This window comes from Collinsella tanakaei (genome assembly GCF_016900375.1).
Lineage (GTDB): Bacteria > Actinomycetota > Coriobacteriia > Coriobacteriales > Coriobacteriaceae > Collinsella.
On record NZ_JACJKB010000005.1, the window covers coordinates 57,672 to 157,755 of the forward strand.

Genomic DNA, 100,084 nt, shown 5'->3' on the forward strand with positions numbered 1-100,084 from the left:
CGGGTCCTGGTTGCCCCAGGCCATGAAGACGCGTGGGCGCGGGCGGTCGCAGTACACGACGTCGGCGGCCAGGCGCGCCGGGTCCTTATCGGAGTCGATGACCTGGTTGAGGTCGCCGAACGTGGACTCCAGGAAGGGGCGCGACAGGAAGAACGGCTCGTCGCGGATGAGCGCGTCGAAGTTGTCGATGATCATGGCGCTGGACAGGGCGATGATCGCGCCGAAGTTCTCGGCGTACTTGAAGCCGTTGCGCAGCGCGCCGTAGGCACCCATGGAGATGCCGCCGATGAACATGTCCTCGCGGCGCTCAGACAGCGGGAACATGCGGCGCACGACGTTGGGCAGCTCGAGGCCCACGAAGCGGCCGAAGTAGTTGTGCGTCTCGGGGCTGTCGACGTAGAACGCGTTATAGCCCGAGGGCATGACGACGGCGATCTGGTGGTCGGTGGCCCACTTGGTGATGCGGGTCTCCGAGATGATGTCGGTGTGGTTGCCGTTGATGCCGTGCAGGAGGATGAGCGTGCGGAACGGCGCCTTCTTCGGCGGGTAGGGCGCGGCGTCCCAGTTGTTCGGGTCACGGCGCAGGTTGGCGTCGACCGCCCAGGCGTCGTTCGGGTTGTCGAACGGCAGGATGACGTTCAGCGTGGTCGTGCGCATGAGCGAAGAGGAATAGTAGTCGACGCTGATGCTAGCCATGGGGCCCCCTTATCCGTAGTCGTTTACAAACCCAACCAGTATAGGTTAAGCGATGCCCGGAACCATCTCCGTCCTGAAAGTGGGCATATCTGCGTTTCCGATGCATAACGCGGTGTGGCGAGCGGCAGCGATTATCATCTACCCTGCAATGACGACGATGCGGAAAGGCGTTCATGGAAGACGCATTCTTTTCCTTTATCAGCCAGTTCGGCTATCTCGCGGTGTTCGGCCTCATCTTTTTCGAGAACGTGTTCCCGCCCATCCCCAGCGAGCTCATCCTTCCCCTTTCGGGATTCCTGGTCATCCAGACCAGTATGCAGCTGCCGCTTGTGATCGTGTCGGCCACCATCGGCTCGGTCGTGGGCGCGTTCGTCCTCTACGGCGTCGGTCGCCTGCTGTCGCAGGACCGCCTCGAGACGTTCTTCGACACCAAGGCCATGCGCCTGCTCGGCTTCAAGTCCGATGACGTGTCCAAGGCCATCGGCTGGTTCGACCGCCGCGGCCAGATCACCGTGCTGCTGTGCCGCTGCATCCCGGTTGTGCGCAGCCTTATCTCCATCCCGGCGGGTACGGCCAAGATGAACGTCGTGCGCTTCACGCTGTACACGCTGGTCGGCTCGGCAGTGTGGAACACCGTGCTGTGCAGCCTGGGCTATGCCGCGGGCGGTGCCTGGGAGACCGTGACCGCGCAGGTCGAGGGCTTCTCGGACATCGTGAAGATCGTGATCATCGTCATCGCGGTCATCGTGGTCGCGTTCTGGGTCGTCAAGCGCATCATCCCCAACCTGCGCGAGGGAAAGACGCAGCGGTAGGCGCTGCGTTTCCGCAGGATTCAAGATGCTTTCGGGCGGGCCGAACGGTCCGCCCTTTTTTATGCGTTGGTCGCGCCGCTCTTGTCGGCGAGCTCGCGTACCAGAGCCGTGAGCTCGCTTACCTGCTGCTCAAGCTCGCGGATGCGCCGGGCGTTGCCCACGATGCCCTCGCGGTTCATGCGCGACGCCTCCTCGACCGGGTCGGGCATGTTCTCGCGGTGCCGCTTGGCGTCGAAGCTCTCCGTCATGACGCGGCACCCGTTGCGCCGCACGACGCGTCCCGGCACGCCGACGACGGTCGAGTCGGACGGCACGTCCTTGACCACGACGGAATTGCCGCCGATGCGCACGTTGTCGCCGATCGTGATGTTGCCGAGCACCTTGGCGCCGCTGCCCACGGTGACGTTGTTGCCGAGCGTCGGGTGGCGCTTGCCCACCTCGTTGCCCGTGCCGCCGAGCGTGACGCCCTGGTAGAGGGTGCAGTCGTCGCCCACGATGGTGGTCTCGCCGATGACGACGCCCATGGCGTGGTCGATGAAGAACCGGCGTCCGAGCTGTGCGGCCGGGTGGATCTCGACACCGGTCATGAAGCGCGTGATCTGCGAGAGGATGCGCGCCAGGCTGCGCGCGCCGTGGTTCCACAGCCAGTGCTCGGGCGTGTGCGCCCACTTGGCGTGCAACCCGGGGTAGGACAGAAAGATGACGAAACCGTTCTGCGCGGCGGGGTCGTTGCGCTTGACGGTTGCGATGTCCTCTTTGATGGTGGTGATGAAGCCCATGGCGGCTCTCCTCTGTCGTCGAATGCGACCAGTATAGCGAAACCTGAGCGAAACGCTAGGATTAACACGACGGCAACGGAGAGGCCGGAAGGCGGGCAAGCGTGCGCGGCTGCCCTGCGTGCCGCTGTGTATCAAAACGGAAAACTCTGTCGGGCACTCCACCGTAGGGGAGTAGAATCGTTCAGAAATCGTAAGAGCGGGGCCCGTTGCGGGCAACTCCGCTTTTTGCCGGCGCACGGACCGGCAGACCTATCGGGCAAGGAGGATCCCCATGGCAGTGGAGAAGAAGGATATCGACTGGGGCAACATCGGCTTCGCGTACCGTCCCACCGATTACAGCTACGTCTGCAACTACAAGGACGGCGCTTGGGAGGAGGGCGGTCTCACCACCAACCACAGCCTCACGCTTTCCGAGTGCGCGGGCATCTTCCACTACTGCCAGGAGGTCTTCGAGGGCCTCAAGGCCTACACCACCAAGGACGGCAAGATCGTCTGCTTCCGCCCCGACCTCAACGCCAGCCGCATGGCCGACTCCGCGCGCCGCATCGTCATGCCCCCGTTCCCCGAGGACAAGTTCCTCGAGGCCGTGAAGATGGTCGTCAAGGCGAACGAGGCATGGGTGCCGCCGTTCGGCTCGGGCGCCACGCTCTACATCCGCCCGTTCATGGTCGCGACCGGTGAGGTCATCGGCGTCGCACCTGCCGACGAGTACCAGTTCCGCATCCTCGTGACGCCCGTCGGTCCGTACTACTCCGGCGGCGTCAAGCCCGTGGCCGTCAAGGTTCCCGAGTACGATCGCGCTGCGCCCCACGGCACCGGTGCCATCAAGGCGGGCCTCAACTACGCCATGTCCCTGTACCCGAGCGTGCAGGCGCACGCCGAGGGCTTCGCGGACAACATGTTCCTCGACCCGCAGACCCATACGTTCGTCGAGGAGTCCGGTGGCGCGAACTTCCTGTTCGTCGACAAGGACGGCACGCTCGTGGTTCCGCAGTCCGCGACGAACTCCATCCTGCCCTCCATCACGCGCCGCAGCCTCGTGCAGGTTGCCAAGGATATGCTCGGCATGACCGTCGTCGAGCGCCCGGTGAAGTTCACCGAGGTCGAGGCCGGCGACTTCGTCGAGTGCGGCATGTGCGGCACCGCGGCCGTCATCAGCCCGGTCGGCAAGGTCGTCAACGGCGACGAGGAGATCGTCTTCGCGAGCGGCATGGAGGAGGTCGGCCCCGTGATGAAGAAGCTCCGCGAGACGCTGACCGCCATCCAGGCCGGCGAGATCGAGGGTCCCGAGGGCTGGGTCGTCGAGATCTGCTAGCCAAAGCGGGCTTTCTAAACATATGAATGTGCTTTGGGGCCCGGGCGGCCGGTTTGAACCGGCCGCCCGGGCCCTTTGCGATGGCCGCGCAATCCATCTATACGGGATGCGGGCACGTTGGGCGAGTTTTATGCAGACGGCTTGCCCTCCGAAAACGGTGCAGCATAGGGCAGGGATCAAATCCGCGACTTTTGAGACCTCCTATCGAGATGGTAGGATTAAGAAGCTAGGAAAAGCCTCGAATTCTATACATGCTTGGTGCAATAAGCGCAGGTAGACCGGTTCCCGCTATACATTTAATAAGTAACGTCCTGTAATTTATAATGTAACCCTCTCAAAAGTCGCGTTTTTGATCCCGACTGTTTCCCGCCGGTGCTGCAAGGGCGTTTTCATCCGGTTTGCGGGTCATGCGGTCGGCCTCAGCGCCGCGCTCGCGCCTTGGCGCTGAGGCGGGCCGGGCCGGCGCCCCGCCCTGCACGCCGGCCCGCCAGCAGCGCATAGCTTGGAATTCCCTGTGAATCCGTTGTCTGCGCAGGTTGCGCACGGCATAATCTCATACAGCCTCTTGCGCTCTGGCGCATATGTACTCGAATCGCACCTTCCCTGATCAGGGACGCAGAACCTTGGAGGAACCCGTGACCCTACAACATCGTGCTTTCGTTGCCGGACTGACCCTTGCCTGCTCTGCCGCGCTGCTCGCGCCGGCGGCCGTTTTTGCAGACGAGGCGCCCGCAGCGGCAACCGAGCAGGCCGCCGCCCTTCCCGCGCCGGGCGACTACGATCGCGCTCTCGATTACGAGGAGGCGCCCGCCGACGACCCGGCTATCTCGATGTTGTCTGCGCGCTCGGCCCGCTTGGCGCCCCAGGCGCTTTCCAGCGAGATGAAGTATTTTGCCGAAAACGAGAGCGGCTCCAACTACAACCAGGGCTTCAGCTATGGCGACGGCTACAACGCCATGGGCTTCTACCAGTTCGACCGCCGTTACTCCCTCGTGTCGTTCATGGAGGAGGTCTACGCGTACAACCCGACGAAGTACGCCATGTTCGGGCCGGTGATCGCGCGCGGCGACGAGCTCATGAATGCCGCCATCTACGACAGCGCGACACAGCGGCTGACCGAGATCGGCCAGCTGGCGGAAAACGCCTGGCACGCCGCGTACCAAGCGGATCCCAACGAGTTTTCCGCGCTTCAGGATGCCTATGCCTACCAGGAGTATTACCTGCCCGTGCAGAACATCCTGAAGAACACGTTCGGTATCGATATCTCCGGTCGCGCCGACTGCGTGAAGGGCCTCGCTTGGGGCTTGTGCAACCTGTTCGGCTCGGGCGGCTGCCAGAAGTTCTTCCGCGACGCCAACCTGTCGAACTCCATGACCGACCGCCAGTTCGTGAACGCCCTGTGCGATTCGGTGGTGCGCGGCGTCTACACCTACGACTACACGTACGCGTCGAGCTACGCGAGCCGCTACGAGCGCGAGCGCGCCACCTGCCTCGCCTACATCGCCGAGGACGAGGCGGCGTCGGGTTCGCTGCCGTTCGCCGATGTGGTTAAGGGGCTGTGGTACTACGATGCCGTCGAGTACATGTACGAGCACGGCTACATGCGCGGCTACTCCGGCACCAACTTCTTCGGCACGAACGATGCCATCCGCCGCGAGGACGCTGCCGTCGTTCTGTATAACATCCTGGGCAACGGGAGCAAGGCGCCTGGCTGCAGCTTTGCCGATGTCAATCAGGGTGCGTACTACGCCGACGCCGTAAACTGGGCGGTCTCGAAGGGCTATATGAAGGGCTATCAGAACGCGGCTGGCGTGTACGTGCGCTTCGGCGTGGGCGAGTACGTGACGCGCGAGCAGCTGGCGAGCGTCGTTGCGAATATCGCGCGCACGCCGGGCAGCTCGGTGGACACCTCGAAGTTCTACAGCATGCGCGACTGGGCGCTGACGAGCTCTTGGGCTGTCGACAACATGCAGTGGGCTATCGACCAGGGTGTGATCAACGGCTCTGAGCAGCAGGGGGCTCGTTATGCGCTGCCGACGACGCCGACGACGCGCGCGCAGATGGCTGTGATCATGAAGAACTGTCTTGACGAGGATCTGATCTAGGCGAGCGATGCGGTGGAGCGGGCGCGCAAGCGCCCGTTCTGCACAAAATGAGACTTGCCGAGAATACTCCACCATAGTAAAGTGGATGCCGTTGCAAAGGAGCGCCTCGTTGCCATGTGCGGCAGCGAGGCGTGGAACGTGATAGGGAAGGTTGACCATGAAGAAGAATCGCCTGTTCGCGCCAGTTGCCGCGACGTTTGCCCTCGTGGGCGCGCTGGCGCTTGCCGCGTGCGGCGGCAGCCCTGCTGCCGATGACCCCGCCGATACCGATACCGTCGCGGAGGATACCTCCGCCGACATCACGACGTTTACCGTTGGTTTCGACCAGTCCTACCCGCCCTACGGCTTCGTGGGCGATGACGGTGAGTTCACCGGTTTCGACCTCGACCTTGCCGCCGAGGTCGCCGAGCGCAACGGCTGGGAGGTCGAGCTCGAGCCCATCGACTGGGACGCCAAGGACACTCTGCTCGATTCCGGTGCCATCACCTGCATCTGGAACGGCTTCACCATGGAGGGCCGCGAGGACGACTACACCTTCTCGAGCCCCTATATGCTCAACGGCCAGGTCATCGTCGTGAAGGCCGATAGCGGCATCAAGAGCTTCGACGACCTCGCCGGCAAGACCGTGATCACGCAGGTCGACTCCGCCGCGCTCGACGTGCTCGAGGGTTCCGCAGCCGACCTCGCCTCCACGTTCGCCTCGCTCGAGCAGATCGGCGAGTACAACACGGCCTTCATGCAGCTCGAGTCCGGTGCCGTCGATGCCGTGGCGTGCGACCTCTCCATCGCTGAGTACCAGATGTCCGCGAAGCCCGACGCCTACGTCCAGCTGCCCGAGATGCTTTCGGAGGAGCACTACGCCGTCGGCTTCAAGAAGGGCAGCCAGAAGCTGGCCGACACCGTGACCGAAACGCTCAAGGCCATGGACGAGGACGGCACCATCAAGGAGCTCTGCGACAAGTACGCCGAGTACGGCATCTCCTACGAGAACTGGGTGCTCGAGTAAGCGTCGTCCTGTGATATCGACGGTCGATGGGAAATCGGGGTCACCCGGTTTCCCATCGTTTTGCTTGAAAGGGAACGCATGGACATCACGACCATGATAGGCATGCTGCTAGAGGGCTTCGGCACGACGATCCAGATCTTCGTGCTGACGCTTGTCGGCTCGATCCCGCTTGCCGTGCCGATTGCCCTGGCGCGCATGAGCAAGTTCGGGCCGCTGCGCACCCTTGCCCGCATCTACATCTCCATCATGCGCGGCACCCCGCTCATGCTGCAGATGTTTGCGATCTACTTCGCGCCGTACTACGTGTTCGGCATCGAGCTCACGCCCGACTCCAAGTGGCAGGCGTGCATCGTGGCGTTCATCGTCAACTACGCGGCGTATTTCGCGGAGATCTACCGCAGCGGCATCCAGTCCATTCCGCGCGGCCAGTACGAGGCGGCCGAGGTGCTGGGCTACTCGCGCGCCCAGACCTTCGTGCGCATCGTGCTGCCGCAGGTGGTCAAGCGAATCCTGCCCTCCATGGGCAACGAGGTCATCACCCTCGTGAAGGACACCTCGCTCGCCTTCGCCATCGGCGTGGCGGAGATGTTCTCCACCGCCAAGGCGCTCGTCGCCTCGCAGGTCAGCATGGTGCCCTTCGCCATCTCCGCGGTGTTCTACTGGATCTTCAACTTCCTGGTCGAAGTCGTCATCGGCCGGCTGGAGAAGAAGCTCGACTACTACCACGACTGAGTAGTTCCGGCGTTCTACGAACGCCGGAACTGGGTCGACGCTGCGCGGCTGTCTGGCGGGCACCTCGCCTTTCAATCGTCGGGCATGGCCCGAAGGCCTATGCCCTCCTCTTTCAAGGCGATCTGCCTCGCCAGACAGCCGCTCGCTGACTGAGTACTCTACCTACGGGGTTTTTATGACAGTTAGGACGGGGCCCACTGTCATGTTTTCGGGATGAGGGTGCCGGCCAGGTTCAAAACATGACACAGGGCCCCGTCCTAACTGTCATGTTTTCGGGTATGGATTGTTGTTAAGGAGATAGACATGGCAGAGCCGGTCTTTGCAATGGAGCATGTGAGCAAGGCGTTCGGCGAGAACGTCGTGCTGCGCGACATCTCGCTGGCGGTGCAGCCTGGCGAGGTCGTGGCCATCATCGGCCCGTCGGGCGGCGGCAAGTCGACGCTTCTGCGCTGCGCCACCACGCTCGAGCAGATCGACAGCGGCACCCTGCGCTACGGCGACCTCACGGTTGCGCAGACCTCGCCCGATGGCAAGGTCTCCTACCTCAAGGGCGACGCCATGCGTGCGGCCAAGAGCAGGTTCGGCCTCGTGTTCCAGAGCTACAACCTGTTCCCGCACATGAGCGTGCTGCGCAACATCATGGACGCGCCCATCGCGGTCCAGAAGCGCGACCGCGCGGAGGTCGAGCGCGAGGCCCGCACGCTCATCGACAAGATGGGCCTCACGGGCAACGAGGACAAGGTCCCCTGCCAGCTCTCGGGCGGCCAGCAGCAGCGCGCGAGCATCGCCCGCGCCCTAGCGCTCAACCCGGATATCCTCTTCTTCGACGAGCCCACGAGCGCGCTGGACCCCGAGCTCACCGGCGAGGTGCTCAAGGTCATCCGCCAGCTCGCCGCCGAGGACATCACCATGATCATCGTCACGCACGAGATGTCGTTCGCCCGCGATGTCGCCGACCGCGTCGTCTTCATGGACGGCGGCATGATCGTGGAGGAGGGCGCCCCCGCCGACGTTCTTGGAAATCCCAAGCAGGAGCGCACTCGCGCGTTCCTGGCGCGCTTCAGCGGGTAAAAGCTCATCGGCCGGCACAGCCGGAGGGCCGCGCAGCGCGGATGCCGTCGTGGCGCTATGCCACGATGCGCGTGCAGCGCGCCCAGTCGGTATATCATAGTGCGCAGTGGCGCGCGGGAACGTTGCCCCGTCCGCCATCCGCACACGTAACAGCGAAGGAGCATTCCATGTATTCTGAGGAGACCACCATCGTCAACGCCACGGGCCTTCACGCTCGTCCTGCTTCGATGTTCTGCAAGATGGCGTCGGGCTTCTCGTCCGACATCACCGTCAAGAAGGTCGGCGCCGAGGGCGGCGGCGTGAGCGCCAAGAGCATGCTCGCCCTCATGACCCAGGGCCTGGCCTGCGGGTCCCAGATCGTCATCACCGCCGAGGGCGAGGACGAGCAGGAAGCCGTCCACGCGCTCGTCGACTTCGTGATGAACGGCTGCGGCGAGTAGCGCGCAAGGCCATCATCGACATCCGATGGGGAACAGAGGGGCGTCCTGGCAAGGCCGGGGCGCCCCGCTTGCCGTGCGCGCCGCCTTCCCGGGTTCGCGAGCCCGCGTTCGCTGTGGTCCTGTAAGATGGATGCGAGTCTGCACGCAGCCGCCGCTCGATTTGCCGAGCCGCGCTGCCCGTTGAAAGGATGCACATGGAAGCCTATAAGCAGGAGTTCATCGAGTTCATGGTCGAGTCCGACGTGCTCAAGTTCGGTGAGTTCGTCCTCAAGAGCGGCCGCACGTCGCCGTTCTACATGAACGCGGGCGCGTACGTGACCGGCGAGCAGCTCAAGCGCCTGGGCGAGTACTACGCCCGCGCCATCCACGACAACTTCGGCCTCGATTTCGACGTCGTGTTCGGTCCCGCCTACAAGGGCATCCCGCTGTCGGTCGTGACCGCCATCGCGCTGTCCGAGCTGTACGGCAAGGAGGTCAAGTACTGCTCCGACCGCAAGGAGGTCAAGGACCACGGCTCCGACAAGGGCAATATGCTCGGCTATGAGCTCAAGGACGGCGACCGCGTGGTGATGGTCGAGGACGTCACCACCTCGGGCAAGTCCATCGACGAGACGTACCCCAAGCTGATGGCTGCGGCAAACGTCGAGGTCAAGGGCCTGATCGTGTCGCTGAACCGCATGGAGGTCGGCAAGGGCGGCGTCACGACCGCCCAGAAGGAGATCGAGGCCAAGTACGGCTTCCCCGTGGCCTCCATCGTGTCGATGGCCGAGGTCGTCGAGCATCTCCACAACCACGAGATCGACGGCCGCGTGGTGATCGACGACGCCACCAAGGCTGCGATCGACGCCTACTACGAGAAGTACGGCGCCAAGGAGTAGAGCGCCGTCCGCGCATAACCTTGCTGATCATTTGGAGGGAACATGACCAGAAAGGCAGTAGCCGTCGTAATCGCCCTTGCCGCGGCGTTCACGGCAACGCTTCTGGGCGGATGCTTCGGTCCGTCCGACGAGCAGATCATCCGTGACGGCCTGAACGAGGAGTTCAGCGCGATTGCCGACAGCGAATCCGAGGCGCGTCAGCAGATCGTGGACAGCATGGGTCTGGAAAACGGGATCAGCGACTGGGGCGTCGAGCCGCAGGAGTTCGTCGACTCCCTGTTTGACGGCTTTGCCTACGAGATCGGTGACATCACGGTCGACAGCGAGCAGGGAACCGCCGAGGCGCAGGTGACGCTCACCAACAAGTCCGCAGAGGGTGTCGTGACGGGCCTGCAGAACAGCCTTTCCGAGCTGCTCGAGTCGAGCGAGGTCCTGGCCATGACGCAGGGCGAGATCGCCGAGAAGATGGGCGAGCTGATCATGGAGTCCGTCGAAAACGCGCCGCTCGAGGAGAACGAGCTCACGTTGCCGTGCGTGCGCGATGGCGAAGACTGGACGATCGACGATTCCGCGGAGGATGCGCTGTACGAGGCGATGGTCGGCCAGCTGGCGGAAGCCGACATGACCACCGAGTAGCTCGACGGGAAGTCCGTTTACCCAATCGAAACTGTTTTGTAACAGCATCCGCCCAGTTTTGACTTTCGTCTGCTAAAGCGTAGACTGTGGTCTGGCCTTACAGGGGATGCAGGCAAACGCCCGCATCGCAACACGAAGAGGGTGCTACACGATGGGATACGCCAACCTGCTATCGATTATCAGCGAGATTATCTGATACGGGTTGGCGATGCATGCAGCCAGCCCGTGCGATAGCGGGCGGCTGAAGAAGATGACGGGGGCCGTCGATATGTTCGACGGCCCCCGTTTGCATGGAGTCGGGTAGCGCTTCTTCCAGGGGGAAAGGATCTGTTATGAACGGAATCGTCGTAGTGGTGGTGGCAGCCGTCGTGCTGGCTGCCGGCTACCTCGGGTACGGTCGCTGGCTGGCGGCCAAGTGGGGCGTCGACCGCGATGCGCTCACGCCCGCCCGCCGTATGGAGGATGGCAAGAACTTCTCGCCCGCCTCGTGCTTCACCGCGTTCTCGCACCAGTTCAGCTCCATCTGCGGCGCCGGCCCCGTGACGGGCACCATCGCCGCCATGATGTTCGGCTGGCTGCCCGTGCTGCTGTGGGTCCTCGTGGGCGGCATCTTCTTCGGCGCCGTGCACGACTTCGGCGCGCTGTACGCGAGCGTCAAGAACAACGGCAAGTCGCTCGCACAGCTCATCGAGAAGTACATCGGCCGCACGGGCCGCAAGCTCTTCCTGCTGTTCAGCTGGCTGTTCACCATCATCGTGATCGCCGCCTTCGTCGACATGGTCGCCGGCACGTTCCAGGCCACCTTCGACGCTGCGGGTGCGGTGGACGCCGCCAAGTCCTATGCCGGCGGCGCTGCGGGCACGATCTCCATCCTGTTCACGTTCGTGGCCATCGCCTTCGGTTGGCTCAATCGCCGCTTCCAGCTCTCCGGCGTGCGCGAGTTCGTGCTGGCCGTCGTGCTGTTCGTCGCCATGTTCGCCGTGGGCATGCAGTTCCCCGTGTACCTCGACAAGCTCGGTTGGTTCGCCGTCATCGCCGTGTACCTGCTGTTCGCCGCTGCCATGCCCATCCAGACGCTCAAGCAGCCGCGCGACTACCTCACCAGCATCATGATGATCGTCATGATCGTCTGCGCCGTCGTGGGCATCTTCGTGCTGGGCGCCAACGGCCAGGCCACGATGACGGCCCCGATGGTCGTCGACTTCGGCGAGATGGCCGCAAAGGGCAGCTTCGTGTTCCCGCTGCTGTTTGTGTCCGTCGCGTGCGGCGCGCTCTCCGGCTTCCACAGCCTCGTGTCTACGAACACCTCGTCCAAGCAGGTCGAGAAGGAGCAGGACATGCTGCCCGTGGGCTATGGCGCCATGGTGCTCGAGTCCTTCGTGGGCGTGCTCGCGATCGTCGTGGCCGCCATCATGTTCTCCGACCTGAATACCGCCGGTACCGGCGCGCTCAACAACGGCGTGGCCGCGACTCCGTTCTCCATCTTCTCCCAGGGCATCGCCCGCGGCATGACCGCGTTCGGCGTCAACCAGACGCTCGCCACCGTGTTCATGACCATGTGCGTCTCGGCGCTGGCGCTCACCTCGGTTGATGCCGTGGCGCGCATCGGCCGCCTGTCGTTCCAGGAGTTCTTCGCCCAGACCAACGACGCGCTCGAGGACGAGCAGGCCGAGCTCACGGGTGCCGCCAAGGTCGCCTCCAACACCTGGGTCGCCACCGTGCTCACCCTCATCCTGGGCTTCGCGCTCGCCTTCGGCGGCTACAGCAACATCTGGCCGCTGTTCGGCGCGTCCAACCAGCTGCTGGGCGGCATGACGATGATCACGCTCGCCGTGTTCTGCAAGTGCACGGGCCGCAAGGGCTTCATGCTGTACGTGCCCGTGGCCTTCCTGCTGTGCAGCACGTTCACCTCGCTCGTGCAGAGCACCATCGGCTGCGTGAACGCGCTGGCTGCATCGGGCGTTGCCGTGATCGCGACCTCCGGCCTGCAGCTCGTGTTCGCCATCCTGCTCATGGTGCTCGGCGTGATCGTGGCCTACAACTGCCTGAAGGAGCTCTTCACCAAGGAGGCTGGCTCGCTGCCCGACGAGGAGCCCGAGTGGACCGAGATGGGCCGCGCGCACGTGCGCGAGCAGGCTGCCGCGTCCGCGGGTACCGAGGGCGCCAAGGACGTCGCGTAGGCGCTTGCGCTTAGCTTTGCGGTGCATCTGTTGAGGATGCGCTTGATGGGGCGGTGCCGGGGATGACCCGGCGCCGCCTTTTTGCGTGGCGTGCCGGCGGTGGGTTGTGGCGATGACTGAATCCTGCGCTTCCTACAAAATGGCTGCCTCCATTAATTGACCCCAGGCGAGACCGTTGTTCCTCTCTCTAACTTGGCCAAATCAGGCACGTTAGAGAGAGAAACAGCGGTCTCGCCTGGGGTCAATTAAAAGAGTTCGTTGGGGAGGGCGAACTGCGTTCCGATGCTCCACGTGTCCTTCCCGTGGTCGGTGGACTTACCGGAAAAGCCGCCGACGCAGCTCTGTGCTACGATTCATCAGCATGAATGCGATTATCTGGGCACCGTTTCGAGGTGTCCTGTTTGTGGAGGTGCCCGTTCGTGAAGAGGATTCTGCTGTCTGAGAGCCCCGAGACCATTGCGCAGCTGGCTTCATGGCTCGATGGCAAGGTGAGCCTGAATGAGAGGCAGCGCAGCGTGCTTGCGCTGACGCTGCTCGAGCGCAAGGATCCCAAGATCAAGTACGGTGCCCTGACGCGCGTGCTCAAGTCGTTCAACGGGGGAGAGCGGGCCGATGAGCTGCGCGACCCGCTCGTGGAGTCGGGCCTGCTGGTGCAGGTCGGCGACGACGGGTACGGTCCGTACGAGATTCATTTCGACGCGGCGGGTATCGATTCCGCGGCCGTCATCGAAGAGCTGCGCGCGGCGTATGCCGAGGAGGGCGACGACGGCGACGAGGCTGCGGAAGAGGCCGAGGTCGTGTATGAGGTGACGGAGGTTGCGGAGGCCGAGCCTGCGGAGGAGATGCCGGCCGATTCCGATCGGGGCGCGGTTGATGATACTTCTGCAGAGGATGGTGCCGTTGCCGTGAATCTGCCTCAGGAGGTGCCCGCGGCGGAGCCTACGCCTGCGCATGCCGCGGAGAAGCCCGAGCTGGATGGCGCCCCGAAGCAGGATGCTGCGCCCAAGGCCAAGCGGAAGCGTCGGAACAAGTCGAACGGATCGGAGCGTGCTGACCGCAAGGATGATGCCTCGGCTTCCGAGCGCTCGGCGGGCAATGCTTCCGATAAGGGCAAGAATGTCGCCGGCGGTAAAGACAAGAAGAAACCTTCCGGGGCCGCCAAGACGGATAAGCGCCGTGGCCGTGCCGGGGTGCCCGCGAAAGCGCAGGCCGTTGCCCCCGAGCCGGTGCATCGCCGTGCGTTCGGCCTGATTTCCTCGTTGCGCACGCGCGTCGTGCAGGCGGTGCGCAAGACGGAACCCGAACTCGAGTCCGAACAGAAGCCTGCGCAGAAGCCGAAGCAGTCCCCCAAAGCCAAGCGCTTCGACGACCTTGATCGCGTGCGCGCCTGGCTCGATGCCCACGAGGGCGAGCAGGTGCCGTACGTCACCCGTCGCCAGAGGGCGTTTCAGATCTTCAACGACGAGAAGGCGCTCGAGGGCAAGCGCGGCGAGCGCCTCATGAGGCTCATGTCCGCCAAGGGGCTCAACCCGAGCGTGCTGCGCATCGCGTCGCGCCAGGCTCCGCCGCTGCAGGGATTTTACGCTCTGGGCGCGGACCAGCCGTTCTTGGTGGTCGAGAACATCGATGCCTACGAGGAGGTCGTGGCGCTGCTCAAGGGCCAGCGCAGCATCCGTCTGTTCGGCACGCGCATCGGCGGCGTGATCTTCGGTGCGGGGCATAACATCCTGATTTCGCACGCACTCGACGAGTACCTGCACGACATCGGCTACCGCTACGACTACGTGTATTATGCGGGCGACATCGACCGCGAGGGTGCGCGTCTGGTCGAGCGTGCTCGCGAGGTGAATGTGATCGAGATCCGCCTGCATGCCGGCATCTACCGTGCGATGCTTGCCGCCCAGCGTGCCCACGTGCGCGCAGGTGGCAACGGCGAGAGCGCCGCGGATAACCAGGATGCCCCGCGCGACTTCGTGCGCCTGGTGAAGGACCTGCCGCCCGCGCTGCGGATTCCGTTCCGCCGCGCGCTGCGCGAGAACATCCGCATCCCGCAGGAGATCCTGACCAGCGAGGATTTCCGCCGCGGCAGCATGGGCGCGATCGATAGGTTGATGGACCGGTAGGGGGAGCCGGGCGGTTCGTGGCCCGGCTTTCCCGCTCTTCTCGGGGTGTTGCTTCGGGCAGAGTGCTTATTGACAGTGCACGTGGCCAGGTCGGGCTTCGTTGTTCTTCTGGTCGCGTCGGCATATTGAAGTGCGCTTTCCGCCGGGTTGGCCCGTTACCGGTGCACTTTCGACCAGATGTGCTTATTGCCAGTGCACTTCCGGCCAGGTCGACTTCTTGCCAGTGCACTTTCGGACAAACCGGCTTATTGCCGGTGCACTTTCGGACAAATCGGCTTATTGCCGATGCACTTTCGACCAAGTTCCCCCATTGCCGGTGCACTTTCAGCCAAAGTAAAACGTTGTCGGTGCACTTCCGGTCAGTTTAGATTTTGCCGGTGCACCTGGGGTACACGATCGAGGCCAAATCATGTACCCCAGGTGCACCGGCAATCTTGAAACTGGTCAGAAGTGCACCGGCAATTCCAAGCCGCCCGCAAATCGGCGGTCGGCTGCCACAAAGTCTGTCGGCACTTCGCCTCGCCGGCGGCGTTCGCTGGCACCCCCCTGCTAGCGAGAGTCCCAAAACAAAAAGCAGGCCAAACGCCGTCGCGTCTGGCCTGCTGCAATATCGGGCTGGGGCAGAGGGATTCGAACCCCCGTAACCGGCACCAAAAACCGGGGTCCTGCCGCTGGACGATGCCCCAATGCGCTCCTGGTCGCACAGAATCGACCAAGCTCAATCAGTGTACCTAATCGTTCAAAGCTGCGCAAACGCCGTCGAGCAGGCGTACGGCCAGCGTCTGGGCGTCGCTCGAGGTGAACATGCCGTCGTAGCCGTTGATGCCGGTGAGCTCGATGCGAATGAGAACCGGCTTCTCCTTAGCGGCAGCGAACGCCGTGCCGATGCGCTGCGACAGGTTCGCGCACTCGGCGAGGGCGATGGTCGGGCGCGGCGCCGCGTCCTCGGGCAGCCCTTCGCGCGCGAGCTCGAGAATGAGGTCCATGCCCTCGGGAATCTCGTTGTCGCACAGCACCATGCCGCTCGACTCGGTGGTCGCCGAGGCGATGTTCCACATGCGCGAAGCCACGCTGCGAGCGATGGTGTCCTCACCGTACACGGCGATCTTGTAGTTCTCGAGTACCTCGGCGGCGCGGGCAAAGCCGATGCGCTCCTCGGCCTCGACGATCGACGGCTTGCCCTCCCACACGTGGTGCAGACGCTCGATGTAGGCGAAGGTGTCCTGGAATGCCATACCGTCTGCGAACAGGCCGACGTTCTCCTGGAACTGCTGAAGCGCCGCCTCGGTGTGCGGGCCAAAGTAGCCGTCGTCGGTGCCGCAGGCAAAGCCCAGCACGTTGAGGGCCTGCTGCAGCATGCGCACGTCGGCGCCGTGGAAATTGGGGAGGCGCAGGTACAGCGTGCGGTCTCCCAGACGATACGACGCGTCGACCAGTGCCGACCAGCAGGTCATATCGACCTCGTCGCCCGGCGTGAGGCCGTTGTCGTCCCTAAAGAAGCTCACGGCGCGCGCCGTGGTGTCGCCGAACAGTTTCTCGTCGAGTTCCTCCTGGGCAATCTCGAGCCCAAGGATGGAAAGGCGCGACTGCACGTCTTCGACGGCGGGTCCCTTCATGCCCTTGACGATCGGCTCCATGCGAACCCCTTCCCCCTAAATAAAACGATGCCGTCGGCGTTGGCTCAGGATGCTGTGCCGACGGGGCAGATACGTGCTCATTATGATGCCCCACCAGTTTATCAAGATATACATACCACTGCATGCCGTCTCTTATCACGCGATTCGACCTCAACGAACAATCGATGCCTAGCGCTCTGTGCGACATCTTGCCTGCAAGGGTGCTACCGGTGCAAAGTCCGCCGTTATCGCGCCGATGCGCCGCGGCGTCGCGTTGCACGGGCTGAAACGGGGAAGCGCCCGCGCCCGAGCATCCACATTCCCTCCAGAAAACGGCCCCCTTTATCCAATACCCGACGGCGTAGGAAGTTTCTTGACAGGGTGCTGCCACTATGGAGGTGCGCGGCGAGAGCTTCGCCGTCGCGCCGCCTGGGTATCAGGCGCAATGGCATGCGGGCGTGTGCGAGGAGGAAACGTGGCACAACAGAAAGCATCTCGGGCGCATCTGCTCATCGTCGACGACGAACCGGATATCGTGGCCATGCTCCGCGAGTTCTTCTGCATGGAGGGACACGACGTTGCGACGGCGGCAAACGGAGCCGATGCCATCGCCCAGGTCGAGGCGTCGGAGCGCCAGGAGACCGCGCCGTTCGATCTGATTCTGCTCGACGTCAACATGCCCGATATGGACGGGTTCGAAACCTGTCGGCGTATCCGGCAGGCGGTGTCGTGCCCGATCATCTTCCTGACCGCACGCGTGGAGGACGCCGACCAGCTGGACGGCTTCGCCGCCGGCGGTGACGATTACGTGCTCAAGCCGTTTTCGCTTCAGGTGCTGGGCAGCCGCGTGCAGGCGCATCTGGCGCGCGAGACGCGCCGGGCCGCCGAGCCTCTGGCGCGCGTGCGCTTCGAGGGCGGCATCGCTATCGATTACGGCAGCCGCACGGTCGAGGTTGGCGGCATGTCCGACGGACGCGAGCCGCGCCGCCTCGACTTCACGCGCACGGAGTTCGACATCGTGGCGCTGCTGAGCAAGAAGCCCGGCCGTGTGTACGACCGCACCTTCATCTACGAGCAGGTATGGGGCTGGAATGCCGATGGCGACGCGTCGATCGTGCGCGAGCACATCCGGCGCATCCGCAAGAAGTTCGCCGAGGCCGGTCTAGAGGCCGACCCCATCGAGACCGTATGGGGCGTCGGCTACCGCTGGAGCGCGCGATGAGCGCGCGGGAAGCCGGACGTACGCCGGGCCGCCTGCAGCGACTGTGGGCGAACATGCCGCTCATGCGGTCGTTTTTCCTGTATGCCGCCGGATGCGTGCTGGCGTCTATCGTCGTATCGGTCGTCCTCATGCTGGGGCTCATGTCCGTCTACGACACGTTTCAGCGTGCCGCCTGGGAGGGACACGTCGACGTCGAGGGCGGGCCGTACGTCTACGACGCCGTGACCGACGAGCTCATCCCCGCGGTGGCGATCGACCTGTCGTCGCCTTCCGACCGCATCGTGTTTCTGGGGATCCGCGGCGGTATGGGCTATGCGCCCGACGTGGGCGACGATTACAGCGGAGGCTGGATCAACGCCGACACCGGGGCGCCCATCGGCTACGCGACGCTCGAGATGGTGCGCGAGGATCCCTCGATCACCATCTACGACTGGGGCGGCAACTATACGGAGCGGGATTATCAGATGAACGGGGGCTACCCGTACGACCCCATCTCGATCGACGGCTCCAGCCTGGCGGAGTACGATGCGCGCGAGCGGGCGGAGCGCAGGGCGGTGGACGGCGAGTTTTTGACGATCGACGACAACAACCCCAACTTCGTGGTGTCAAATATCGGGTACTTCGTCTTGCAGAACAGCATGATGTTCGAGACGCCGATCATGGTCGCGCTGCGCATCGCTACGGTCCTCACGCCGTTTGCCGTGCTCATCGTGCTCTCGATTCTGTTCTTCCGCCGGTTCTACCGCAGGCGCCTGGGAGGGCCGCTCGCGGTCTTTTGCGACTGCGCCGACCGCGTGGCGCGCCAAGACCTGGATTTCGTGACGCCCGAGGTGCCGGGCCGCGAGTTCACGAGGCTCGGCGATGCGTTCGAGAAGATGCGCGCCTCGCTGGAGGCCTCGCAGCTTAAGCTGTGGCGCACGGCGGAGGAGCGTCGCCGCCTGAATGCCGCCTTCGCGCACGACCTGCGCACGCCGGTGACCGTCCTCAAGGGCACCGTCGAGATGGCCCAGATGCGCGCCGAGGCCGGCGAGCCGGTGGGTGCGAAGACCATCGCCACCCTGTCCAGCCAGATCGACCGCCTGGAGTCCTATGCCCAGGCGATGAGCGGCATCGCCAGGCTGGAGGATCGCGAGGTGGTGCGGACGCCCGTCGCCGCCAGCGACTTCGTGTCCATGGTCCGCACGCAGGCGCAAAGCCAGGCGGGTGCACGTCGCCCCGACGTGGCGCTCGGCATCGATGCGGGCGGCGTCGCGCCGGATGCGACGCTCATGCTCGACCGCTCGCTTGTCGAGGAGGTTCTGGGCAACATCCTGGGCAATGCCTGCGATTATGCGCGCGCCCGCGTGCGGATGGTGCTTTCGCTCGACGACGACCACCGCACGCTCGCCATGAGCGTGGCGGACGACGGCCCCGGCTTCTCGCCCGAGGCGCTGCACCGCGGCTGCGAGCCCTTCTTCGGTGAGGCCAAGAGCTCGGAGCACTTCGGGCTCGGGCTGAACATCGTGAGCACGCTTGCGCGGCTGCACGGCGGCTCGGTGACGCTTGCGAATGGCGAGGACGGCGGCGGTGCGGTGACCGTGACGTTCGACGTGGGCAGCGAAGCATAACCGGCCGCGCCCCGCACATCGCACACGGCGTACCTTGCAGGAAGCTGCGGCCGCCCTTACAGAGTCTTATCAATCGACGCGTACCATGATGCTCGGTTCGCGACGCAGGGAGAGTGATGAAAGATGCTGAGGAACCTCGGAGACGTTTTGACCATGGAGGACGGCACGGAAGCCCAGGTCATCCCGCTCAAGGAGGACCGCGGCGCCCTTGCATCCCTTGCCCTATTCGCGGTGATCGCCTTGGCGATGGTCGTCTACACCGTGCTGTTCGCATAGGGCAGGCGGCGCGCGGGCGCAAAGCTAAAGCCCCTTCCTTACACATTGGGCTTCGTCCTGGGGGTCGAGATCGTTGCATGGGGTCTCGATCGTCAAGACGGAGCCCAACTGCTTGTTAGGGCGGCGTGCAGCCATTCGGCAGGCCTATGCAAGACAAAGCCGCCCGGCTCCACAAAGGAAGCCAGGCGGCCAGCGTAAACGCTTCAATTCAACGTAAAACCGAACCGCTAGTTCAGGCGTTCCACGAAGAAGTCCGCCATCGCGATGAACAGGCTGCGGCAGCGCTCGTCGAGCTCGATGCCCGCAAGCGTCTGCTTGGCGCGGGCGATCAGCTCGAGCGAATACGCGTGCGCGTACTCGATGGAGCCGCAGGACTCGAAGATCTCCACGGCGCGCGCCAGCTGCTCCGGGTCGTCGGTTCCCGAGGAGAGGATCTCCACGAGCTCGTCGTGGTGCTCCTCGGGTCCCAGGGCGTGGACCGCCACGAGGGTGCGCTTGCCCTCGGTGATGTCGCTGCGGAAGTCCTTGTTGCGCGATTCCTTCTCGCCGACCAGGTTCAGCAGGTCGTCCTGAATCTGGAACGCAAGACCCGTATCCAGGCCGAACGAGCGCAGCGCCTCGATTTGCTCCTCGGAGCCCCCGCCGATGATGGCGCCGCAGGCAAGCGGCGTCGCTCCGCTGTAGTAGGCGGTCTTGTGCGTGGCCATGCACAGGTAGTCGTCGACGGTCAGATCGAAGCGGCCGTCGCGCACCCAGCCCAGGTCGAGCGCCTGGCCCTCGATGGTGCGCGTGGTCATATCCACGAGCTCGTGCAGCAGGCGGATCTTCATGGCATCGCTCAGCGAGGGGTCGTCGAGCACGCTGCCCGTTACGAGCGAGAGCGCGAGGTCGCCGCAGTTGATGGCGATGCCCTCGCCCTCGGTGATGTGCATGCAGGGCTTTCCGCGGCGCAGATGCCCGTTGTCGGCGATGTCGTCGTGGATGAGCGCCGCCGACTGGAAGTGCTCGATGGCGGCTGCGGCGCTGATGGCGCTCGAGAAGTCGCCGCCCACGGCCTGGGCCGCGAGCATGCAGATGAGCGGGCGGTGGCGCTTGCCGGGGTTCTCGGCGTAGCGCTTGAGCGGCGCGTACAGGTACGCGTCGATGTCGGCGTTATCGGTCTGGTCGAGGAAGAACGACACCAGGTAGCTATTGATCTCCTCCATATGGCGGTTGAGGAAATCGATAAACGGGCTTTGCACGAGCGGCCCCATTCTCTCGAGACAAAAAGACTGCGGCCCGGCTTGCGGACCGCAGTCTATTGTACGCGCGATGCGCCGTCTATGGCACGCTCTTAATCCCGGTTACTCGGTTGCAAAACCGTTCGGGTTGTGGGACTGCCAGTTCCAGGAGTCGCGGCACATGTCGTTGATGTCGAACTCGGCGGTCCAGCCCATCTCCTCGCGCGCCTTCGTGGCGTCGCACCAGTTGGCGGCGATGTCGCCGTCGCGGCGCGGGCAGATCTTGTAGGGAAGCTCCTTGCCGCAGGCCTTCTCGAACGCGTGGATGACGTCGAGCACAGAGGAGCCGGTGCCGGTGCCCAGGTTGAAGATGCCGACCTCCTCGCGGCCGTTCATCCACTCGAGCGCGCTCACGTGGCCGCGCGCCAGGTCGACCACGTGGATGTAGTCGCGCACGCCGGTGCCGTCGGGCGTGGGGTAGTCGTCGCCGAACACGTTGATGCACTCGCGCTTGCCCACGGCGACCTGCGCCACATAGGGCACGAGGTTGTTGGGGATGCCCTTGGGGTCCTCGCCGATCAGGCCGCTGGGGTGCGCGCCGATAGGGTTGAAGTAGCGCAGCAGCACGACGTTCCACTCGGCATCGGCGGTGTGTAGGTCCATGAGCATCTGCTCGATCATCCACTTGGTCCAGCCGTAGGGGTTCGTGGCCGGCTTCTTGGGGTCGGCTTCGGTCACAGGCGGGTTGTCCGGATCGCCGTAGACCGTCGAGGAGCTGGAGAAGATGATGGACTTGCAGCCGTGCTCGCGCATGACGTCGCACAGGGTGAGCGTGCTACCGATGTTGTTCTGGTAGTACTCGAGCGGCTTGTGGACCGACTCGCCCACGGCCTTGAAGCCGGCGAAGTGGATGACGCGGTCGATCTTGTGCGCGTCGAAGATGCGCTCGAGCGCCGCGCGGTCGAGGACGTTCGCCTCGTAGAACGTGAGGTTCCGGGCGGCGTCGTCGCCGACAATCTGCTTGATGCGGTCGATGGCGACGGGGCTCGAGTTGGACAGGTCGTCGACCACGACGACCTGGTAGTCGCGCTGCAGCAGCTCGACCACGGTATGGGAGCCGATGAATCCGGCGCCGCCGGTCACGAGAACGCAGGTGTCGTTCGGGGTAAGCTTTGCGGACATGTAAGTCTCCTATCGTCTGCGCACGCGCGTCTGCGCGTGCGGTTTCAGTATAGCCCACGGGCACCGTCGCCTTGAGTGCATGGTTCGAGGCGAGATATACCAAAGGACGTGCACATTCGCACAAACGCGGGTGGCCGCATTGCGCGTCTGCGGGACACAAGAGCGCGAAGCCCGGCGGCAACCGGGCTTCGCGATGGTGTCGATTGTGCGGCTTCAGGGCAGCGGGCTGCCCGCGAGTTCCGTGCGGCCTACTGGCCCTCGAGGTTGATGCCGTTCGCCCAGCCCCAGCGCGGGGTGGCGGTGACGCCGTAGTACGAGATCCACTCGTCGACGTCGATGGTGCGGATGTAGCCGATGTTGTCGCGCACGATGTTATCGCCCACGTAGATGCCCACGTGGCCGTAGATGCGGCCTGCCGAGGTATGCGGGTGGCTCGGCACCGCGATGATCATGCCGACCTTGAGGTCCGCCTTGTTGGAGCTCGTGCACCAGTTGGCGTACTGGTCGTCGGCGTTGCCGGGCACGTTGCCGAAGCCGGCGCGCTCGAACACGTCGGACACCCACCAGGCGCACAGGCCGCCGCCGGGTGAGGGCGTGCTGTAGGCGTAGTCGACAACGCGCTGCTGGGCGTTGCCGGCGTTGATGGCGCTTTGGCCCGTGCCCGGGATCGAGGTCGTGCCGCCGTTGCTGGCGGCAGCCTTGGCCGCCTCCTCGGCAAGGCGACGCGCCTCCTCTTCCTGGCGCGCGGCTTCGAGGATCTCGGCGTCGCGCTTCTCCATGAGCTCCTTGACGTCGTCGTTCAGGCCGTCGAGCAGTTCCTGGACCTCGTCCTTCTTGGCCTTCATGTCGTCGAGCTGCTTCACCTGGGTCGACTTCAGGCCCTCGAGCTCGGTGCGCTGGCCCTCGAGCTCGGCCTTCTGCTGCTCGAGCTCCGTCTTCTGCTGCTCGAGCGCGGCCTTCTGCTGGGCAAGCTCGTCTTGGATGCGGTGGACCGTGTCGATGGTCTCCTTGTCGTTCTCGTTGACCTTGTCGATGTAGTAGGCCTTCGAGATGAGCTCATCGAACGACGAGGACGAAAGCAGCAGCGAGATAGCGGTGTTGCCGCCCGACTTGTAGCTCGCGGCGACGCGCTTGGCGAGCAGGTCCTGTTTCTCCTCGAGCTGCTCCTGCTTCTCCTCGATGTCGTCTTGCGTCTGGTCGATGCTGTCCTGGGTGTCGTCGATCAGCGCCTGGGTATCGTCGATCTGGCCCTGGACGCCCTCGATCTGCGTCATGGTGTCGTCGAGCTGGATCGAGAGGTCCTCGAACTGGTACGAGATGTCGTCGAGCTGGCCCTGGACCTCCTCGAGCTGCTCCTGCGCGTTGTTGAGGGCCTCGGTGGTCTCCTTGGTTGCCTCGGCTGCGCGCGCGGGGCGGGGCAGGCCGAACAGGACGGCGGCGCTGGCGGCCGCGAACGCAGCGCTCACGGCGGCGCGACGCGAGAGCATGTGCTCAGACGGCGAATCGATGGCGTTGTGCTGCGGGTTCGGTACAAAGTGTTGTGACATACATGCTCCGTTTGTGTTGTGTGAATATGTCGATCAACGTATGTGTAGGTGTAAGGATACCGCAGATGTGCCGCCGCGCGGCGATTTTCACATCCCGTCGACTAACGGAAACCTGTGCGCAGGGCGCGCGGGCGTAGGGTGTCGGATAATCGAGCGGGCGCTGGCGGGGGGGGGTGCTAGCCGATGACGCTCAGCGCCAAGATGGCCACAAGGCAGATCGCCGCCACGGCGATCGCCGCGCCATCGCGGCGGGAGTCCAGGCGCAGCTCGTGCCAGCACGTGCGCTCGGCGCTGCCCGTGTAGCCGCGGGCGTCCATGGCGCGACCGAGGTTCTCGGCATGGCGCATCGCGCCGGTGAACAGGGGCGTTGCCAGCGGGATGCAGGCGCGCACGTAGGCGATCGGCCCGCGGCCGGCAAGGTCGGCTCCCCGCGCGGTCTGGGCGGTCGTGATGGCGCGCGCATCCCGCGCGAGTGTGGGCACGAAGCGCAGGGCGATGGAGACAACCATGGCCGCCTCGCCGACCGGCACGCCGAATCGCTCGAGCGGGGCGAGCAGCCCGCGCAGGCCGTCGGCGATAGCCGTGGGCGTGGTGGTGAGCATGAGCAGCGAGCCCATGGCGAACATGAGCAGGAAGCGCACGGTGTAGAGCACCGCCGCCTCGATGCCTGCGGTGCGGATGGCGAAGGGGCCCCAGGCGGCCACCACATCGCCGACGTCGGCGAACAGGAGGTTCACGAGCGATGTCACCACGAGAACCGCCGCGAGGGGCCTGAGCTGCCGCGCGAAGCGGCCCAGAGGGATGCGCGCGAGCGTGCAGGTCGCGAGCGCGAGCAGGGTCGCCAGCGCGAGCGCGGGCGCACCCCGCGCGATCAGGCAGCTCACCATATAGAGGAGCGTAATCGCGATCTTGACGCGCGGGTCGAGCGCATGGATAGGGGAGACCGCCGCGTAATAGCTACCGAGGCTGATGCGCCGTGCCATAGCGGATCACCTCCTCGACGAGTTCGTCGACCGTAAGCGGGGCGGCCGGCAGGTCGATGCCGCGCGTGGCAAGCGCCCGTTCGAACCCGAGAGCCCACGGCTCGCCGAGTCCGAGGCCGTCGTTTTGCGGAAGCGTTATGCGTGGGTCGCGCAAGATGTCGCGTGCGGGGCCGTGCGCGACGAGGCGCCCCCGGTCGAGCACGGCGACGCGGTCGGCAAGCAGCGCCGCGTCATCGGCGGAATGGGTGATGAGGAGCAGCGTTGCGCCCTCAGTGCGCAGGCGGACGATGAGCCGGCGCATGCGGTCGCGCCCCGCGGGGTCGAGGCCCGCCATGGGCTCGTCGAGCACGAGGATAGGCTGTTGCATGGCGAGGACGCCGGCGAGCGCCACCGCGCGCCGCTGTCCGCCGGAGAGCTGATGGGGAGAGCGGCCGAGCAGCTCGTCGGTGGGCTCAAGGCCGCAGGCGCGCAGGGCGTCGCGGACGAGCCGGTCGAGCTCATCGCCAGCGGCGATGCCGAGGTTGGTGGGGCCGTAGGCAACATCCTCGCGAACCGTTGCGGCAAAGAGCTGGCGCTCGGGGAACTGTCCGACATAGCCGATGGCGCGCCGCACCCGGGAGCGCGCGGCGCGGTCGGCGGTCGATGCGCCCTGCACGCGGACATCGCCTGCGCAGGGCAGCTTGAGCGCGCAGGCGAGCTCGGCGAGCGTGGACTTGCCCGCTCCGGTGCGGCCCATGAGGGCGGTGACCGTGCCCGGCTCAAGGGCGAGGCTCACGCAGTCGATGGCGTACGGCACGCGCGGGGCCTCGCGGTGGATGAACGGCAGCAGGCGCCGGTGCGGAGGGTCCACATAGGTGTAGGAAGCTTGGCTGAACGACAAGGCGGGCTCCGCGGGCTGGCTCGCGTCGTGCCCGCGTGACTTCTGGGGTGTGGGCACGGCGGTTGAGATGCGGCGTGTCCGGAGCTCGTCGGCGAGCGCTTCGCAAAGCAGCTGGGCGTCAATGGTGTGCGGCAGGCGGAAGCCCCGTGCCTCCAGCTGGCGTGCAAGGTCCACGGTATGGGGCTCGTCGAGGCCGAGCTCGGCGAAGAGCGTTGGTGTGCGCACGAGCTGGTCGGGCGTCCCTTCCCAGGCGATGCGGCCGCCGTTCAGGGCGACCACGCGGTCGGCGGCCAGCGCCTCGTCGACGTCGTGGGTGATGTGCACGATGGTGATGCCGTGCTCGCGCAGGCGCTCGATGGTGCTTCGCACGGCGGCACGTCCCGGGGCATCGAGCATGGAGGTCGGCTCGTCGAGCACCAGGACCTGCGGATCCATGGCCAAAGCGCCCGCGATGGCGACGCACTGGCGCTGGCCGCCCGATAGGTCGGCGGGGTCTGCCTGCGCGAGACTCTCGATGGCCACCGCGGCAAGGGACGCGCGTACGCGCCGGGTGATCTCGCCGCGCGGCAGCCCGAGATTCTCGGGGCCGAAGGCGACGTCGTCCGCCACGACGCTCGTGACCATCTGGTCCTCGGGGTGCTGGAAAACCGTGGCGACCATGCGGCGCGCCTCGAGGGCGCTCTCTGCGCTGTTGGCAGGATCGATGCCACCGATGCGCATGGACCCGGCGCTCGGTGTGAGCAGACCGTTCACGACCTGCGCGAGCGTCGACTTCCCCGATCCGTTGGGCCCCACGATGCACACGTGCTCGCCGGGTTGCGCCTCGAGCGAGATGCCCGCAAGCGCTGGCGATGCCATGCCCGGGTAGGCAAAGGTAACGTCGTCGAGCTGGATGATGGATGCATGCGAAGTCACGGGACGGGTTGGCCCTTCGGGAAGATGGCGGGTCGGCGCGCGCCGAGCCGGCGTCAGCCGGGCGGATAGGGGCTGGACGCTGGGGTTTTCAACGCAGTGCCACTATAGCGCTGCCACCCGCGTTGCACAACGGCGCCGTCAGCGCGTGTCGAGCGCGCATGGGCTTCTGCACGCGTTTTCGCTCCCGCCTTGGAGGTGCTGGCGGCATCCGTGAGGCGCTGTTGGCAGGAAATGTAACTTGAGCATTTTACAGACCCCCTTGGCTTGGCTCTTGGGGGCGGATATCGCTGCCCCTGTTCTCGATTTGGGGCGTATGGGAACTTTTGCCGGAGCCAAACCGGCTTCTCTGCCGCCTTCAAAAATGCTTAAGCTGCAATTTTAGCCAGCGCGCGCCATGCTCGGGCTTCCGAGCGATTTGCGCTGGATGAAATGGGGGCTTTTGTACCGCTCTCAGCCCCGTGCGAGCTCACGTGGGGCGCTCCTTTGGTGTCGTATTGGCCGCTTTGCGCGCTATGGCCGGTTTTGCAGGCGCCCAGGGCTTGGGGTCGAGATCTGCATCGGGTACAAAAGTCGCAATTCCATCCAAGGGGCCTTCGTGTCCCCGTGCGAGCCGGGGCAGCACGTCCGCCCGCCGCCTCTATCGGTCGCCCGATACCCCGCTCGCGCTGTGCTCGCACGCCCTCGTAGGGTATAGTCGAACAGATAGGCCATTTGCAAGAACGACAAGGCGGTATGCCATGCACGAATACAGCCAGATCAGCGATGAGGTGCTTTGCGCGCTGGGAGCAGCGGCAGGGGAGGACAACCTTACCCTCTTTGAGCCCATGAGCGCGCACACGACGTTTAAGATCGGCGGCCCGGCCGACGTCGTGGTGCGGCCGACGAGCACGTCGGACGTCGTCAAGGTGCTCGACACCTGCGCGATCGCGAACGTACCCGTAACGGTCGTGGGCAACGGTTCCGACCTGCTCGTGGGCGACCGCGGCATCCGTGGCGTGGTCGTGCTGCTGCGCGAGAACCTGAGTGCCATCAGCTGCGAGGGCACGCGCGTGCACGCCGAAGCTGGCGCCCTGCTGCGCGATGTGGCCCTGGCTGCAGCCGACGCCGAGCTCACCGGTATGGAGCCCCTCTGGGGTATCCCCGCCACGGTGGGTGGTGCCTGCCACATGAACGCCGGCGCCTACGACGCATGCTGCGCCGACGTGCTCGAGTCCGTGGACGTCTACGAGCCGGGCGAGCCGCTTGCCGACGGTAGCCGCGCCCGCGGCATGGTGCGCACCTACAAGACGGCGGACCTCAAGATGGGCTACCGCAAGAGCCGCGTGCACGACGAGGGCCTCATCGTGCTCTCGGCGACCTTCTCGCTCGCACCGGGCAACGGCCGCATGATTCGCGTCGCCATGGACGACTACCAGAAGCGCCGCGAGGAAAAGCAGCCGCTCGAGATGCCGAGCGCAGGCTCCACCTTCAAGCGCCCGGAGGGTTACTTCGCCGGCAAGCTCATCATGGACGCGGGCCTGCGCGGATGCCGCGTGGGCGGCGCCCAGGTATCGGAGAAGCACTGCGGTTTCGTGGTCAACGCCGGCGGCGCCACCGCGGCCGACGTCAACGGGCTGATCGAGCACGTGCAGGAGGAGGTCAAGCGCCAGTTCGGCGTCGACCTCGAGCCCGAGGTCCAGCGCATCGGCGAGTTCTAAGCCGCTGCCAACAGCTGCGTACAACAAGAAGCGCGGGATATCGGAAGGCCGATATCCCGCGCTTTTGCTTGCTCATGAAAGTTTGGGACCTGTCCCCAAACTTGCAGGCTACTCGGTGGACGAGGAGGTCTCGCCGGTGTCGCCGCCGCTTCCGGTCTCGCCCGTGTCGTCCGAGTTGGACCCGGACCCAGAGCCGGAGCTCGAGGGGCCTGTCGAGATGTAGATCCACACCGTCGTGCCCGGTTCGACCTCGCCGCTCGGGCTGTAGCGGATGACCTTGCCCACCGGCACGGTGTCGCTCGACTCCTGGACGGGGTTGTAGTACAGGCCCGCGTTGGAGATGGCGTCCTGCGCGTCCTCGGCGTACATGCCGGCGATGCCGAGCGCGTCCACGTCGACGGTCTCGGTCGACGGGTCGGGGCCGTCGGAGATGACGACGGTGATCGTCGTGCCCGGCTCCTGGTGGCCGCTCGGGTTCCAGCTGATGACGATGCCCTCGTCGACGTCGTCGCTGTACTCGGTGGTCACGTTGATGCCGAAGCCGGCCTCGTCGAGCGCGGAGGACGCCTCGGAGCGGGTCATGCCGGTGAGGTCGGGCACCGAGGTGGTGTCGGGCGCGACGACCACGGTGAAGTCGACCGTGCTGTCGACGTCGACGGTCGTGCCGGCCTTGGGGCTCTGCTCCAGGATCGTGCCCTCGTCCTCGTCGGAGGTGGTGTCCTCCTTGACCGTGCCGATCTTGAGCTTGGCGGCGATGATCATCTTCTCGGCTTCATCGCGGCTCGTGGCCTTCGAGAGGTCGGGAACCTCGGTGGTCTCTGCGGGCTCGGGTCCCTTGGACACGACGATGTCGATATCGGAGCCCTTGGGCTGCTGCGTATCGCTGCCGGGATGCTGCTCGCAGACCTGGCCGGCGGGGTACTGGTCGCTGTTGGCCTCGGTCACGTCGCCGACCTTGAAGCCGTACTCCCCGATCTGGTTGACAGCCTCCTCGCGGGTGAGCGACAGCAGGTTGGGCACGGCGACCATCTCGGCGGGCGCGAGCATGCCGCTCACGGCAAAGACGGCGGCGGCCACGACGGCAACGATCACCAACGCGATTGCCGCGATCTTGCCCTTGCCCATACCGTCGTTCTTCTTGGTCTCGTACGAACCGGTGCTGAACTGGCCGGCCGCCACGCGACCGGTGGTGTTCACGGCCGCGGCGCCGCCCACGGGGCGGGCCATGGCCTGGGTCTTGTCGCTCATGACGCGCGTGGTCGTGTTGCCGGAGCCGACCGCGCCGATCACGCGGGTGGGCTCGGGCACGTCGACCGTGCGGCCGGCCATGTAGCTGTTGAGCACGCGGCGCAGCTCGTCGGCGGTCTGGAAGCGGTTGGCCGGATCCTTCTCCATGCAGCGCAGGATGATACGCTCGAGGTCGCCGTCGATGTTGGGGTTGATCTGCGAGGGCGGAACGGGCAGCTCGTTGACCTGCTTCAGGGCGACGGAGATGGCGTCGTCGCCGTCGAAGGGAACCTGGCCCGTGGCGCACTCGTACATCACGACGCCCAGGGAGTAGATATCGGAGGTGGGGCCGAGCTCCTGGCCGCGCGTCTGCTCGGGGCTGACGTAGTGGGCGGTGCCCAGCACGTTGTTGTCCTGCGTGAGATGGCTGTTCTTGGCGCGCGCGATGCCGAAGTCCATCACCTTGATGTTGCCGTCGGGCAGCACCATGATGTTTTGCGGCTTGATGTCGCGGTGGATGATCTCGTGCTTGTGCGCGACCGAGAGCGCGCCGCAGATCTGGCTCGCGATCTGCGCGACCTTCTTGGGGTCGAGCGCGCCGTGGCTGCGGATGCCGCTCTTGAGGTCGGTGCCGCGCAGGTACTCCATGACGATGTAATAGGTGTCGCCGTCCTTGCCCCAGTCGTAGACGCCCACGATGTAGGGGCTCGAGAGCGCCGCGGCCGCCTGCGCCTCCTGCTTGAAGCGCGCGGCGAACGTGGCGTCGCTCGCGTACTGGGGCAGCATGATCTTGACGGCTACCGTGCGGTCGAGCACCTGGTCGACAGCGCGGTAGACCGAGGCCATGCCGCCGGCACCCACTTTGTCTTTAAGGAGGTATCGTCCTCCTAGCAATGTCTGCTGCTCTGCCATCTCTTACTCCTCACAGCTCAAATGCAATCGCGTGCACATTGATATCGCTTCGATCGGACGGCCCTTAGGCGCCCTGGGTGTCGAGCGCTACGGCCAGAACCTGGCCGGCGATCGACGCCGCGGACTCATCGGTGTCCTCGTCGTAGTTCTCGATCATGACCGAGATCGCCACCGTGGGCGTGTCGTAGGGCGCGAAGCCCACGAACGCGGTGTTCGTCTGGTCCGACGTCGCCTCGGCGGTACCGGTCTTGCCGGCCACCTGCACCCCGGCGATCGACGCCGCGGAGCCGCTGCCCTCGTCGACGACCTCGAGCATGGCCTCCTTGACGTCCAGCGCGGCCGCGGCGCTGATGGCCTGGCCGAGCGAGCGGGGCTGGGTGGTCCGCACGACGGTGCCGGTGGGCGAGAGTGTCTGGGCCACGACGTAGGGGTTCATGGCGAGGCCGTTGTTGGCGATGGTCGCCACCATGACGGCGTTCTGCATGACGGTCGACTGCGGGCCGGCCTCGTGGCCCTGACCGACGGGCTGGCCGGCGCCAGCCCATGCGAGCTCCCACTCGGTCATCTGCGCCGGGTCGGGCATGATGGAGGTTGCGGTCGAGAAGTCCTGGCCGAGCTGCTGCCCGTAGCCGAAGGAGCGCGCGTAGCTCACGAGCCTATCGGCGCCGAGCTGGTTGGCAAGCTGGCCGAAGGCGACGTTGGACGAGTAAGCGAAGGCCATCTCGAGGCTCAGCGTGCCCAGGTCCTCACCCTTGTTGTTGACGACCTCGGCGTTGCCGATCTCCATGCTGGAGGGCGACTTGTACATCGAGTCGAGCGTCGCGGTGCCCGAGTCGAGCGCGGCGGCGAGCGTGATGACCTTGAAGGTCGAGCCGGGCGTGTAGAGCGCCTGCGTGGCGCGGTCGAACAGCGACGCCTCGTCGTCGCTCGTCTCGCCGCCCATGAGGGCCGACACGTCGGCGTTGTTGTAGGAGGGCGCGCTGGCCTGGGCGAGCACGGCGCCGGTGCGCGGGTCGAGCACCACGATGGCACCCTTCTTGCCCGACAGCGCCAGCTCGGCGGCGGCCTGGATGCGCGAGTCGATGGTGAGCTGCACCGAGTTTCCGGGCTGCGTCATGCCGGCGAGCGAGTTGATGGCGTTCTGCCAGCTGGAGTAGTCCTGCGAGCCGGTGAGCGTCTCGTTCTGCGAGGCCTCGATGCCCGAGGAGCCGTACTGCGTCGAGAAGTAGCCCACCGTGTGCGCCGCCATGTTGCCGTTGGGGTAGGAGCGCACGTAGGTGCCGTCCTCCTGCTGCAGCGACTCGGCCAGCGTCACGCCGTCGGCGGTGATGATCGATCCGCGCTTGATGTAGGCGGCCTTGGCGATGGTGTGGTTGTTGTTGGGCATCTCCTGGTACGTCTTGGCCATGACGACCTGCACGTAGGTGAGGTTGCCGATCAGGATGGCGAACAGGCCCGTGAACAGGACGACCTCGCGGGTGAGGCGCTTGGCGAGCGCGACGCGGCCCAGCACGCCGCTCTCGGGCGTGTCGAGGGTGCGGCGGAGCATGCGCGACCCGGGACGGGCGTGGTTCGCGGGCGCGCCTGCATGCCCGGCGCCGAAGATGCGCGTGCCGGCCTTGCTCAGGCCCGCAGCGGTGAGCGAGGGGGCCATCGCCGCGGCGCCCTCGCCGGTGCCGGAGCCCGCGAGCTCGACGTTGCGGCCGGTGGCCTCGTCGCCGGCGCGCATGAGCAGCGCGACGATGATGAAGCTCGCGAGCAGCGACGAGCCGCCCTGGCTCATGAAGGGCAGGGTGACGCCGGTCAGCGGGATAAGGCGGGTGACGCCGCCCACGATGAGGAAGGCCTGGAACGAGATGGAGGCGGTGAGGCCGCTCGCGATGAACGCGGCGAGGTCGCTTTTGGCGCGCGCCGCCACGGTGAGGCCGCGCACGGCGAAGAGCATGAACAGCAGCAGCACGGCGGAGCCGCCGAGCAGGCCCATCTCCTCGCCGATGGCCGAGAAGATGAAGTCGGACTCGACGACCGGGATGTTGGTCGCCATGCCGCGGCCGATGCCGGTGCCCACGAGGCCGCCGTCGGCCAGCGAGTAGAGCGACTGCACGAGCTGGTAGCCGTCGCCCTGCGGGTCGGCGAAGGGGTCGAGCCAGATGTTGAAGCGCACGCGGACGTGGCCCATGATCTGGTACATGCCGAAGCCGCCGATAAGCAGCAGAACCATGCCGATGATCACGTAGCTCACGCGGCCGGTGGCCACGTAGAGCATCATGAGGAACACGGTGTAGAACAGAAGGGCGCTGCCGAGGTCGCGCTCGAAGGCCACGACGGCCATGCAGACGCCCCAGACCACGAACAGCGGCAGGAGCAGACGGAAGCGCGGGATCTTGAGGCCCAGGAAGCTGTGGTTGGAGATCGACAGCAGCTCGCGGTTCTCGGACAGGTAGCCCGCTAGGAACAGCACGATGAAGATCTTGGCGAACTCGCCGGGCTGGATGGTGAAATCGCCGATGCGAATCCACAGCTTGGAGCCGTAGATCTCGGTGCCGATGAACATCGGCAGCAGCAGCAAGACGATGCCGATGATGCCGAAGGTGTACTTGTAGCGCCGGACCATGTCGAGGTTCTTCACGAGCGCGAGCGTGAGCACCATGAGGGCGATCGAGCCGAACATGATGGCGAGCTGGCTCATGGCCAGCTCGGGCTTCAGACGCGTGACGAACGTGATGCCGATGCCCGAGAGCACGAACACGATCGGCAGGATGGCCGGGTCGGCGCCGGGCGCGAGGATGCGCTCGGCGATATGGGCCGCGGCGAACGCGGCGAACAGGCCCAAGGGCACGGCGAGCGTCTCGAAGCTCAGCTGGGTACCGGTGGTGACCACGTACAGGGCATACAGAAGGATGACCGGGAACGCGGACGCGACGAGCAGGAACAGCTCGGTATTGCGACGGCTGCCCATCAGGCGCCTCCTTCCTGGGGTTGCGGTTGCTGGTTTGCCGGGGCGTCGGAGGAGTCGGACGCGGGCGCCTCCTGTTTATCGGCAGGCTGCTTCTCCTCGTCCTTCTTTTCCTTCTCGGCGGAGGCCTGCGCCTGCTTCTCGGCTTCGGCGCTCTCGCGGATCGTCTCCGCGTCCTCCTCCTTCTTGGTCTTCTCCTCGTCGATCTGGCGGCGATAGTCGGACAGGGTGTCCCACGCCTGGTCGAGGCTCTCCTGCGAGATGCCCTCGCGCAGGCGGTTTTGGGTGTCTTCGGGAAGGTCGGAGAGCTTGATGGACGTCTCCTCCTCCAGGCGGTTGAGCTCGATGCCCAGCACGTCGGCATTGATGCCGCGGTACAGGCCCACGGTGTCGCCGTCCACGCCGAGGAAGACGGAGTTGGCGATGGAGAGAAACACGGCGATGAAGCCGATGACGACCGCGGCGACGAGCGCGCCGATGGCGATGAACACGTTGCGGCGGTGCGTGCGGATGACCTCCTCCAGGCGGCCGTCGTTGACGACGTCCACCACGACGACCGACACGTTGTCGGCGCCGCCCGCCGCGAGCGCGGCGTCCACGAGGTTGTCGGTGCACATCTGCGCGGTCGACGACTTGACGGCGATGTTCTCGATCTCGCTGTCGGGGATCATGCTCGACAGGCCGTCGGAGCACAGGATGAGGCGGTCGCCCTCCTCGATGTTGAGCTGGAAGTGATCGGCGTACATGGCCGGGTCGGAGCCCAGCGCGCGCGTGATCACGGAGCGGTTGGGGTGGATGCGCGCCTCGTCGGCGGTGATCTCGCCGGCGTCCACGAGCTCCTCCACATACGAGTGGTCGCGCGTGATGCGCGTCAGCACGCCGTCGTGCATGAGGTAGGCGCGCGAGTCGCCCACGTGCGCGATGGCGATGGTGTTGCCCTCGATGTAGGCGACCGTGGCGGTGCAGCCCATGCCGGGACGGCCCACGCCCTGCGCGGCGGCCTCGATGATGGCGGCGTTCGCGGCCTCCACGGCGGCCGCCAGCTGGGCGGCGTCGGGGGAGCTGGGCGCGAGCTTGGCGATGGTCTCGACGGCGATGGAGCTTGCGACCTCGCCGGCGGCGTGGCCGCCCATGCCGTCGCACACGGCGAACAGCGGCGATGCCACGAGGTAGGAGTCCTCGTTATGCGGGCGGACGCAGCCCACGTCGGAGCGGGCACCCCACATGAGCGAGGTGGTCGTGCCGGCGTCGTAGGTCGAGTCGGTGACGATGCGCTCCTCGGTGATGGGCTCGAAGCTCTGGGTCGAACCGGGGTCCGTGAGCCGCGATTCCATCTTGGCGATGTCGATCTCGGCCGTGTTGTCGGGCGAGAGGAGCTCGGCTGCCGCCGCGGCCGCCTCGAGGGCGTCGAGGGGCGGCAGCTCGCCGGTGTCCTGGTCGCCCAGGATATCGGCATCGTTTTTGGGGGCGGCGTGCGCGAAGGCGTCGCCGGAGGGCTCTGCGGAGGTAGAAGCCGGGGCTTCGGCTGCGGCTGCGGCCGCGGCGAACGGCGCGAACGGGATGTCCTGCTCGGCGGGCTCGTCGGACGCCGCCGAGGCATCCGACGCCTCGGGCTCCGCGAAGTGCTGGGCGCCGGCGAAGGGGTCGACCGCGGCTGCTGCCTCGGGAGCCTCCTCCGGCGCGGCGGGAGTCATCGGCGCCGGGGCCTCCGCCCAGGGCTCGACTGCCTCGGCCGGCGCATCGGCGGCATCATACGACGGCGCGGCGTGCTTGCCCACGGGCTCGCTCTCGGCGGGTGCCATGTGGGCGCCGCGCGCCGCATCGGATTCCGATGCGTTGTCGGACGCGTATGAGAAGGTGGTCTTCTCGTCGGTCATCGGCGATTCACTTTCATGACCACGTCGCCGATCTGGACCTCATCGCCCTCGCGAAGCGTGGCGGGCTCGGCGAGCGGACGCCCGTTCACGAGCGTACCGTTCAGCGAGTTGAGGTCCTCGATGACGAGCGCGGGGCCCTGCAGCGAGAAGCGGGCATGCGAGGCCGAGACGAAGGGCTCGTTGATGCAGATGTCGGAGCTGGGGGAGCGGCCGACGATGACGGGGCCCAGCATGTCGACATGGATGCCGCGGATGCCACGGGGTCCCTTGTCGACATCGATGGTCCAGATGCCGGAGTCACGGCGCTGGCCGCGCACGAGGCCCACGCCGGTCTTCATGACCGCGAACAGGAAGATGTACAGCAGGACGACGAGTACGATGCGGCCCGCAAACAGGATGAGGTCGATCATATGAGGATCATCCCCTGAACTCGAAGGTGCTGAGGCCGAAGGTCAGAAGGTCGCCGTTGCGCAGGGGGCAGCGGGTGATGCGACGGTTGTTGACCAGGGTGCCGTTGGTGGAGTTGAGGTCCTCGATGGACCAGTCGGAGCCGGTGTAGAGCAGCTCGGCGTGGCGGCGCGAGACGTTGGGGTCGCGCAGGACCACGTCGGCGGCGGCGCGCTCGCGTCCCACGACGCAGCGCGAGCCGCTGATGGGGAGCACGTCGCCGGTCACGACGTCGACGAGCTGGGCAAGCGGCGCCTCGACGCGCGGTGCGCGAGCAGAGGCCATGTTGGAAGCGATGCTCGCGCCCGCGGCGCCTGCGGCGCCCATGGCGTCCATCTGGCTGCGCGTGACGGTCTTGGGCACGGCGATGGGCTCGGGCGCGGGGGCGAAGGGGTCGGGCGCCGCGAAGGGATCGGGCTGGCGGGTGGACGCTGCGGCCGGGGCGGCCTGCTGCTGGGCGGGCGCCTTGGGGCGCGGGTTCACGATGTTCATCTGGCCCGACAGGCCCTTCTGGTAGGCGCGCTCCTCCTCGTAGAGGCGGCCCAGGGTCGCGGCGTCGACGTTCTCGGCGAACACTGAGAAGCGGCCGCCCTTGAGCGACGGGTCGATCATGAAGCGGACGAGGGGCTCGCCCACGAAGGTGTAGCGCTTCTTCTCGGCGCTGGCCTTCACGAACTCGCTGACCTCGCGGGTGAGCTGCGGATAGTAGGGCGCCATGAGGGGATCGTCCTCGTTGGCGATGAGGATGGTGTAGAGGGCGGGCGCCGTGTTGACGCCGTTGACCACGAGCGTCTGGTCTTCCATCTCGTGTGCCGCCTGGCGGGCAAGCTTCTTGAACGAGAACGGCGCGCGGGCGGCGCCGAAGATCCCCGCCACGCGGTCCTCGAAGGTGCTCAGGAAGTTCACGAACAATCACACTCCGGTAGAACTATTTGCGATAGCCGAATAGGTACATATAAATCCAAACGATTATAGAGGATGCGGACCCGCATGCCGTAGCCGTTGCCCACTGCAAGGGCGATAAGCTGGGAATTTCCATAGGGTGTGCAAGACACAGCAGCACGATTGCCGCAGCAAGAGGCACGAGGTAGGCGGGGATATAGCCCGCAGAACCGCGCGCATCGAGGTAGCGCTGCCAGGCGCGCGCAAGCAGAAGCGCAAGGCCCGTCGCGCAGGCGGCGCCCAGCGCGGCGCTGGCGAGCAGGGGGAGGTCGGCCAATGCCGCAGCGGCGCCTGCGATGTCGAGCATGCCGCCGCCGGCGCCCAAGGCCGCCACGAGCCTGCCGAGCACCATGCCGACCGCCATGGAGGACGCTGCGGCCGAGCCCGCCGTGAGGCAGCCCGCCGCCGCGATGGCGAAGGGGGCGGCAAGCGTCGGGTCGGGCACGAGGGACACGAGCGCGCAGGCGACGGCGAGCGCTGCGGAGGCGGGGGCGTCGCGCCTGCCCCAGACGAGCCACCAGGCGCTGCCCACCGCGCATGCGAGCGCGGCCAGGGGCAGCGCCGGCAGCAGGGGCGTGCCGGCGAGCATGATGACGAGAAAACCGGTGATGATGAGAGCGGATCCCATCTGGGGCGCGATGCCCGCCGCGGCGCCGATGGCCAGGGCGGCAGCCGCGCGCGCGAGGGCCGACTCCGGCCCCATGATGCCCAGAAGGCCCCAGCTCACGGCCGCGACGGCGGCTCCCGCGAGGACGCCGCACGCGATGCGCCGCGCGTGCTCGGTGCGGCTGCCCAGGTAGCCCTCGGCAGGGTCGAGCTCCCAGGTGCGGGCGGCGCGGCCCTGCGGCTCGGCATCGTCGGTGTCCTCCTCGTCGGAGGTGAGCCGCGCGATGAGGGCGGCCAGGCTGCGGCGCCCCTCGCGCGCATGCCCCAGGCCGGGCAGCAGCAGGTCGCCGAAGGCCGCTGCGCTTTCCATGCGGCCGCGGGGGTCGGGCGAGAGGGCTACAAGTAGCGCCTCCTCGGTGTTCTCGGGGATGTCGGGCAGAAGGTCGCTCGGGTAGAGCACGCCCTCCTCGATGCGCTTCTCGGAATCGGCAGGGGTTCCCGCGCGGAAGGGCGCGGTGGCGCAGAGCGCCTCGTAGAGCACGGCGGCGAGGGCGAAGATGTCGGTACGCTCGTCGACGGCGTCGCCGCGCAGCTGCTCGGGGGGCATATAGCCGATCGTGCCGCCGCGGGCGCCGCCGAAGCCCGCGGCGCTCGTGAGGGATGCCATGCCGAAGTCGGCGAGCTTCACGTGGCCGTTGCGGTCGATCAGCACGTTGGCAGGCTTGATATCCAGATGCAAAACGCCGTTCTCATGGGCGAAGGTGAGGGCCTGAACGAGCGCGTCGGCGATGCAGGCCGCCTCGTCGTAGGTGAGCGAGTGGCCGTCGACCGCCGCGAGGAACTCCTCGAGGTTCATGCCGTCGACGTACTCCATGACGAGGTAGGCGTATTCGGTGTCGTAGGTGAAATCGATGACCGAGACGATGTTCGGATGCTGCAGCATGCTCGCCGTGCGCGCCTCGGCGAGCGCGTCGGCGACCGTCTCGGCGGTCGTGCGCACGTCGGGCGAGGTGAGCGGGATGCGTTTGATGGCCACGCGCCGCTGCAGGCGGGCGTCGAGGCAGATCTCGACGCTGCCGAAGCCTCCGGTCGCGCGCGTTTCGAGCGGCCGGTAGCGGCGCAGCAGGTTGCCCGCTGTGGCGTCGGGGACCCGCTCGGGAACGGGCTTGCGCTCATGGGGGCCGATGACGCGCGTGCGCTGTTGCGATGGGGGAAAGATGGGCATGGCTTCCTTGGTGCGTTGATGGTGTGGTCGGATCGCCTGACGCTATGGTACCACGCGTCCCGCGGCGAGGTGTCGTGCCGCCGTGTGCCCGCTATCGGCCGCGGTGCGTGTCGCGCTTCTGCTGGATGAAGATCCCGAAGTCGTCAGCGGACCCGAACTTGAAGGCATCGCGGGGCAGCAGGACGCCTTCGTCGCCGAAGACGGCGACGAAGATCTCGTCGTCTTCAAGCACATCGGTGAGGTTGGTGAAGGGGAAGAAGCGCGCGTCCTCGTCGTTCTTTTCGACGGCCATGCCGTCGTCGGCGACGACGATCAGGCGACGCTGGTTGCCGCTGCCGCCCTCGTCGAGCGAGCCGCGCGAGCGCTTCGCCATGATGCGGTCGAGGTTGGAGCGGCACCAGAACGCGAACACGCCGAGGGTGGCCAGCAGGATGCCGATCCAGCGCGGGGCGCCGGAGGAGGTGATGGCGAGCGCGCAGCCGATGAAGAAGAGCGCGACGCCCGCGATGAGCAGCGCCCGCCCGCGCATCTCGTCGACCTGCAGGCGGACGAAGCGGTCCACGAGCTCGTCGGTGTAGTGGTAGTCGACGATGAAGCGCACCTCGTCAGGCTGCTGGCCGGTGGGTTTGTCGGTGGTCATGGAAACTTCCTCGGGACGCGTTTGAAGCATGTGGCAGAATATGGTCCCTATCATACCCGCGAGGGTGCGGATTAACCGAACGTGCAAGGAGGGCCGCATGAACGACGAGGAGCGCCTGGCGGCATACGAACAATTCGCTGCCGATGTCCGTCGCGAATACGCCGACGTCGAGGCCCGGATGGACGAGCTGAAGGCTCAAGGCAAGGTGAAGACCGCCACCTACCGCCAGCTGTTCGCCACCCGCATCACCCTCAAGGACATCGACCGCCGCCTCCGCGCCCGCAACCTCTGATGGCCTCCCTGGGGACGTAGCCGGAAGGCGCCGCCGCGTGAAAACGGGACAGGGGTTATTTCACATGGGGCGGGCGATTACGCCGCCCCATGTGAAATAACCCCTGTCCCGTTTTCACGCGGCGGCGCCTTCCGGCTACGTCCCCAGGGAGGCCATCAGACTGTGCGCTTTGGGAACACTGGCCGCGCTTGGCTGTGCGCATAAGGAACGTCGTGGACCCCCAATGTGTTCCTATAGCGCACAGTCAGACGGTGGGGGATGTTCCGAAAGCGCACAGGGCGCCCGTCGGCCGGCACTGTCCACTTTCATCTCCGTCCTGAAAGTGGACATGGCCCCTGTGGGAGGGCGAGCGGGTATCATGGGTGCAATCGATTTTTGCGAAAGGGACGGAGCCCCATGGAGTCGCTGTACCGGAAATATCGCCCGCTCACCTTTGAGAGCGTCGTTGGCCAGCAGCATATCGTGTCGACCCTCGAGCACGCGGTGCAGGAGGGCAGGCTGTCGCACGCCTACCTGTTCTGCGGCCCGCGCGGCACGGGAAAGACCACGATGGCGCGCATCCTCGCCAAGGCGCTGCTCTGCGAGCATGCCGACGCCGCGCGCGCCCAGGGTGCGAGCGGCTGCATGCCCGATGGCACCTGCCCCGAGTGCGAGGCCATCGCCGAGGGTACGCATCCCGATGTCTACGAGCTCGACGCCGCGTCGCGCACCGGCGTCGACAGCGTGCGCGAGGAGATCATCAGCTCGGTGAACTTCGCCCCGGTGCGCGGTGCTTACAAGGTCTACATCATCGACGAGGTCCATATGCTCACGGCGGCGGCCTTCAACGCGCTGCTCAAGACGCTCGAGGAGCCGCCGAGCCACGTCGTCTTCATCCTGTGCACGACCGATCCGCAGAAGATCCTCGAGACGATCCTCTCGCGCTGCCAGCGCTTCGACTTCCACCGCATCTCCAACGAGGACATCGTGGGCCGCCTGCGCTATATCTGCGAGCAGGAGGGCTTCGATACCGACGACGAGGCGCTCGAGATCGTGGCGCGCCATGCCCGCGGCGGCATGCGCGACGCGCTCTCGACGCTCGAGCAGCTGTCCGTATTCGGCGACGGCGCCGTGCGCGTGAGCGATGCCCGCGCGCTTTTGGGCGAGGTGGCGAGCACGGTGCTCGCCGAGTTCGCCACGGCGATCGCCGCGCGCGATGTCGTCGGTCTGTTCGGGATGGTCCGCGCGCAGGTCGACGAGGGAAACGACCTGCTCGAGTTCACACGTGACCTCGTGGCGCACGTGCGCGACGTGTACACGGCTTGCGTGGCGGGCAACCGCCCCGAGCTGTTCGACGGCACGCCGGATGAGGTCGCGGCGCTGGTTGACGAGGCATCGCGCTTCGAGGGCGCCGACCGGCTGGCCCGCGTGCTCACCGTGCTGGACGACGCCGCCATCGAGATGCGCGGTGCCTCCGACCCCCGTCTGGTGCTCGAGATCGCCTGCACGCGCTTGGCGCGTCCGGAGTCCGACCTGACCCTTGAGGCCCTGGCGGAGCGTCTCGATCGCATCGAGGGCCAGCTTGCCGTGGGCGTTCCGAGCGCCCCGCTGGATGCCGCCGGCATCGCGGCCCTTACCGGCACTCCCGCGCGACCGGGCGCGGCGCGCGCCGCGGCGCAGGCGGATGCCAGGGATGTTTCCGCAGCTCGCGGCAGCCGTCAGGCGGGTGCGGGCGTCGCATCTCCCGCTGCGCAGGCGGCGCCGTGGGATGCGCCCGCGCGCCCCTCTGCGACCCCGTCGATGTCTGCCGGCGATACGAACGCCGCGCCAGCTGCCACCCCGAGCGCCCCGGCGCGCCCCGCCGCCGCGACCACGCAGCAGGCCGTCCCCGCTGCGCCGAAGCAGCCTGTTGAGCCTGAGGCGAAGCCAGCCGAGGCTCCTGCCCCCGCTGCCCGTGAGGAACAGCCGCGGCCTGTCACGGCCGCGCCCGAGGTTGAGGCCGCGGCCCAGCCGGCTGCCCCCGCAGCGCCTGTGGCCCCGCAGCCCGCGCCCGCCCCAAGCCCTGCGTCCCAGGCACCGCAACCCGACGCCGCGCCTGCTTCCGCCTCCGTACCGGCAGCTGCCGACGCCGGAGAGCTCCAGCGCAAGTGGACCGAGGTCGTGAAGCGCGTGACGGCCGCCCAGGCCTCGCGCGGTGCGCTGCTGCAGTCCTCGCGCGCTGCGTCCGACGACGGATCGCGTCTGGTCGTCGGGTTCCCCAAGGGCTCGAACTTCGCTATCAAGATGCTCGGTCGCGCCGACTCGCACGAGCTCATCATGCCGATCGTCGCCGCGGTCTTCGGTCCGCGTGCCGTCGATTACGTCATCGACGGGGCCGCTCCTTCTGCCGCGTCGTCGCCCCAGACCGCTCCGGCTGAAAGCGCCCTGGCGGCTTCCGAGAACCGTCCGGCCACGCCTGCTCCCGCTGCGCCCGCGGGTCATGCGGCCCCAAGCGCCCCGGCGGTCAATGCCGCTCCCGCTCAGGCCCCGACGTCCCGCGCCGCCGCGCCCGCGCAGGTCCCAGCCGCCCAGACGCCCCGCGCCGCTGCAGGTGCTGTATCTGCCCCGAGCGCCGCGCCTGCCTCCGTCGCCGCGCCATCTGCGTCACCCCAGACGGCCGAAGCCGTCCCGGCCCAGCCGGTCGAAGACCTCCCGTGGGGCCCGGTCGCCGGTTCGAAGAGCGCCGCGCCTGCCGTTCCCCAGGTCGACCAGGTGAGCGGCCCCACCATCGTGCCGGAGCCCGACGTCGACGCCGACCGCCGCGCTTGGGAGGACGAGCAGGTTCCCTACGACGACGCGACCATCGCCTCCTACGAGGACGACGACGTGCCGCCCTTCGGGGCGCCTGCGGGCATCGCGCCTGCGCCCGTGCCCGCCGCGCCGGCGCCGCAGCCCAAGCAGCCTGCCCCGCCTGCCGCTCCCGTCCAGCCGCCCCATCGCTCGGCGGCGCCCCTGGGGGCTGCGCCCTGGGTGGGCGCCCCGACCCCCGCGTCCGACGAGGCCCAGGTCCCCCAGACCGAGGAGGAGGCCAAGGAGATGCTCAGCAGCATCTTCGGTAACGTCGTCTTCAAGGACGCGAACGAGTAGCGCGCAGCTGCAATTCCGCATATCGACACACGCAGCCCCGCGGCTCGAGGCAGACGCTTCGAGCCGCGGGGCCGCCTGCTTGGCAGCCGACACGGCCGCGCCCGGCCATACATGGTGAGTTTTCGGGACCACCCGACCGCAGAGCCCCGCATGGTACGATAGCGGGCGGAAAAACCGTGTCGCCGCGCGCACGCCCGGCGGCCTGAACCGAGGGGAGCCACCATGGCCAACATCAATATGCAGCAGATGATGAAGCAGGCGCGCAAGATGCAGGAGCAGCTCGCCGCCGCGCAGGAGAACCTCGAGTCCACCAACGTCGAGGCCAGCGCGGGCGGCGGCATGGTGAAGGTCGTCGTCAACGGCAGCATGCAGCTCGAGTCCATCACCATCGATCCCGAGGCCTGCGACCCCGAGGACGTCGAGATGCTGCAGGACATGATCGTCGCCGCGGTGAACGAGGGCGTTCGTCAGGTCACCGAGATCGCCCACAAGCAGATGGGTTCCATCACCGGCGGCCTCAACATCCCGGGCATGCCGTTCTAAAGCGCCGGCAAACCAACATCCGTTTGCGCAGGGAGCGCGACATCCATGAGTGCGGACCGCAGTCTACAGATTCTTCTCGATGAGCTGGGCAGGCTTCCGGGCATCGGCCCGAAGTCGGCCCAGCGCATCGCCTATTACCTGCTCGAGGCCGATGCCGAGGAGGCGCGCCGCCTGGCGGACGCCATCCTGGCGGTCAAGGCGCAGGTCCATTTCTGCAGCCGGTGCTTCAACTACGCGACCGACGACGAGTGTGCCATCTGCCAGGACGCGAGTCGCGACACCACCCGCATCTGCGTGGTCTCCGAGCCGCGCGACGTCTCCGCCATCGAGCGCACCGGCAGCTACCGCGGCCTCTACCACGTGCTCGGCGGCGTCATCAGCCCGATCGACAAGATCGGCCCCGAGCAGCTGCACGTGCGCGAGCTGCTCGGCCGCCTGGGTGCCGAGGACATTCAGGAGGTCATCATCGCCACGAACCCCAACATCGAGGGCGAGACCACCGCGAGCTATCTCGCGCGCATCATCAAGCCGCTGGGCGTGGCCGTGAGCCGCCTGGCGAGCGGTCTTCCCGTGGGCGGCGACCTCGAGTACGCCGACGAGCTCACCTTGGGCCGCGCCATCGAAGCGCGCCGGGTGCTCTAAGGCCGCGCGGCCTTACGCGGTGCCGCTATCCTTCCGACCCATCACCTGCTCGCGCAGCTGCGCCTGCCGATGCCGGCTGACCGGCAGCTTCGTGCCGTCGTCAAGCGTGAGCTCACCGGTCGCGAGCGAGCGGACGCGCTCGAGGTTCACGACGATCGACCGGTGGCAGTAGACGAACTGCTCGGAGGGCAGCTCTTGGGCGATCTGCTCGAGCGATGCGCTCAGGTGGATGGATTCCCCGCTGACAAGATGAACGATGCGCTCGCGCTTGAGCGACTCCACGAACCGAACGTCTACGGCCAAAAAGCTCGTCGCCTGCGTGGGCGTCGCGATGACGATGGGCGCATCGGTGCGCGCGGGCGCCTCGCCGAGCTCGGCGATTTCCGCCTCGAGCTCCCGCACGCGGCCGCGCTCCGCCTGGAGGTGGTCTTCCAGCATGCGCCTGCGTTCGGCGCTGAGCCTGAGCGCACCCTCGAGCTCGCTTTGGCGCAGCGTGTTCGTGCGCAGCGTCTCGATCGTGCGAAGCGTCCACCAGACGACCACGACGATGGCGATGGTCGCCATGTGGGCAAGGGGCGAGGTGGGCTGCATGAACCCGATGGGCGTCAGCCACTCCCCGAGCAGCAAGACCACGATGGGGATGGCGGGCAGGATGGCCATATGCCACCAGACCTGCGCATCGATGCCGGTGGCGAACAGCGTGCGGACATAGCGCATGAGCGCCGACATGGGGACAAACGAGATGGCGGTGATCAGCGCCAGCGCCACCAAGGTCGAGAACTCGTAGGTCTGCGCCGGGTCTGTCGCGAGGTCGAAGGACTCGATCATGAAGTTCCACAGCATCGTGACGGCGTAGCCGTAGCACATCGCCAGCACGAAGGCGAAGATCTTATGCGAGGTATCGGCCTCGATGGCGCGCATGTAGTACGGGCACAGCGCGCCGATCATGCAAAATCCCAATAGGTTGTGCGCGAGGAAGCGCCCGTAGCCGGGCAGCGGCAGCACCGCGAGCGCGATGAAGGGCACGAGCGCCACGGCGATGATGGCGAAAACATGGCGCCACGCGCTCGATATGTCGTTGCCCCCTTGGGAAAACGGGATGACGCAGAGCGCCGCGCAGGGCAGATTCTGCATAAGGAGCCCGACGACGGTCCACAGCGCGACGACGACGGATTCCATAAACGAAAGAGCCTTTCTTTTGATGGCGACCGATGCGGATGGGCCGCTTCGGCGCCGGGCGTACATAGGCAGGATGGCGCGGCACCGCACCTTTATATCCCTTCTGCGCTACCAAAACAGCTACATTTCACGCCGGGTCGGCACCGTTCGCGCCGGAATCGTTGCACGCGCTTCGACGGCGCCGGTACAATTTGCATCTATGTGATACGAGCCCTGCGCTCCCTTCAGATGAGAAATGAGGCGATTGCCATGCAGCATGGCATGTTCGGGAGAAAGGCCAGCGTATCGTCCCGCGTAGCGGCGTCGATGGCTGCCCTCGCCGTCGCCGGCGGCCTTCTGTGCCCCGCCGCGGCGTTTGCCCAGTCGGTCGGTTCCCTCGACATCGTGCATATCAACGATATCCACGGCAACTACGCCGTCGACTACGAGAACGAGGCGGATGGCACCGAGATGACCATCAACGCCTTCTCGGCGCTGAAGCAGACCATCGACGAGGTCGATCCCGCCTTCGCGCTCGACGCGGGCGATACGTTCCACGGCAATTCGTTCGCGACGGTCAACAAGGGCACCTCCATCGCCGAGCTGCTCGAGACCGCGGGCGTCGACGCCACGACGCCGGGCAACCACGACTGGAGCTATGGTTCGGAGCAGCTCGATTCGATCGATGCAGCCTTCGATTTCTCGATCCTCGCGGCGAATGTGGTGGACGCCGAGATGGGCGAGCAGCTCTTCGACGACCCCTACCTGCTGCGCGAAGTCGCGCTCGAGGACGAGGGCGGCGACCCCACATCGACCACGGTGACCGTGGGCGTGTTCGGCGTCATCGACGAGGAGTTCTACACCTCCACCCCTGCGAAGAACGTCGAGGGCCTGCGCTTCGAGGACGCTGCCGAGACCGCGGACGACATGGCCGCCGAGCTGCGCGCCCAGGGCGCCGACATCGTCGTGTGCCTGTCGCACAGCGCCGACCCGCAGGAGCTCGCCGAGCAGACGAGCGGCATCGATGCCGTCGTCTCCGGCCATGAGCACATCTCCATCGACGACACCGTGACCTCCGCCGACGGCACCGAGGTCGCCGTGGTCGAGACGCCCTCGAGCCCCGCCGCCAGCTACTTCGGCACCATCGGCGTGCTCACGCTCGACATCGCCGACGACGGCGACGGCACCTATTCGGTGGAGGACCACTCCGAGGAGAAGATCGCGACGGCAGACCCCGCATTCGCCGACACCGATCCGGATATCGCCGCGGCGACCGACATGATCCTCGAGATGAACGCCGAGGTCCTCGACGAGCCCGTGAGGACGAGCGAGAGCGACTACCCCTACAGCACGGGCACCGCTCCGGGCGGCTGGGAGCTCATCCGCACCCAGGATGAGCCCATCGGCCATCTGGTGACCGGCTCCTATCTGGTCGAGACCGGAGCCGACCTCGCCTTCGAGAACGCCGGCGGCATCCGCGGCGGCATCACGGCGGGCGAGGTGACCGCTGGCGACCTCATCTCCATCTCGCCCTACGGCAACACCCTTGCCACCTATAAGCTCACCGGCGCCGAGATCCGCGAGGCGATCGAGACCTCGCTCGACATCTCCAAGGCGTGCCGCGACGTGCTCGCCCTGCAGATCGAGGCGCTCGAGAACGGCGAGGACCCCTACCAGTACAGCTGGCCGAGCAACTCGGGCTCGGTGCTCGTGGTGGGCGGCGCCGTGATGCGCATCGATTGGGGCCAGCCGCGCGGCTCGCGCCTCGTGTCCATCGAGGTCGGCGGCGCGCCGCTCGACGACGCCCGTACCTACACCGTGGCCATCAACAGCTATCTGCCCGGCAGCACCGATGAGTACCCGATGTTCGGCGACATGGAGCTCGTGGCGGAGTGGGGCACCTGCGAGGAGGCCCTGCGCAACCTGGTTTCGCAGGACGGCTGGGAGCAGAAGGTCGCCGACGTGTCCGGCTCGACGGAGTACGTCGAGATGGCCGAGGATCCCGAGCCCGAGCCGACCCCCGAGCCCGAGCCGACCCCGGAGCCGGCGCCGACGCCCGACCTGGAGCCGAGCCCCGCGCCCGAGACGCCCGCCGGCCCCTCGACCGGGGAGGGGCAGGGCCAGAACGCCGCTGCTTCTGGCACGGGTTCCGCGGCACACGCCGCGTCGCTCCCGCAGACCGGCGACGGCATCGCGCTCGTCAGCCTCCTGTTCGCCGCCGGCGCGGTCTGTTCCGGCATCGGTGCGGGCATGGCCGTGAGGCGCCCGCGCCGCAAGTAGACAACTTGCGTTTGGGCCCATCCGCCTCGGCGGATTCCCGATGATACGCGTGCGGCGGGGCCAAGCGACCCCGCCGCACGTTACCGTTTTGTTCCATATAAGGGCCATTCGTGACAGGCGCGCTGCGACGGCCTGAAAGGTTGGTTACGATAGCTCGATACGAGGCAGATATGCTGCATGTTCGTGTCCGTAAGGAGGCGGAGACGCCGTGGTAGATATCCGTTCCGGCAGGTTGGTGCGCAAGCTCATGGTCGCGTTCGCGCTGTTCGCCATCATCGCCGCCACGCTCTCGGCGGTGTTCATCCACACGAGCGTTCGCAGCACCTACCTGGATACCCAGGCGCAGCGTCTGGCGCAGCTTGCCGATTACGCGGGCGCCTCGGCGTCGTCCAACGGCTACGACGCGGGAAACGACCTGCCGTCGTGGCTCGATATGGGCGACATCATCAACCGCGGCACCTCCTACGAGGACTTCCTTGCCGAGCAGCAGCTCGCCTACGACACGTATAACGACCTGATCGCGCGCTACAACGAGGCGGAGCTGGCGGGCGACACCCCGACCGCCGACGCACTGCTGCCCCAGGTCAGCGCGGCCGAGGAGAACTACGCGCGCGTGAGCGTCGCCTCGTATTACTACTCGCTGTTCAACATGCTGAGCCGCCTCAAGAGCGCCTACGAGGTCTCGGACTTCATGATCATCGCGCCCGAGGACGACCGTCAGACGGCCATGTGCATCGCCGCCGGCATCGCAGGCGAGGAATCCCCGGCTGCGGGCGACGTCGCGTTTCTCGGCGACGACATCGAGTGCCCGGAGAGCAGCTACCCGGGTCTGTGGCGCGCCTACGACACGGGAAAGACCCCTGCCGAGCTGGAGCTTTCGCCCGACGGCTCGCGCTACCTCATGTACGTCCCCGTCTCTTCGGTGTTCACGGATACCTGGCTGTGCGTCGTGTCCATCCCGTCCGATGAGCTCGACAGCGCCGTCATGGACCAGATGGTGCCCACCCTGGGCGTCACGGTGGCGGTCTACGTGATCTGCCTCGCGGCCCTGCTCGTGCTGTTCCGCTCCCAGCTCGTGCGTCCGCTGAGCGCCCTTTCGGGCATGGTGAGCACCTACGCGCAGACGCATGAGGCGGATACCGCGGGCTCGATTCGCGAGCGCACCTGGCCGCGTGACGAGATCGGCATCCTTGCCGATCGCACCGCCGAGATGATCGACGAGACCGACGCCTACACCAAGAGCCTGTCGGCCCTCACGGCCGAGCGCGAGCGCGTCCGCTCCGAGCTCGCGGTCGCCACGCGCATCCAGGCGTCGGCGCTGCCCGAGGTCGCCCCGCCCTTTACCGGCGAGTGCGGCTTCACCTTGGCGGCCTCGATGGAGCCCGCCAAGGAGGTCGGCGGCGACTTCTTCGATTTCTTCATGGTCGACGACACGCACGTGGCCGTTCTCGTGGCCGACGTATCCGACAAAGGCGTGCCGGCGGCGCTGTTCATGATGCGCTCGAAGGCCATCATCAAGCAGCTCGTGATGGAGGGCCGCGCCCCCGCCGAGGCCCTGGCGCGCGCCAACGATGACCTATGCCACGACAACGAGCAGGGCATGTTCGTGACGGTGTGGCTCGGCGTGCTCGACACGACGAACGGCACGCTCAGCTACGCCTGCGCGGGCCACAACCCGCCGGTCGTGCGGTCTGCCGACGGCTCGATCGTATGGCTGCGCGACCGTTCGGGCCTCATGCTCGGCGCGTTCGGCGGTGTCTCGTACCGTGCGTTCACCCGCACGCTCGAGATGGGTGAGACGCTGGTGCTCTACACTGATGGCGTGACCGAGGCGATGGACGAATCCGGAACCTGCCTGGGCGAGCCCGCGCTCGAGGAGCTGGTGGCGCAGGCCACCGGCGAGCCGAGCGAGATGATGGCCCACGTGTTCGCGGGCGTGCACGCCTATGCCGGCAACGCACCCCAGGCCGACGACATCACCGTGCTGTGCCTGCGGCGTACCGCGGCGCCGGCAACTTCCGCATAACCTTTCGAGAAGATGGGAGCTACCCATGAGCGATCAGTTGACCATTGCGAACGTTGACGGGAAGCCCGGCGCGCTGAAGCTCACGGGGCGCCTGAACACCTCGACTGCCTCGGAGCTCGAGGGCGCCATCACGCAGGCGCTCGAGGAGTCGGCGGATATCGTTCTCGACTGCGCCGACCTGGAGTACCTCTCCTCGGCGGGCCTCCGTGTCCTCGTGGGCGCCCACAAGCGCGCGACGGGTGCGGGCGGCGGCGTGCGCCTGGTGTCGTGCGTGCCCGACGTGCGCGAGGTGTTCGAGATCACCGGCCTCATCGATATCTTCGAGGTGAGCTGATCATGGGCGCCCGCGTCGCCGAGCGCCGGTTTCCGGCCGACCTGAGCGCCGAGCCCGCTGCCCAAAAGCTGCTCTCCGAGGCGCTCGAGGGCACGTCGGTTCCCAGGCGGACGCGCCTCGAGCTCGAGCTCATGCTCGAGGAGCTGTTCGTCAACGTGGTGCGCTACGCCTACCCGGATGCCGCTTCGGACCCCTTTGTCGACCTGCGCATCTACGTCGATGACGAAGCTGAGTGCGTCGTGGTGACCATCGCCGACAGGGGCGTCCCGTTCGATCCGTTTGACCGCCCCCTTCCGGAGCGACCTTCCTCGATCGAGGAGGTGCCCGTTGGGGGATTGGGTATCGTATTAGTGAGGAAGCTGTCCGACGCATATGAATACAGAAGGGAGGACGCTATGAACAAAGCACGTTTTGCGAAGCTGTGGGGCGGGGCGCGCGACCGCCGTCTCGACCGCAGCGATAGGGTCGTCGAGATCCCGCAGGAATCCGTGCGCACCGTGCGCCTGGACGACAAGGAGCTCGACGGCGTCGTGGGCGGCATCAGCGGCATCGCCGTCCGCCCCAATCCCGGTATGCGTTAGCGAATCGCTTGACGCATCTCGCGTCCCCGATGTGCCGCGGCGGGAAGCTGCGGAACCTGGTCAGTCGGTTCAGCTTCTTGTGTCCTCTTCGCCAGGCTCCCGGTTTCTCGCTGCGGCCATCGGGTTGTCGGATACGCCGACCGCCTGCCCGCGCGCCCCTCGCCGTTGTGCACGGGGGACGCGAGGGCAGGCGGTCGAAACGTTTCGTTCCCTTCGGGGCGTCTCTTTCTATTGGTTAAGCAAGCGAGGTGGCATATGTCCGGACCGTTCAGGCAGAAGAGCCTCGACCACATGAACTCTCCCGAGCACTTGGACGACTACATCCAGGTGTCGAATCCCGGCGCCTGGCTTGCGCTGGTGGTGGTGCTCCTGCTACTCGGTGCCGGTTTGATCTGGGGTGCGTTCGGCCGCATTAGCGATACGCGCGAGATCGTGGTCGTCGCCGGCAGGAGCGGTGCGACCTGCTATGTGGATAGCGCCTCGGGTACCGAGATGTCGCGCGGCGACAAGGTGGTCGTAAACGGGGTCGAGGGCGCTATCAGCTCGGTGGGCGACACCGCCGTGCCCGAGAGCTCGGTCGATACGCCCGGCATCGCCGGGCCGGCGAGCGGCTGGTACAACGTGGGCGTCGTGCTGATCGACCTCGACCCCGGTGTCTACCGGGGCACGCTGACGGTCAAGACCTATGAGCCCTTCGAGCTTCTGTTTGGTGCCGCATGAGTGCCGCGCGTCGCGGGCACGCGGTGACGCCGCTGGGCAAGCTGGCGGGCCGCGTACCGCAGATCATGCAGATGGAGGCGCTCGAGTGCGGCGCCGCCTGCCTGACGATCATCGCCGCGTACTACGGCAAGTGGCTGCCGCTCGAGCAGGTGCGCCGCGATTGCGGCGTCTCGCGCGATGGCCAGAGCGCCCTGAACATCGTCAAGGCGGCGCGCACCTACGGTTTCGATGCGCGCGGGTACCGCTTTGAGATCGACAGCCTGGTCGAGCAGGGTCAGTTCCCCTGCATCGTGCACTGGGGGTTCAACCACTTCGTCGTCCTCCGCGGCTTCAAGAAGGGGCGCGCCTACCTGAACGACCCGGCGCGCGGCGAGGTCAAGATACCGATCGAGGATTTCGACCGCGAGTTCACGGGCGTCGTGCTCACGATGACGCCGACCGAGGAGTTCGAGCCATCGGGTCAGCCCGCGAGCATCGCCGCGTTCGCGCGCGAGCGCCTGCGCGGTACGTCGTCGGCAATCATCTTCCTGATGCTCACGACCGTGATCACCTCGGTGCTGGGTCTTGTCAACCCCGCCTTGTCCCAGGTGTTCACCGACCGCCTGCTCACCGGGCAGAGCCCCAGCTGGGCCATGCCCTTCATCGTGCTGCTCGCCATCGTGGCGCTCATCCAGGTGGTCGTTGCGGCCCTCAACGCCGTGTACCTGCTGCGCCTCGAGGGCAAGATGGCCGTGGCATCCAATTCGAGCTTCATGTGGCACGTCCTGCGCCTGCCCATGGAGTTCTTCTCGCAGCGCATGGCTGCCGATATCACCTCCCGCGCCGCGACGAACGCCACGATCGCCCAGACGCTCGTGGGCACGCTCGCGCCGCTTGCCATCAACGGGGTCATGCTCGTCGTGTACCTGGTGATCATGGTGACCTACTCGCCGCTCCTTGCGGCCATCGGCGTCGTTTCGGTCCTGCTGAACATCGGTGTCGCGAGGATCATCTCCAGGCGCCGCATCAACATCGCGCGCGTGCAGATGCGCGACGAGGCCAACCTCTCGTCGGCGACCATGGCCGGCATCTCCATGATCGAGACGCTCAAGGCGTCCGGCGTGGAGTCGGGCTTCTTCTGCCGCTGGGCGGGTTTTCAGGCGAACGCCAACGCGCAGCGCGTGCGCTACGCCCAGATCGAGCAGCGTCTCGGCCTGGTGCCGCAGCTGGTGACGACCGCCTCGAACGTCGCGGTGCTCGTCTGCGGCGTGTGGCTCATCATGGCGGGCGAGTTCACGATCGGTATGCTCCTCGCGTTCCAGGGCTTTGCCGCGCAGTTCTCCGCGCCGGTGAAGTCGATGATCAGCAGCATGCAGCAGTTCCAGGAGATGCGCACCGAGATGGAGCGCATCAAGGACGTCATGGATTACGATGTCGACCCATTGTGCGTCGACCAGGACATCGCCGCGCCCGAGGACGGGGCGGACCTCGAGAAGCTGCGCGGCCGCGTGACGCTCGACCATGTGACCTTCGGCTATTCGCCGTTGGCGGCGCCGCTTCTGACCGATTTCTGCCTCGATGTCAAACCGGGCGGCAGCGTCGCACTCGTGGGCGCGTCCGGCTGCGGCAAGTCCACGCTCGCCAAGCTGATCAGCGGCCTGTACCGTCCCTGGTCCGGCGAGGTGCGGCTCGATGACATGCCGCTCGCCGAGGTGCCGCGCGACGTGCGCTGCGCCTCCCTGTCCGTCATCGACCAGGAGATCACCCTGTTCCACGACACCATCTCGAACAACATCCGCCTGTGGGACGAGTCCATCAAGGATTACGAGGTCGTGCTCGCCGCGCGCGACGCCGGCATCCACGATGTGGTCATGCAGCGCGAGGGCGGCTACGATTCCATGCTCTCCGAGGGCGGCCGCGACCTCTCCGGCGGTCAGCGTCAGCGCCTCGAGATCGCCCGCGCGCTCGCCGCCGACCCCGTCATCCTCATCCTGGACGAGGCCACGAGCGCGCTCGATGCCCAGACGGAGGCTGAGGTCATGGAGGCCATCAGGCGCCGCGGCATCACTCTCGTGGTCATCGCGCACCGCCTTTCCGCCGTGCGCGATTGCGACGAGATCATCGTGCTCGACCACGGCCAGGTCGTGGAGCGCGGCACGCACGACGAGCTATATGCGGCAGACGGCGTCTATACGCGTCTGGTATCTGCGGAGTAGGGGGCGTTCATGGGTTGGTTCGAAAGCCAGGTCGAGGAACGGCGCCGCTCCGACGACGAACGCCTCGAGGCGGCGCTTCGGCGCCTGTCCGACGCGGTGACCGGCAAGCGCACCGCCGAGGCGAATTCGACGATGGCGCAGGCGACGGGTGCGCTCGACATCGTCTTGGCCTATTACGGCGTCGAGGGCAGCGAGGCCCCGCGCGGCGTGGTGGACGTGCGCGAGCTCATCGACGCGCGCCTGCGCTCGACGGGCATCATGTACCGTCCGGTGCGCCTGTCCAAAGGCTGGTATCACGACGCCATGGGCGCCATGCTCGGCTTTGCCGACGATGGGCTGCCGGTGGCGCTCGTCCCGCAGGCGCGCGGCGGGTACTGCTTCTACGACGGCATGGGCGCGGTCACGGTCAACGCCCGCACGGCTGAGAGGCTGGCGCCCGAGGCGTTCTGCTTCTACCGCCCGCTTCCGCAAAAGGAGCTGGGCGTGCTCGACATCCTGATGTACATGGTCCGGTCGCTCGACCGTAGCGACTACGTCGCGGTGCTGCTCGCCTCGCTTGCGGTGACGCTGCTCGGCATGGTGGCGCCCCGCGTCAACCAGGTCGTGTTCGGCCCGGTGATCGAGATGGGCGACATCGGCATCGTCGGCCCGGTGGCGGCGCTGCTGGTCGGCGTGCTCTTCGCGCAGGTGTTCGTCGGCGGCATCAAGCAGATGGTGATGACGCGCATCTCCACCAAGCTCAACCTCCCGCTCGAGGCCGCGGTCATGATGCGCGTGCTCTCGCTGCCGGCGTCGTTTTTCGGCTCGTGGCAGTCGGGCGACCTCGCCGCGCGCGTGAACGTGGTGAGCGCCATCGCCGGCCAGCTGCAGAACATCGTGCTTTCCGCCGGACTGAACTCCCTGTTCTCTCTTGCCTATGTGGCGCAGATCTCGAACATCGCCCCGGCGCTCGCGGCTCCGGCGCTTCTCGTGGTCGCAGTCACCACGATCGTCACGGTTGTGGTCGCGCTCGCTCAGATGCGCATCGTGCGCAAGCAGCTTGAGGTGGGCATGAACCTTTCCGGCTGGCAGCTCGGCCTTATCGGCGGCGTGCAGAAGATCCGTCTCGCCGGCGCCGAGAAGCGCGCTTTCTCCACCTGGGCCGACATCTACCAGGAGCAGGCCCGCCTGACGTACAACGGCCCTTGGCTCGTGCGCCTATCGTCGACCATCCAGACGCTCGTCTCGCTCGGCGGCACGATCCTCATCTACGGCAGCGCGCTTGCCGGCGGCGTCACGGTTGCCGGGTACATGGCGTTCTCATCCGCGTACGGTTCCGTTTCGGCGGCGTTTGCCGCGCTTGCCAGCGCGGCGGTTCAGATCGCCAACATCAGGCCGTATCTCGATATGGCAAAGCCCCTGCTCAAGACCATGCCGGAGACCTCCGAGGACAAGCGCCCCGTCGAGCGGATCTCGGGCGGCTTCGAGCTGAGCAACGTCACCTTCTCGTATCGCGAGGGCCAGCCGCCGGTGCTGTCCAACCTGACGCTCAAGGTTCGCCCGGGCGACTACGTGGCCGTGGTGGGAAAGACCGGCTGCGGAAAGTCGACGCTCATGCGCCTGCTGCTCGGGTTCGAGCATCCGCAGCGCGGCGCGGTCTACTACGACGGGCACGACCTGGCGAGCGTCGACGCCGGCAGCATCCGCAAGCGCATCGGCGTGGTGCTGCAGGACGGCAAGCTCTTCCAGGGCAGCATCTACGACAACATCGCCATCTCGGCGCCGGGCCTCACCCAGGATGAGGCATGGGAGGCGGCCGAGCTCGCCGGCATCGCCGACGACATCAGGGCCATGCCCATGGGCATGCACACGATGGTCACCGAGGGCGGCGGAGGCGTTTCGGGCGGTCAGCGCCAGCGCATCATGATCGCGCGCGCCATCGCCGCGAAGCCCAAGATCCTCATGTTCGACGAGGCGACGAGCGCGCTCGACAACGTGACCCAGCGCATCGTGTCCGAATCGCTCGATACGCTCAACTGCACCCGCCTGGTCATCGCGCACCGCCTGTCAACCATCCGCAACTGCAACCGCATCGTGGTCCTCGATGGCGGACACATCGTGGAGGACGGCACCTACGAGGAGCTCATGGCGGCCGGCGGGCTGTTCAGCTCGCTTGTGGCGCGCCAGCAGGCATAAGGGCCTGCGCACCGCTATGCGCGATCGATAGAAACCGAGCGCCCGCATCCGGACCTGTCGGATGCGGGCGCTCGTCTTGTGCGCGGATCGCTGCGGTTGAATGGATCCTAGATCAGGATGGTCGTGGGGCCCTCGGAATCGGACATGGGGGCTGCGGATTCGGCCCAGATGCCCTTGGGGTTCACGTTGCCGAAGCCGGCGTCGACGACCTCGATGCGCTTGCCGCCGCTCGCGCCCTCGAGCTCCTCGTCGTTCAGGGCCTCGACGCGCTCGTCGATACGCTTCTCGTCAGTCAGGGCTGCCTCCTTTGCGCCGTGTTTGGTCTGCGCGTGCGCGCAATGCCTGGTATGCGCCGGTCGATGCGTCGGACGAGTCGCGATCCCGCGGTCGGTCGGCGGTTCCCTCTGATCGTATTGTTGCATGGAGTGGGTGCGTTCGACGTGCACGTTCGTGCCCGTTGACGCCCGTTCGCGCCTTATGTCAAGCCGAGTGGCATTCGGGGATATGCCGTGCGGCGCGCAAACGCTTGCATCCACCTGCAGCGGGTGTGCCGCCGCTGTTCTTTTTCGCGGCGCTCCAGGCACGGCTTCCGTTGCCCTTGTGCAACTAAACCGCTGGTACCGGTCATAGAGACCTGTACCAAAATCTGTCCTAGATTCCGGCTTTTGCATACCGGGTTCGGAGTACAATAATTCGTGCATGCGGATTTTTGTCCACTGATGCCGTCCAGATCGCCGGAGGGTATCCATGCACGGTAACTCCCGGAAGGTTTCGCTTTCCGGAACATGTACACCCAACTTGAGAGGAGAGGGGTATATGGCGCGTAAGTTCAAGTCTATGGACGGCAACGAGGCGGCTGCATACGTATCGTATGCATTCACCGAAGTTGCGGGTATCTACCCGATCACGCCGTCCAGCCCGATGGCCGACCATGTCGACCAGTGGGCCGCGCAGGGCAAGAAGAACATCTTCGGTACGCCCGTCAACGTCATCGAGATGGAGTCCGAGGCCGGTGCTGCCGGTACCGTCCACGGTTCGCTCGGTGCCGGTGCTCTGACCACGACCTACACGGCGTCTCAGGGCCTGCTGCTCATGATCCCGAACATGTACAAGATCGCGGGCGAGGGCCTGCCGGGCGTCTTCCACGTGTCCGCCCGTTGCGTCGCCTCCCACGCTCTTAACATCTTCGGCGATCACTCCGACGTCATGGCCTGCCGCCAGACCGGCTTCGCCATGCTCGCCGAGGGCAACGTCCAGGAGGTCATGGACCTCGCTCCCGTGGCGCACCTTGCTGCCATCGAGGGCAAGGTTCCGTTCCTGAACTTCTTCGACGGTTTCCGCACCTCCCACGAGATCCAGAAGGTCGCCACCTGGGACTACGCCGATCTCGCCGAGATGGTCGACATGGACGCCGTCCAGGCCTTCCGCGATCACGCGCTCAACCCTGAGCACCCCTCCGCGCGCGGCTCCCACGAGGACGGCGACGTTTTCTTCCAGCACCGCGAGGCCTGCAACAAGGCGTACGACGAGCTTCCCGCCGTCGTCGAGGAGTACATGGGCAAGATCAATGCCAAGCTCGGCACTGATTACGGCCTGTTCAACTACTACGGCGCCGCCGACGCCGACCGCGTCGTGGTCTGCATGGGCTCCTTCTGCGACACGCTCGAGGAGGTCATCGACTACCTGAACGCTCACGGCGAGAAGGTCGGCCTGGTCAAGGTCCGCCTGTTCCGTCCGTTCTCGATCAAGCACTTCGTCGACGTGCTGCCCGAGACCTGCACCAAGATCGCCGTCATGGACCGCACCAAGGAGCCCGGCTCCATCGGTGAGCCCCTGTATCAGGATGTCGTCTCCGCCCTCTACGAGGCTGGCAAGACCGGCATCACCGTGATCGGCGGCCGTTACGGCCTCGGCTCCAAGGACACCACCCCGGCGTCCGCCTTCGCGATCTACGAGGAGCTCAAGAAGGACGCTCCCGCCCGCGAGTTCACCGTCGGCATCGTGGACGACGTCACCAACCTCAGCCTGCCCGAGATGGACGACGCTCCCAACACCGCTGCCGAGGGCACGATCGAGTGCAAGTTCTGGGGTCTCGGCGGCGACGGTACCGTCGGTGCCAACAAGAACTCCATCAAGATCATCGGCGACCACACCGACAAGTACGTCCAGGCCTACTTCCAGTACGACTCCAAGAAGACCGGCGGCGTCACCATCTCGCACCTGCGCTTCGGTGATTCCCCGATCCGTTCGCCGTACTACATCTCCAAGGCCGACTTCGTGGCGTGCCACAACCCCTCCTACATCGTCAAGGGCTTCAAGATGGTCCGCGACGTCAAGCCTGGCGGCACCTTCCTGGTGAACTGCCAGTGGAACGACGAGGAGTTCTCCGCGCACATGCCCGCCGAGGCCAAGCGCTTCATCGCCAAGAACAACATCAACGTCTACCTGATCGACGCCATCGACCTGGCCGAGAAGGTCGGCATGGGCAAGCGCACCAACACGGTGCTGCAGTCCGCGTTCTTCGCGCTGGCGCAGGTCCTGCCCGCGGCTGACGCCATCGAGTACATGAAGGCCGCCGCCGAGAAGTCCTACGCCAAGAAGGGCCAGGCCATCGTCGAGGCCAACTGGAAGGCCATCGACGCCGGCGCCACCGCGTTCCACAAGTTCGAGGTTCCCGCCGACTGGGCCGACGCCACCGACGAGGTCGCCGAGCTCAGCGACGCCGAGTGCTCCGCCATCGCCAAGCAGGTCAAGGCCATCATGGAGCCGATCTCCCGCATGCAGGGCGACGAGCTTCCCGTTTCCGCCTTTACCGGCCACGAGGACGGTCAGTTCCTCACCGGCGCCTCCGCGTTCGAGAAGCGCGGCGTTGCCGTTATGGTTCCTCACTGGGATGAGACCAAGTGCATCCAGTGCAACCAGTGCTCCTATGTCTGCCCGCACGCGACGATCCGTCCGTTCGGTCTGACCGAGGCCGAGATCGAGGCCGCGCCGGAGAACCTGCGCACCCTCGACATCAAGGTCCCGAAGGACACCGGTCTCAAGTTCACCATGGCCGTGTCCCCGCTCGACTGCATGGGCTGCACCAACTGCGTCAAGGTCTGCCCGAAGGGCGCCCTCACCATGGTTCCGCAGGAGCAGGAGGCTGCCGAGCAGGCCGTCTTCGATTACTGCGTCGCCGAGGTCGAGCCCAAGCCGGTCCTCGAGGCCAACAACGTCAAGGGCTCCCAGTTCAAGCAGCCGCTGCTTGAGTTCTCCGGTTCCTGCGCTGGCTGCGCCGAGACCGCTTACGCCCGCCTCGTGACCCAGGTCTGCGGCGACCGTATGTTCATCTCCAACGCCACCGGCTGCTCCTCCATTTGGGGTAACCCCGCGGCCCGCTGCCCGTACACCACCAACAAGGATGGTCACGGCCCCGCGTGGAACAACTCCCTGTTCGAGGACAACGCCGAGCACGGTCTGGGTCTGGCTCTCGGTTACGAGGCCGTCCAGAACAAGCTCGTGGCTGAGACCGAGGAGCTCATCGCTGCCGACGGTACGCCCGAGGATGTCAAGACCACCGGTCAGGCCTGGATCGACGCCCGCAAGGACACCGAGGCCTCCAAGACCGCTGCCGCCGCGTACGTCGCTGCCCTCGAGGCTTGCGGCTGCGACAAGGCCAAGGCGATCCTGGCCGACAAGGCTTACCTCACCAAGAAGTCCTTCTGGATCTTCGGCGGCGACGGCTGGGCCTACGACATCGGCTTCGGCGGCCTGGACCACGTCCTGGCTTCCGGCCACGACATCAACGTCTTCGTCTTCGACACCGAGGTCTACTCCAACACCGGTGGTCAGGCGTCCAAGGCCTCTAACCTCGGCCAGGTCGCTCAGTTCGCCGCTGCTGGTAAGGCCATCAAGAAGAAGAGCCTTGCCGAGATCGCTATGAGCTACGGCTACATCTATGTCGCTCAGATCGCCATGGGTGCCAACCCGGCTCAGACGCTCAAGGCTATCCAGGAGGCCGAGGCCTTCGATGGTCCGTCGCTGATCATCGGCTACAGCCCCTGCGAGATGCACTCCATCAAGAAGGGCGGCATGCAGAACTGCCAGATGGAGATGAAGAAGGCTGTCGAGTGCGGTTACTGGAACCTCTTCCGCTTCAACCCCGCTGCGGACAAGAAGTTCACCCTCGACTCCAAGGAGCCGAAGGGCGGTTATCAGGAGTTCCTGATGAACGAGGCCCGCTATGCTTCCCTGACCCGTTCCTTCCCGGAGCGCGCTCAGGAGCTGTTCGCCGAGAACGAGCAGGCTGCTATGGACCGCTACGAGCACCTCGTCAAGCTCAACGCCCTCTACAACGAGTAACGGCGTTGCGCTCAGGCGCTTGCATCTAGTCTGAAAGGGACCCCGGGGCATCCGCTCCGGGGTCCCTTTGTGTATCGTGCCGTGTCTGGCCGCACGGATCGCACTTCGGCCGGTCCCCGTTCCGAGAACACATGGTGTCGGGCAGCAAAATCGCAAAAGCCCAGGAAACGGCCCGTCAACCTTCCGAGAATATATATTGTCGGAACGATAAACCCGCCTTTCCTGCGAAAACGCCAAATTGGCTTCCGAGAATATATTTATTCTCGGAAGGCTTGCGGGGTCAGCACCGTCATGCTGACGGGCGAAGCGCTGCTGTGCCATGCGGAGTGTGTCAAAACTTATGATGGCTTCATGGTCGCTTAAATGCTCCTAAGAAAAGGGCATATTTCGGAATCCTTGGGTAGAAGAGGACCATCCAACGGCTCCCCGATCGGTCCCGGTCGGGGAGTTCCTTTATCTATCGAGGTGAAAGATTATGCATGTATACGACGCACGATATGACTACCAGGGAGCTTTCGTCGACCGCTGGAACACGCGCATCAAGAAGACGCGCGTGACCCTTGCCGTCCTCGGTGTGCTGCTTGTTGCGGCGGGTGGCCTCGTGATGGCGGCACCCTATGGGATGTACGTGTTCGCGCAGGCCGCGGCGGGAATCGCACTCATCATCCAGGGAGCGGGGCACGTGTTCTCGTATTTCGACACACCGGAGTTTTTCCGCAGCACGACAAGACTCGTGTCGGGCATTCTGAACGTGGTGCTCGGCATCCTGTTCCTCGCGCTGCCGGTGTTTCTCACTGCGGGTACGCTTGTGTTCCTGCTGGCGTTCCTGTTCATCCTCACGGGCGCCGAGCGCCTGTCGTTTGCGCACCACATGCGCTATTTCGAGTTGCCGAACGCATCGGTGTGCACGGTGACGGGCGTGATCAACATCGTGCTGGGTGTCGTGTTCCTGCTCATGCCCGTTGTCACGACGGTGGTTCTGCCCTATATCGTGGCGGCATATCTGATGGTCGGCGGCGTGAGCCTGCTGATCGAGGCGATCTCGATCAAGCGCATCGACAAGTAGTGGGGGACGGGGCGTGCTCCAAAGCCAACCCGCTTCTGAATACGACGACGGGCGGTGCCGCTTGATGGTACCGCCCGTCGTTTCGTTACGATGTCTCGTTGCCTGGCGCGAGGATGAAGGCCGTATAGCGCTCGCGGGCCTCGCGGAGGTTGGCCTTCGAGATGGGAGCGCTTCGCCCGTTGAACAGGATGAACGAAGAGCTATCGAGACTCTTGACATAGCTGAGGTTCACCAGCACGCCGCGGGCGCTCTGGAAGAACGGACCGAGGTCGCACAGGGCCTCGCGAATCGACGAGAAGCTCTTGCGCACGCGGATCTCACGGCCGTTGGAGAACAGCAGGTCGACGTAATGGTTGTGTGCCTGCACCAGAGCCACGCTGCGCAGCTCAAGCAGAAGCTCGAGGCCCTGGGCGGAAAGCCTGATGGGTTCCTGGGAGCTGTCGATGAGCCTGCTGTGCACGACGCGGTCGAGGGTGTCGCGCAGACGCGTGAGGGATACCGGTTTGAGCGGATATCCGACGGCGCCGACATCGTACCCCTCAAGGGCGTAGACGGGTGTTTGCGAGGTGAGTACGACGGCAGTATCGTCGTTGTGCTCGCGCATGGTGCGTACGAGATTGAGGCCGCCGCGCTCTGTTCCGAGCGCGCAATCGACGATGACAAGATCGAACTGGCGGGCGCGCCATGCGTGCAGAAATGTTTCAGCCTCAGAGAACGTCTCGATGAACGGCTGGGTTGGGTGCTTCAGGGCCCAGCGGGCGCAAGCTTCCAACAGGCGGGTGCGGTCTGTCTGTGCAATATCGATAATCGCGATGCGCATATCGAAGCTCTTCCTTCCGTGATTGCCGACCTCGAGAAACGAGATTCGCCGCGCCCCGTGTGCGGGACGTCAGCGAGGTAAATTGAAATCGGGTATGGCTCACATAATAGTTGAAACAGGGTAAAACCCACCTTCTGGAGGGGCTACCACTCGGTCCGAAAACCCGACCATTCGGTAAAAGACGAGGTAGGAGGTATCGGTTTAGGCTTGGGTTTCGACACGTGCGCGCGGAGATAGAGAAGTCCCCGCCCCGCGACGAGGGCGGGACGGGGACTCTGGAATCGATATGCCGGCGTCGAATCGTTAGCGTCCGAGCGCGTGAAACGAGGAAGTCGAAGGGCCGTAGTAGGGAGCGATATTGCGCGAGCCGCACGTGCAACCCATGTACTCGACGTGATTGATCTCGTTTTGCGTGAGGATGCGCCCGCAGTCGTTGCACTTGAAGAGATACTCGCCCTTATCGTTTTTGAGCGGACCGGAGCCGCCGCTGGTCGCGGCGAGCATATCGTCATCGAGGGGCATGGCGCCCTGGGGCATGGGGTTCTGGTTCTGGGTCATGGTAGCCTCCTATCACGTACCTTGACCTCAACTACAGTTTCCCATGCCAGGCGGTTTTCGATGCGGCTATCTCGCGCCATCTGCACGCCGTTCGTGTCCACTCTCGGCACGGAGATTCGCGCCGCGCCGGGAGGTGACATTTTAGGGACAGGTCCCAAAATGTCACTAGGCGTAAGTGCTGTGCATGCCGTCGCCCATCTGCCAGGCGTGCACGCTCATGCTCGATCCCTCGAGTGCGACAACGAGCGATTCGGCGGTGGGGAACCAACGGGTCGCCATCGCGATGCGGCCTCCGTTGGCAAAGATTTCGACTGCCGAGCCATCGATCAGGATGCGAAGGTCGGTGAGCTTGTCGAGCGGACAGGTGCGCTCGGTGCGTCCGGCTCCGATCAATGAGGCGTCGTTGCCGATGAAGGCAAGGGAGAGCTGCTCGCCGTCGAAAGCGAGCCGCAGGGCGCCGTCGAGCGTGAGGGAGAACGGCCCCTCGGTACCTAAGACCTCGATGTCGTGTCGTCTTCCCTCGAGCACCGTCGCCCCGAGGGGAACAAGGGCCTCTTCCGCCTCGCGCAGCTGCTCGAGCTCAGGTGCCGGCTGCTGCACGATAGCGCCATCGGCCAGGCGCGCGAGCACGCGCGGCACGGTGAGGCAGTGGCACCAGTCGAGGCCGTCCGGCGCGCTTTCGAACGGGGCTTCGGGCATGCCCATCCATCCGATCAAAAGCGTGCGGCCCTGCTCATCCACGAAGGTCTGGGGGGCGTAGAAATCAAAGCCGGCATCCCAGAGGCGGAAGGTTGAGACATCGATTTTCAGATTGGTGTCGGTCAGGTCGCATCCCTCGGGTAGGGTAAAGTAGCCGGACTGGTCGCGCATGCCGTGCGCCCAAGGCCGGTCGGCCATGCCCTGAGGGCAGCACGAGAGAAATGCCCTGCCGTCAAGCACGATGCGGTCGGGACACTCCCACATGAAGCCGAAGGGTTCATCGGAGCGGATCTCGTGGGAATTGTGCCAGACGATGCCATCGTCGGAGCGCAGAGCCAGCACCATGCCGCAGTCGTCGATGTTGCGCGCGCCGAGAATCATCCACCACGTGCCGTCTGCATCGCGCCACACCTTGGGGTCGCGCACGTGGCAGGTGCAATCGGCCGGGTAGTCGGCGTTGCGCAGAAGCACGCGCTTCTCGCCGAGCTCAAACCCGTCGGGGCTCTCGATGAGAATCTGCGCCGCGCGCCGACCGGTGCGCACGTAGTCGAAGTCGCCCTGCTCCTTGACGTTGCCGGTGTAGTAGAGCCGCAGGCGCCGCGTCGCGCCTTCGCCGACCTCGACGGCGCAGCCAGAGTACGACCCCGACGCCTCGTCGGGCGTGTCGGGGCAGATGACCATCCCATGGTGCTCCCAATGCACCAAGTCGCGGCTCGTGGCGTGCCCCCAGCCGCGGGGCGCATGCGGCTCCGGCCAGGTGGGGCTGTACTGGTGGAACACGTGGTAGGTGCCGTCGAACTGGCAGAGACCGTTGGGGTCGTTCAACCAGCCCGTGGGCGGCATCAGATGGAATCCCATGCGCCAGGCGCTGTGTGTCATGAAGGCCTCCTTGAGGGCGGGAAGGGGAGCGCCATGGTGACGCTCCCCGGCAGGAAGGTGGTTGCGCGTCTGCGGTTACAAGTTGACGCGGCGGGGTGGCTATGCGGCGGCATCCGCCTCGGGGTCCTTGTACAGGAAGAAGGAGAGTGCGAAGCCGACCAGGCCCGCGATCGCGAACATGATGATGTACTGCAGCGGCTGGTTCAGGCACAGCAGGATGCCGAAGATGCCCGTGACGCCCGTTCCCGCGGCAGCGAGACCCACGATGGAGGCGAACATGGCGCCCAGGCCGCCGCCGATGCAGCCGGCGACGAAGGGCTTGAAGAAGCGCAGGTTCACGCCGAAGATGGCGGGCTCGGTGATGCCCATGAACGCGGAGAGCGAGGAGGGCAAGGCGAGGGAGCGAATCTTGACGTCGCGGGTCTTGAGGGCAACGGCGAGAGCGGCGCCAGCCTGGCCGATGTTGGCGGCGCTGGCGAGCGGCAGCCAGTAGGTCACGCCGTAGCTCGCGATCTGGCCGAGGTCGATGGTGGTGTACATCTGGTGGATGCCGGTGACGACGGTCGGTGCGTACAGGGCGCCCATGATGAGGGAGCCGAGGCCGAGCGGCAGGGTGAGCAGCAGCTGGATGGCGCCGAGGATAGCGTTCTCAGCCCACACGAAGACGGGGCCGACGGCGAGCATGACGATGTAGGCGGTTGCGGCAACGGAAACGAGCGGGGTCACGAACAGATCGAAGGCCTCGGGCACGACCTTGTGCAGGCGCTTCTCGATAAAGGCGAGGATGCCGGCGGCGATGACGATGGGGATCACGTGCCCCTGATAGCCGGTCCATTCGATGGAGTACAGGCCGGGGATGACGGTGAAAGTCTGCTGCACGCCCTCAGTGGCCACGGTGTTGGCATTCTGCAGGCCCGGGTTGATGAGCAGCATGCCGATGACGGCGCCGAGGTATGGATTGGCGCCGAAGGCGCTCGCCGCGGAGTAGCCGATCAGGATCTGCAGGAAGGTGAACGCCGTGTTGGAGACGAGGTTCAGGATCTGATACCAGGCGTTGTTGGTGTCGAGCGTGATGAAGCCGTTGGAGTCCATGAACGACAGCGCGCTCATGATGCCCAGCAGCAGGCCGGAGGCCACGATGGCGGGAATGATGGGCACGAAGACATCGCCCAGCAGCTTGATGGCGCGCATGAACGGGTTCTTCTGCTGCTCGGCTGCGGCGGCCTTGGCCTCGGCCTTGGTGGCTGCGGTGATGTTGCCAAGGCGGATGAACTCGTCGTAGACCTTGTTGACGGTGCCGGTGCCGTAGATCACCTGCAGCTGGCCGGAAGCCTGGAAGTTGCCCTTCGCGCCGTCGGCGTTGTCGACGGCCTGCTGGTCGATCTTACTGTTGTCGGCAATGACCAGGCGCAGGCGGGTGGCGCAGTGCGCGGCGGATACGACGTTTTCTGGACCGCCGACTGCGTCTAGGATCTCTTGGGCGGCTTTGGTGTAATCAAGTGCCATGGTATCCCTCTCTCCTCGTCCACATGAGAATGTTCTCATATGGAATCGTTCCCACACACTGAGTAATAGCGCAAATTCGTGCATCGCAGGAATGTGAGAACGATTTCAGTTGTGAGCGGTAGCAAATCGTCGGTGAACGTCCGACAGGATGGGGCCGGGTTCGAACTTGTCGCCGACAAGTTCGAACCCGGCCCCATCCCGTCGGTTAGCGGACGTTCCGATCCTCTTGCCCCAGCAGCCGGTCGATGACATATGGCGACCGGACGGTATCAGGTGTTCGGTTCTGTTGCAAAAAGCGGGGACTTTGGACGCTTTGGAAGCACCGAGTTCGCATAAGTGCCGCTTCTACCTGCGCAAACAACGAGGTCAAAAGGGAGCTTGTTTCCGCCCGGGATTTCCAAGTCATCCAAAGTGGGAACTTTTGGAAAAGCCAACCCCCCCCCCTCCATACGACAAGTTTGAACCCGGCCCCATCCTGTCGGTGGCTGTTGCTAGCGCGTCGAAGCGCGCTCGACGACCTCGAATCCCATCTTGACCTCACGCGGCACGGAGTCGTTGCCGGTCATGAGGCCCATGAGCATCTTTGCCGCCTCGGCGCCGGAGGTCTTGTAGTGGTGGTGCACCGTGGTGAGCCGGGGCGTGATCACCTGCGAGAGCTCGCCATCGCCGATGCCGGTGACCTGCACGTCTTCCGGAACGGCGATATCGTGCTCGCGCAGGTAGGTGAGGGCGCCGTAGGCGATGGAGTCGGTCGCGCACACGAGAGCATCGGTTTCGGGGCGCGCCTGCATGATGGACTCGGCGGCCGTGTAGCCCGCATCGACGGTGAACTCGGCGACGGCCAGGGCTTCCTCGGGCACCTCGATGCCCGCCGCGGCGCAGGTGTCCATAAAGCCCTTGCGGCGCATGTGACCTGCGGCGACGTCCTCTTCCATGACGCCGATGTAGCCAGGGCGCGAGGCATGGCGCAGTGCAAGTTCCGTGATGGCGCAGGCGGCGTCGTAGTCGTCTTGATGCACGCAGGAGTACCCGGGCAGGTCCTGGTCCAAGATCACGATGGGGACATGCAGGTCCTTCAAGGCGGCTTGGTGCTCGGGCGTGAATACCGTTGCGATCAGGATGATGCCGTCGACCTGGCGGCGCTCGGTGAACAGCTTCAGAAAGCCGACCTCGCGCGCGGCGTCGTTGTCGGTGTTGGCGAGCAGCACCTGATAGCCCGTGTCGTTGAGGACCGATGTGATGCCGGCGACCATGCGCGAGATGGAGGCGGAATTGATCTTGGGGATGATGATGCCCACGACGTCGGTCTTGCCGGTACGCAGCGTCTTTGCCTGGCGGGAGGGAACGTAGCCGGTCTTGTCGATGACGCGTTTGATCGCAGCTCGTTTCTCCTGCGAAACGTATCCGTTGTTCAGATACCGCGAAACCGTGGCGCGCGATACGCCGGCCATGCTTGCAATGGTGTTGATATCCATAACCGCTCCTTCCGTACGCTTCCGATTGTACCGCGAAGCCTGAGAAGGATTCCATACATCGACTGGTCGTGAAATCGGGATAGGGGCCTTCACATGACATTCTGTTGGGGTTCGTAGCCCCATATGAAAACCTCTGTCGAACTTCGCGCCGCGAGAGCTTTCTCGCCATCTGTCGATTGACGGGTATAAACAATCGTTGCCTGTGTTAAAAAGTTGTCAGTGTTATTTGTTTTGTCGGAAGGCACCGCCGTTATGGCGCTCGCCACGGGAGAGTATGCATGGATTACGAAGAGGCTGCGCGAAAGCTCATAGTCTATTCGCAGGGGTTGGCGAAGGGATCACTCGGGACCGCTCGCTCACTTGCTGTGGGCGAATCCCCCGTGTTGCAGTACCTATCCGATAATCAAGAGGAATTCAATCCGTCGACCCTGGCCGACAAATTGGGCTATACGCGCCCCCGTATGACGCGCATTCTTGATGCGCTGGTGGAGAAGGGCTATGTCTCTCGCCGCAATGACGATCAGGATCGCCGTAAGGTGCTCGTGCGTGTGACCGAGGAGGGCATCGAGCATGCTAAACGCCAAGGTGATGGCAGCGTAGCCGCTGTTGCGTCGCAGCTGCAGGCGCTCGGTGGCGAAAACGCGGCGGAGCTCGTGTCGGTGCTCGAGAAGGCGTACAGCATCACGTATGATCGCGAGAACGTGATCAGCGGCGAGCCGAAATCCAAGCGAAAGAAGCAGAGATCGTAGGGAAGCCCGCTGCATTCTCGATATGCTGACAGATGCGCGCTCGTTGCGGAGATGGTGTGCCCCACACGCAGCGAGCGCGTTATTCGTTGCACCCATTGCGATGGTTGTCACTTGGCGTTACAGCTTCTAGGGCAACATCTTAGCCAGATGATATAGGAAAATACCGCTTACCGGCGATTTCCTACCGTTTGGTTTCAAGACAGAATAGTTAATACCGTTAACGGGATGATGAGGTACCGTTCGCCGGTAATAATCTCAACACGATATAGTTAACAGCAATAATTATTTCGCCAATCATCAACGGGCGATATCCGACGTGTGATGTGGGCAAGGCCGCGTGCAACCCGCGGCCTTGCCCACGAGGCATGCAATACGGTGATGCCGCGAACAGTGGATTGAGAGAAAGGCGGAAGGCGATGCGTTATTTGGTTTTGGTAAGTCACGAAACACTTGCCCAGGGCGTCCACAGCGTTCTCAAGATGCTGATGGGAGAGAATCCGCGGGTGCTGAGCACCAGCCTGGAGGACGGCATGGGTGCTGACGACTTCACGGGTCGATTCCGTGAGATGGTTTCTGCTATTGGCGAGCAGGATGAGATCGTCCTGCTGGGCGATATCGCTGGCGGTTCTCCGCTCACGCTGTCTATGAACGTGCTGCAGGAGCGCGGGCTGCTGTCTTCTGCGGTCGTGTTCGGCGGCATGAACCTGCCCATGGCCATCGCCGCGCTTATGAAGCTCGACGCTGCGGATTCCGCCGATATCCGCGTCGAGATCGCTAACGAGGGCCGCTCGGGTGTTCGCGAGCTCGAGGTTTCCGGAGCGGACGAGGACGAAGACGAGGACCTTTAGGACCGGAGGCCTGTCACGGGTGTGTCCCGGTATCCAGGCAATTTTCGAGATAGATCAAGGCGTTAATCATCACAAGGGAAGGATGCAAGATGATTTCATTCGTACGTATCGATGACCGCATGATCCATGGTCAGACCGTGACGCGTTGGGCGGTGGAGTATCCCTGCGACGGCATCATCGCCGTGAACGATGCCGCCGCTTCGAACCCGGTGCTCAAGAGCGCCTATAAGAGCGCGGCGCCAGATAAGAAGACGTTCGTGTGGACTATGGACCATTTCAAGGAGAAGGCGGATACCGTCCTTTCGAGCAAGACCCGCTATTTCCTTATCACCAAGAACCCGCTTGATATGGCAGAGATCCTTGTAGATTTCGGCTTTGTGCCCGATGACGTGAAGACCGTCATCGTGGGACCCTGCAACGATCGTCCTGGTGCGGTGAAGCTGGGCAACAACCAGTCCATCACGCAGGAGGAGGCCGATGCGCTGGAGCGCATTTCCAAGGCGGGCTATACCGTTGATTTCCGTCTCATTCCCGACAAGGGCATCGGTTCGTGGGATAAGTTCCGCGGACAGTTCGGTTACTAATCTCGGTTCTTTTCCGTCCGTGTCTGGACGGATGAACACCTCCATCGCCCTAAGGATGCGGGGCAAGTTATGTGAAAGGTGGTACGTATGACAGTCAATGTTTTTCAGGCGGCGCTGCTGGGCTTGTTTGCCTGCCTGGCCTCGATGCCCGGCATGGGAGGCACCTCGATCGGTAACTACACGTTGGGACGTCCGCTGGTTGCCGGTCTGATCGTCGGCCTTATCTTGGGCAACGTGACGCTTGGCATCATCGTCGGTGCGGCGATCCAGGTCGTCTACATCGCGCTGGTGACCCCGGGCGGAACCGTTTCCGCCGATGTCCGCGCGGCCTGCTATATCGGTATCCCGCTGGCCATGATGGCGATTAACGCTCAGGGTCTCGACCCCAACAGCACCGATGCTTCCGCTCTCGCCACCACGCTCGGTGCGACCTGCGGCACCCTGGGCGCCATCCTCTTCTACGGCACCGCCACCATCAACCTGGTGTGGCAGTCCATCGGCTGGAAGGCCCTGGAGAACGGCCAGACCCACAAGCTCTACGTTGTCGACATGGTGCTCCCCTGGATCTCGCACATCATCTGCTCGTTCATCCCGACGTTCGTCATCGTGTACTTCGGCCAGGATATGGTCGACGTGATCATGGGTAGCCTGCCCATGGACGGCCTGCCCATGAAGACCCTGTTCGCGGTCGGCTCGCTGCTGCCCTGCGTCGGTATCGCGATCCTGCTCAAGCAGGTCATCTCCAAGCCCACCGATTTCCTGACGTTCTTTTTCGGCTTCACGCTTGCTGCCGTTCTCGGCTGCAACCTGATCGCCTGCTCCGTCATCGCCTGCTTCTTCGCGCTGATCAACTTCCAGATCTCCACGATCAACAGCAAGCTGGCGCATGTGGGTACGTCCGGTTCGCTTACCGCCGGCTCCGATGATGACGATGAGGAGGATATCTAATCATGGCTGACTACAGCAAAAAGGTTTCCAAGAAGGCTTTGGCCAAGTCCTTCCGCAATTGGTACTACGGCCACCTGACCTGCTTCTCGCAGGAGCACATGCAGACGTTCGGCTATCTCGTCTCCATGCTGCCGATTGTCGAGGACCTGTACGAGAAGAAGGACGACCAGGTCAAGGCGCTCAAGACTTACTCCGCGTTCTTCAACACCGAGCCGCAGATCGGCTCCATGATCGTCGGCGTGACGGTCGGTCTCGAGGAGGCCCGCGCCAACGGCGAGGCCATCGACGACGAGACCATCAACGGCATCCGCGCCGGTCTGATGGGTCCCTTGGCCGGCATCGGCGACTCGCTTATCGTCGGTACGCTGATCCCGATTCTTTTGGGCATCGCACTCGGTCTGTCGCAGGGTGGCTCTGTGCTCGGCCCGATCTTCTACATCGTCGTGTGGAACCTCTTGGCATTTTTCGGTATGCGCTTTGCGTTCTATACGGGCTATGACTTGGGCGGCGCTGCGGTCGAGGCACTCGTCGGCCCTAACGCTACCGCGCTGCGCGACTCCATCGTCATGATCGGCACCATGGTCATCGGCGCCGTCGCGGCGACGTGGGTCTCCATCACCACTGCGCTCGAGCTTCCCGGTGGCGGCACGCTCCAGGGTACGCTCGACGGCGTCTTCCCCAAGCTTCTGCCGCTCATCTTCACCATCTTCTGCTGGTGGCTCATGGCTAAGAAGAAAATCAGCCCCATCATCACGATGCTCATTCTCCTTGCCATCGCGTTCGTTGGCGCGGCAGTCGGCTTCTTCGGTGCCGCTACGATCGCAGCGCCCACCGCGTAAGGCGCGAGCGCTATCGTCGTAGGTCAGCTATACGGGGATACGGGCGCCTCCACGCCCGCATCCCGCTCGAATTTCTAAGGAGTTCTCCATGCTTACGCCCCTTGATACGTCCGGTTGGAGCCGTGCCGACATCATGCGCGAGGCCCGCATGCAGTCCGGAGCGCTCGCGCGGCTCGGTGTCTGGAAGAGGCTTGCGTATTCGCTTGTGGCCATCGGGTTCATCTTGGGGCTTTGGGGGACCAACGCCGCCCAGGGCATCGCCGTGACCATCGGGATTGCATGCTTGGTGGTCGGTGTCCCCGCTTCGATCGTGCTTACCGTAGGCATCAACCGTGGCAAGCGCAACGTCGAGAACATGCTCACCGATGCAGGGGTCGATGTGCAGGAGCTGTTGCGTCCGCGAAGCAAAAAGGACGCGGACGCGGCGAAGCGGGCGGGAGCCAGGAACTCATAAGGGCCTCCTCGGGGGCGTTCGCGCAGGGCATGGCTGCGGGAGCGCCCCCGTTCAGATAGATGCCCGTCTTCTTTTGAATGAGGAGGGATTTGCGCAATGAACTATGCGCACGCTCACGATATCCGTATCGTATTCACCGATGTTGACGGTACGCTGCTCGATGCCGAGCACCGGGTGATTCCCGCGTCGTGCTCAACCGTGCAGGCGCTTGTTGGGTTGGGGATTCCCTTTGTACTCGTGTCGGCACGCATGCCCGAAGGTCTTACGACCATTCAGCGCGCTATGGGCTTTTCGGGCCCGCTCATCTGCTACGGAGGGGCGTATGTACTCGATGAGGAGGGTAACGAGCTGCTGAGCCATCCCATCGACTTGGAGACCGCGTGCGAGATCAAGGCGTTTCTCGATGCGGAGTTTCCGCATCTGTGCTGCTCGGAATATGGGTTCCATACATGGGCGTGCGATGACGACAGCGATCCGCGCATCCAGAACGAGGAACGCATCACCACGCTCAAGGCGCAGTGTGTCGACATGCGCACCGCGTTCGACGAGCGGGGCATCCATAAGTTTCTCCTCATGGGAGACCCCGACGATATCGAGCGCGCCGAGCACGATATCGCGCAAGCATATCCCCAGCTTACAGTTGCGCGCTCCTCTGCAACGCTTTGCGAGGTGACAAGCGGTGCCGCATCCAAGGCCGAAGGTGTAGAGGTGGTTTGCGACCATCTTGGGATTTCGATCGACAACGCGGTGGCGTTTGGCGATGGTCGCAACGATATCGACATGCTCGTCGCAGTGCCTAATAGCTACGCCATGGCCAACGCGCCAGAGGAGGTCATCATGCATGCCGCGCACGTGACAGATTATTCCAATGCGGAAAACGGCGTTGCGCTGACCCTCATGGAGCTGATGATGAATCGCCAGTAGGTCCTTGCAGCGACAGCTTTGCCAACGGGGGCGTGCCGCCTTCGGTCGACGTGATTCGACCGAAGGCGGCACGCCCCCCATATGCGCTCTATACTTGATTCGTCACAAAGGAGGAGAGCCCATGGAGCGCAAGGGGTACGAGCAGCCGAGCCACATCCAGGTGCGCGGCGCGCGGGTGCATAACCTGAAGAACATCGATGTGGACATCCCCTTGGGTCAGCTTGTGGGCATCGCTGGCGTGTCCGGATCGGGCAAGAGCTCGCTGGCGCTTGGCACGCTTTATGCGGAAGGGTCGCGCCGCTATCTGGACGCGCTGTCCACCTACACGCGCCGGCGCATCGCGCAGACCGGCCGCGCCACGGTGGACGAGGTCCTGCATGTGCCCGCTGCGCTGGCGTTGCGTCAGCGTCCCGGCATCCCCGGCGTGCATTCCACGTTCGGCACCTCGACCGAGCTGCTCAACTACCTGCGCCTGCTGTTCTCGCGCCTGGGCAGCCATGTGTGCCCCAACGGCCATCGCGTGCCTCCGTCCATGGATGTGGCCCTCGGGCAGATGACGACCTGTCCCATCTGCGGCGTGCAGTTCATGGGGCCGGGCGCGGAGGACCTCGCCTTCAACAGCGGCGGCGCCTGCCCGACCTGCGGCGGCACGGGCATCGTGCGCACGGTTGACGAGGCGACGCTCGTGCCCGACGAGTCTATCTCCATCGACGACGGTGCTGTTTTGCCGTGGGGCTCGCTCATGTGGGACCTCATGAAGCAGGTGTGCGGCGCCATGGGCGTACGCACGAACGTGCCGTTTTGCGAGCTCACGCCCGAGGAGCGCGACATCGTTTTCCACGGTCCGGCGGTCAAGAAGCACATCCTCTACCAGCCCAAGAAGGGAAATGACTTCGCCGAGCTGGATTTCACCTACTTCAACGCGGTGTACACGGTGGAAAACGCACTGTCGAAGGCGAAGGACGAGAAGGGCCTGGCGCGCGTGTCCAAGTTCCTGCGCGAGGACGTGTGCCCCGACTGTCATGGTACGCGCCTGTCCGAGCGCGCCCGTGGGCCGCAGATCGGCAGCATGACGCTTGCGGACGCCACGGCTTTGACCTTGGATGAGCTTGCTGCTTGGGTGCCGACGGTGCCCGCTACCTGCCCTGACGCCATGCGCGCCATGGCGCAGACGATCTGTGCCGAGATGGCAGAGCCCATCGAGCGCTTGCAGCAGCTGGGTCTGGGTTACCTTTCGCTCGACCGCGCGAGCTCGACGCTTTCCACCGGCGAGCGGCAGCGCGTGCAGCTGGCGCGCGCGGTGCGCAACCGGACCTGCGGTGTGCTCTACGTGCTGGACGAGCCGTCGATCGGCCTGCATCCGTCCAATGTCGAAGGCCTGCTCGGCGTGGTGGACGACCTTCTGGCGGACGGCAACTCGGTGGTGCTTGTCGACCACGACGTGCGCGTGCTGCGCCAGGCCGATCACCTAATCGAGATCGGTCCCGGTTCGGGTGCGGACGGTGGACGCATTATCGCGCAGGGCACAGTGGCCGAGGTGGAGGCCTCGCCCGAAACGCGCATCGGGCCGTTTTTGTCCGGCGCGCGCTCCGTGCGCGTGCGCGAGCGTGCGGCGGCGGAGCATGTTTTCGCCAACGGGGCGATTCACCTGGATACAGATGCCATCCACACGGTGAAGCCGCTGTCGGTCGATATCCCGCGCGGCAGGCTCACCGCGGTGACCGGCGTGTCGGGCTCGGGCAAGACCACCCTCGTGCTGGAAAGCCTTATTCCGGGTTTGCGCGCAGCCATTGCAGGCGAGGCGCTGCCCGCGCACGTGCGCTCCGTGGAAGCCGACGGGATCCTGCGTGCGAACCTCATCGACGCCACGCCCATCGGCGCCAACGTGCGCTCGACGGTGGGCACGTACTCCGGCGTGCTCGACGACCTGCGCCGGGCGTATGCCAAGCTGCCCGAGGCACGCGAGCGCGGCCTCAAGGCGGGCGCGTTCTCGTACAACACCGGTTCGCTGCGCTGCCCCACCTGCGACGGCACGGGGCAGATCTCACTCGACGTACAGTTTCTGCCGGACGTGGACATCCCGTGCCCCGATTGCGGCGGCGCGCGCTATGGTCGCGCCGCGTACGGCATCAAGCTCGCAGGCGATATCTCGCTGCCGGAGCTGCTGTCGTATACGGTTGACCAGGCGCTCGAGGTATTGGCCGATACGAACCTGCGCACGGCGAAGGCCAAGCTGCAGGTTCTGCACGATCTGGGCCTGGGCTACCTGACGCTCGGCGAGGCCACGCCGGCGCTTTCGGGAGGTGAGGCGCAGCGTCTGAAGCTGGCAAGCGAGCTCACGCGCAAGCAGGGCGACGCGCTCTTCGTGTTCGATGAGCCCACGATCGGCCTGCACCCGCTCGATGTCGAGGTGCTGCTGCGCGTGCTGCAGCGGCTGATCGACAACGGAGCCACGGTGGTGGTGATCGAGCACGACCTCGACATGATCGCGAACGCCGACTACGTGATCGACATGGGCCCGGGCGGCGGCGATGACGGCGGGCGCATCGTCTGCGCCGGCACGCCGGAGCAGGTCGCCGCCTACGAGGAGTCCATCACGGGCCGCTACATCGCCGAGGAGCTGAGGTGAAATAAGGACAGGGGTTATTTCACAAGAAACGGGCGCGCAAGGATGGTTGGCGCTTCCTGTGAGCGGCTTAAAACCAGTGAATATAGGTAGGGTATTAACCGGGGTACGATTTTCGGTGCGGTTTCCCATCGAGCGGAGACCCTTAGCAAAGTCGCAGGAACGACCTGCGGAAATGTCGGCGCTCTTCCGCCGATGGGCGAACGGCGCTGAAAAAACGTGCCCCAAACAATACAAGATATTGCTCGGCTTGGGTACGATTCGACGGATCACCTGGAAATATGCATGACACGACGCCGTTGGGGCAGTTTGATGCACTCGGCTTGACTGGGCGCCGCCGCCCGTCCGCGCTGTCGCCCTCGGGCGTGCGCGAAATTAGGGTGGGGATTTCACATCATCGCAAGCCGCCACATCGCCGAGGAGCTCGTGTAGTCGTGTGAGATGGATAGCTGCCGCCATTCCAAATAATAAAAAGCAAATAAGAGATCTCACTGGGTATACTTCTTATCGCCAGCGAAGTCCGAGCGCGGGCGGCGCCACCGATAAGGAGGCGATCGCCTATGGATATGATCCTGAATCTTCTTAATGCCCTCGCAACTATTGCGAGCACCGTGAAGACGCTTTTTGAGTTGCATGATCGGTGGAAGGGGAGAAAGCGCAAAGTCGGATGACGCAACGAGATGATAAGAGCCCGGCGGCAACCGGGCTCTTGATTCAATGACCTGCGTCGCCCGCGCCACAGTTAACAACAGACGGGCTTCGCTGGCATCTTCAGTATACCACCTGGGTCCGTATTTCATTCGCCTGCGCAGGCTGCCTTTGATTATGCCCTGCGAGACGCTGGCATCTACGTTGGCGGTGAGCGCTTCTCCCGCCCAATGCTGCCGAGAATTCTTCCCTCATCCGCATGCCGTTCGAGCGAGCTGCCCTGCTGGCCGCTACCTTCATCAATGCGCGTCAATTACAAGAAACCTTTATCCGGCCCATCGTCTTGCGAATGGGCACATACGGCGTAGCGATTTCAGCCGATGTGAAAGGAAAGGGTATGACCAGTTACGGGTACGCGCGGGTCTCGACAAGAGACCAAAACGTGAGCAGACAGATCGATGCGTTGAGGGCGTTTCCTTTGGAGGAGCATCGGATCTTCGTGGACCATTATTCCGGTGTGCATTTCGAGCGGCCGAATTACCAGCTGCTTATGGGGACCATGGGGCCGCACGATGTGCTGGTGGTGACGAGCATCGACCGGTTGGGACGCAACTACAAGGAGATCCTCGAGCAATGGCAGGAGCTCACGAAGCGTCGCGAGATCGACATCGTGGTGCTCGACATGCCGCTGCTGGATACGCGCTCGACCGATCGAGACCTAACCGGAACGTTTATCGCCGACATGATGCTTCAGCTGCTGAGCTATGTGGCGCAGGTTGAGCGCGAGAACATCCGGCAGCGGCAAGCGGAAGGCATCGCGGCGGCGAGGGTGCGCGGTGTTCGCCTGGGTCGTCCGCCTCTGCCCAAGCCCAAAGAGTACTGGGCGATAAAGGAGCTCGTGGGAGGGGGAGAGCTGACACACGCCGAGGCGGCGATGCGTCTAGGCGTTTCTCGGACCACGTTTGAGAAATGGTTACGCGAGGATAGGTAGTCCGCGGCTGGCACAGCGGACAGAAAGCGGTCGGAATACAATAACCCATCGCGTCGGTCGGGCGCCAGATTGAAAAAAGACGCAGAATATTGCGTAAAAAGGTAGACCTTTCCGTCTTCCCAATCCACGTTGCCTTGCTGCCACGCGGATGCAGTTCGTATGGTCATTCCCCCTGATGATGGGGAGAAATCGAACCAACTACCACATAAATACGTATGCTAGTGCACCCTTTCGCAAAGGTCTACTTAAGTAGGCGTGAGCGGAGGGCTGAAGATTCGATAAAGTGCCTGCTCAGGCAGGATAGTTGTCGCGTTTTCCAGATGCTTTTTGCAGGCTGGGATAAAGCCTTCGTTCAACCGATCCTTCCATTCACTTCCGCCCTGCAGCTGCGAGGCAGCTCCGGGCGTGCGGCTTTACGGCGGCACGCCCGAAAAGATAGCGCCGCTTGATGTTTGCGACGACGGGCGGGGCAACGCTGAAACGGAAGGAAGGTTTGCTATGCACAAGCTGAAGAGGGGAGCGTTTGCGCTGGTCGTTGCCTTGGCGATGATGTTCGCGCTGCCGCTCTCCGCCCACGCCGCCGAAGGCGACGTGGCGAAGATTGGGGACGTGGGGTACGCCACGCTTGATGACGCGGTGGAAGCTGCAGAAGAGGGCTCGACTATCGAGCTGCTTGCTGACTGTGAGCTGACGAAGGGTTTCAACAAGACTCTTACCTTCAAGGGTAACGGCAAGATTGAAATAAACAAGCAGCTCACCAGCAACGGTGAAGGCTGGATGTGCTTCGGTCTGAACGATTCCTCTCGTGTGCTGACGTTCGATGGTGCGGGCGTATCGGTAGAGTGGAGATCTCCGGAGGGCCCTACGCCATGGCTCATGCTCTCGTTGTCGGGAAAGCTTGTCGTGACAAATGGCGCATCGTTCAAGATGACGGTGGGAGGAGAAAGCACCACCGAAAACAGGGACTCTCGCAATGCGATATACATGAACGCGGATTCGGAGATTGCCGTTTCCAATGGCTCGACCTTTGAGATTTACGGACAGAATACCGCTGGTAAAGAGGGCCAGGGCCTGCAGCTCGACACCGCGGGCGCCGCAAAAGTTACCGTTACAGGAAACAGTACATTCCTGATCGACGGCACGAACCGCGGATACGTCAACAGCCCGGAGATTTACGTCAAAGATTCGACCTTTACCGTGAAGAACTGCACGGCTAATGCTTCTAATGGCGGCAATTTTACCGCGGTAAATTCCAAGATTTCTTATATCGATAATGCCGGTCATGGTCTTTCCGCAGGTGATGTCGTTCTTTCCGAGAACACCTATTTCCTCTCAGAGGGTAATGGCTACTACGGAATGTACGCGTCGGGCAAATTCGCTGTGGACGGTTCGTGCACGGTTGACGTCAAGGGTAATTCTGGCAGAGGAGATTTCGCAGGCCTGAAGCTCACGAGTGGCGTGACGGATGGTCGTGTAGCAAGCGGCGCGATCGTCAACATTGTCGATAACTATTGCAGCGGCCTGTCGAACAACGGCAAGGTTGTATTTGAAGAGGGCGTTCAGCTCACGATCACGGGCAATCTCAACGACAAGGGCGGCTCGAGTCATGGTGGCGGTATTTATAACAGCGGCGCCAATGCGAACCTGACTTTGCCGAGTGACGCAGTGGTCTACAACAACCATGCGGCAACCGATGGCGATGACATTTACAACAACACGACAAGCACCATTAGCTTCTCCAATGTCGGTAACGGTTGGAAACTCGATGGGGTTGGCATCAATGGGGCTGTCGATGACTGCGAGGACGAAATCGACGGCTGGTATCTTGACGGTGCGGTTGTCAATGATGGCGCTATAGAGTTCGACTCTGCTAAACGTTGGGAGGCTCATAACGCACCGCTCTATGCCGAGAAGTTCGACCCGGAGCAGATTGCGAGCGCCGAGGCTGCTTCTCCCATGAGCGTGCTGGTCTCTCTGCTTGCCGATGATCAGGACAATGGTGACGCCGATGCCAATGCCAATGACTATGCAGTAACGGGGCCCCTGGCCCTCAAGGCGGCTCATGATCTCCTGCCGCTCGAACCCGGCGATTCGGATGAGCCTGACTGGACCACGTCCAAATCTAAGACGGCGACCAATCTGGATGAGAATTACGAATCTGAGGTAACCTTGTCGCTTCCCTCGGCTGAGGTCGAGCTGGTTTCCGATGTTGTCTTTGTTCTCGACAAGTCGACGAGTGCCGACTTGGAGGATGAAGCAATTAAGATGCTTGCTGACCTTAACGGTCAGATTGAAGAGTCCGGCGCAAAAGTAAAAGTCGGCGTTGTTATTTTCAACAAGAAAGCAAACGTTCAACTGCCGCTTACTGAGTTGACTGACGACAATCTTTCCGAGATTGAGAACGCGATCAAGTTTGATATTTCTTCGGGCACAAACACCCATGCCGGCTTGCTTGCGGGTGTGAAGATGCTGGATGAGGATACGTCGGTGGCTGACACCCGGAAGTATCTTATCTTCGTGAGCGATGGCATCACCTATATGTATAACGAGAGCCCGACCGCGATTGGACTCCAGAACGGGGATAAAACTAATGTGTTTGCCGGCCCCGATAACTGGAAAACAAAGTACGACTCGAACGAGGCGCCTGCGAATTGGAATGAATGGCTCGAGGAGGTTGGCCAGCAAATAATGGCCGACGGCGACCAGTATGATTTCCCATACGAAGGTCCCTACGAGAGCTTCATCTCCTACGATGACCGTTCCGACCATGCAATGTCGATCGATAAGGCGCTGTGCCTGACGCAGCAGGTCTATCAAGAGGCTTCGGAAAAGTATCACTGCTATGCGATGAAGGCGTCGACGAACGCCGATCATCCCTGGGCATCTTCGTTCATGGATTTCTTGGCGAACGGGAAAGAGGTATCTTTCGATTCCATCAAGAACGACATCTACTATCTCCTCGATGCCGGTTCTAGGGTCGTTGACTACATGGGAAATGGTACGGACGACAAGGGCTCCCTCTACAACTTTGACTTTGTGAATAAGGTCGAGCGCCTAAGCCTCACGGTTGGCAGTGAAGAGAACGGCAACAAGCAGATGCTTGATGTTGCGCCCATCGATAATGCCGATGGGTCGACGGCGGCTTATGGCTTCGGAGAGAAGATTGTCTCGGGCGAGCAGGCCGGCAAGTACCCGTACGAGCTCTATTACTACGCCGATAGTGCCGAGGGTGCCAACGATGAGCACTTTGTCTGGAAGATCAACGTGCCGGTGAGCAACTTTGCTCCCGTGCAGCTGACCTATGCGGTGCGACTCACGAATCCCGCTGAGGACAACCAGCAGCATGGCGTCTACGATGCGGACGGTGATTCCGGCTCGACTGCCTTGTATACCAACAACGAGGCTACGCTATATCCCGTTGACAGTAACGGCAACGAGGGCCTGCCCGAGAACTTCCGCAAGCCTACGGTGAGCTATGCGGTCGGTACGGTTACCGTGACTCCTGCCGATATCACTATCTACATGGGTGGCGATGAGGGCTACGAGGGCGTCGTAAGCGGTGAGAATGGCGAGTACACTTCTAGTAACTCGCTGCCCGAGCCTGGCTTCTTCTTTACGCTGCCGGATTACATCAACCAGGCGTTTGTCGATGCTGACCTTGCCGACGATCTTGACGATCCTGCCGATCTTTCAGGGTACATGACGATTTATACCGAGGGCTACGACGTCGAGAATGGTGAGCTGCACTGGAAGCTCGAACGCTACGGCGACAACACTTCTGTCGGTAGCGTCGATGATTCGAATGCGAATGGCAAGTTCATCTACCGTATCGTCCCTGTTCTGACCGACGAGCAGGAGGCGGCCGGTATGGAAGCCGTGCCCGTTCGTCTGCGGTTCACCTCTGAGGATGGTCAGACGTTCACAAACGACACCTTTAATCCGAGTGAAGTTGATAGGCTGTATCAGCAGTACACGATGAAGCTCTACACGGAACTCGTTGAGAACGATCAGGTTGTATTTGAAGTCAAAATCCCTGAGAGCGAGAATTACGCGGGGGCTACGTATCGCACTAAGATGGCGCTTGGCGAGGGCGAGCTCACCATCCGCTACGTTACGGGAGAACAGGATGATGTGGTTACCGATGTCGTGACGAGCGATGACGACCTCGTCGAGGCTGTGGCGAAGAACCCCGGCAAGGCTTTTGCTCAGCATCCTGCAGATACGACCTACTACATCAACGACAGCCAGGTTGACGTTGCTGGCGAGGATGTTGCCCCGTCTCTGCTTTTCGATGATGTCGTGAGTGGTGACGACGCTGGCACCGATGAGAACTACGCTGGCTTGCTCAAGGATGCAACCGATGAGGCTCTTGCTGCCGAAGGGGTAACCTTCTCCAATCCTCAGTATCAGGCAAAGTACCTCGATCTGGTCGATGCGAACAACGGCAACGTGTGGCTGACCGCGAGCGAGCCCACGACGGTCTACTGGCCGTATCCGACTGGGACTGATGAGAACACCGAGTTCCACCTCGTGCACTTCGAGGGTCTCGACCGTGAGATGGGTACCGGCGAAATCGAGGACGAAGTTTCCGGCGCTAACAAGACCGTGCTGAACGTGGAGAGGACTCCCTACGGCATCAAGTTCACGGTAAGCGACTTCTCGCCGTTCGTGCTGGTCTGGGATGGCGACTCGGATGAGCCGGATCCCGACCCGACGCCGGATCCCGATCCCAAGCCGGACCCCGATCCGACGCCTGATCCGGACCCCGATCCCACTCCTGATCCGGATCCTGAGCCCGAACCCACGCCGGATCCTGAGCCCGAGCCGACGCCGGACCCCGAGCCGACTCCCGAGCCCGAACCGACTCCTGATCCGAAGCCCACGCCTGAGCCCACGCCGGAGCCGACCCCGGCGCCCGATCCCACCCCGACCGACTCCGACAAGCCTTCGGGTAGCAACATCCCCCAGACAGGAGATGTGGCGGGTGCCGTCATTCCGCTGATCGCGCTCGTCGGTGCCGGCACTGCTGGCGTCGGTATCACCATCCGTCGTCGTCGCAAGTAGCACGACTCCGATCAAAGCGTCTGCTGCCTGCACGCTGACCCGCGCAGCGCGACGCCGCGGTGCAGCCATCCGGGCGATGTCTGCACCGCCTAACCCCGAAGCCACGCCGGGATGCAATCCACCCGGGTGAGCTTATAGCGCCCGGCTCATGTGTTCGAGTCGCGTGGCGCCGTCCGGTTCATACCCGACCCGTGAACCGGACCTGTTGGCCCGGCACCAGATCCGACCCCTGGTGCCGGGCCGTTTTTGTTTCGACGCTCAGCATGCTTCAAGCGGCGGGACTGATCGCTTCCGCCCGCATCGCTCGTGCCAACGAAAAGTTCACGATGCTGCAATATGACGGTATCCCGATAGCCCCGCTTTCTACATGCAGTGGCCAAATGAGCTGCGCTCCCGGTGGTTCCCACAGCTCGAATGGGAGGAGCAACACAACATATAGTGGTACCGTTCACGGATGCAAACAATATGTTGGCAAACCTTCAAGCTCACCTTGATAGAATCAGTATCGCTGGCCACCGCGGTGCCGCTTCGCTCGAAGCACCGCCGCGCCGTCCGCAAGCTCAAAAACATGTCCACGCGACGTGACACACTTTACCTACCCGATGGAAGCGAGGTAGCTGATGGCCAAGACGATTGACGAGCTCATCACCCGAAGGTTCACGACCGCCCTCGACGTACCCGAAAACGCAGGTAAAACCGTCTACGACCTGTTCGAGTGGACGACCCGCGACGTGCACCTGACCGACTACAAGACCGGTAGAGTCCTGTGCGACATGCACGATCTGGAGTTCCCCGCGCGCTATTCGCAAAATGCCGTGGACATCATTGCGTCCAAGTACTTCCGTCGCGCTGGTGTGCCGGGCTGCGGTCACGAGACCTCGATGCGCCAGGTTGCCCACCGCATGGTCGACTTCTGGGTTGCCGCGCTCATCGAGGAGGGCCTGGTGGCAGAGGGCGAGCAGGCGCAGATTCTTTACGACGAACTCGTCTACATGATTCTGGACCAGCGCTTTGCCCCCAATTCGCCGCAGTGGTTCAACACGGGCCTCGAGCGCTCGTACGGTATCAAGGGCGAGCCGCAGGGCATGTTCTACGTCGATCCTTCCACGGGCGAGGTGGTGGAGTCGGCCGACCAGTACACCCGCACCCAGGCGAGCGCCTGCTTCATCGTGTCCGTCGAGGACAAGCTGCTGGGCGACCACTCCATCTCCGATGAGTTCGTTACCGAAACCAAACTGTTCAAGGGCGGCTCGGGCACCGGCTCCAACTTCTCCGCGCTGCGCGCCGAGGGCGAGAAACTCTCGGGCGGCGGCGTGTCGAGCGGTGTCATGAGCTTCCTGCGCGGGCTCGATCGCAATGCCGATGCCATCAAGAGCGGCGGCACCACGCGCCGTGCGGCCAAGATGGTGTGCCTGGACATCAACCATCCCGATATCGAGAAGTTCATCACCTGGAAGGCGCGCGAGGAAGACAAGGCGCTCGCCCTCATGAAGATGGGCTACGACGGCGACATCAACGGCGAGGCGTATGCCACCGTGTCGGGCCAGAATTCCAACAACTCGCTGCGCATCGACAACGAGTTCATGAAGAAGGTCGACAACCTCGAGGCGGATCCGGACGCCACGTACCGCCTGCGCGGGCGCGTCGACCCCACGAAGGACACCGATGTTTCGGTGGCCCACATCTGGGACGTCTTCAACGAGAGCGCTTGGCGCTGCGCCGACCCCGCTCCGCAGTTCTCCGACACCTTCAACGAGTGGCATACCTGTCCGGCGGGTGAGGACGGCCAGGTCGGTGCCCCTTACAATCGCCTGAATTCCACGAACCCCTGCGGCGAGTACGCGTTTTTGGACGATTCGAGCTGCAACCTCGGGTCCATCAACGTCTACCGCTTCTTCGACCCGGCTACCGGCGCGTTTGATGTCGAGGGCTACGAGCATGCCATCGATATCGCGCAGCTGGCGCTCGAGGCATCGATCGAGTGGGGCCAGTTCCCCACGCGCGATATCGCGCGCCGCACCTACCGCTTCCGCGCGACGGGTCTTGGCCTGTCCAACCTGGCGAGCCTGCTCATGGCAAACGGCGTGCCCTACGATTCTCCCGAGGCCCGTGCGCTCGGTGCGGCGCTCGTCGGCACGCTGACCGGTCGCAGCTACGCTGTCTCCGCGCTGATGGCCGCCAAGGTGGGGCCGTTCGATTGCTTTGAGCTGAACCGTCCGCATATGATGCGTGTCATTCGCAACCACGCTCGCGTGGCCGGTGCGCGCACGGATGAGTACGAGAACCTGACGGTGCAGCCGCCCGCGGTGGACCTTGCGCTGCTCGACAGCGTGGGTGCCGGCAATCTTGGTCAGGCGCTCGTCGCGTCGTGGAAGCGCGCCGAGGAGCTCGGCGAGAAGTACGGTTACCGCAACGCGCAGGTGAGCGTCATGGCACCGACGGGCACCATCTCGTTCGCCATGGACTGCGGTGCCACTTCCATCGAGCCGTTCTTCAGCCACATGATCTATAAGAAGCTCTCGGGCGGCGGTTTCATGACCATCGCGAATCCGGTGATCGGCGATGCCCTGCGGCGCCTGGGCTATGCCGAGGACGAGGTCGAGGAGATCTTGGCCTACGTCCAGGCGGTCGATGACAAGGGCATGATCGTCGACGGCAAGATCGAGGGCGCCCCGCACCTGCGCGACGAGCATCTGGCGATCTTCGACACGGCCAACACCTGCGGTACGGGTGAGCGCTACATCGATCCGCGCGGTCACGTGCTTATGGTGGCTGCCATGACGCCGCTCATTTCCGGCGCCATCTCCAAGACGGTCAACCTGCCCAACTCCGCTACGGTCCAGGATTTCAAGGATGTCATCATGCTTGCCTGGAAGACCGGCTGCAAGGGCATCACGCTTTACCGCGACGGCTCCAAGAACGCCCAGCCGCTCAATACCTCGCTTGATGGAGACTCGGGCGAAAAGGACCTGGGCGAGCTGTCCTACGAGGCGCTGCTTGAGTACGCGCGCGGCGCGAAGGAGCAGCTGGCAAGCGTAAAGCCTGCCGCCGAGCGCCGCCGCATCATGGGCATCCGCAGTGGACACACGCACCTGGCGCAGATCGACGGAGTGAAGATCTACACCACCGTGAACCGCAACGAAGATGGCGACATCTCCGAGCTGTTCGTGACCACCGATCGCGAGGGCACGACCATCATGGGCCTGCTCAACTCGCTGTCCAAGACCATCTCGGTCATGCTGCAGTACGGCATTCCCGCTGAGCGCATCTCGAAGATGCTGCGCGGCCAGATGTACGAGCCCTACGGTTTCGTGCAGAGCCATCCCTACATCAAGTACGTGAACTCCATCTCGGACCTCATCTCCAAGGTGATCGACATCGAGCTGGGCGACTACACGCGCGTGCAGGTCAAACCCGAAGGCTGGGCGCAGGTTGCGGGTGCCGTGCCCGCGCCGGCCGCCGCAGCGCCCGCTGTTGCCGACCCGCTGTTCGACGACGAGCCTGCGGTGAGCGATGAGGAGCTATCGCGCCTGACCGCCGCCAAGCAGGACGAGCTGCTCGAGGAGACGGGCACCTTCGATAGCAAGGATCGCTACACGACAGCCTTTGTGAACAAGGCGGTTCACGACACGGCCATCCACGGCGAGCGCCTGTACGATGGCAGCACCTGCCCCAACTGCGGTAGCTCTCGCATGGTCCAAAACGGCACCTGCAAGGTCTGCATGGACTGTGGAACTACCACCGGCTGCAGCTGATTTTAGGTTGATCGATCCCCACGACCGGACTCCAGCACCGCATCTTGCCCCTCAATCGTCGGGCATGGCCTCAAGGCCTATGCCCTCCTCTTTCGGGGCAACCTGCGGCACTGGAGCCGGTCGTCTCCGTGGTAGGTTGACTGATCCCAGCGACCGGCTGAGGCACCGCACCTTGCCGTTCAAGCCTTCGGGCGCCGCACGCTAGGCGTGCGCCTTCGGCTTTCACGGCAATCTGCGGCACCTCAGCCGGCCGTCTCCGTTGTAGGTGACGACAAGATGGGGCCAGGTACAAACTTGTCGGTAGCGTGACAGTTAGGACGGTTCCCAGCGTCATGCTTTCGGGTCGGACGGGCCTGGGTGCATGCCTGCCGATTGTCTATGTGCGCCTTCGGAACGTTTTGCGCCGTTTGACTGTGCGCTATCGGAACACCTTGGGGCGTGGGATGTTCCGATGGCGCACAGTCGATGGCAGGTGATGTTCCGAAAACGCACAGTCACGGTCTCCGACAAGATGGGGCCAGGTACAAACTTGTCGGTTGTCCGCCGTGCGCGAGATGTTGCCGTGAAAGTTCGGGACCTGTCCCCAAACTTGCAGAAAGCCGCCCGGCGCGTGGGGGCGCCGGGCGGCTTCAGGAAGAGGGGACAACGCGATGCGCGCTCTTAGCGCTCGAGCTTGATGACGACTTTGATATCAGAGTTGACCTCCGCCTTGAAGGTATCCGGGTCGTCCATGCTGCCCGCAACGCTGCCGTAGTGCGTGGGGATTGCGACCCGCGGCGAGATGGTGTTGATGAGCGTCGCTGCCTGATGCGGGTCCATCGTGTAGGTGCCGCCGATGGGGATGAGGGCGATATCGCACGAGATCTCGGAGTTGTCGGGGTTCTGATCGGTGTCGCCGGCGATGTAGATGCGGCTGCCGTCGACGGTCAGCACGTAACCGACCCACTCGCGAGGCTTGGGGTGGAATCCCTGGCGCTCGGGCTCAACGTTGTAGGCGGGAACGACCTCAACCGCGATGTCGGCGAGTTCGAGGCGCTGTCCCGCTTCCACCGAGCGGTAGGGGAGTCCCGCCCGGGAAGCGTCATCCGCCATCGATGCCGGCGCTACGAGTTCGGTGCCCTCCTTCGCCACGCGTGCGATGTCCTCGGGCGAGAAATGGTCGTAATGCGCGTGGGTTACCAGCACGAAGTCCGCATCGTGCGTCTCGTCAGTAAGGTTGTACGGGTCTACATATACGACGGTGCCGGCATTGCTCTGAATACGGATGGCGCTATGCGTCAGCACGCGGATGTTATCGAGATTGAACGTGTTTGCCATGGCTGTCCCTTCTGTGCGGATACGGGAGCGGGGCGGCAACGTGCCCACGCTCCCTTTGTACCCGGGACGTGGCAACGGTATCGGGGCAAGCGCGCTCAACACGCGATGCTTACAGATTGGTGATGTGCCCAGGGGCTATGCGCCTCGCTGCGGCGTCCTACGCACCCAGCTTGCGCCACGCCAGGTATGAATACACGCCTGCAAAGACGGTCGCCCCGAGAATCGAGACGAGCATGACGGCAAACGCGACCTCGTGGAGCGTTGTGGCAAACAGCGCCGCGATGAGCGTCGCTATACCCGCTGCGATGAACACCGGTCCCGATGCACGATGCGTGCGGCGCCAGACCTCTTCGCTGGCAAGCGTCCAGGGCGTGCGGATTCCGAAGGTAAAGTTGGGCCGGACGCGCGGAAGATAGTTGCCCAAGCCGATAAACAGCAGGCCGAAGATGCCGAAGAGAGCTGTGTTGATGAGCCCTCCGTCAGGCGAGAGGTATCCCCAGGCGGTGAGCGGGCCGATCCAGGTAACGGCTATCATAAGTAGGCAAATTGCCGCCGTGAACGTGCGGTAGATGCCGGAGAACCGCTCGAAATTGTGCCGTTTGGGGTCGATGCGCGGGACGACAAACATCAGGCCGGTCATGATCAGCGGCATGAACGCGAGTCCGATGGAGACCTCCTTGTCGTTCCAGTCGTCGACGGCGCCCGAGATTCCCCAGTGGGTGGGAAGCTGGTCGGGCATGGTGGGAAGCAGGAGCACGAACACGATGATGTTGATAAGGGCGAGCGCCGCAAGGACGCTCCAAAACGCGAGCTCGCCTTTAGAAAGGTGCTGCTTCATTGCTGGTGCTCCTTGTCCGTGATGTCGTAGAACCAGGCGATAATGCCCTGCAAGACGGTGGTTTCCAGGCTGTAGACGACATTGCGCCCATGGCGCTCGGAGCTGACGAGTCCCGCCTCGCGCAAGACGTCGAGATGGTGGGAGAGTGTCGCCTTGGTCATGTCGAAATGGGCCCCGATTTCCCCGGCGGTGAGGTCGCCTTCGCCCAGCAGCTCGAGAATCCGCCGCCGCGTGGGGTCGGATAGCGCCTTGAATCCATCTCCAGCCATAGAAACCTCCCTTCGTCGGGCAGTATACCCTAATAGTTAGAAAATCATCGAACTAATCGGGCAAAGCGGGCCGATCTTGAGCTCCCATGTGGACTGACGGTGCGGTGGACCCACGATTTCGCTGCGACGTGGCGCTCGCAGTGAAAGTTAACCACTATGAACAGCCGGTTTTCAGTACATCTTTGCTGCACTCGTGAGTACAACAAGATAACCGGAACATGGTCAAGCCTCTGACCTGCGGTATTACGAGTTCTGAACACGTGCAAAACCCTGGCTACTTCGCAGGATGCCAAAGATATGCTGAAAACCGGCTGTTCATATTGGTTAACTTCTGAATATGCGCTTCCGGAGGCGGCGCGAACCGTTCGAAGTTCGTTCCGGAGGCACATTACCCGTTTTTCCCATCTATCGGGTGGCATGGACCGGCGCATTTCCCCGTACCTTTGAGATGTGTTTTGGGCGAGCCGGATGACTCGGCCAGCTCGTCCGCCACGCCGTTCCTAACCTCGAGATAAGGAGGAAGCGTAGCATGAAAAGACGGGTATTCGGACTGCTTTGCATATTGGCGCTCTGCTTCGGCCTGCTGCCTGCCAGCGCCTTCGCCGTGGAGAAGGGAGCCTATGTCGCCTTAGGCGACAGCATCTCAGCGGGCTACGGTCTCGAGGAAGAGGAGCTGTCGTTCCCGGAGGTTATCGTCCAGGACATCGACGTCGCGCTTACGAATTACGCGCAGCCTGAAGGGTGGACCTCGGAGAATCTGCTCGCCCAGCTGCAGGACAACACGGATGGCGTCATGGATGCAGTCTCCAACGCCGACATCATCACCATCACCATCGGCGGCAACGACCTCATGGATGCGCTGTATGCGTATCTCGCTGCGGTGCTCGGCGAGGATGTGAGCCCCGACTACGTGCGCGAGATGCTTGAGAGCGGAAGCGCCGACCTGGCTGCTCTGGTGCAGATCATGGAGAGCATCGACGCCTTCCCGATGTCCGGGCAGGCCTCGGCGGCTCTGCTGCAGCTCTCGGACAACCTGGGGGCGGCGCTGACCCTGATTCGCGATGCGAACGTCGACGCGACGGTCGTCATCGTGAACCAGTACAACCCGTACGGGCACATCGACAACCCCGCTGCCGCCCAGATCGTCGAGGCTGTCGACGAGGGCGTAAACCAGCTGAACGCGGCGCTCAACATGTTCTGCGCTCCGTACGACGTGATCATGGCGGATGCGTACGGCGCTTTCGAGGCGGCCGAAGAGAACCCGTGTGATACGTATTACTCGTATATCGACGACTTCAACCTCGATTTCCATCCTAACGCCTACGGCCACCAGTTGATCGCCCTGGCCGTTGAGGATGCGCTGCCCAGCACCGAGCCTCCCTTTGCGGACGTCTCCGCGGACGACTGGTATGCCGAATCGGTCACCTGGGTGTGGCAGAGCGGTTACATGAGCGGATACGACGACTCCGATCTGTTCGGCGTGAACGACGTGCTGACCCGCGCGCAGATGGCTACCGTGCTGTACAACATCGCAGGTAAGCCCGAGGTCGAGGTCGGCGCGCTGCCTTCTGACTGCGACCCGAACGCCTGGTACGCACCTTATGTCTCCTGGGCGCTTGAGGTGGGTGCGTTCAACGGTTACGGCGATGGTTCCACCTTCGCTCCGGATGACGCACTGACCCGCGAGCAGGCCGCATGCGTGATCATGAACGCTGCCGGCCACCTGGGCGCCGACATTTCCGCTCGCGCTGATCTTTCGGTTTATCCGGACGCCGGCCAGATTCACGACTGGGCTACCGACGCCATGTCCTGGGCCGTTGCAGAGGGTATTCTCAGCGGCGCGGAGATGGACGATGGCTCCCGCGAGCTGCAGCCGACCCGCGATTGCACACGTGCCGAGATGGCTGCGATCCTGATGAACCTCATTGCGGGCGCACAGGGTTAACGGCTGAACGCATGTCTCATGCAAGGGGGTCCTCGCAAATGCGGGGACCCTTTTCGTGACGGGCCCGCTTTCCGCACGACCTGCTACGCTGGTACCACGGTACACGGCAAAGCAGAGGAGGGCACATGGAGTATCGCGAGATCGGCCATACGGGGCTCAGGGTAAGCGAGATCGGCTTCGGTGGCGAATGGATGGACGGCACGCCGGAGCTTACGCGCGAGGTCGTGGCGCGGGCGAACGACGCCGGAATCAACATCCTCGACGTGTGGATGCCCGACCCGACGCGCCGGTCCAACCTGGGCGATGCCCTGCGCGATCTGGGCTTGCGCGAACAGTGGGTCATCCAGGGGCATCTGGGTTCCACGTGGCAAAACGAGCAGTACGAGCGCACGCGGGACCTCGCGCAGGTCAAGCCCGCATTCGAGGACCTGCTCGTGCGCTTTCATACCGACTATATGGACCTCGGCATGATTCACTATGTGGATCAGGCGGAGGAGTTCGAGCGCATCATGGCCGGTCCGTTCATCGAGTACGTTCGTGAGCTGCGCGCATCGGGGACCATCCGCCATGTGGGATTGTCGACCCACAACCCGCAGGTGGCAAAACGCGCGGCGGCAGACCCTGAAATCGAGATGATCCTGTTTTCCATCAACCCGGCCTTCGACATGATGCCGGCGACCGAGAACCTCGACGACCTGTTCGGCGAGGCAGGCGAGCAGAGTGCTCTCGACGGCATGACGCCCGAGCGCGCCGAGCTGTACGGCCTGTGCGAGCAGGCGGGTACGGGCATCACCGTAATGAAAGGGTATATGGGCGGGCGCCTGTTCGACGCCAAGACCTCGCCGTTCGGCGTAGCGCTCACGCCGGTGCAGTGTCTGCACTACGAGCTGACGCGTCCGGCGGTGGCGAGCGTGATGGTGGGCTTTACCACGCCCGATCATGTGGACGCGGCGGTGGCTTACGAGACCGCGTCGGAAAGCGAGCGCGACTACGCCCGCGTGCTGGCCGATGCCCCGCGTCACGCCTATGTGGGCCAGTGCACGTACTGTGGTCACTGCGCGCCGTGCCCGCGCGGCATCGATATCGCCGCGGTCAACAAGTTCTACGATCTGGCGACCATGTACGACACGGTGCCGGACTCCCTGCGCGAGCACTATCGGGCGCTGGGCGCGACGGCGGCCGACTGCGTTGCCTGCCGTGCCTGCGAGAGCCGTTGCCCCTTCGGCGTGAAGATCGCGGACAAGATGGCGAAAGCGGCCGAGCTGTTCGGCTGCTAAGGATCGAATTCGAGTGAACGGGACGGGGCCCGCTTCGCAGCGAAGCGGGCCCCGTTCAGGTGTGCGTCGTGTTTGGGCGGTCTACGCGATGCGGTACACGTAGTCCTCCTTGCGCGGCTTAGGCTCGGGTTCAGGCCCGTCGGCATAGCCGACGATGCAGTTGCCGATACCCTCGTACTCGCTGGCATCGATGCCCAGGCCGGCCAAGATGGCCGCGCCTTCCTCCGTTTCGAATTCCTCCTTGGCGCGGTGGATCCAGCAGCTCGCGAGCCCCAGCTCGTGCGCGGCATTCAGCAGGTTGCCCATCACGAGGCTGCCGTCGTAAACATGGGTGGGCACATCCTTGCGGGCCAGCACGACGAGCACGACGGGCGCGCCGTAGAACGGATCGGTATCGGCGCCCATGATGCTCGCGTTGAGCTTCGACAGCTGGTCGCGCACCTCTTTGTTCGTGATGGCGACGATGATGGGGGACTGGCTGCCCATGCCCGTAGGGGCGAAGGTCCCGGCCTCGAGCATCTTGTCGATAAGCTCCGCGGGCACCGCATCGGGTTTGTAGGCGCGGACGCTGCGGCGTGTGGTCAGGCAATCAAGCGTGTTCATAGCTGCCTCCTAGCATTGGGTTGACACCCTCTTATGTACCCAACGACGCAGACGACAGCCGCGACAGCCGCCGGCCACGGTATGTTCTGTGGGCGGCTAGCCGTTAGAGTCCTGGGACGCCAGCTCCACGACGTGGGCACCGGTGCGCTCGAGCTCCTCGGTGGCAGCGATCAGCGCTTGGATGTCGGCGTCGGTCATCTTGCCGGGCTTCTTGCGCAGGCCGCGCGCCACGTTCGCGCATGCGGCCTTTACACGCTTCTTCTCGTCGCGGTCGATGCGCTTGCCGACACGCGCCAGCGCGCTCTCGACGGTCGCCAGCTGGCGGTGGGCGGCATCCACAGCACCAGCGTTCTTCGCGCGCACCGCGTCCTCCTCCGCATAGCGCTCGGCATCGCGGATGGCGGCGTCGATCTCGTCATCGGACATACGGCCCGAATCGGTGATGGTGATGGACTGCTCGTTGCCGGTCTTGAGGTCCTTGGCCGACACGGTCAGGATGCCGTTGGCGTCGATGTCGAACGTGACCTCGATCTGGGGCACGCCCGCCATCGCGCGCTTGATGCCGCCCAGCTTGAACTTGCCGAGCGACTTGTTGTCCTTCGCCATGGGGCGCTCGCCTTGCAGCACGTTGATCTCGACGCTGGTCTGGAAGGCGGCTGCGGTGGTGAATACCTGCGAATAGTGCGTGGGCAGCGTCGTGTTGCGGTCGATGACGCGCGTGGCAACGCCGCCGACGGTCTCGATGGCGAGCGACAGCGGTGTCACGTCGAGCAGCAGGATGTCGGTGTAGGGCACCAGACCCTCGCTGGCGGTCTCGAGGGTGTTCGCCTGGATGGCGGCGCCCAGCGCCACGCACTCATCGGGGTTGATGGAGTTCGAGGGCTCGTGCCCGGTGAGCGAGCGCACGTGCTCCACCACAGCGGGTATGCGCGTCGATCCGCCCACCAGCAGCACGCAGCCGAGCTCGGAGGTGGCGATGCCCGCGTCGTCGAGCGCGCGGACGACCGGTGCGGAGGTGCGCTCGACCAAGTCGTGCGTCATGCGCTCGAATTCGGAGCGCATGACGGTGACGTTCATGTGCAGGGGCATGCCGCCGCTCTGCATCAGAAACGGCAGGTTGACCACGGTGCTCTGCGCGCTCGAGAGCTCGCACTTGGCCTGACGCGCCGCCTCGCGCACGCGCTGTGCCGCCGAGGCGTCGCGGCGCAGGTCCACGTGGTTCTCGCGTTCGAACGTATCGGCCAGGTGGTCGAACAGCCGCTCGTCGAAGTCGTCGCCGCCCAGGTGGTTGTCGCCCGAGGTCGCCAGCACCTCGATCACGCCGTCGCCGATCTCGATGATCGATACGTCGAAGGTGCCGCCGCCCAGGTCGTAGACCATGACCTTCTGGGGCGTGCCGTTATCCAGGCCGTAGGCGAGTGCGGCGCTCGTGGGCTCGTTGATGATGCGCAGCACCTCGAGCCCGGCGATACGGCCGGCGTCCTTCGTGGCCTGGCGCTGGGTGTCGTTGAAGTACGCGGGCACGGTGATGACGGCCTTGTCGACCGGCTGGCCTAGGTAGGCCTCGGCGTCCTTCTTGAGCTGGCGCAAGATCATGGCCGAGAGCTCCTGCGGGGTGAAGCTGCGCTCGTCGGCCCGGGCGCGCCAGTCGGTGCCCATGTGGCGCTTGACCGAGAAGAACGTCTGATCCGGGTTGATGGCGGCGCGGCGCAGCGCCGGGGTGCCCACCAGGCGCTCGCCGTCGCTCGTGAACGATATGACGCTCGGGGTCGTGCGCTCGCCCAGCGTGTTGGGGATGACCGTCGGGCGGTCGCCCTCCACGGTGGCGACGCAGCTGTTGGTGGTTCCCAGGTCGATTCCGATGGTGGCGGCCATAAGCGGTCCTTTCGTGCGTGCCGTCCGCGGCGGCATCGGCCGCCGGCGGCCAGCGGGTTACCAGTAAAACGGCGTGCAGAACATGCGGCAGAGCGTGGGGCCGCACAGCCACATGCTGCAGCAGAGCAGCTGCGCGTTGGCGCCCGACACGGTGAAGCCGCGCGTCTCTCCCGCCTGCTGATAGCTGCGGCCCGCGCTCGTGAGCGTGGCGAGCACGCGCCGGTACGTGGCGTTGTTCGGATCGAGCTCGCAGGCGCGCTTGATGCTCTCCAGCGCCGCGACCCGCTCGCCGCAGCCCACCTGCGCGCAGGCGCACACGTAGTGCCAGCGGGCGTCGCGGTCGGCGCTCACCGTCTGGCGCAGCGTGTTCAGGGCGTCCTGCGAGCGCCCGGAGCGGATCTCGCCGATGGCCTGGCGGACGGTCGCCGTGTCGCGCGGATCGGCAACGGGCGCCTCGACCGTCTGGCTGCCCGGCTGCGCGCCGCCGTAGAAATCGTTGAAGTCGAATCCGCCGAAGCCCCATCCGAAGGGATCGTACTGGTCGGAGCCGCCGGTGCCCTGGCCTGCGCCATAGGGGTTCCACGCGCCGCCGGTACCGCCGTACGGCTGGCCACCGGCGTTGCGCGCGGCCTCCACGGCGTCGCGGCGCGCGTATTTCTCCGGGTTCATGATGCGGTCGTACGCCTCGTTCACCTCGTTCATGCGGCGCACGGCATCCGGATCGTCGGGATTGAGGTCCGGATGGTTCTCGCGCGCCTTCTTGCGGTAGGCGCGCTTGATTTCGTCGGGACTTGCGTCCTTGCTGACGCCGAGTATGTCGTAGGGATCGCGTGGCACGGAGGGTTCCTTCTAGAGCGGTTGCGGATGCAAAGGGCGCGGTCGACCGGGCTATTCGTCCGGGCGACCATCGTGTGGCTGGGCTTCTGCCTGACCGTACCGCTTGTTGTACGGCCCCCATACGCCCGCGTACACGACGCTGCGCATGAGATGTAGGTCCCGCTCGAGTGGGAGCCTCTCGAAGGCGTCTGCCGCCATGCCAGCGGCGTTCGCGAGCGCGTCGCGCGCGGCGGCGGGGTCGATGCCTGCCACGATGAACGGATTATAGCTGCTACGCTTGCGGTCGCGCTCGACGTCGCAGGCGGCATCCATGAGGTACACGAATGCTCCGAGATGCATGCCGAGGGTCTTGAGCTGTGGGGTCCAGAAATCCTCGCGCCAGGCGAAGATCTCGCCGAGGGCGCGGCCGAAGCAGGCGGCCACCTGGTCGATGCGGTCGCTGCGCTCGCGCTCGAGTGTGCTGATGTGGGCGAGCTCCCGCTCGATGGCCTCGCAGGCATGCGGCGCGCGGATGCGGGCGGTGTCGTAGGAGCGCTTGAGGGCAAGCGCCGCAGCGCGCGAGGGGATGCTCCGGTCGTCCTTCCAGTTATCCAGCAGCTTGTGGTAGGAGAGCGCAACCGAGATATCCGCAGCGTAGTCGGTGCAGATGGACTGCGCATACGCGTGGTTGCTCAGGGGGTGGATGGCGCAGCGCTCCTGCCCGCAATCCTCCGCAGGTTCGTAGAGGGACCCGAGCAACATGACGAGAAAGACCATGTCGTAGGAGAGGCCGAGCTTGCTCGGCAGGTCGTAGAGCTTGCCCAGCGAGCGGCACAGGCCGCAGTACAGCGCCTGATAGCGCTCCTTCTCCTGGGCGTCGAGGTCCGCCTCGCTTGCAAGCAGGTAGCCGTACACGGTCGCTCCCTTCAACGTTTGAGCTGCATGTGGGGTACTACCATTTTGTACGGTACCTTAAGGTATCGCAGCGATTCCACAGGAACGTAAGTAAATCTTTCGATATAGATAGCGACTCCTGTGGATGGGGCTGAACCGCGGCCGTTAGGCCTCCTCCTGCTGCTCGACGAGGGCGCCGGTGTGCGCGAGCAGGTCGGCGAGGGTCGTCTGCGCCAAGCGGTCCTCCAGCGCGCGCTGTGCCGCATCGAGCTCGTCGTCGAGCACGGCGTGGATGTTGCGTCCGACGGGGCAGGCGGGGTTCGGGTCCTCGTGGAAGTGGAAAAGATGCTCCTCGGTGCTCTCGACAGCGCGGTAGATGTCGAGCAGGGTGATCTCGTCGGCAGGACGCGCCAGGGTGGCGCCGCCCAGGCCCATTTCGACGGCTATCAGCCCGGCTTCCTTCAGCTGGCCCATGAGACGGCGGATGACCACCGGGTTGGCGTTGACGCTTTTGGCCAGAAACGTCGATGTTGCGCGCTGGCCCTCAAAATGGCCGACGGCCACCAGCACGTGCGCGGCCATGGTGAAGCGGGTCGAGATCTGCATAGGCGCTCCTTCAGGACAGTCCGATCGAAACCGAGTATAGCGAAGCGCCGCGTGAAAAAACCTCAGGGGTTATTTCACGTCCGGGCGGGGGTCGGTTGACGTATCATCGAAGGCCTATGGGAGGGGAGACACCTATGGCACAGTTCGCAAGCGATACGTCGGGCCGCAGCGCCGCCGATTGGGCGAAGGCGCTCGTCATCCTGCTGATCGGCCTTACCGTGGCGCATCTGGGCGTCACGCTGTTTTTGCAGTCGGCGCTCGGCACCGATACGTTCACCGTGTTCATCCAGGGCCTGTCTCGCGTATTCGGCCTTACGGTCGGTACGGTGCACGTCATCGTGCTGTGCATCCTCATGGTCGTGATGCTCGCCACCACGAAGGGCTACGTCAAGCCGGGCACCGTGGTCTGTGCGTTTTGCGGCGGTCCGATCATCGACCTGTTCACCTGGATGCTGCAGGGCGCCATCAACGAGGCGTCGCCCATGGCGCTGCGCGTCGTGAGCATGCTCGTGGGCTGCGTGGTGCTGGCGCTCGGCATGTCCATCGTCATCAACAGCAACGCGGGCACCGGTCCCAACGACCTCGTGGCCATCATCCTGTCCGACAAGCTCGAGCAGATCGAGTTCCGCTGGGTGCGCGTGGGGTGCGACCTGTTCTTCGTGGCAGCCGGCTTTTTGCTGGGCGGCACCGTCGGCGTGGGTACAGTGGTCGCAGCATTTTGCACCGGTCCGCTCGTGCAGTTCTGGCTGCCCAAGACCGCAGCCCCCATCCGCGCGATCCTAGGCGAGTAAAACCTGACAGTTGGGACAGGGCCCAGCGTTATAAAATCTGGCAAGCGGGTACAACGTGCCAAACGCTTCCGGTTTCATGACACTGGGCCCCGCCCTGGCTGTCAGGTTTTCTGTTCCTGGGAGGGTTGCTATGGATGCGCAGACAGGTGGGTTCATCACATGCCTGTTGTGCGGGCTGCTGGTTGCCGTCACGGGAGTCTACATGCTGGTGACGGGAAACCCCAGCATCATGCACGGCTATCACTACGCGACGACGCCTCTGTCGCAGCGCGCCGCGCTTGCGCGCTGGTCGGGTGCCGGTATGCTCATGGCGGGGATCGGCTGCGCGTTCATCGTCCCGCCCGCCGGTCTGCCCGACTGGTTGGGTATTGCAGGCATTTTGGTACTGATTGCGGGGCTCGGCGTTACCTTCGGCTCGATCGTGCACTTCAACGGCTCGCTTATCTCCTTCAGCACGGCGGATGCGACGAAGAGCAAGGCGTCGCGGCCGCTGGCCATTGCCCCAGGCATGCTCATCGCCATCATAGTCGCTGCTGCAACGGTCATCCCCGGTGCGCTGATGATCGCATCGGGCGATCCCTCGGCGCTGCATGGCTACCATCTGAGCCACGTTGCCGAAGCTGACCGTCCCGCCCTTGCGGCTTGGGTCGGCGCCGGCACCATCGCGCTCGGCCTCGGTCTTGGAATGGCGATCGCCGGCGGCTTCTGCGGCAGCCGGCGTCCCATGCCGACGTGGGCAAAAGTGCTGCTCGGCGTGGGTCTTGCGGGCTTTGCCGCCGGTTTTGCCGTCACACTCGGCGCCATCATCCACTTCAACGGCTCGCTCATGGGCTGACGGTGTTCCGGAGAAGCTGGGCAGCCTGCTTCCGGCCTGCCCTCGCGCTGCCGAAAAGCGGTTCCGACGCGCTGTTCTGCAAAAAGTGGGGACTTTGGACGGCTGCGGGGCGCCGGGTCCGCATAAGCGCCTCTTCTACCTGCGTAAACCGCGAGGTCAGAAGGGTGCCTGTCTCCGCTCGGGGCGCTGAAGACGTCCAGACTCCGGAGTTTTTGCAAAACCAAGCCCCCTTCATCCTGGAATCGTGGCGATCTGGGTGTCTCGGGACGCTCCAGGCAATCTGCGCCATGGGCGCCGTGCCTTGCGCTCGTGGAGCCGCCGGGCGTCTGTGTATCTGCGGCGGGTATACTTGCTGATGGTCATGAGACGACAGGGGAGGAACCACCATGTGGGCATATGAGAGCACGTTCTACCAGATCTACCCCATCGGTTTTTGCGGCGCGCCGCTGCATAACGACGGCATCCAGGCACATCGCATCCGCCGTGTGGCCGAGTGGGCGCCCTACCTGCAGGAGCTCGGCATCGGCGCCGTCCTGCTGAATCCGGTGTTCGAATCGAGCGCGCACGGGTACGACACGCGCGACATGCGTCGCATCGACTGCCGCCTGGGCACGAACGAGGACTTCACCGAGGTCGTGCGCGAGCTTCACGCCCACGGCATCCGCGTGGTGCTCGACGCGGTGTTCAACCATGTCGGCCGCGAGTTCTGGGCGTTTCAGGACGTGCGCGAGAAGCGCTGGGACTCCCCGTACCGCGACTGGTTCTTCATCAACTTCGACGGCGATTCGGCCTTCGGCGATGGCTTTTGGTACGAGGGCTGGGAGGGCTGCTTTGATCTCGTGAAGCTCAACCTGCGCAACCCAGCGGTGGTGGAATACCTGCTCGACTGCGTACGCTCCTGGCGCTACGACTTCGATATCGACGGCCTTCGCCTCGACGTCGCCTACTCCCTCGACCACGATTTCATGCGCCGTCTGCGCCAGGTGGCGAACGACATCACGCAGGCGAGCGAGCCGGGCCGCGACTTCGTGCTCATCGGCGAGACGCTGCATGGCGATTACAGCCAGCTCGTGAACGACCAGATGCTGCACTCCTGCACGAACTACGAGTGCTACAAGGGTCTGTACTCGAGCTTCAACTCGCAGAACATGTTCGAGATCGCGCATTCGCTGCACCGCCAGTTCGGCGGCGACCCGTGGTGCATCTATCGAGGCCTGCACCTGCTGAGCTTTGCGGACAACCACGACGTCACCCGCCTGGCGAGCATCCTCACCGAGCCGCGCTGCGTCCGTCCCGCCTACGGGCTTCTCTTCGGCATGCCGGGCATCCCGTGCCTGTATTACGGAAGCGAGTGGGGCCAGACCGGCAACAAGGGCGCTCATGACGATTACGAGCTGCGCCCGGAGTTCGCCGAGCCTGCGCCCAACGAGCTCACGGACTACATCAAGGGTCTCATCGCGGCGCGCGGGGCGTCGCGCGCGCTCAGCTACGGCAGCTATCGCAACGTCGTGATCACCAACAAGCAGCTGCTGTTCGAACGGGCGGTCGACATGGATGGCGATCATCCCGCCGAGCGCGTGCTCGTGGCGGTGAATGCCGTCGACGAGCCCTTCACCCTGCAGGCGGGCGAGCTCAACGGCACCTTCGCCGACCTGCTGGATGAGGACGCCGAACCCGTCGAGCTTACCGGGTCGCTGGAGCTTGCCCCCTTCGAGGCCCGCTACCTCGCGACAAGATAGTGACAAGATGGGGCCAGGTACAAACTTGTCGGGTGCCGCCTAGCGCTCCTGCACGCTGCCGTCGCGCACCTCCCAGATGCGCGTGGTGCACGCGCTCAGGAACGTGTGGTCGTGGCTCACGAGCAGGAGCGCCCCGGGGTATCCCGCAAGTGCGCGCTCGAGCGCCTCGGTTGAATGCAGGTCCAGATGGTTGGTCGGCTCGTCCATGACGATGAGGACGGGATGGCGCAGCATGTCGGCTGCCAGCATGAGCTTGCGCAGCTCGCCCGGACTCGTGCGGCCTCCCTCGAGGATGCGGTCCGGATCGGAATTGAGCTGCGCCACGGTCGAGAGCACGCGGCCGCGCTCCGCATCGGAGAGCTCCAGCACACCTTGGATTGTGCGCTCGCGTTCGCGCGCATCGAGTTCCTGGGGAATGTCGAGGATGGCGAGGTCGTCGGCCATAAGGCCGCGCAGGTGCGCCAACAGCGTCGACTTGCCCGCGCCGTTGGGCCCCACGATGCCGATGTGGTCGGTGTTGCCCACGAACAGCTCCGGGATGGCCAGGCTACCCGGCCCGCAGGGGATGGTTGCCGCGGGCACGTGCAGCACCGTCTTACGCGGGCTGGGATGCGCATCGACCCAGAGGTCGCCATCGTAGCGCTTGTGGACGAACGCCTGCGCGACGCGCTGTCGTGCGGCCTCCACCTGCGCATTCATCTGCACGGTCTTCTTGCCGGCCGCGCCGTCCTGTCCGGTGTAGATGGCGAGGTCGATCTTCGCCTTGGCCGATTTATCCTTGGGGTCGATATGCCGTTTACTGCGTCGCGCCGTCGCGCGCGCCGCCTCGTGCGCACGCCGGTCCTGTTCGGCAGATAGGCGAGCGAGCTGCTCTTTTGCCGCAGCTCGCTCGCGCGCGGTCGACGTGCGCTCAAGCTCTGCCTGACCGTGCGCCGCCGTATAGCCTCCAGGCCGCACCACGAGCTTTCCGCCGGGCTCGAACGACACGCAGCGGTCGACGAGCGCATCGAGCAGCTCGCGGTCGTGCGACACGAGGATGCCGATGCCGCGAAAGCGCGCCAGGGCGGCTGCGAGCTGGGCTCGCGCGTCGGCATCCAGGTGGTTGGTGGGCTCGTCCGCCACGAGCACATCGGGTCGCTGCCACAGCGCGACGGCAATCTGCAGTTTCTTTCGCTCGCCGAAAGAGAGTTCATCGAAGCGCCAGGGCATGTCGTCCTCGATGCGAAAGATGCGGCGAAGCTCCCGTGCCTCGCGTTCGTAATCGGCAGCGAAGTCGTAGAGTCCCTCGGGGGCAACATCGGCCTCTTGCGGGCACATCGTGCATACGAGTCCGCGCGTGACCGAGCCCGCATCGGGCTCGATGATGCCGCAGGCGATACGCGCGAGGGTCGACTTGCCGCAGCCGTTATCGCCCAGAAGGCCGGTCCAGCCTTCGGGAAACGCAACGGATACGTTGCTGAGAATCGGTTGTACAGAGGAGGGATAGGCGTAGGTCACGCCGGATAGCGTCAACTGCATAGATAAGACTCCTTGGAAGACGGCGGGTGCCGTCGCCGAGCACCCGCGAGCGCGGGTGGAACTCATCAGGTGTGTTTGGTCAAGTCCGTCTTTCTGAAATGATCACGGAAAACTTTCGGGTTTGGGCACGCAACTTTTTCGGGTTCGGTCACGGGCGCGCCGCTAGCTTCCCGACTTGCCCAG

Annotated in this window: 75 protein-coding genes and 1 tRNA gene (1 of these 76 running past the window's edge); 44 read left to right on the forward strand and 32 right to left on the reverse strand. The window is 64.5% G+C overall.

Annotated features, from left to right (window positions below; genetic code table 11):
* Positions 1–696, reverse strand: partial view of an alpha/beta hydrolase gene (locus tag H6A16_RS04665; protein WP_204616569.1) — the 5' portion only. The gene continues 144 nt to the left of window position 1, outside the view; only the first 696 of its 840 coding nucleotides appear in the window; it begins with the start codon at positions 694–696; its stop codon lies beyond the left edge, outside the window.
* Between the two features lie 173 nt (positions 697–869).
* On the opposite strand from H6A16_RS04665, the gene H6A16_RS04670 reads away from it, so the two are divergent.
* Positions 870–1,508 (forward strand): DedA family protein, encoded by a 639-nt coding sequence (locus H6A16_RS04670; protein WP_204616571.1) that lies wholly within the window; start codon positions 870–872, stop codon positions 1,506–1,508.
* Between the two features lie 59 nt (positions 1,509–1,567).
* Here H6A16_RS04670 and cysE read toward each other — a convergent pair whose 3' ends face one another.
* Positions 1,568–2,287 (reverse strand): serine O-acetyltransferase, encoded by a 720-nt coding sequence (cysE, locus tag H6A16_RS04675; protein ID WP_204616573.1) that lies wholly within the window; start codon positions 2,285–2,287, stop codon positions 1,568–1,570.
* A gap of 271 nt (positions 2,288–2,558) precedes the next feature.
* Here cysE and H6A16_RS04680 point away from each other — a divergent pair, with 271 nt between their 5' ends.
* From H6A16_RS04680 to H6A16_RS04725, 10 genes are all read left to right on the forward strand, one after another.
* Complete coding sequence (locus H6A16_RS04680) at positions 2,559–3,602, forward strand: branched-chain amino acid aminotransferase (protein WP_204616575.1); 1,044 nt, start codon at positions 2,559–2,561, stop codon at positions 3,600–3,602.
* Between the two features lie 635 nt (positions 3,603–4,237).
* Positions 4,238–5,707, forward strand: a complete 1,470-nt coding sequence (locus H6A16_RS10995; RefSeq protein WP_204616578.1) for an S-layer homology domain-containing protein — start codon at positions 4,238–4,240, stop codon at positions 5,705–5,707.
* A 157-nt stretch (positions 5,708–5,864) separates the two neighbouring features.
* Positions 5,865–6,713: a transporter substrate-binding domain-containing protein gene (locus H6A16_RS04690; RefSeq protein WP_204616579.1), complete on the forward strand. Its 849-nt coding sequence runs from the start codon at positions 5,865–5,867 to the stop codon at positions 6,711–6,713.
* A gap of 78 nt (positions 6,714–6,791) precedes the next feature.
* A complete protein-coding gene (locus H6A16_RS04695) occupies positions 6,792–7,445 on the forward strand; it encodes an amino acid ABC transporter permease (RefSeq protein ID WP_204616580.1) in 654 nt (217 codons plus the stop codon).
* A gap of 303 nt (positions 7,446–7,748) precedes the next feature.
* Positions 7,749–8,516: an amino acid ABC transporter ATP-binding protein gene (locus H6A16_RS04700; protein WP_204616581.1), complete on the forward strand. Its 768-nt coding sequence runs from the start codon at positions 7,749–7,751 to the stop codon at positions 8,514–8,516.
* Positions 8,517–8,683: 167 nt separating this feature from the next.
* Positions 8,684–8,956, forward strand: coding sequence for an HPr family phosphocarrier protein (locus H6A16_RS04705; RefSeq protein ID WP_204616582.1), 273 nt, complete (start codon positions 8,684–8,686; stop codon positions 8,954–8,956).
* 194 nt (positions 8,957–9,150) lie between these two features.
* Complete coding sequence (gene pyrE / locus H6A16_RS04710) at positions 9,151–9,834, forward strand: orotate phosphoribosyltransferase (RefSeq protein WP_204616583.1); 684 nt, start codon at positions 9,151–9,153, stop codon at positions 9,832–9,834.
* A gap of 42 nt (positions 9,835–9,876) precedes the next feature.
* Positions 9,877–10,470: a hypothetical protein gene (locus H6A16_RS04715; protein WP_204616584.1), complete on the forward strand. Its 594-nt coding sequence runs from the start codon at positions 9,877–9,879 to the stop codon at positions 10,468–10,470.
* A 332-nt stretch (positions 10,471–10,802) separates the two neighbouring features.
* Complete coding sequence (locus tag H6A16_RS04720; RefSeq protein ID WP_204616585.1) at positions 10,803–12,650, forward strand: carbon starvation CstA family protein; 1,848 nt, start codon at positions 10,803–10,805, stop codon at positions 12,648–12,650.
* A gap of 419 nt (positions 12,651–13,069) precedes the next feature.
* Complete coding sequence (locus tag H6A16_RS04725) at positions 13,070–14,773, forward strand: hypothetical protein (RefSeq protein ID WP_204616587.1); 1,704 nt, start codon at positions 13,070–13,072, stop codon at positions 14,771–14,773.
* Between the two features lie 615 nt (positions 14,774–15,388).
* On the opposite strand, the gene H6A16_RS04730 is transcribed toward H6A16_RS04725, so the two are convergent.
* Both H6A16_RS04730 and H6A16_RS04735 read right to left on the reverse strand, forming a co-directional pair.
* A tRNA-Gln gene (locus H6A16_RS04730) sits at positions 15,389–15,459 on the reverse strand.
* A gap of 45 nt (positions 15,460–15,504) precedes the next feature.
* Entirely contained in the window at positions 15,505–16,410 is a 906-nt protein-coding gene (locus H6A16_RS04735; protein ID WP_204616588.1) for a peptidoglycan-binding domain-containing protein, read from the reverse strand.
* Positions 16,411–16,864: 454 nt separating this feature from the next.
* Here H6A16_RS04735 and H6A16_RS04740 point away from each other — a divergent pair, with 454 nt between their 5' ends.
* The 3 genes from H6A16_RS04740 to H6A16_RS04750 all read left to right on the forward strand — a co-directional run bounded on the left by H6A16_RS04740 (position 16,865) and on the right by H6A16_RS04750 (position 19,494).
* The gene (locus tag H6A16_RS04740) at positions 16,865–17,611 is read left to right on the forward strand and encodes a response regulator transcription factor (RefSeq protein WP_342589715.1); all 747 of its coding nucleotides are present in this window, start codon (positions 16,865–16,867) and stop codon (positions 17,609–17,611) included.
* On the forward strand, positions 17,608–19,218 hold the full coding sequence (locus H6A16_RS04745) for a HAMP domain-containing sensor histidine kinase (protein ID WP_204616590.1): 1,611 nt from the start codon (positions 17,608–17,610) through the stop codon (positions 19,216–19,218). The genes H6A16_RS04740 and H6A16_RS04745 overlap by 4 nt, the downstream gene beginning before the upstream one ends.
* 123 nt (positions 19,219–19,341) lie before the next feature.
* Positions 19,342–19,494: a hypothetical protein gene (locus tag H6A16_RS04750; protein ID WP_204616591.1), complete on the forward strand. Its 153-nt coding sequence runs from the start codon at positions 19,342–19,344 to the stop codon at positions 19,492–19,494.
* Between the two features lie 227 nt (positions 19,495–19,721).
* Here H6A16_RS04750 and H6A16_RS04755 read toward each other — a convergent pair whose 3' ends face one another.
* The 5 genes from H6A16_RS04755 to H6A16_RS04775 form a co-directional block, all read right to left on the reverse strand.
* Positions 19,722–20,735, reverse strand: coding sequence for a polyprenyl synthetase family protein (locus H6A16_RS04755; protein WP_342589716.1), 1,014 nt, complete (start codon positions 20,733–20,735; stop codon positions 19,722–19,724).
* Positions 20,736–20,837: 102 nt separating this feature from the next.
* Positions 20,838–21,896 (reverse strand): UDP-glucose 4-epimerase GalE, encoded by a 1,059-nt coding sequence (gene galE, locus H6A16_RS04760; RefSeq protein WP_204616594.1) that lies wholly within the window; start codon positions 21,894–21,896, stop codon positions 20,838–20,840.
* Between the two features lie 248 nt (positions 21,897–22,144).
* On the reverse strand, positions 22,145–23,443 hold the full coding sequence (locus H6A16_RS04765) for a coiled-coil domain-containing protein (protein WP_204616597.1): 1,299 nt from the start codon (positions 23,441–23,443) through the stop codon (positions 22,145–22,147).
* Positions 23,444–23,619: 176 nt separating this feature from the next.
* Positions 23,620–24,426, reverse strand: coding sequence for an energy-coupling factor transporter transmembrane component T family protein (locus tag H6A16_RS04770; RefSeq protein WP_204616599.1), 807 nt, complete (start codon positions 24,424–24,426; stop codon positions 23,620–23,622).
* Positions 24,401–26,221: an energy-coupling factor transporter ATPase gene (locus H6A16_RS04775; protein ID WP_342589717.1), complete on the reverse strand. Its 1,821-nt coding sequence runs from the start codon at positions 26,219–26,221 to the stop codon at positions 24,401–24,403. Before H6A16_RS04775 ends, H6A16_RS04770 begins: the two co-directional genes overlap by 26 nt.
* 737 nt (positions 26,222–26,958) lie before the next feature.
* On the opposite strand from H6A16_RS04775, the gene murB reads away from it, so the two are divergent.
* A complete protein-coding gene (gene murB, locus H6A16_RS04780; protein ID WP_204616600.1) occupies positions 26,959–27,918 on the forward strand; it encodes a UDP-N-acetylmuramate dehydrogenase in 960 nt (319 codons plus the stop codon).
* Positions 27,919–28,026: 108 nt separating this feature from the next.
* On the opposite strand, the gene pknB is transcribed toward murB, so the two are convergent.
* From pknB to H6A16_RS04815, 7 genes are all read right to left on the reverse strand, one after another.
* Positions 28,027–30,057, reverse strand: a complete 2,031-nt coding sequence (pknB, locus tag H6A16_RS04785) for a Stk1 family PASTA domain-containing Ser/Thr kinase (protein WP_204616601.1) — start codon at positions 30,055–30,057, stop codon at positions 28,027–28,029.
* Positions 30,058–30,121: 64 nt separating this feature from the next.
* Positions 30,122–33,016 carry an FtsW/RodA/SpoVE family cell cycle protein gene (locus tag H6A16_RS04790; protein ID WP_204616602.1) on the reverse strand — a complete coding sequence of 965 codons (2,895 nt, stop codon included), beginning with the start codon at positions 33,014–33,016 and terminating at the stop codon, positions 30,122–30,124.
* The gene (locus H6A16_RS04795; protein ID WP_239458210.1) at positions 33,016–34,890 is read right to left on the reverse strand and encodes a Stp1/IreP family PP2C-type Ser/Thr phosphatase; all 1,875 of its coding nucleotides are present in this window, start codon (positions 34,888–34,890) and stop codon (positions 33,016–33,018) included. Before H6A16_RS04795 ends, H6A16_RS04790 begins: the two co-directional genes overlap by 1 nt.
* Positions 34,887–35,300 carry an FHA domain-containing protein gene (locus H6A16_RS04800; protein ID WP_204616603.1) on the reverse strand — a complete coding sequence of 138 codons (414 nt, stop codon included), beginning with the start codon at positions 35,298–35,300 and terminating at the stop codon, positions 34,887–34,889. Before H6A16_RS04800 ends, H6A16_RS04795 begins: the two co-directional genes overlap by 4 nt.
* A gap of 7 nt (positions 35,301–35,307) precedes the next feature.
* On the reverse strand, positions 35,308–36,243 hold the full coding sequence (locus tag H6A16_RS04805; RefSeq protein ID WP_204616604.1) for an FhaA domain-containing protein: 936 nt from the start codon (positions 36,241–36,243) through the stop codon (positions 35,308–35,310).
* Positions 36,244–36,265: 22 nt separating this feature from the next.
* Entirely contained in the window at positions 36,266–38,110 is a 1,845-nt protein-coding gene (locus H6A16_RS04810) for a serine/threonine-protein kinase (protein ID WP_204616606.1), read from the reverse strand.
* 91 nt (positions 38,111–38,201) lie between these two features.
* Positions 38,202–38,750: a hypothetical protein gene (locus H6A16_RS04815; RefSeq protein ID WP_204616608.1), complete on the reverse strand. Its 549-nt coding sequence runs from the start codon at positions 38,748–38,750 to the stop codon at positions 38,202–38,204.
* Positions 38,751–38,847: 97 nt separating this feature from the next.
* On the opposite strand from H6A16_RS04815, the gene H6A16_RS04820 reads away from it, so the two are divergent.
* The 4 genes from H6A16_RS04820 to recR all read left to right on the forward strand — a co-directional run bounded on the left by H6A16_RS04820 (position 38,848) and on the right by recR (position 43,332).
* Positions 38,848–39,042: a hypothetical protein gene (locus tag H6A16_RS04820; RefSeq protein WP_204616610.1), complete on the forward strand. Its 195-nt coding sequence runs from the start codon at positions 38,848–38,850 to the stop codon at positions 39,040–39,042.
* A gap of 396 nt (positions 39,043–39,438) precedes the next feature.
* Positions 39,439–42,147, forward strand: a complete 2,709-nt coding sequence (dnaX, locus tag H6A16_RS04825) for a DNA polymerase III subunit gamma/tau (RefSeq protein WP_204616612.1) — start codon at positions 39,439–39,441, stop codon at positions 42,145–42,147.
* A 222-nt stretch (positions 42,148–42,369) separates the two neighbouring features.
* Positions 42,370–42,690, forward strand: a complete 321-nt coding sequence (locus H6A16_RS04830; protein ID WP_204616614.1) for a YbaB/EbfC family nucleoid-associated protein — start codon at positions 42,370–42,372, stop codon at positions 42,688–42,690.
* Positions 42,691–42,735: 45 nt separating this feature from the next.
* Positions 42,736–43,332, forward strand: coding sequence for a recombination mediator RecR (gene recR / locus H6A16_RS04835; RefSeq protein WP_204616616.1), 597 nt, complete (start codon positions 42,736–42,738; stop codon positions 43,330–43,332).
* 12 nt (positions 43,333–43,344) lie between these two features.
* Here recR and H6A16_RS04840 read toward each other — a convergent pair whose 3' ends face one another.
* The gene (locus H6A16_RS04840; RefSeq protein ID WP_204616619.1) at positions 43,345–44,511 is read right to left on the reverse strand and encodes a LytTR family DNA-binding domain-containing protein; all 1,167 of its coding nucleotides are present in this window, start codon (positions 44,509–44,511) and stop codon (positions 43,345–43,347) included.
* Between the two features lie 306 nt (positions 44,512–44,817).
* Here H6A16_RS04840 and H6A16_RS04845 point away from each other — a divergent pair, with 306 nt between their 5' ends.
* The 7 genes from H6A16_RS04845 to H6A16_RS04875 all read left to right on the forward strand — a co-directional run bounded on the left by H6A16_RS04845 (position 44,818) and on the right by H6A16_RS04875 (position 54,801).
* Positions 44,818–46,770: a bifunctional metallophosphatase/5'-nucleotidase gene (locus tag H6A16_RS04845; protein WP_204616621.1), complete on the forward strand. Its 1,953-nt coding sequence runs from the start codon at positions 44,818–44,820 to the stop codon at positions 46,768–46,770.
* A gap of 208 nt (positions 46,771–46,978) precedes the next feature.
* The gene (locus H6A16_RS11000; RefSeq protein WP_204616623.1) at positions 46,979–48,796 is read left to right on the forward strand and encodes a SpoIIE family protein phosphatase; all 1,818 of its coding nucleotides are present in this window, start codon (positions 46,979–46,981) and stop codon (positions 48,794–48,796) included.
* Between the two features lie 25 nt (positions 48,797–48,821).
* On the forward strand, positions 48,822–49,130 hold the full coding sequence (locus tag H6A16_RS04855; protein WP_204616625.1) for an STAS domain-containing protein: 309 nt from the start codon (positions 48,822–48,824) through the stop codon (positions 49,128–49,130).
* Positions 49,131–49,132: 2 nt separating this feature from the next.
* A complete protein-coding gene (locus tag H6A16_RS04860) occupies positions 49,133–49,711 on the forward strand; it encodes an ATP-binding protein (protein WP_204616627.1) in 579 nt (192 codons plus the stop codon).
* Positions 49,712–49,966: 255 nt separating this feature from the next.
* Positions 49,967–50,431, forward strand: coding sequence for a hypothetical protein (locus H6A16_RS04865; protein ID WP_204616635.1), 465 nt, complete (start codon positions 49,967–49,969; stop codon positions 50,429–50,431).
* Positions 50,428–52,626 carry an NHLP family bacteriocin export ABC transporter peptidase/permease/ATPase subunit gene (locus tag H6A16_RS04870; RefSeq protein ID WP_204616636.1) on the forward strand — a complete coding sequence of 733 codons (2,199 nt, stop codon included), beginning with the start codon at positions 50,428–50,430 and terminating at the stop codon, positions 52,624–52,626. Before H6A16_RS04865 ends, H6A16_RS04870 begins: the two co-directional genes overlap by 4 nt.
* Before the next feature lie 9 nt (positions 52,627–52,635).
* A complete protein-coding gene (locus H6A16_RS04875) occupies positions 52,636–54,801 on the forward strand; it encodes an NHLP bacteriocin export ABC transporter permease/ATPase subunit (protein ID WP_204616638.1) in 2,166 nt (721 codons plus the stop codon).
* A 107-nt stretch (positions 54,802–54,908) separates the two neighbouring features.
* On the opposite strand, the gene H6A16_RS04880 is transcribed toward H6A16_RS04875, so the two are convergent.
* The gene (locus tag H6A16_RS04880; protein ID WP_204616640.1) at positions 54,909–55,223 is read right to left on the reverse strand and encodes a hypothetical protein; all 315 of its coding nucleotides are present in this window, start codon (positions 55,221–55,223) and stop codon (positions 54,909–54,911) included.
* Positions 55,224–55,617: 394 nt separating this feature from the next.
* Here H6A16_RS04880 and nifJ point away from each other — a divergent pair, with 394 nt between their 5' ends.
* Both nifJ and H6A16_RS04890 read left to right on the forward strand, forming a co-directional pair.
* On the forward strand, positions 55,618–59,145 hold the full coding sequence (gene nifJ / locus H6A16_RS04885; RefSeq protein ID WP_204616641.1) for a pyruvate:ferredoxin (flavodoxin) oxidoreductase: 3,528 nt from the start codon (positions 55,618–55,620) through the stop codon (positions 59,143–59,145).
* 475 nt (positions 59,146–59,620) lie between these two features.
* Entirely contained in the window at positions 59,621–60,211 is a 591-nt protein-coding gene (locus H6A16_RS04890) for an HdeD family acid-resistance protein (RefSeq protein WP_204616642.1), read from the forward strand.
* Between the two features lie 85 nt (positions 60,212–60,296).
* Here the strand turns inward: H6A16_RS04890 and H6A16_RS04895 are convergent, their stop codons facing one another.
* The 5 genes from H6A16_RS04895 to H6A16_RS04915 all read right to left on the reverse strand — a co-directional run bounded on the left by H6A16_RS04895 (position 60,297) and on the right by H6A16_RS04915 (position 66,148).
* Positions 60,297–61,031: a LytR/AlgR family response regulator transcription factor gene (locus tag H6A16_RS04895; RefSeq protein WP_204616643.1), complete on the reverse strand. Its 735-nt coding sequence runs from the start codon at positions 61,029–61,031 to the stop codon at positions 60,297–60,299.
* Positions 61,032–61,334: 303 nt separating this feature from the next.
* Positions 61,335–61,589 (reverse strand): hypothetical protein, encoded by a 255-nt coding sequence (locus H6A16_RS04900; RefSeq protein WP_204616644.1) that lies wholly within the window; start codon positions 61,587–61,589, stop codon positions 61,335–61,337.
* Between the two features lie 165 nt (positions 61,590–61,754).
* Positions 61,755–63,167, reverse strand: coding sequence for a glycoside hydrolase family 32 protein (locus H6A16_RS04905; protein WP_204616645.1), 1,413 nt, complete (start codon positions 63,165–63,167; stop codon positions 61,755–61,757).
* Between the two features lie 99 nt (positions 63,168–63,266).
* Positions 63,267–64,673 (reverse strand): PTS transporter subunit EIIC, encoded by a 1,407-nt coding sequence (locus H6A16_RS04910; RefSeq protein ID WP_204616647.1) that lies wholly within the window; start codon positions 64,671–64,673, stop codon positions 63,267–63,269.
* A gap of 491 nt (positions 64,674–65,164) precedes the next feature.
* Positions 65,165–66,148: a LacI family DNA-binding transcriptional regulator gene (locus H6A16_RS04915; protein ID WP_204616649.1), complete on the reverse strand. Its 984-nt coding sequence runs from the start codon at positions 66,146–66,148 to the stop codon at positions 65,165–65,167.
* A 278-nt stretch (positions 66,149–66,426) separates the two neighbouring features.
* On the opposite strand from H6A16_RS04915, the gene H6A16_RS04920 reads away from it, so the two are divergent.
* The 11 genes from H6A16_RS04920 to H6A16_RS04970 all read left to right on the forward strand — a co-directional run bounded on the left by H6A16_RS04920 (position 66,427) and on the right by H6A16_RS04970 (position 84,578).
* A complete protein-coding gene (locus H6A16_RS04920; RefSeq protein WP_204616651.1) occupies positions 66,427–66,897 on the forward strand; it encodes a MarR family winged helix-turn-helix transcriptional regulator in 471 nt (156 codons plus the stop codon).
* A 416-nt stretch (positions 66,898–67,313) separates the two neighbouring features.
* Complete coding sequence (locus H6A16_RS04925; RefSeq protein WP_204616653.1) at positions 67,314–67,745, forward strand: PTS sugar transporter subunit IIA; 432 nt, start codon at positions 67,314–67,316, stop codon at positions 67,743–67,745.
* A gap of 89 nt (positions 67,746–67,834) precedes the next feature.
* Positions 67,835–68,329, forward strand: a complete 495-nt coding sequence (locus tag H6A16_RS04930; protein WP_204616655.1) for a PTS system mannose/fructose/N-acetylgalactosamine-transporter subunit IIB — start codon at positions 67,835–67,837, stop codon at positions 68,327–68,329.
* Positions 68,330–68,416: 87 nt separating this feature from the next.
* Positions 68,417–69,277 carry a PTS mannose/fructose/sorbose/N-acetylgalactosamine transporter subunit IIC gene (locus H6A16_RS04935; RefSeq protein ID WP_204616657.1) on the forward strand — a complete coding sequence of 287 codons (861 nt, stop codon included), beginning with the start codon at positions 68,417–68,419 and terminating at the stop codon, positions 69,275–69,277.
* A gap of 2 nt (positions 69,278–69,279) precedes the next feature.
* Positions 69,280–70,116 (forward strand): PTS system mannose/fructose/sorbose family transporter subunit IID, encoded by an 837-nt coding sequence (locus H6A16_RS04940; RefSeq protein WP_204616658.1) that lies wholly within the window; start codon positions 69,280–69,282, stop codon positions 70,114–70,116.
* 88 nt (positions 70,117–70,204) lie between these two features.
* Complete coding sequence (locus H6A16_RS04945; RefSeq protein WP_204616659.1) at positions 70,205–70,570, forward strand: hypothetical protein; 366 nt, start codon at positions 70,205–70,207, stop codon at positions 70,568–70,570.
* A 96-nt stretch (positions 70,571–70,666) separates the two neighbouring features.
* A complete protein-coding gene (locus H6A16_RS04950; protein WP_204616660.1) occupies positions 70,667–71,494 on the forward strand; it encodes a Cof-type HAD-IIB family hydrolase in 828 nt (275 codons plus the stop codon).
* 121 nt (positions 71,495–71,615) lie between these two features.
* Complete coding sequence (locus H6A16_RS04955) at positions 71,616–74,123, forward strand: ATP-binding cassette domain-containing protein (RefSeq protein WP_204616661.1); 2,508 nt, start codon at positions 71,616–71,618, stop codon at positions 74,121–74,123.
* 904 nt (positions 74,124–75,027) lie between these two features.
* The gene (locus tag H6A16_RS04960) at positions 75,028–75,759 is read left to right on the forward strand and encodes a recombinase family protein (protein ID WP_239458211.1); all 732 of its coding nucleotides are present in this window, start codon (positions 75,028–75,030) and stop codon (positions 75,757–75,759) included.
* A 498-nt stretch (positions 75,760–76,257) separates the two neighbouring features.
* Positions 76,258–80,823 (forward strand): vWA domain-containing protein, encoded by a 4,566-nt coding sequence (locus tag H6A16_RS04965; protein WP_204616663.1) that lies wholly within the window; start codon positions 76,258–76,260, stop codon positions 80,821–80,823.
* A 620-nt stretch (positions 80,824–81,443) separates the two neighbouring features.
* Positions 81,444–84,578 (forward strand): vitamin B12-dependent ribonucleotide reductase, encoded by a 3,135-nt coding sequence (locus H6A16_RS04970; protein ID WP_204616666.1) that lies wholly within the window; start codon positions 81,444–81,446, stop codon positions 84,576–84,578.
* Positions 84,579–85,238: 660 nt separating this feature from the next.
* On the opposite strand, the gene H6A16_RS04975 is transcribed toward H6A16_RS04970, so the two are convergent.
* The 3 genes from H6A16_RS04975 to H6A16_RS04985 all read right to left on the reverse strand — a co-directional run bounded on the left by H6A16_RS04975 (position 85,239) and on the right by H6A16_RS04985 (position 87,002).
* Complete coding sequence (locus H6A16_RS04975) at positions 85,239–85,895, reverse strand: MBL fold metallo-hydrolase (RefSeq protein WP_204616668.1); 657 nt, start codon at positions 85,893–85,895, stop codon at positions 85,239–85,241.
* Positions 85,896–86,052: 157 nt separating this feature from the next.
* On the reverse strand, positions 86,053–86,733 hold the full coding sequence (locus H6A16_RS04980; RefSeq protein WP_204616670.1) for an SdpI family protein: 681 nt from the start codon (positions 86,731–86,733) through the stop codon (positions 86,053–86,055).
* On the reverse strand, positions 86,730–87,002 hold the full coding sequence (locus tag H6A16_RS04985; RefSeq protein WP_204616673.1) for an autorepressor SdpR family transcription factor: 273 nt from the start codon (positions 87,000–87,002) through the stop codon (positions 86,730–86,732). The genes H6A16_RS04980 and H6A16_RS04985 overlap by 4 nt, the downstream gene beginning before the upstream one ends.
* A 529-nt stretch (positions 87,003–87,531) precedes the next feature.
* Here H6A16_RS04985 and H6A16_RS04990 point away from each other — a divergent pair.
* Together H6A16_RS04990 and H6A16_RS04995 are read left to right on the forward strand one after the other, a co-directional pair.
* Entirely contained in the window at positions 87,532–88,947 is a 1,416-nt protein-coding gene (locus tag H6A16_RS04990) for an S-layer homology domain-containing protein (protein WP_204616674.1), read from the forward strand.
* A 125-nt stretch (positions 88,948–89,072) separates the two neighbouring features.
* Entirely contained in the window at positions 89,073–90,224 is a 1,152-nt protein-coding gene (locus H6A16_RS04995) for an aldo/keto reductase (protein WP_204616676.1), read from the forward strand.
* Between the two features lie 81 nt (positions 90,225–90,305).
* Here the strand turns inward: H6A16_RS04995 and H6A16_RS05000 are convergent, their stop codons facing one another.
* The 5 genes from H6A16_RS05000 to H6A16_RS05020 all read right to left on the reverse strand — a co-directional run bounded on the left by H6A16_RS05000 (position 90,306) and on the right by H6A16_RS05020 (position 95,018).
* Positions 90,306–90,827, reverse strand: coding sequence for a nitroreductase (locus H6A16_RS05000; protein ID WP_204616678.1), 522 nt, complete (start codon positions 90,825–90,827; stop codon positions 90,306–90,308).
* Between the two features lie 96 nt (positions 90,828–90,923).
* Positions 90,924–92,702, reverse strand: coding sequence for a molecular chaperone DnaK (gene dnaK, locus H6A16_RS05005; RefSeq protein WP_204616680.1), 1,779 nt, complete (start codon positions 92,700–92,702; stop codon positions 90,924–90,926).
* A 57-nt stretch (positions 92,703–92,759) separates the two neighbouring features.
* Positions 92,760–93,539 (reverse strand): DnaJ domain-containing protein, encoded by a 780-nt coding sequence (locus tag H6A16_RS05010; RefSeq protein WP_204616682.1) that lies wholly within the window; start codon positions 93,537–93,539, stop codon positions 92,760–92,762.
* Between the two features lie 51 nt (positions 93,540–93,590).
* Positions 93,591–94,433 carry a DUF5685 family protein gene (locus H6A16_RS05015; protein ID WP_204616684.1) on the reverse strand — a complete coding sequence of 281 codons (843 nt, stop codon included), beginning with the start codon at positions 94,431–94,433 and terminating at the stop codon, positions 93,591–93,593.
* A gap of 144 nt (positions 94,434–94,577) precedes the next feature.
* Positions 94,578–95,018 carry an Rrf2 family transcriptional regulator gene (locus H6A16_RS05020; RefSeq protein ID WP_204616687.1) on the reverse strand — a complete coding sequence of 147 codons (441 nt, stop codon included), beginning with the start codon at positions 95,016–95,018 and terminating at the stop codon, positions 94,578–94,580.
* Between the two features lie 134 nt (positions 95,019–95,152).
* On the opposite strand from H6A16_RS05020, the gene H6A16_RS05025 reads away from it, so the two are divergent.
* From H6A16_RS05025 to H6A16_RS05035, 3 genes are all read left to right on the forward strand, one after another.
* Entirely contained in the window at positions 95,153–95,809 is a 657-nt protein-coding gene (locus tag H6A16_RS05025) for a YczE/YyaS/YitT family protein (protein ID WP_204616689.1), read from the forward strand.
* 130 nt (positions 95,810–95,939) lie between these two features.
* Positions 95,940–96,644 carry a hypothetical protein gene (locus H6A16_RS05030; protein WP_204616691.1) on the forward strand — a complete coding sequence of 235 codons (705 nt, stop codon included), beginning with the start codon at positions 95,940–95,942 and terminating at the stop codon, positions 96,642–96,644.
* Between the two features lie 386 nt (positions 96,645–97,030).
* The gene (locus tag H6A16_RS05035; RefSeq protein ID WP_204616693.1) at positions 97,031–98,383 is read left to right on the forward strand and encodes an alpha-amylase family glycosyl hydrolase; all 1,353 of its coding nucleotides are present in this window, start codon (positions 97,031–97,033) and stop codon (positions 98,381–98,383) included.
* Between the two features lie 39 nt (positions 98,384–98,422).
* Here the strand turns inward: H6A16_RS05035 and H6A16_RS05040 are convergent, their stop codons facing one another.
* Positions 98,423–99,901: an ATP-binding cassette domain-containing protein gene (locus tag H6A16_RS05040; RefSeq protein ID WP_204616695.1), complete on the reverse strand. Its 1,479-nt coding sequence runs from the start codon at positions 99,899–99,901 to the stop codon at positions 98,423–98,425.
* Between the last annotated feature and the right edge of the window lie 183 nt (positions 99,902–100,084).

Coding starts and splice junctions, on each gene's coding strand:
- H6A16_RS04670 (WP_204616571.1), top strand. CDS start 870: ATGGAAGACGCATTCTTTTCCTTTATCAGCCAGTTCGGCTATCTCGCG.
- cysE (WP_204616573.1), bottom strand. CDS start 2,287: ATGGGCTTCATCACCACCATCAAAGAGGACATCGCAACCGTCAAGCGC.
- H6A16_RS04680 (WP_204616575.1), top strand. CDS start 2,559: ATGGCAGTGGAGAAGAAGGATATCGACTGGGGCAACATCGGCTTCGCG.
- H6A16_RS04690 (WP_204616579.1), top strand. CDS start 5,865: ATGAAGAAGAATCGCCTGTTCGCGCCAGTTGCCGCGACGTTTGCCCTC.
- H6A16_RS04695 (WP_204616580.1), top strand. CDS start 6,792: ATGGACATCACGACCATGATAGGCATGCTGCTAGAGGGCTTCGGCACG.
- H6A16_RS04700 (WP_204616581.1), top strand. CDS start 7,749: ATGGCAGAGCCGGTCTTTGCAATGGAGCATGTGAGCAAGGCGTTCGGC.
- H6A16_RS04705 (WP_204616582.1), top strand. CDS start 8,684: ATGTATTCTGAGGAGACCACCATCGTCAACGCCACGGGCCTTCACGCT.
- pyrE (WP_204616583.1), top strand. CDS start 9,151: ATGGAAGCCTATAAGCAGGAGTTCATCGAGTTCATGGTCGAGTCCGAC.
- H6A16_RS04715 (WP_204616584.1), top strand. CDS start 9,877: ATGACCAGAAAGGCAGTAGCCGTCGTAATCGCCCTTGCCGCGGCGTTC.
- H6A16_RS04720 (WP_204616585.1), top strand. CDS start 10,803: ATGAACGGAATCGTCGTAGTGGTGGTGGCAGCCGTCGTGCTGGCTGCC.
- H6A16_RS04735 (WP_204616588.1), bottom strand. CDS start 16,410: ATGGAGCCGATCGTCAAGGGCATGAAGGGACCCGCCGTCGAAGACGTG.
- H6A16_RS04745 (WP_204616590.1), top strand. CDS start 17,608: ATGAGCGCGCGGGAAGCCGGACGTACGCCGGGCCGCCTGCAGCGACTG.
- H6A16_RS04750 (WP_204616591.1), top strand. CDS start 19,342: ATGCTGAGGAACCTCGGAGACGTTTTGACCATGGAGGACGGCACGGAA.
- galE (WP_204616594.1), bottom strand. CDS start 21,896: ATGTCCGCAAAGCTTACCCCGAACGACACCTGCGTTCTCGTGACCGGC.
- H6A16_RS04765 (WP_204616597.1), bottom strand. CDS start 23,443: ATGTCACAACACTTTGTACCGAACCCGCAGCACAACGCCATCGATTCG.
- H6A16_RS04770 (WP_204616599.1), bottom strand. CDS start 24,426: ATGGCACGGCGCATCAGCCTCGGTAGCTATTACGCGGCGGTCTCCCCT.
- murB (WP_204616600.1), top strand. CDS start 26,959: ATGCACGAATACAGCCAGATCAGCGATGAGGTGCTTTGCGCGCTGGGA.
- pknB (WP_204616601.1), bottom strand. CDS start 30,057: ATGGCAGAGCAGCAGACATTGCTAGGAGGACGATACCTCCTTAAAGAC.
- H6A16_RS04790 (WP_204616602.1), bottom strand. CDS start 33,016: ATGGGCAGCCGTCGCAATACCGAGCTGTTCCTGCTCGTCGCGTCCGCG.
- H6A16_RS04795 (WP_239458210.1), bottom strand. CDS start 34,890: ATGACCGACGAGAAGACCACCTTCTCATACGCGTCCGACAACGCATCG.
- H6A16_RS04800 (WP_204616603.1), bottom strand. CDS start 35,300: ATGATCGACCTCATCCTGTTTGCGGGCCGCATCGTACTCGTCGTCCTG.
- H6A16_RS04810 (WP_204616606.1), bottom strand. CDS start 38,110: ATGCCCATCTTTCCCCCATCGCAACAGCGCACGCGCGTCATCGGCCCC.
- H6A16_RS04815 (WP_204616608.1), bottom strand. CDS start 38,750: ATGACCACCGACAAACCCACCGGCCAGCAGCCTGACGAGGTGCGCTTC.
- H6A16_RS04820 (WP_204616610.1), top strand. CDS start 38,848: ATGAACGACGAGGAGCGCCTGGCGGCATACGAACAATTCGCTGCCGAT.
- dnaX (WP_204616612.1), top strand. CDS start 39,439: ATGGAGTCGCTGTACCGGAAATATCGCCCGCTCACCTTTGAGAGCGTC.
- H6A16_RS04830 (WP_204616614.1), top strand. CDS start 42,370: ATGGCCAACATCAATATGCAGCAGATGATGAAGCAGGCGCGCAAGATG.
- recR (WP_204616616.1), top strand. CDS start 42,736: ATGAGTGCGGACCGCAGTCTACAGATTCTTCTCGATGAGCTGGGCAGG.
- H6A16_RS04840 (WP_204616619.1), bottom strand. CDS start 44,511: ATGGAATCCGTCGTCGTCGCGCTGTGGACCGTCGTCGGGCTCCTTATG.
- H6A16_RS04845 (WP_204616621.1), top strand. CDS start 44,818: ATGGCTGCCCTCGCCGTCGCCGGCGGCCTTCTGTGCCCCGCCGCGGCG.
- H6A16_RS04855 (WP_204616625.1), top strand. CDS start 48,822: ATGAGCGATCAGTTGACCATTGCGAACGTTGACGGGAAGCCCGGCGCG.
- H6A16_RS04860 (WP_204616627.1), top strand. CDS start 49,133: ATGGGCGCCCGCGTCGCCGAGCGCCGGTTTCCGGCCGACCTGAGCGCC.
- H6A16_RS04865 (WP_204616635.1), top strand. CDS start 49,967: ATGTCCGGACCGTTCAGGCAGAAGAGCCTCGACCACATGAACTCTCCC.
- H6A16_RS04870 (WP_204616636.1), top strand. CDS start 50,428: ATGAGTGCCGCGCGTCGCGGGCACGCGGTGACGCCGCTGGGCAAGCTG.
- H6A16_RS04875 (WP_204616638.1), top strand. CDS start 52,636: ATGGGTTGGTTCGAAAGCCAGGTCGAGGAACGGCGCCGCTCCGACGAC.
- H6A16_RS04880 (WP_204616640.1), bottom strand. CDS start 55,223: ATGCAACAATACGATCAGAGGGAACCGCCGACCGACCGCGGGATCGCG.
- nifJ (WP_204616641.1), top strand. CDS start 55,618: ATGGCGCGTAAGTTCAAGTCTATGGACGGCAACGAGGCGGCTGCATAC.
- H6A16_RS04890 (WP_204616642.1), top strand. CDS start 59,621: ATGCATGTATACGACGCACGATATGACTACCAGGGAGCTTTCGTCGAC.
- H6A16_RS04895 (WP_204616643.1), bottom strand. CDS start 61,031: ATGCGCATCGCGATTATCGATATTGCACAGACAGACCGCACCCGCCTG.
- H6A16_RS04900 (WP_204616644.1), bottom strand. CDS start 61,589: ATGACCCAGAACCAGAACCCCATGCCCCAGGGCGCCATGCCCCTCGAT.
- H6A16_RS04905 (WP_204616645.1), bottom strand. CDS start 63,167: ATGACACACAGCGCCTGGCGCATGGGATTCCATCTGATGCCGCCCACG.
- H6A16_RS04910 (WP_204616647.1), bottom strand. CDS start 64,673: ATGGCACTTGATTACACCAAAGCCGCCCAAGAGATCCTAGACGCAGTC.
- H6A16_RS04915 (WP_204616649.1), bottom strand. CDS start 66,148: ATGGATATCAACACCATTGCAAGCATGGCCGGCGTATCGCGCGCCACG.
- H6A16_RS04920 (WP_204616651.1), top strand. CDS start 66,427: ATGGATTACGAAGAGGCTGCGCGAAAGCTCATAGTCTATTCGCAGGGG.
- H6A16_RS04925 (WP_204616653.1), top strand. CDS start 67,314: ATGCGTTATTTGGTTTTGGTAAGTCACGAAACACTTGCCCAGGGCGTC.
- H6A16_RS04930 (WP_204616655.1), top strand. CDS start 67,835: ATGATTTCATTCGTACGTATCGATGACCGCATGATCCATGGTCAGACC.
- H6A16_RS04935 (WP_204616657.1), top strand. CDS start 68,417: ATGACAGTCAATGTTTTTCAGGCGGCGCTGCTGGGCTTGTTTGCCTGC.
- H6A16_RS04940 (WP_204616658.1), top strand. CDS start 69,280: ATGGCTGACTACAGCAAAAAGGTTTCCAAGAAGGCTTTGGCCAAGTCC.
- H6A16_RS04945 (WP_204616659.1), top strand. CDS start 70,205: ATGCTTACGCCCCTTGATACGTCCGGTTGGAGCCGTGCCGACATCATG.
- H6A16_RS04950 (WP_204616660.1), top strand. CDS start 70,667: ATGAACTATGCGCACGCTCACGATATCCGTATCGTATTCACCGATGTT.
- H6A16_RS04955 (WP_204616661.1), top strand. CDS start 71,616: ATGGAGCGCAAGGGGTACGAGCAGCCGAGCCACATCCAGGTGCGCGGC.
- H6A16_RS04960 (WP_239458211.1), top strand. CDS start 75,028: ATGCCGTTCGAGCGAGCTGCCCTGCTGGCCGCTACCTTCATCAATGCG.
- H6A16_RS04965 (WP_204616663.1), top strand. CDS start 76,258: ATGCACAAGCTGAAGAGGGGAGCGTTTGCGCTGGTCGTTGCCTTGGCG.
- H6A16_RS04970 (WP_204616666.1), top strand. CDS start 81,444: ATGGCCAAGACGATTGACGAGCTCATCACCCGAAGGTTCACGACCGCC.
- H6A16_RS04975 (WP_204616668.1), bottom strand. CDS start 85,895: ATGGCAAACACGTTCAATCTCGATAACATCCGCGTGCTGACGCATAGC.
- H6A16_RS04980 (WP_204616670.1), bottom strand. CDS start 86,733: ATGAAGCAGCACCTTTCTAAAGGCGAGCTCGCGTTTTGGAGCGTCCTT.
- H6A16_RS04985 (WP_204616673.1), bottom strand. CDS start 87,002: ATGGCTGGAGATGGATTCAAGGCGCTATCCGACCCCACGCGGCGGCGG.
- H6A16_RS04990 (WP_204616674.1), top strand. CDS start 87,532: ATGAAAAGACGGGTATTCGGACTGCTTTGCATATTGGCGCTCTGCTTC.
- H6A16_RS04995 (WP_204616676.1), top strand. CDS start 89,073: ATGGAGTATCGCGAGATCGGCCATACGGGGCTCAGGGTAAGCGAGATC.
- H6A16_RS05000 (WP_204616678.1), bottom strand. CDS start 90,827: ATGAACACGCTTGATTGCCTGACCACACGCCGCAGCGTCCGCGCCTAC.
- dnaK (WP_204616680.1), bottom strand. CDS start 92,702: ATGGCCGCCACCATCGGAATCGACCTGGGAACCACCAACAGCTGCGTC.
- H6A16_RS05020 (WP_204616687.1), bottom strand. CDS start 95,018: ATGCAGATCTCGACCCGCTTCACCATGGCCGCGCACGTGCTGGTGGCC.
- H6A16_RS05025 (WP_204616689.1), top strand. CDS start 95,153: ATGGCACAGTTCGCAAGCGATACGTCGGGCCGCAGCGCCGCCGATTGG.
- H6A16_RS05030 (WP_204616691.1), top strand. CDS start 95,940: ATGGATGCGCAGACAGGTGGGTTCATCACATGCCTGTTGTGCGGGCTG.
- H6A16_RS05035 (WP_204616693.1), top strand. CDS start 97,031: ATGTGGGCATATGAGAGCACGTTCTACCAGATCTACCCCATCGGTTTT.
- H6A16_RS05040 (WP_204616695.1), bottom strand. CDS start 99,901: ATGCAGTTGACGCTATCCGGCGTGACCTACGCCTATCCCTCCTCTGTA.